At 31.2% G+C, this 115,343-nt stretch carries 120 protein-coding genes, 4 tRNA genes and 4 pseudogenes; 120 read left to right on the top strand and 8 right to left on the bottom strand.

Going from position 1 to position 115,343, the window contains the following annotated elements; genetic code table 11:
• A pseudogene (locus BUB48_RS08655) lies at positions 1-501 on the top strand (IS982 family transposase); the annotation flags it as partial.
• A 294-nt stretch (positions 502-795) separates the two neighbouring features.
• Positions 796-2,115, top strand: coding sequence for a replication-associated recombination protein A (locus BUB48_RS08660; RefSeq protein ID WP_073025962.1), 1,320 nt, complete (start codon positions 796-798; stop codon positions 2,113-2,115).
• A 3-nt stretch (positions 2,116-2,118) separates the two neighbouring features.
• Here BUB48_RS08660 and BUB48_RS08665 read toward each other — a convergent pair whose 3' ends face one another.
• Positions 2,119-3,585, bottom strand: a complete 1,467-nt coding sequence (locus BUB48_RS08665; RefSeq protein WP_073025847.1) for a hypothetical protein — start codon at positions 3,583-3,585, stop codon at positions 2,119-2,121.
• Positions 3,586-3,736: 151 nt separating this feature from the next.
• On the opposite strand from BUB48_RS08665, the gene BUB48_RS08670 reads away from it, so the two are divergent.
• The 14 genes from BUB48_RS08670 (at position 3,737) to BUB48_RS08735 (ending at position 15,449) form a co-directional block, all read left to right on the top strand.
• Positions 3,737-4,390, top strand: a complete 654-nt coding sequence (locus tag BUB48_RS08670; protein WP_073025848.1) for a hypothetical protein — start codon at positions 3,737-3,739, stop codon at positions 4,388-4,390.
• 109 nt (positions 4,391-4,499) lie between these two features.
• Positions 4,500-4,613 (top strand): DUF1858 domain-containing protein, encoded by a 114-nt coding sequence (locus BUB48_RS08675; RefSeq protein ID WP_073025849.1) that lies wholly within the window; start codon positions 4,500-4,502, stop codon positions 4,611-4,613.
• Between the two features lie 394 nt (positions 4,614-5,007).
• On the top strand, positions 5,008-5,460 hold the full coding sequence (locus BUB48_RS08680) for an RrF2 family transcriptional regulator (RefSeq protein ID WP_073025850.1): 453 nt from the start codon (positions 5,008-5,010) through the stop codon (positions 5,458-5,460).
• Complete coding sequence (gene nifS, locus BUB48_RS08685; protein ID WP_073025851.1) at positions 5,453-6,631, top strand: cysteine desulfurase NifS; 1,179 nt, start codon at positions 5,453-5,455, stop codon at positions 6,629-6,631. The genes BUB48_RS08680 and nifS overlap by 8 nt, the downstream gene beginning before the upstream one ends.
• A 3-nt stretch (positions 6,632-6,634) precedes the next feature.
• Positions 6,635-7,009 (top strand): Fe-S cluster assembly scaffold protein NifU, encoded by a 375-nt coding sequence (gene nifU / locus BUB48_RS08690; RefSeq protein ID WP_073025852.1) that lies wholly within the window; start codon positions 6,635-6,637, stop codon positions 7,007-7,009.
• Between the two features lie 21 nt (positions 7,010-7,030).
• Positions 7,031-8,113 carry a tRNA 2-thiouridine(34) synthase MnmA gene (mnmA, locus tag BUB48_RS08695; RefSeq protein WP_175548395.1) on the top strand — a complete coding sequence of 361 codons (1,083 nt, stop codon included), beginning with the start codon at positions 7,031-7,033 and terminating at the stop codon, positions 8,111-8,113.
• Positions 8,114-8,188: 75 nt separating this feature from the next.
• Positions 8,189-8,392, top strand: coding sequence for a rubrerythrin (locus tag BUB48_RS08700; protein ID WP_073025854.1), 204 nt, complete (start codon positions 8,189-8,191; stop codon positions 8,390-8,392).
• A 299-nt stretch (positions 8,393-8,691) separates the two neighbouring features.
• The gene (locus BUB48_RS08705; RefSeq protein WP_073025855.1) at positions 8,692-9,222 is read left to right on the top strand and encodes a PRC-barrel domain-containing protein; all 531 of its coding nucleotides are present in this window, start codon (positions 8,692-8,694) and stop codon (positions 9,220-9,222) included.
• Positions 9,223-9,241: 19 nt separating this feature from the next.
• Positions 9,242-10,288 (top strand): AI-2E family transporter, encoded by a 1,047-nt coding sequence (locus BUB48_RS08710; protein ID WP_073025856.1) that lies wholly within the window; start codon positions 9,242-9,244, stop codon positions 10,286-10,288.
• Between the two features lie 267 nt (positions 10,289-10,555).
• Positions 10,556-13,189: an alanine--tRNA ligase gene (alaS, locus tag BUB48_RS08715; RefSeq protein ID WP_073025857.1), complete on the top strand. Its 2,634-nt coding sequence runs from the start codon at positions 10,556-10,558 to the stop codon at positions 13,187-13,189.
• 66 nt (positions 13,190-13,255) lie between these two features.
• Positions 13,256-13,513 carry an IreB family regulatory phosphoprotein gene (locus tag BUB48_RS08720; protein ID WP_073025858.1) on the top strand — a complete coding sequence of 86 codons (258 nt, stop codon included), beginning with the start codon at positions 13,256-13,258 and terminating at the stop codon, positions 13,511-13,513.
• Positions 13,514-13,682: 169 nt separating this feature from the next.
• Positions 13,683-14,630 carry an aldo/keto reductase gene (locus tag BUB48_RS08725; RefSeq protein ID WP_073025859.1) on the top strand — a complete coding sequence of 316 codons (948 nt, stop codon included), beginning with the start codon at positions 13,683-13,685 and terminating at the stop codon, positions 14,628-14,630.
• 30 nt (positions 14,631-14,660) lie between these two features.
• Complete coding sequence (ruvX, locus tag BUB48_RS08730) at positions 14,661-15,080, top strand: Holliday junction resolvase RuvX (protein WP_073025860.1); 420 nt, start codon at positions 14,661-14,663, stop codon at positions 15,078-15,080.
• An 87-nt stretch (positions 15,081-15,167) separates the two neighbouring features.
• Entirely contained in the window at positions 15,168-15,449 is a 282-nt protein-coding gene (locus BUB48_RS08735) for a DUF1292 domain-containing protein (protein ID WP_073025861.1), read from the top strand.
• Between the two features lie 40 nt (positions 15,450-15,489).
• Here BUB48_RS08735 and BUB48_RS08740 read toward each other — a convergent pair whose 3' ends face one another.
• Entirely contained in the window at positions 15,490-16,683 is a 1,194-nt protein-coding gene (locus BUB48_RS08740) for a pyridoxal phosphate-dependent aminotransferase (RefSeq protein WP_073025862.1), read from the bottom strand.
• 236 nt (positions 16,684-16,919) lie between these two features.
• On the opposite strand from BUB48_RS08740, the gene BUB48_RS08745 reads away from it, so the two are divergent.
• From BUB48_RS08745 to BUB48_RS09115, 75 genes and pseudogenes are all read left to right on the top strand, one after another.
• Positions 16,920-17,354, top strand: coding sequence for a Fur family transcriptional regulator (locus BUB48_RS08745; protein WP_073025863.1), 435 nt, complete (start codon positions 16,920-16,922; stop codon positions 17,352-17,354).
• A gap of 95 nt (positions 17,355-17,449) precedes the next feature.
• On the top strand, positions 17,450-19,117 hold the full coding sequence (locus tag BUB48_RS08750) for a ribonuclease J (protein WP_073025864.1): 1,668 nt from the start codon (positions 17,450-17,452) through the stop codon (positions 19,115-19,117).
• Between the two features lie 76 nt (positions 19,118-19,193).
• Positions 19,194-20,114 carry a diacylglycerol/lipid kinase family protein gene (locus BUB48_RS08755; protein ID WP_073025865.1) on the top strand — a complete coding sequence of 307 codons (921 nt, stop codon included), beginning with the start codon at positions 19,194-19,196 and terminating at the stop codon, positions 20,112-20,114.
• Positions 20,115-20,134: 20 nt separating this feature from the next.
• Positions 20,135-20,593 carry a QueT transporter family protein gene (locus BUB48_RS08760; RefSeq protein ID WP_073025866.1) on the top strand — a complete coding sequence of 153 codons (459 nt, stop codon included), beginning with the start codon at positions 20,135-20,137 and terminating at the stop codon, positions 20,591-20,593.
• A 74-nt stretch (positions 20,594-20,667) separates the two neighbouring features.
• Positions 20,668-22,488 carry a translational GTPase TypA gene (gene typA / locus BUB48_RS08765; RefSeq protein ID WP_073025867.1) on the top strand — a complete coding sequence of 607 codons (1,821 nt, stop codon included), beginning with the start codon at positions 20,668-20,670 and terminating at the stop codon, positions 22,486-22,488.
• Between the two features lie 112 nt (positions 22,489-22,600).
• Complete coding sequence (gene mltG, locus BUB48_RS08770; RefSeq protein WP_073025868.1) at positions 22,601-23,629, top strand: endolytic transglycosylase MltG; 1,029 nt, start codon at positions 22,601-22,603, stop codon at positions 23,627-23,629.
• 63 nt (positions 23,630-23,692) lie between these two features.
• Complete coding sequence (locus tag BUB48_RS08775; RefSeq protein ID WP_073025869.1) at positions 23,693-24,358, top strand: O-methyltransferase; 666 nt, start codon at positions 23,693-23,695, stop codon at positions 24,356-24,358.
• Positions 24,351-25,586 carry a peptidase U32 family protein gene (locus BUB48_RS08780; protein ID WP_073025870.1) on the top strand — a complete coding sequence of 412 codons (1,236 nt, stop codon included), beginning with the start codon at positions 24,351-24,353 and terminating at the stop codon, positions 25,584-25,586. Before BUB48_RS08775 ends, BUB48_RS08780 begins: the two co-directional genes overlap by 8 nt.
• A complete protein-coding gene (gene udk, locus BUB48_RS08785) occupies positions 25,579-26,205 on the top strand; it encodes a uridine kinase (protein WP_073025871.1) in 627 nt (208 codons plus the stop codon). The genes BUB48_RS08780 and udk overlap by 8 nt, the downstream gene beginning before the upstream one ends.
• A gap of 67 nt (positions 26,206-26,272) precedes the next feature.
• Positions 26,273-27,949, top strand: coding sequence for a peptidoglycan D,D-transpeptidase FtsI family protein (locus BUB48_RS08790; RefSeq protein ID WP_073025872.1), 1,677 nt, complete (start codon positions 26,273-26,275; stop codon positions 27,947-27,949).
• A gap of 65 nt (positions 27,950-28,014) precedes the next feature.
• Positions 28,015-28,362 (top strand): annotated as a pseudogene (locus BUB48_RS08795) (sigma factor); the annotation flags it as partial.
• Between the two features lie 67 nt (positions 28,363-28,429).
• A complete protein-coding gene (locus tag BUB48_RS08800; RefSeq protein WP_073025874.1) occupies positions 28,430-28,642 on the top strand; it encodes a hypothetical protein in 213 nt (70 codons plus the stop codon).
• The gene (locus BUB48_RS08805) at positions 28,639-30,003 is read left to right on the top strand and encodes a recombinase family protein (RefSeq protein WP_073025875.1); all 1,365 of its coding nucleotides are present in this window, start codon (positions 28,639-28,641) and stop codon (positions 30,001-30,003) included. Before BUB48_RS08800 ends, BUB48_RS08805 begins: the two co-directional genes overlap by 4 nt.
• Positions 29,993-30,364: pseudogene (locus BUB48_RS08810) on the top strand (sigma-70 family RNA polymerase sigma factor); the annotation flags it as partial. The gene BUB48_RS08805 and the pseudogene BUB48_RS08810, both read left to right, overlap by 11 nt.
• 10 nt (positions 30,365-30,374) lie before the next feature.
• Positions 30,375-30,875 carry a YqeG family HAD IIIA-type phosphatase gene (locus BUB48_RS08815; protein ID WP_073025876.1) on the top strand — a complete coding sequence of 167 codons (501 nt, stop codon included), beginning with the start codon at positions 30,375-30,377 and terminating at the stop codon, positions 30,873-30,875.
• A 251-nt stretch (positions 30,876-31,126) separates the two neighbouring features.
• A complete protein-coding gene (locus BUB48_RS08820) occupies positions 31,127-32,782 on the top strand; it encodes a GspE/PulE family protein (protein ID WP_073025964.1) in 1,656 nt (551 codons plus the stop codon).
• Positions 32,783-32,793: 11 nt separating this feature from the next.
• Positions 32,794-33,846: a type IV pilus twitching motility protein PilT gene (locus BUB48_RS08825; protein ID WP_073025877.1), complete on the top strand. Its 1,053-nt coding sequence runs from the start codon at positions 32,794-32,796 to the stop codon at positions 33,844-33,846.
• A 17-nt stretch (positions 33,847-33,863) separates the two neighbouring features.
• Complete coding sequence (locus tag BUB48_RS08830; protein WP_073025878.1) at positions 33,864-35,069, top strand: type II secretion system F family protein; 1,206 nt, start codon at positions 33,864-33,866, stop codon at positions 35,067-35,069.
• A gap of 71 nt (positions 35,070-35,140) precedes the next feature.
• Complete coding sequence (locus BUB48_RS08835; protein WP_175548396.1) at positions 35,141-35,545, top strand: type II secretion system protein; 405 nt, start codon at positions 35,141-35,143, stop codon at positions 35,543-35,545.
• A 121-nt stretch (positions 35,546-35,666) separates the two neighbouring features.
• Positions 35,667-36,428: a prepilin peptidase gene (locus BUB48_RS19120; protein ID WP_073025879.1), complete on the top strand. Its 762-nt coding sequence runs from the start codon at positions 35,667-35,669 to the stop codon at positions 36,426-36,428.
• Between the two features lie 53 nt (positions 36,429-36,481).
• Positions 36,482-37,528 carry a pilus assembly protein PilM gene (gene pilM, locus BUB48_RS08845; protein WP_073025880.1) on the top strand — a complete coding sequence of 349 codons (1,047 nt, stop codon included), beginning with the start codon at positions 36,482-36,484 and terminating at the stop codon, positions 37,526-37,528.
• 4 nt (positions 37,529-37,532) lie between these two features.
• Positions 37,533-38,108 carry a PilN domain-containing protein gene (locus tag BUB48_RS08850; RefSeq protein ID WP_073025881.1) on the top strand — a complete coding sequence of 192 codons (576 nt, stop codon included), beginning with the start codon at positions 37,533-37,535 and terminating at the stop codon, positions 38,106-38,108.
• A 169-nt stretch (positions 38,109-38,277) separates the two neighbouring features.
• Complete coding sequence (locus BUB48_RS08855; protein WP_175548397.1) at positions 38,278-39,471, top strand: LysM peptidoglycan-binding domain-containing protein; 1,194 nt, start codon at positions 38,278-38,280, stop codon at positions 39,469-39,471.
• Between the two features lie 15 nt (positions 39,472-39,486).
• Complete coding sequence (locus BUB48_RS08860; protein ID WP_073025883.1) at positions 39,487-41,373, top strand: S-layer homology domain-containing protein; 1,887 nt, start codon at positions 39,487-39,489, stop codon at positions 41,371-41,373.
• A gap of 211 nt (positions 41,374-41,584) precedes the next feature.
• On the top strand, positions 41,585-41,941 hold the full coding sequence (locus BUB48_RS08865) for a type IV pilus modification PilV family protein (protein WP_073025884.1): 357 nt from the start codon (positions 41,585-41,587) through the stop codon (positions 41,939-41,941).
• Between the two features lie 23 nt (positions 41,942-41,964).
• Positions 41,965-42,510, top strand: a complete 546-nt coding sequence (locus BUB48_RS08870; protein ID WP_073025885.1) for a hypothetical protein — start codon at positions 41,965-41,967, stop codon at positions 42,508-42,510.
• Complete coding sequence (locus BUB48_RS08875) at positions 42,488-43,057, top strand: PilW family protein (protein WP_073025886.1); 570 nt, start codon at positions 42,488-42,490, stop codon at positions 43,055-43,057. The genes BUB48_RS08870 and BUB48_RS08875 overlap by 23 nt, the downstream gene beginning before the upstream one ends.
• A gap of 2 nt (positions 43,058-43,059) precedes the next feature.
• A complete protein-coding gene (locus BUB48_RS08880) occupies positions 43,060-43,515 on the top strand; it encodes a pilus assembly FimT family protein (RefSeq protein WP_073025887.1) in 456 nt (151 codons plus the stop codon).
• A gap of 21 nt (positions 43,516-43,536) precedes the next feature.
• Positions 43,537-43,815 (top strand): late competence development ComFB family protein, encoded by a 279-nt coding sequence (locus BUB48_RS08885; RefSeq protein WP_073025888.1) that lies wholly within the window; start codon positions 43,537-43,539, stop codon positions 43,813-43,815.
• Positions 43,815-44,345: a shikimate kinase gene (locus tag BUB48_RS08890; protein ID WP_175548398.1), complete on the top strand. Its 531-nt coding sequence runs from the start codon at positions 43,815-43,817 to the stop codon at positions 44,343-44,345. The genes BUB48_RS08885 and BUB48_RS08890 overlap by 1 nt, the downstream gene beginning before the upstream one ends.
• 15 nt (positions 44,346-44,360) lie before the next feature.
• A complete protein-coding gene (locus BUB48_RS08895; protein WP_073025890.1) occupies positions 44,361-45,425 on the top strand; it encodes a M24 family metallopeptidase in 1,065 nt (354 codons plus the stop codon).
• 55 nt (positions 45,426-45,480) lie between these two features.
• Positions 45,481-46,038 carry an elongation factor P gene (gene efp / locus BUB48_RS08900; protein ID WP_073025891.1) on the top strand — a complete coding sequence of 186 codons (558 nt, stop codon included), beginning with the start codon at positions 45,481-45,483 and terminating at the stop codon, positions 46,036-46,038.
• Positions 46,039-46,073: 35 nt separating this feature from the next.
• On the top strand, positions 46,074-46,478 hold the full coding sequence (locus tag BUB48_RS08905; protein ID WP_073025892.1) for a CD1247 N-terminal domain-containing protein: 405 nt from the start codon (positions 46,074-46,076) through the stop codon (positions 46,476-46,478).
• Positions 46,479-46,605: 127 nt separating this feature from the next.
• A pseudogene (locus BUB48_RS08910) lies at positions 46,606-48,209 on the top strand (IS1182 family transposase).
• A gap of 252 nt (positions 48,210-48,461) precedes the next feature.
• Positions 48,462-49,433: a stage III sporulation protein AA gene (gene spoIIIAA, locus BUB48_RS08915; protein WP_242944189.1), complete on the top strand. Its 972-nt coding sequence runs from the start codon at positions 48,462-48,464 to the stop codon at positions 49,431-49,433.
• Between the two features lie 17 nt (positions 49,434-49,450).
• Positions 49,451-49,969, top strand: coding sequence for a stage III sporulation protein SpoIIIAB (spoIIIAB, locus tag BUB48_RS08920; RefSeq protein WP_073025893.1), 519 nt, complete (start codon positions 49,451-49,453; stop codon positions 49,967-49,969).
• Positions 49,970-49,982: 13 nt separating this feature from the next.
• The gene (gene spoIIIAC / locus BUB48_RS08925) at positions 49,983-50,177 is read left to right on the top strand and encodes a stage III sporulation protein AC (RefSeq protein WP_073025894.1); all 195 of its coding nucleotides are present in this window, start codon (positions 49,983-49,985) and stop codon (positions 50,175-50,177) included.
• A 9-nt stretch (positions 50,178-50,186) separates the two neighbouring features.
• Positions 50,187-50,573 carry a stage III sporulation protein AD gene (gene spoIIIAD / locus BUB48_RS08930; protein ID WP_073025895.1) on the top strand — a complete coding sequence of 129 codons (387 nt, stop codon included), beginning with the start codon at positions 50,187-50,189 and terminating at the stop codon, positions 50,571-50,573.
• A 13-nt stretch (positions 50,574-50,586) separates the two neighbouring features.
• A complete protein-coding gene (gene spoIIIAE, locus BUB48_RS08935) occupies positions 50,587-51,744 on the top strand; it encodes a stage III sporulation protein AE (protein WP_073025896.1) in 1,158 nt (385 codons plus the stop codon).
• Between the two features lie 9 nt (positions 51,745-51,753).
• Positions 51,754-52,386, top strand: a complete 633-nt coding sequence (locus tag BUB48_RS08940) for a stage III sporulation protein AF (protein WP_073025897.1) — start codon at positions 51,754-51,756, stop codon at positions 52,384-52,386.
• Between the two features lie 11 nt (positions 52,387-52,397).
• Positions 52,398-53,009 (top strand): stage III sporulation protein AG, encoded by a 612-nt coding sequence (gene spoIIIAG, locus BUB48_RS08945; protein WP_073025898.1) that lies wholly within the window; start codon positions 52,398-52,400, stop codon positions 53,007-53,009.
• An 11-nt stretch (positions 53,010-53,020) separates the two neighbouring features.
• Positions 53,021-53,614, top strand: coding sequence for a SpoIIIAH-like family protein (locus tag BUB48_RS08950; protein ID WP_073025899.1), 594 nt, complete (start codon positions 53,021-53,023; stop codon positions 53,612-53,614).
• A 77-nt stretch (positions 53,615-53,691) separates the two neighbouring features.
• The gene (locus BUB48_RS08955) at positions 53,692-54,084 is read left to right on the top strand and encodes an Asp23/Gls24 family envelope stress response protein (protein WP_073025900.1); all 393 of its coding nucleotides are present in this window, start codon (positions 53,692-53,694) and stop codon (positions 54,082-54,084) included.
• A 73-nt stretch (positions 54,085-54,157) separates the two neighbouring features.
• Positions 54,158-54,688, top strand: coding sequence for an alkaline shock response membrane anchor protein AmaP (gene amaP / locus BUB48_RS08960; protein ID WP_073025901.1), 531 nt, complete (start codon positions 54,158-54,160; stop codon positions 54,686-54,688).
• Positions 54,689-54,690: 2 nt separating this feature from the next.
• On the top strand, positions 54,691-54,885 hold the full coding sequence (locus BUB48_RS08965) for a DUF2273 domain-containing protein (protein WP_207648329.1): 195 nt from the start codon (positions 54,691-54,693) through the stop codon (positions 54,883-54,885).
• 49 nt (positions 54,886-54,934) lie between these two features.
• Positions 54,935-55,396 (top strand): transcription antitermination factor NusB, encoded by a 462-nt coding sequence (gene nusB / locus BUB48_RS08970; RefSeq protein ID WP_073025902.1) that lies wholly within the window; start codon positions 54,935-54,937, stop codon positions 55,394-55,396.
• 2 nt (positions 55,397-55,398) lie between these two features.
• On the top strand, positions 55,399-56,352 hold the full coding sequence (locus BUB48_RS08975; protein ID WP_073025903.1) for a tRNA (adenosine(37)-N6)-threonylcarbamoyltransferase complex transferase subunit TsaD: 954 nt from the start codon (positions 55,399-55,401) through the stop codon (positions 56,350-56,352).
• Positions 56,324-57,562, top strand: coding sequence for an exodeoxyribonuclease VII large subunit (xseA, locus tag BUB48_RS08980; RefSeq protein ID WP_073025904.1), 1,239 nt, complete (start codon positions 56,324-56,326; stop codon positions 57,560-57,562). Before BUB48_RS08975 ends, xseA begins: the two co-directional genes overlap by 29 nt.
• Positions 57,555-57,779, top strand: coding sequence for an exodeoxyribonuclease VII small subunit (xseB, locus tag BUB48_RS08985; RefSeq protein ID WP_073025905.1), 225 nt, complete (start codon positions 57,555-57,557; stop codon positions 57,777-57,779). Before xseA ends, xseB begins: the two co-directional genes overlap by 8 nt.
• 10 nt (positions 57,780-57,789) lie before the next feature.
• Positions 57,790-58,671 (top strand): polyprenyl synthetase family protein, encoded by an 882-nt coding sequence (locus BUB48_RS08990; protein WP_073025906.1) that lies wholly within the window; start codon positions 57,790-57,792, stop codon positions 58,669-58,671.
• 14 nt (positions 58,672-58,685) lie between these two features.
• Positions 58,686-59,129 (top strand): divergent PAP2 family protein, encoded by a 444-nt coding sequence (locus BUB48_RS08995; RefSeq protein ID WP_073025907.1) that lies wholly within the window; start codon positions 58,686-58,688, stop codon positions 59,127-59,129.
• Positions 59,130-59,151: 22 nt separating this feature from the next.
• Entirely contained in the window at positions 59,152-61,038 is a 1,887-nt protein-coding gene (dxs, locus tag BUB48_RS09000) for a 1-deoxy-D-xylulose-5-phosphate synthase (RefSeq protein ID WP_073025908.1), read from the top strand.
• The gene (locus tag BUB48_RS09005; RefSeq protein WP_073025909.1) at positions 61,025-61,843 is read left to right on the top strand and encodes a TlyA family RNA methyltransferase; all 819 of its coding nucleotides are present in this window, start codon (positions 61,025-61,027) and stop codon (positions 61,841-61,843) included. Before dxs ends, BUB48_RS09005 begins: the two co-directional genes overlap by 14 nt.
• A 104-nt stretch (positions 61,844-61,947) precedes the next feature.
• Positions 61,948-62,820: an NAD(+)/NADH kinase gene (locus BUB48_RS09010; protein WP_073025910.1), complete on the top strand. Its 873-nt coding sequence runs from the start codon at positions 61,948-61,950 to the stop codon at positions 62,818-62,820.
• A gap of 16 nt (positions 62,821-62,836) precedes the next feature.
• Positions 62,837-63,286: an arginine repressor gene (locus BUB48_RS09015; RefSeq protein ID WP_073025911.1), complete on the top strand. Its 450-nt coding sequence runs from the start codon at positions 62,837-62,839 to the stop codon at positions 63,284-63,286.
• Between the two features lie 9 nt (positions 63,287-63,295).
• Complete coding sequence (gene recN / locus BUB48_RS09020; protein WP_073025912.1) at positions 63,296-64,990, top strand: DNA repair protein RecN; 1,695 nt, start codon at positions 63,296-63,298, stop codon at positions 64,988-64,990.
• A 137-nt stretch (positions 64,991-65,127) separates the two neighbouring features.
• The gene (gene spoIVB / locus BUB48_RS09025; protein WP_139249950.1) at positions 65,128-66,291 is read left to right on the top strand and encodes a SpoIVB peptidase; all 1,164 of its coding nucleotides are present in this window, start codon (positions 65,128-65,130) and stop codon (positions 66,289-66,291) included.
• A gap of 188 nt (positions 66,292-66,479) precedes the next feature.
• A complete protein-coding gene (gene spo0A / locus BUB48_RS09030) occupies positions 66,480-67,289 on the top strand; it encodes a sporulation transcription factor Spo0A (protein WP_073025914.1) in 810 nt (269 codons plus the stop codon).
• Between the two features lie 355 nt (positions 67,290-67,644).
• Positions 67,645-68,172, top strand: a complete 528-nt coding sequence (locus tag BUB48_RS09035; RefSeq protein WP_073025915.1) for an NUDIX hydrolase — start codon at positions 67,645-67,647, stop codon at positions 68,170-68,172.
• 70 nt (positions 68,173-68,242) lie between these two features.
• Positions 68,243-68,875, top strand: coding sequence for a stage II sporulation protein M (gene spoIIM / locus BUB48_RS19125; RefSeq protein WP_073025916.1), 633 nt, complete (start codon positions 68,243-68,245; stop codon positions 68,873-68,875).
• A gap of 97 nt (positions 68,876-68,972) precedes the next feature.
• Entirely contained in the window at positions 68,973-69,854 is an 882-nt protein-coding gene (xerD, locus tag BUB48_RS09045) for a site-specific tyrosine recombinase XerD (RefSeq protein ID WP_139249951.1), read from the top strand.
• A 40-nt stretch (positions 69,855-69,894) separates the two neighbouring features.
• Positions 69,895-71,070: a phosphopentomutase gene (locus BUB48_RS09050; RefSeq protein WP_073025968.1), complete on the top strand. Its 1,176-nt coding sequence runs from the start codon at positions 69,895-69,897 to the stop codon at positions 71,068-71,070.
• A gap of 6 nt (positions 71,071-71,076) precedes the next feature.
• Positions 71,077-71,895 carry a purine-nucleoside phosphorylase gene (locus tag BUB48_RS09055; RefSeq protein ID WP_073025917.1) on the top strand — a complete coding sequence of 273 codons (819 nt, stop codon included), beginning with the start codon at positions 71,077-71,079 and terminating at the stop codon, positions 71,893-71,895.
• 11 nt (positions 71,896-71,906) lie between these two features.
• Positions 71,907-72,743: a purine-nucleoside phosphorylase gene (locus BUB48_RS09060; protein WP_073025918.1), complete on the top strand. Its 837-nt coding sequence runs from the start codon at positions 71,907-71,909 to the stop codon at positions 72,741-72,743.
• A complete protein-coding gene (locus tag BUB48_RS09065; RefSeq protein ID WP_073025919.1) occupies positions 72,730-74,031 on the top strand; it encodes a pyrimidine-nucleoside phosphorylase in 1,302 nt (433 codons plus the stop codon). Before BUB48_RS09060 ends, BUB48_RS09065 begins: the two co-directional genes overlap by 14 nt.
• An 84-nt stretch (positions 74,032-74,115) precedes the next feature.
• Entirely contained in the window at positions 74,116-75,282 is a 1,167-nt protein-coding gene (locus BUB48_RS09070) for a D-alanyl-D-alanine carboxypeptidase family protein (RefSeq protein ID WP_073025920.1), read from the top strand.
• Positions 75,283-75,533: 251 nt separating this feature from the next.
• On the top strand, positions 75,534-76,160 hold the full coding sequence (locus BUB48_RS09075) for a site-2 protease family protein (RefSeq protein ID WP_242944190.1): 627 nt from the start codon (positions 75,534-75,536) through the stop codon (positions 76,158-76,160).
• A gap of 24 nt (positions 76,161-76,184) precedes the next feature.
• A complete protein-coding gene (locus BUB48_RS09080) occupies positions 76,185-76,904 on the top strand; it encodes a segregation and condensation protein A (RefSeq protein ID WP_073025921.1) in 720 nt (239 codons plus the stop codon).
• A gap of 3 nt (positions 76,905-76,907) precedes the next feature.
• A complete protein-coding gene (gene scpB / locus BUB48_RS09085) occupies positions 76,908-77,423 on the top strand; it encodes an SMC-Scp complex subunit ScpB (RefSeq protein WP_073025922.1) in 516 nt (171 codons plus the stop codon).
• An 81-nt stretch (positions 77,424-77,504) separates the two neighbouring features.
• A complete protein-coding gene (locus tag BUB48_RS09090) occupies positions 77,505-78,188 on the top strand; it encodes a DUF2953 domain-containing protein (protein ID WP_073025923.1) in 684 nt (227 codons plus the stop codon).
• Positions 78,139-78,510 carry a GerW family sporulation protein gene (gene ytfJ, locus BUB48_RS09095; protein ID WP_073025924.1) on the top strand — a complete coding sequence of 124 codons (372 nt, stop codon included), beginning with the start codon at positions 78,139-78,141 and terminating at the stop codon, positions 78,508-78,510. The genes BUB48_RS09090 and ytfJ overlap by 50 nt, the downstream gene beginning before the upstream one ends.
• Positions 78,511-78,616: 106 nt before the next feature.
• Entirely contained in the window at positions 78,617-79,015 is a 399-nt protein-coding gene (locus BUB48_RS09100) for a nucleoside triphosphate pyrophosphohydrolase family protein (protein WP_073025925.1), read from the top strand.
• 75 nt (positions 79,016-79,090) lie between these two features.
• Positions 79,091-80,212 carry a D-alanyl-D-alanine carboxypeptidase family protein gene (locus BUB48_RS09105; protein WP_073025926.1) on the top strand — a complete coding sequence of 374 codons (1,122 nt, stop codon included), beginning with the start codon at positions 79,091-79,093 and terminating at the stop codon, positions 80,210-80,212.
• A gap of 22 nt (positions 80,213-80,234) precedes the next feature.
• Positions 80,235-80,669 carry a GNAT family N-acetyltransferase gene (locus BUB48_RS09110; protein ID WP_073025927.1) on the top strand — a complete coding sequence of 145 codons (435 nt, stop codon included), beginning with the start codon at positions 80,235-80,237 and terminating at the stop codon, positions 80,667-80,669.
• Positions 80,670-80,753: 84 nt separating this feature from the next.
• On the top strand, positions 80,754-82,151 hold the full coding sequence (locus BUB48_RS09115; protein ID WP_073025928.1) for an oxaloacetate decarboxylase subunit alpha: 1,398 nt from the start codon (positions 80,754-80,756) through the stop codon (positions 82,149-82,151).
• A 27-nt stretch (positions 82,152-82,178) separates the two neighbouring features.
• Here the strand turns inward: BUB48_RS09115 and BUB48_RS09120 are convergent, their stop codons facing one another.
• Positions 82,179-82,817, bottom strand: coding sequence for a hypothetical protein (locus BUB48_RS09120; protein ID WP_073025929.1), 639 nt, complete (start codon positions 82,815-82,817; stop codon positions 82,179-82,181).
• A gap of 73 nt (positions 82,818-82,890) precedes the next feature.
• Between BUB48_RS09120 and surE the strand changes: the two genes are divergently transcribed.
• The 13 genes from surE to BUB48_RS09185 all read left to right on the top strand — a co-directional run bounded on the left by surE (position 82,891) and on the right by BUB48_RS09185 (position 95,232).
• Complete coding sequence (surE, locus tag BUB48_RS09125; RefSeq protein WP_333782585.1) at positions 82,891-83,670, top strand: 5'/3'-nucleotidase SurE; 780 nt, start codon at positions 82,891-82,893, stop codon at positions 83,668-83,670.
• A 262-nt stretch (positions 83,671-83,932) separates the two neighbouring features.
• The gene (locus tag BUB48_RS09130) at positions 83,933-84,139 is read left to right on the top strand and encodes a 4Fe-4S dicluster domain-containing protein (protein WP_073025931.1); all 207 of its coding nucleotides are present in this window, start codon (positions 83,933-83,935) and stop codon (positions 84,137-84,139) included.
• A gap of 1 nt (position 84,140) precedes the next feature.
• Entirely contained in the window at positions 84,141-85,274 is a 1,134-nt protein-coding gene (locus BUB48_RS09135; RefSeq protein ID WP_073025932.1) for a 2-oxoacid:acceptor oxidoreductase subunit alpha, read from the top strand.
• Entirely contained in the window at positions 85,275-86,093 is an 819-nt protein-coding gene (locus BUB48_RS09140) for a 2-oxoacid:ferredoxin oxidoreductase subunit beta (RefSeq protein WP_073025933.1), read from the top strand.
• Between the two features lie 7 nt (positions 86,094-86,100).
• Positions 86,101-86,637, top strand: coding sequence for a 2-oxoacid:acceptor oxidoreductase family protein (locus BUB48_RS09145; protein ID WP_073025934.1), 537 nt, complete (start codon positions 86,101-86,103; stop codon positions 86,635-86,637).
• Between the two features lie 174 nt (positions 86,638-86,811).
• Entirely contained in the window at positions 86,812-87,666 is an 855-nt protein-coding gene (locus tag BUB48_RS09150; RefSeq protein WP_073025935.1) for a MurR/RpiR family transcriptional regulator, read from the top strand.
• Positions 87,667-87,822: 156 nt separating this feature from the next.
• Positions 87,823-89,076 carry a Glu/Leu/Phe/Val family dehydrogenase gene (locus BUB48_RS09155; protein WP_073025936.1) on the top strand — a complete coding sequence of 418 codons (1,254 nt, stop codon included), beginning with the start codon at positions 87,823-87,825 and terminating at the stop codon, positions 89,074-89,076.
• A gap of 247 nt (positions 89,077-89,323) precedes the next feature.
• Positions 89,324-90,556 carry a BaiN/RdsA family NAD(P)/FAD-dependent oxidoreductase gene (locus BUB48_RS09160; protein WP_073025937.1) on the top strand — a complete coding sequence of 411 codons (1,233 nt, stop codon included), beginning with the start codon at positions 89,324-89,326 and terminating at the stop codon, positions 90,554-90,556.
• Positions 90,557-90,605: 49 nt separating this feature from the next.
• The gene (locus BUB48_RS09165) at positions 90,606-91,085 is read left to right on the top strand and encodes a hypothetical protein (protein ID WP_073025938.1); all 480 of its coding nucleotides are present in this window, start codon (positions 90,606-90,608) and stop codon (positions 91,083-91,085) included.
• A gap of 11 nt (positions 91,086-91,096) precedes the next feature.
• Positions 91,097-91,768 (top strand): (d)CMP kinase, encoded by a 672-nt coding sequence (cmk, locus tag BUB48_RS09170; RefSeq protein ID WP_073025939.1) that lies wholly within the window; start codon positions 91,097-91,099, stop codon positions 91,766-91,768.
• The gene (locus BUB48_RS09175) at positions 91,758-92,324 is read left to right on the top strand and encodes a lysophospholipid acyltransferase family protein (protein ID WP_073025940.1); all 567 of its coding nucleotides are present in this window, start codon (positions 91,758-91,760) and stop codon (positions 92,322-92,324) included. The genes cmk and BUB48_RS09175 overlap by 11 nt, the downstream gene beginning before the upstream one ends.
• Before the next feature lie 11 nt (positions 92,325-92,335).
• Entirely contained in the window at positions 92,336-94,231 is a 1,896-nt protein-coding gene (locus BUB48_RS09180) for a bifunctional 4-hydroxy-3-methylbut-2-enyl diphosphate reductase/30S ribosomal protein S1 (protein ID WP_073025941.1), read from the top strand.
• 224 nt (positions 94,232-94,455) lie between these two features.
• The gene (locus tag BUB48_RS09185; protein ID WP_073025942.1) at positions 94,456-95,232 is read left to right on the top strand and encodes a CheR family methyltransferase; all 777 of its coding nucleotides are present in this window, start codon (positions 94,456-94,458) and stop codon (positions 95,230-95,232) included.
• A gap of 38 nt (positions 95,233-95,270) precedes the next feature.
• Here the strand turns inward: BUB48_RS09185 and BUB48_RS09190 are convergent.
• Positions 95,271-95,346, bottom strand: a tRNA-Phe gene (locus tag BUB48_RS09190).
• Between the two features lie 9 nt (positions 95,347-95,355).
• Positions 95,356-95,432: transfer RNA gene (locus BUB48_RS09195), tRNA-Ile, on the bottom strand.
• 147 nt (positions 95,433-95,579) lie between these two features.
• Between BUB48_RS09195 and BUB48_RS09200 the strand changes: the two genes are divergently transcribed.
• Positions 95,580-96,635: a CotS family spore coat protein gene (locus BUB48_RS09200; RefSeq protein WP_073025943.1), complete on the top strand. Its 1,056-nt coding sequence runs from the start codon at positions 95,580-95,582 to the stop codon at positions 96,633-96,635.
• 113 nt (positions 96,636-96,748) lie between these two features.
• On the opposite strand, the gene BUB48_RS09205 is transcribed toward BUB48_RS09200, so the two are convergent.
• Positions 96,749-96,825, bottom strand: a tRNA-Pro gene (locus tag BUB48_RS09205).
• 411 nt (positions 96,826-97,236) lie between these two features.
• On the opposite strand from BUB48_RS09205, the gene BUB48_RS09210 reads away from it, so the two are divergent.
• From BUB48_RS09210 to BUB48_RS09265, 12 genes are all read left to right on the top strand, one after another.
• On the top strand, positions 97,237-97,788 hold the full coding sequence (locus BUB48_RS09210; RefSeq protein ID WP_073025944.1) for a hypothetical protein: 552 nt from the start codon (positions 97,237-97,239) through the stop codon (positions 97,786-97,788).
• A 263-nt stretch (positions 97,789-98,051) separates the two neighbouring features.
• Positions 98,052-98,942 carry a branched-chain amino acid ABC transporter permease gene (locus BUB48_RS09215; protein WP_084524469.1) on the top strand — a complete coding sequence of 297 codons (891 nt, stop codon included), beginning with the start codon at positions 98,052-98,054 and terminating at the stop codon, positions 98,940-98,942.
• 3 nt (positions 98,943-98,945) lie between these two features.
• Positions 98,946-100,013, top strand: a complete 1,068-nt coding sequence (locus BUB48_RS09220) for a branched-chain amino acid ABC transporter permease (RefSeq protein ID WP_073025946.1) — start codon at positions 98,946-98,948, stop codon at positions 100,011-100,013.
• Positions 100,000-100,770, top strand: a complete 771-nt coding sequence (locus BUB48_RS09225) for an ABC transporter ATP-binding protein (RefSeq protein WP_073025947.1) — start codon at positions 100,000-100,002, stop codon at positions 100,768-100,770. Before BUB48_RS09220 ends, BUB48_RS09225 begins: the two co-directional genes overlap by 14 nt.
• Positions 100,763-101,479, top strand: coding sequence for an ABC transporter ATP-binding protein (locus BUB48_RS09230; RefSeq protein ID WP_073025948.1), 717 nt, complete (start codon positions 100,763-100,765; stop codon positions 101,477-101,479). The genes BUB48_RS09225 and BUB48_RS09230 overlap by 8 nt, the downstream gene beginning before the upstream one ends.
• Before the next feature lie 15 nt (positions 101,480-101,494).
• Positions 101,495-102,943, top strand: a complete 1,449-nt coding sequence (miaB, locus tag BUB48_RS09235; protein WP_073025949.1) for a tRNA (N6-isopentenyl adenosine(37)-C2)-methylthiotransferase MiaB — start codon at positions 101,495-101,497, stop codon at positions 102,941-102,943.
• 62 nt (positions 102,944-103,005) lie between these two features.
• Positions 103,006-105,612 (top strand): DNA mismatch repair protein MutS, encoded by a 2,607-nt coding sequence (gene mutS / locus BUB48_RS09240; protein ID WP_073025950.1) that lies wholly within the window; start codon positions 103,006-103,008, stop codon positions 105,610-105,612.
• A gap of 20 nt (positions 105,613-105,632) precedes the next feature.
• On the top strand, positions 105,633-107,435 hold the full coding sequence (mutL, locus tag BUB48_RS09245; RefSeq protein ID WP_073025951.1) for a DNA mismatch repair endonuclease MutL: 1,803 nt from the start codon (positions 105,633-105,635) through the stop codon (positions 107,433-107,435).
• Positions 107,436-107,439: 4 nt separating this feature from the next.
• The gene (gene miaA, locus BUB48_RS09250; protein WP_073025970.1) at positions 107,440-108,390 is read left to right on the top strand and encodes a tRNA (adenosine(37)-N6)-dimethylallyltransferase MiaA; all 951 of its coding nucleotides are present in this window, start codon (positions 107,440-107,442) and stop codon (positions 108,388-108,390) included.
• Positions 108,391-108,499: 109 nt separating this feature from the next.
• Positions 108,500-108,760, top strand: a complete 261-nt coding sequence (gene hfq / locus BUB48_RS09255; protein ID WP_073025952.1) for an RNA chaperone Hfq — start codon at positions 108,500-108,502, stop codon at positions 108,758-108,760.
• A gap of 9 nt (positions 108,761-108,769) precedes the next feature.
• A complete protein-coding gene (locus tag BUB48_RS09260; RefSeq protein WP_073025953.1) occupies positions 108,770-110,062 on the top strand; it encodes a methionine gamma-lyase family protein in 1,293 nt (430 codons plus the stop codon).
• Positions 110,063-110,301: 239 nt separating this feature from the next.
• Positions 110,302-112,230 (top strand): type I glutamate--ammonia ligase, encoded by a 1,929-nt coding sequence (locus BUB48_RS09265; protein ID WP_073025954.1) that lies wholly within the window; start codon positions 110,302-110,304, stop codon positions 112,228-112,230.
• Between the two features lie 134 nt (positions 112,231-112,364).
• Here the strand turns inward: BUB48_RS09265 and lexA are convergent, their stop codons facing one another.
• Complete coding sequence (lexA, locus tag BUB48_RS09270) at positions 112,365-112,985, bottom strand: transcriptional repressor LexA (RefSeq protein ID WP_073025971.1); 621 nt, start codon at positions 112,983-112,985, stop codon at positions 112,365-112,367.
• Positions 112,986-113,168: 183 nt separating this feature from the next.
• On the opposite strand from lexA, the gene yneA reads away from it, so the two are divergent.
• The gene (gene yneA, locus BUB48_RS09275) at positions 113,169-113,486 is read left to right on the top strand and encodes a cell division suppressor protein YneA (protein WP_084524465.1); all 318 of its coding nucleotides are present in this window, start codon (positions 113,169-113,171) and stop codon (positions 113,484-113,486) included.
• A 228-nt stretch (positions 113,487-113,714) separates the two neighbouring features.
• Complete coding sequence (locus BUB48_RS09280; protein ID WP_073025955.1) at positions 113,715-113,915, top strand: hypothetical protein; 201 nt, start codon at positions 113,715-113,717, stop codon at positions 113,913-113,915.
• A 45-nt stretch (positions 113,916-113,960) separates the two neighbouring features.
• On the opposite strand, the gene BUB48_RS09285 is transcribed toward BUB48_RS09280, so the two are convergent.
• Positions 113,961-114,917 carry a tyrosine recombinase XerC gene (locus tag BUB48_RS09285; protein ID WP_073025956.1) on the bottom strand — a complete coding sequence of 319 codons (957 nt, stop codon included), beginning with the start codon at positions 114,915-114,917 and terminating at the stop codon, positions 113,961-113,963.
• A 206-nt stretch (positions 114,918-115,123) separates the two neighbouring features.
• Here BUB48_RS09285 and BUB48_RS09290 point away from each other — a divergent pair.
• Positions 115,124-115,199 (top strand) — tRNA-Trp (locus BUB48_RS09290).
• Positions 115,200-115,343 lie beyond the last annotated feature (144 nt).

Here is a 115,343-nt window from a genome sequence, read left to right on the forward strand (position 1 = left end):
GGTGCTACTTATGGTAAATGTGCATCCAAAAAGGAAACATATCTTGGATATAAACTACACATGCTTGCAACCATAGATGGTTTTATAACTGATGCTGTAATTACCTCTGCTAACATTGATGACAGAGCAGCTGCTTGGGATTTAACCAGAAACTATAGCAGTATTACTATGTTTGGTGATAAAGGTTATATAGGTGATGATTTTACTGCAGCCCTAAAAGCTGAAAAAGATATTGATATCTTACCTCTTCAGAGAAGTCGCAGCAAAGTTCAATTCCCTAAAGAATTGAGGCAAAGCATCTTTAGATTAAGGTGAAGGATTTAAACATAAGCATCCCAGCTTGATTGCCAACTCAATATTGAGAGAGTTCTTGCAAAATCCTTTTGGGGCTTACAAACAAGGCTTAAAACCAAACTATTGGCTTATAACTTGTGCTATTACATCAATAAACTTGTAGGCCGTGAGTTACATTCAAGAATCAAAGAGTTAGTATTTGGATAATTAATCCGTATAATATCATCTATCAGGGATTTTATATCCTTATTGATTGGTATAATATTCCTTATAGTAAAATCGAATTAACTAACACAAGAGGTTAAATTACCTTTTTATAATGACACTTTTTTGATGTATAATAATTACAAGCATGTATTACTAAAAATCATTTAGTAATATATTTAAATTCAATAACGTGTTTTATTGATAAGTTAATGATAGAAAAATACGGAATATTAAAGTTAATTTTAGCTAGTTATATAGCTGAAAGGTTGGATGCAATAAATGAAAAATGATCAGATTAGTATTTTTGATGTTAATTTAAATGAAGAATTGAAAAAAGAAGGTCCCCTTGCGGTGAGAATGAGACCTAGGTCACTGGAAGAATTTGTCGGTCAGGAAGATATAATTTCTCCCGGTAAACTGTTATATAGGGCTATTAAAGCAGATAAACTTACTTCTGTTATTTTATGGGGACCTACTGGATGTGGCAAGACAACTCTTGCAAAGATTATATCAAATACTACAAAAGCATATTTCCAACAGATTAATGCAGTATCATCAGGTGTTCAGGATATAAAGAAGGCTGTTGAAGAAGCAAAATCAAGAAGAGGATTTAACGGTCAGAAAACCATAATTTTCATAGATGAGATACATCGCTTTAATAAAAGTCAGCAAGATGCATTGTTGCCTTATGTTGAAGACGGAACAATAATCCTAATTGGAGCAACTACAGAAAATCCTTTTTATGAGGTTAATAATGCTTTAATTTCTCGCTCTACAGTATTTAAGCTAAAAGAGTTAGAAGAATCAGATATAAAAAAAATAATATTAAGATGTCTACAAGATAAAGAAAAAGGGTTGGGTGCTTATAATGTGACAATTACAGATGAAGCACTGAAGCTTCTTGCATTTTTATCAGGTGGAGATGCCAGAAAAGCTCTTAATGCTTTAGAATTAGCTGTATTATCAACTGACAAAGATAGTAATGGAAAAATTATTATAACTGAAGACATTGTTTCTGAATCAATACAGAGAAAATCTGTTTACTATGATAAGTCCGGTGAGAATCATTACGACACAATATCTGCATTTATTAAAAGCATGAGAGGCTCAGATCCAGATGCTGTAGTGCATTATTTGGCAAGGATGATTAAAGCTGGAGAAGATCCTATGTTCATAGCAAGGAGAATAATCATATGTGCAGCAGAAGATGTAGGAAATGCTGATCCAATGGCATTATGTGTTGCAGTTAATGCAGCTGAAGCAGTAAAGATGATCGGAATGCCTGAAGGAAGAATAATTCTAGCCCAGGCCGCTATATATGTGGCTTGTGCTCCCAAAAGTAATGCTTCATACATAGCTATAGATAAAGCATTAGAGGATTTAGAAACAAAAGAAATAGGAATTATACCATATCATTTAAGGAATGCTACATTTAAAAATGCAGAAAATTACGGCTATGGTGTAGGTTATAAATATCCTCATGATCACAATAATAATTATGTTGAGCAACAATATATGCCTGATGTATTATCAGGCACAACCTATTATAATCCAACAGGCAATGGATATGAAAAAGCAATTAAAGAACACCTATTAAACTTAAGAAAAAAATAATGTTTATTCCTTAAGCCAATCAGTAACAGTTTTAATAAGACCTTTATGTTTGTTGGGGTATTCTTTATTGGATACCTCTTCTCTATTGGTTTTATTATCTATATTAGCATCTGGAGTTTCATCTTCATTATCTCTGGTTTTTGGTAAAGAAGTATCAACATTTGATAATACCCCAGTAAGTACTGGTGAACTTTCCAACTTTATGGTCCTTGGTTTTGAATTCATGAATTTTTCTTTAAAATTGCTTTGCTTTAGTACTTGATGATGTTCCTTATGGTAATCTATATCATCTTCATATTTACTTTCATATAGCTTTTTATTCACTTTCTTACTTTCTAATTCACTAAGTTTTCTACTTAAATCTTCTATTTTTTCTGTTAATAAATTCATGTGATCTAATATTAAAGATGTATTACTAAAAGTGTCATTATCTTTTATATTTTTTTCATCATCTAATATAACCATATTATCGTATGGCACGCCTATTTCCAACATATCGCTTATAGAGCATATATTTTTTATCTCTTCGAAATCATTATCAGAAGTATCTTTGATTATTTTTACATAATGTAAAACAGGTAGTTGATATAAAGGTATTTTTTTAAAACTAATCCACTGTTTTGTAATGATGTTATAATTGCTTTCGTGATAAAAGTTATTATAAATATATTTTATCTTTAAAGTATCACTAATAATGTCAATGACCAAAAGAACATCTTCAGAAACATTATTTAGTTTTATTATATCTACCAGTGAGAAGGCAGAATTAGCTAATAAATTTTTTGAAAAATAATAAATGTTTAATGTTCTATTATCAAAATTATAGCAATATAGATTTAAATTGCAATCATGTATTGAAGTGCTTATATATATATCATCATAGTTAAGATTTACTATTGGTATGTGTGACCATCTTGAGTTTGTGGATTCATAAAGAAAATAACTTAAAGATAAGGACTGTCCATCATATAAAGTAGATATAAGGTGAAGATTATTATATCCTGTCATTTTAATAATTTCTGAATTTTTTACTGTTTTGGAATAAATTTCACATATAAATGATTTTTCCCATTCATCATTTGATTTTGTAAGCAAGTATAGATCAAAATAATACTCTAATAATAATTTTTTGGCAAAAACAATATGTACTCCATCTGATAAAGCAAAAAGTCCTAGAAGAGTAATATTCCCGAACTCTTTTCGTAAATTCAATTCCTCTATATGCCATCCATTATGATCAAATGTTAAAAACAAGAAATTTCTCGCTTTTCCTTCGCATAGTAAATATATATTATCATCATGGGATTTAGAATAGAAAAAGTTATCATATACATCACTTACAAGAATGGTTTCTTTAGTTTTACCATATAAATCTACCATTTTGCAATATATAGCTGAATTCTCATAATAAATGCTTAATTTATTTCCTCTAGATTCAATAATTACTTTATAACAATTAGAGCTTACCACTATCCCACCACCTTTTTTATAACCTACAAAATTATATGGTTAAATATTTGCTTTTATGTTGTTTATTAGCATCAAAATCTTTACACAAAAAAAAGAACTTTACATATTATGTACTATGAAAGATATAATCATGTAAGGAAGGTGTTTATATATGCCATTGCCTCAGGTTGAATGCACTGGTTCTATAACCCAGGGAGATATCACTGTTTTCAGGGAATGCATAAAGGTAAAAAAGGTATTTGATGAGTTCGTTTTGAGAGAGTGTGTAGAAGGCATTGAATTTGAAGCTGATGAAAAGTGCGAAGGTGTAAGAGGCTGGATCGAACCTACTTTGATTTTAAGAGATGGTAAAATCATTGACCCAAGAATAAAGGATGCTTCTAAATACAAAGGCTGTGCAAGTAATGGTTTAGCAGGAGAAAGAAGGCTTAGATTTTCAGGAAAATGCTGCTTCAAAGTTTTCGCAAGAGATTCAAGAGGAAACATTATAAGATTAAAAGTCAAAAATGTACCTTCTGGTAATGCATTATCTAAAGGACCTGATGGAGAATTGTGCTTTGATTTTAGCGTAAGAAGGTTATATCCTGGAGCCTCTGCAGAAACCTTTGAAAGACTTCTCCACTTTGTTGACCAGGAAGCTTTTGAATTGCAGTGTTTAGCAGAAGCAATAATCGACGAAGAAAACAACGAAATAAACAATGGAATACTTTTAACTAATGTAGGTATATTTGTTGCAATTAAGTTTGATGCAGAAGTTCAATTATGTATACCAGTATTCGGTTATTGTGAGATAACAGATGAATGAACAGCAGAAGATTTCTGTGATAATTTTGATTTATTAGATATTCCTAACTTTAATCCTCCTCAAATAGATGATATAGATCCTTATTGCGATTAGTTAATGAGACTGGAAAATGAAAGTAAATGAAATCAATAAAAATATGACGGTAAACCAAGTGATAAAAACATATCCCAAGACCAGAAAAATATTTAAATCCTATGGCATGGACAGAATAGGATGCGGGTGAGGAGGCTTTTCAAAGTTGACTATTGAGCAGGCTGCTCATTTTAGAAAAGTTGATTTAGACAAACTGATTGTTAGGTTGAACAAATCAATAAAAGGTTAGAATGGTCTAACCTTTTATTGATTGAATTTCGACCATTGCTGATATTCTAAGTATCAGCAATTTAATATAGATAGGCACAGTAAAGGTAAAAGCTTTTACTGTGCCTTGATTTTTATAAAATAGCAAATATCTTGATTATTATTACTAATAATAATATAATAAGCAATACTTAAAAACTGTAATATTAACGATTTCAATGATTTATCAAAAAGTAATTGACAGAAAATGTAGAAAGTGATATCTTTAAAATATAAATCCGAGTTTATTACTAGGAATTAAAAGGGAGGTTGATATCATGATTCTTTCAACTAGAGGTAGATATGGACTTAAAATGATGTTGGAACTTGCATTGAATTATGGTAAAGGTGCAATGTCATTAAAGGATATTGCAAATAAGCAATCGCTATCAGATACATATTTAGAGCATTTGATATCACCTCTGAGGAAAAATGGATTAGTAAACAGTACCAGAGGAGCTCAAGGTGGCTATGAATTAGCAAAGCCACCAAATGAAATTAAAGCAGGAGATGTTATAAGAGTACTTGAAGGTTCATTAGCTCCTGCAAAATGTGTACTGGAAGATGAGCCCGAATGTAGCAATGCAGACTACTGTGCAACAAGGTTACTATATGAAAAGATTACAGAAAGCATAAATAATGTTATCGATTCTATAAGTCTTCAAGATATGGTTGATGATTATTATACGCTTAATAATACAAATGTAAAGAGGAGAAGTGAAAATGAATAAAAGAATTTATCTTGATCATTCAGCTACAACCAAAGTTAAGCCAGAAGTATTAGAAGAAATGTTACCTGTGTATACAGAATATTATGGAAATCCATCAAGCATTTATTCTTTTGGTAGAGAAGCCAAAAAACTTGTGGATCAAGCCAGAATGAGAGTTGCTAAAGCATTAGGAGCCTTACCAGAAGAAATATTCTTTACAGCAGGCGGCTCTGAGTCAGATAATTGGGTATTGAAAGGAGTCTCTTATGCTAATAAAAACAGAGGAAATCATATAATAACAACTTCTATTGAGCATCATGCAGTTTTGCATACTTGTGAGCAATTAGAGAAGGAAGGATTTGAAGTAACTTATTTACCTGTTGACAATTATGGAATGATAAGAATTGAAGATTTAAAAGCGGCGATTACAGATAAGACAATTCTTATATCCATAATGTATGCAAATAATGAAATAGGTACTATACAGCCTATAGAAGAAATAGGTAAGATTGCTAAAGAAAGAAATATATATTTCCATACAGATGCAGTTCAAGCTATAGGTAATGTAAAGATAGATGTAAAAGCTCAAAATATAGATATGTTGTCTCTTTCTGCACATAAATTTTATGGTCCAAAGGGAGTAGGTGCACTTTATATAAGAAAAGGAACCAAAATAGCAAATCTAATAACCGGTGGAGGACAGGAAAGAGGTAGAAGAGCAGGTACAGAAAATGTGCCTGGAATAGTTGGTTTAGGTAAAGCTATTGAATTAGCGACAGAGAACATAGATAGCTACAATGAAAAATTGCTAAAGCTAAGGACAAAGCTCATAAATGGAGTTATGGAAAAAATTCCATATACTAGACTTAATGGCCATCCGGAAAAGAGATTGCCTGGTAATGCAAATTTCTGTTTTGAGTATATTGAGGGCGAATCATTGCTATTAAATCTCGACATGAAAGGAATAGCTGCTTCTAGTGGTTCAGCATGCACATCAGGATCTTTGGATCCATCACATGTGCTTCTTGCAATTGGATTACCTCATGAAATAGCACACGGATCATTAAGATTAACCCTTGGTGACGAAAACACAGAAGAAGATGTGGATTATGTATTAGAAGTTCTACCTGAGATCGTTCAAAGATTGAGAGATATGTCACCATTATACGAAAAAGTAAAGGGAGGAAAATAAGTAATGTATAGTGAAAAAGTAATGGATCATTTTACTTCACCTAGAAATGTAGGTGAAATTGAAAACGCAGATGGTATAGGAGAAGTAGGCAACGCAAAGTGTGGAGATATAATGAAAATATATCTTAAAATAGAAAATGATATAATCAAGGATGTAAAGTTCAAAACCTTTGGTTGCGGTGCAGCTGTGGCAACAAGCAGTATTGCTACTGAGATGATAAAAGGCAAAACAATTGAAGAAGCACTTAAGCTTACCAACAAAGCTGTAGTTGAGGCATTGGATGGTCTCCCACCTCAAAAAATTCATTGCTCAGTTTTGGCAGAAGAAGCAGTAAAAGCTGCTATAGAAGATTATAAAAAGAAGCATAATAAACAGTGAAGTAATTTGTAGTAGGTGCATTTGATGAAAGATAGGGTAATAATAGGAATGAGCGGTGGCGTAGACAGTTCAGTCGCCGCTTATCTTCTTAAAAAGCAAGGTTATGAAGTTATTGGAATCACGATGAAGCTAAGAAGTAATGATGATTTTGAACAGGATAGTGGAAGAGATAGCTGCTGCTCTTTATCTTCTGTTGATGATGCAAGAAGGGTATGCGATAAATTGAATATACCTTTTTATGTGATCAATTTCACTGAAATATTTGAAGAAAAGGTAGTTAATTATTTTATTAATGAATATTTTGCTGGAAGAACTCCCAACCCTTGCATCGCATGCAATAAATATTTAAAATTTGATGCTTTGTTAAAAAAAGCTGATGCTTTAGAAGCAAAATATGTTGCTACAGGTCATTATGCCAGAATCATACACGAAAAAAAACTCAATAGATATTTAATAAAAAAATCTGCTACCGCCACAAAGGATCAAACATATGTGTTATACAACCTGTCACAAAGTCAGCTTGAAAGAATTTTGATGCCATTAGGAGATTATACTAAAGAAGAAACAAGAAAGATTGCAGATGAACTTGATCTGGATGTTGCAAATAAACCTGATAGCCAGGAGATATGTTTTATAGAAGATAATGACTATGGCAAGTTCTTAGAAAATAAAAGAGGAGATAAAATAAAACCAGGCAAATTCGTTGATACTAAAGGCAATGTTTTAGGTACCCATAGAGGTATAGTCCACTATACTATAGGCCAGAGAAAAGGATTAGGCATTGCTCTAGGCAAACCGATGTATGTTGTAGATATTATTCCCGAGAAAAATCTAGTTATCTTGGGTGAAGAAGATGAAGTTTTTAAAAATGAATTATTAGCAACAGCTGCAAACTTTCTTCCTTTCGATACACTACAGCATCCTATGAGAGCTAAAGCAAAGATAAGATATAGTGCTAAAGAAAGCAGTGCATGGGCTATACCAACAGGTGATAACAGATTTAAATTAATTTTTGATGAACCTCAGAGAGCCATTACGCCTGGTCAGGCTGTAGTATTATATCAAGATGATTATTTGATTGGCGGCGGTGTAATAGTAAAGTAAGGTAGAAGTATAAAAAAACCTTTAAAAGCTAATATTATTGTCAAGAAATCAAATAAGCTTTTGGAGGTGAAGATTATGGCTGATGACAAAATGAACACAAGGGATTGCTTACAAAGAGCGTGGATGAATACAATGGAACTAGTTCGAGATTTCGAAATGTATTCCAAAAGAATTGAGGATGAAGAGGTTTCAGAGGTTTTTAAAAAGCTTGCAGAGCAGCAGGGAATGCAGGCATCAAATCTAAGAGAGCTGTATCAGAAATATGATAAAAATTTATAAAGACCGGTAAGCGGTCTTTTTTTATATGAATAAAATCTTTCTAGGGTATTATTAACTTTTCAAATTATAATTTCTTAAGCAAAAAGCTACCATGAATAAAAGTGCTTGCATAAAAGTTATTTACTTTTAATATAAATTTGAACTTATTAATACTCGCAAATTATTACATTGTCAAATATTCTGAAAAAGACATTTTTCTTTTTTACTAAATACTTATCAATTCTGAATAAATTAGCAATCATTTTTTCCTTTAATATTACAAATCATAATTATAAGTAAAACTATTGGGGGTTCAAACGTTGATAAAATGCAGCGAAATTATTGATAAACCAATATTCTATAATGACAAAAATGAATATTTTTCCATGGTTAATGATGTTATTCTTGATAAAAATTCAAACAAGATTTTAGGCTTTACATGGAAAAAAAAGCTCATCAGAAAAGAGTATGAAATATTTTTATTTGATGATTTACTGCTTATTGGTAGCAATGGGCTTTATGTCAAAAAAAATATCAAAGCAAAGCTTTTCGATTATAATAATGAAAAACATTATATTTTATCATATATACATGATATTTTAAACAAAATAATTCTAAATCCGGATGGTGAGCTTATAGGTATAGTACGTGATATGATATTGGATATAGATAGAGGGTATTGTGTAGGCTTTGAGTTTTCTGAAGGTTATATCGATGATCTTATAAGCGGAAGAAAGCTAATATCAGCAGGTTTTGGATATAGTATTGATTCAGAAGCTTTGATACTATATGACAGTAGCATAATACAACCACAAGGAAGAGGTTTGCTTAACTTAAATAAGTTCACATAAAAATTATGGAATGGTGTATATGATAGATAACATTAAAGATAGGATATTACTATATAAACTAATTAAATATGTTGTTATTATTCTATTGCTTCTATTTTTAGTAAAAAATAGACAGTTTTTATCAGAAATAGTGAGTCCTTTTATAATATCAGCTCTTCTTGCCTATCTTTTAAATCCTATTGTACATTATTTTGAAAAGAGAGGATTCAAAAGAATATATAGCGTTGTTTTAGTATATGCTTTTTTTCTATGTCTGGCAATTATATTTGGATTGGTAATTATACCAAGACTATTTAAAGATGTATCTGTACTTGTAGAAAACATACCTAACTACATGAAGCAATATGATAATTTATACCAGAAGTTTCAGAATGGATTTATAAACAGCAATTTGCCCCAAGGTATTAAGGATATAATTGATGATAATATAATGCTTCTTCAGAATATGATACTATCTTTTCTACATAAAGTAGCAGATTCAATAATAAATTTCTTTTCTCAGCTGTTTAACTTTATTATCGTACCAGTGCTAACATTTTACATGCTTAAAGATTCCGCATATTTTAAAAATCAATTGATTCTAATTTTACCAAAATCAAAGAGAAATAAAATTATGCAACTTTTTAGGGATATTGATAATGTTTTCGGAAAATATATTAGAGGACAGATATTTGTATGCTCAGTGGTTGGAATCCTCACCACAATAGCGTTGTTGGTAATAAAAGTTAAGTATTCGTTGACGTTAGGAATGTTTGCAAGTGTATCAAATATAATTCCATATTTTGGACCAATAATAGGCATGATTCCTACAGTAATATTGGCTCTACTCGATTCTCCCACAAAAGCTTTCTATGCTGCAGGAGCTTATATATTGGTTCAGCAATTAGAAAGCGGTATTATCACTCCTAAGATAATAGGAGAAAGTGTAGGAATACATCCTGTTTATGTAATTATGGCTTTACTAATTGGAGGAAGGATATTGGGAATTATTGGAATGTTGATAGCTGTACCTTTTGCCGCAGTTATAAAACTATGTTTAAGGCACTTTCTAAAAAACTATCTATAATAGTTTATATATACCAAGAAGTTGACAAAAATTGTGTAATAATATATAATCTTTCTATTAAATAAGTTAATATTATGCTGAAAAGCAATATGATACATCCCGTGGAATCGGCTTCATCCCAATAGGGATGAAGATTTTTTATCATTTATAAGAAAGTATAAATTTCCTTAGTATATGCTATTCTATGCATTTCAAGAAAGGCTTCCTTGATTTAAAGTTTATCCAATGGAAGCCTTTCTTACCTATACATTTTAAAGGAGGATAACAATGGAGAAACTAGGGTTAAATGAAATAAGAGAAAAATTTCTTAGCTTTTTCGAGACTAAAGAACATTTGAGACTAAAAAGTGCATCCTTAATTCCAGAAAAGGATAAGAGTCTTCTATTGATAAATTCTGGCATGGCACCGCTTAAACCATATTTCACTGGACAAGAAGTTCCTCCAAAAAAGAGGGTCACAACATGTCAAAAGTGTATAAGGACACCGGATATTGAGAGGGTAGGAAAAACAGCACGTCATGGTACCTTTTTTGAGATGCTTGGCAATTTTTCATTTGGTGATTATTTTAAAAGTGAAGCAATATCCTGGGCATGGGAATTTTGTACTCAATGGCTAAAGATGCCTGAAGAAAGATTATGGGTAACAATATATCAGGATGATGATGAAGCCTTTGAGATATGGAATAAAAAAATCGGTTTGGCTTCTGAGAGAATAGTGAGAATGGGAAAAGAAGACAATTTCTGGGAAATTGGTCTTGGCCCCTGTGGACCTTGCTCAGAAATATACTTTGATCGTGGCGAAAAATATGGCTGTGGCAAACCAGATTGTAAGATCGGTTGTGATTGTGACAGATATATAGAGTTTTGGAACTTAGTATTCACTCAATTTGATAAGGATGAGGAAGGAAATTATAATAAACTCGCTAAGCCCAATATTGACACTGGTATGGGCTTAGAAAGAATGTCTGTCATAATGCAAGATGTTTATAATATTTTCGAAATAGATACCATTAGACATACATTAGATTATATTTGCTCCTTAGCAGGAGTAGAATATGGTAAGGACCCAACTAAAGATGTGTCCATTAGAGTTATAACAGACCACATAAGAAGTGTAACTTTCCTTGTTTCCGATGGAGTTCTTCCTAGCAATGAAGGCAGAGGATATGTTCTGAGAAGGCTATTAAGAAGAGGTGCAAGGCATGGAAAACTTCTTGGATTCAAAGGACCATTCTTAAGCATGGTATCTAAAAAAGTTATAGAAGCATACCATCAGGCATATCCTGAGCTAAAGGAAAAGGAAAAATACATTCAAAATATCATAAAAATTGAAGAAGAAAGATTTGAAGAAACCTTAGAGCAAGGATTAGAGAAACTTCAAGAATATATAAAGCTAATGAATGGAACTGATACCCTATCTGGAGAAGCTGCTTTTAAATTGTATGACACATATGGTTTTCCACTAGATTTAACTAAGGATATGTTAGAAGAACATGGTCTAAAGGTAGATGAGGAAGCCTTCATAGAAGAAATGGAGCGTCAAAGAAAAAGAGCAAGAACTGCAAGAGGAGATAATGAAGCAGAAGGATGGAAAGAAGATATTTATTCCAAGCTTGATAAAAACATAAAAACCACTTTTGTTGGATATGATAATCTAAGCTATCCTAGTATTATAAAGGCAATAATTGCAGATAATACTATAGTTGATAAAGCTTCAGAGGGTATGGATATAGGGATAATACTTTCAGAGACACCATTTTATGCTGAAAGTGGTGGGCAGGTAGCTGATACGGGTGTAATAAAAGGTTTAGGTTTTAAACTTCATGTTTATGACTGTAAAAAAGTAACAGGAGGAAGGTTTGTTCATCATTGTAAAGTTACAGAAGGTCAAGTTGCAGTAGATGATTCTTGTACAGCTCATGTGGATAAAAAGCGAAGGTTAGCTACTGCAAGAAATCACTCTGTAACACATTTGCTTCACAAAGCATTAAGAGATGTTCTTGGAACTCATGTTGAACAAGCAGGTTCACTTGTTGAAAAAGACAGATTAAGATTTGATTTTACTCATTTTAAAGCCATGACTGGTGAAGAATTAGCTAAAGTTGAAAGAGAAGTAAACTCCGCCATATGGAAAAGTATGGATATAACTATATCCGAAGTTACTATTGATGAAGCAAAAGCCATGGGAGCAATGGCATTGTTTGGAGAAAAGTATGGCGATATTGTGAGAGTGGTAAAAATGGGTGACTATAGCATTGAATTATGCGGTGGTACCCATATGACCAACACAAGCCAGATTGGCATGTTTAAAATAATAAGTGAAAGTGGTATAGCTGCAGGTATTAGGAGAATAGAAGCCATAACAGGTGAAGCATTGTATGAGTACCTGTTGCGCAAAGAAAACATAATTCAGGATGCTTGTTCTAAATTAAAAACAAATGAGGACGAACTCATAAAAAAAATAGAACATACACTAAAAGAAAACAAAGATTATGAAAAAGAAATCCAAATCTTAAAAGATAGAATTGCTGATACTTCTATTAATGATTATTTATCCAAGGCCAAAGAAATAGGAAATATTAAATATATTGTTTTAGATGCTAATTCATCAAGCATTGAGGACATGCGAGCTTTGGGAGATAAGTTAAAAGAAAAATTAAGAAGTGGCATAGTCATATTATATTCAATGGGCAGTGATAAGACGACTATTCTTGCTATGGCATCAAAGCAAGCATTATCTTTAGGAGTGCATGCAGGAAACATAATTAAAGAAATAACAAAGCTTGGTAATGGTAGCGGCGGTGGAAGACCTGATATGGCTCAAGGCGGAATAAAAGATAATAGTAAGTTGGATGAAATAAAAGAAGCTATACCTATGATACTTAAAAAGCAAATAGAATAATTATGTTGAAATATCTCCGTTGCTATATTATTATAAAGATAGTGAAATTCGGGAGGTGGTGGCATAATGTGCTCTAACATTGAAGAAACCATGAAGTTTAAAGTAGAAAAGGAAAAAGAATATGAGCCCTCTGAAATACTTATAAGCGTATATAAAGCTTTATTGGAAAAGGGCTATAATCCAATAAACCAGATAGTTGGATACATACTTTCTGGAGATCCAACTTATATAACGAGTCACAATAATGCTAGAAGCCTCATAAGGAAAATGGAGAGAGACGAGCTATTGGAAGAATTGGTTAAGTCTTATGTTAAAAACATATAAAATCAATAGTTGACTAAACAGGCTGGAAGAAATAGAATATATTCTTCTAGCTTTTCTTATAACCCATAGGACTTTCAAAAAGGCTTCCTTGATCGTTTGCGAGTTTTGTTGAGGAAGCCCTTCTAATTTTCAATTAGCTTTATAATACTTTGATTGTTGTGAGGGAAAAATGGAATATACTAAATTAGGGAATACAAACATTATTGTATCAAAACTTTGCTTTGGAAGCCTGACTATCAGCTCTCTTCAAGCAAACCTCAGCATAAATGATGGTGCAAGGATAATTGAAGAAGCCTTTGAATACGGAGTAAACTTCATAGATACAGCAGAATTATATGAAAATTATCACTATATAAGAAAAGCAATTTCCGGTAAAAGAAATAATATTGTTATCTCTACTAAATCCTATTCCTATTCATATGAAGGTGCTAGAAATAGTCTTGAAAAAGCTCTTAAAGAGTTGAATACAGACTATATTGATATTTTTTCACTACATGAACAAGAAAGTGAGCATACTTTAAAAGGACACAACGAGGCAATAGAATTTTTTATTAAAGCTAAGGAAAAGGGATACATAAGAGCATTTGGTATATCAACACATTACGTTGCTTGTGTTAAGGCTACATTAAAATATAATGATATTGAAGTAATACATCCCATTTATAATAAAGCTGGTTTAGGAATTGTTGATGGTTCAGTATCAGACATGGGAAATGCTATCAAAGAAGCTTATGAGGCTGGAAAAGGTATTTACACTATGAAACCTTTAGGTGGAGGAAATTTGCTATATGATGCTAAGGAATCACTAGAATTTGTATTAAGCAATCCAAATGTCCATTCAATAGCTGTAGGAATGCAGAGCAAAGAAGAAGTAATATATAACACTATGATATTTGAAGGTAAGAAAGTTCCCGAAAATATTAAAAATTCATTAAATAGAAAAAAAAGAAGACTATTGATAGATTTTTGGTGTGAAGGTTGTGGAGCCTGTATAGAGGCATGTCAGCAAGGAGCTTTGTACCTGAAAAATAATAGAGCTGAAGTTAATACAGAAAAATGTGTTTTATGTGGATATTGCAGCAGACGCTGTAAAGATTTTTGTATAAAGATAGTATAGAGTGTATTTAATAGTTTTGAGGTGAATATTTTGAGAATCATGGGATTGGATGTAGGAGATGCAACAATAGGAGTAGCAGTAAGTGATGAACTCGGTTGTATGGCTCATGGAATTTGCACAATTCGCAGAAAAAATATCGATTACGATATAAATCAATTAGACACCATAATAAAAGATAAACAAGTAGATAAAATAGTAATAGGTCTACCGAAAAATATGAATAATACTATTGGAGATAGAGGTAGAAAATCTATAGAATTTGGTGAAATTCTAAAAAAGCATTTTTCAAATCTTGAAATAGTATTTTGGGATGAAAGATTAACAACAGTAGCAGCTGAAAGAGCTTTATTGGAAGCTGATGTAAGCAGAAAAAACAGAAAGAAAGTTATTGACAAAATTGCTGCAACTCTTATATTACAAAGTTATATTGATGCCAAGAAAAACTCATAGTCTGTTGTATGTGAATATTTTGTTAGTGTTGACATAGTATGGACTGTAGGATAGAATAACATTATGTTATAGAAAGAAGGTGAAACAATGAGTGATGATATGGACTTCATTGTACTGTATGATGAAGATGGCAATGAAACTGAGTTTGAAGTTATAGCAACATTAGAGCTAGATGATAACGAATATGCTATTCTATTACCATCAGATGCAGATATTGATCCTGAATCCGATGAAGTTGATGAAGTATATGTTCTAAGAATGGAACAAGACGAAAATGGAGAAGATATTCTCGTTGGCATAGAGGATGAAGAAGAATTAAACGATGTCATAAAAGCCTACGAAGAATTGATTAAAGATGAATCAAACTAAAATAGCAATATAAAAGCGGCTTTTCAAAGCCGCTTTTATATTATCTGTTTTTATATGCCTCAATGCCTTTAGCAAGTATATCCATGGCAGCAACAAGATCTTCTTCTTTAAGTATATAAGCTAATCTAACTTCATCTTTTCCTAATCCAGGAGTAGCATAGAAACCAGCAGCAGGAGCTACCATTGTTGTTTCATTATCTATATTGAAATCAGTAAGCATCCATTTTGCAAAATCTTCTGCGTCATATACAGGAAGTTTTGCTACCACATAAAAAGCTCCCATTGGTTTTTCACATACAACACCAGGTATATTCTTTAATGCGTTATAGACTATATCTCTTCTCTTCTGATATTCATGATGTACTTCCTCAAAGTACTCCTTAGCAGTGTGTACTAATGCTGTAGCACCTATCATTTCAATGGTTGGTGCGCATAATCTTGCTTGTGCAAATTTCATAATTGTCTTCATAAATTCTTTATTTTTAGAACATACGCATCCTATTCTTGCACCGCAAGCACTGTATCTTTTTGAAATACTGTCACATATTATTACTCTATCTTCAATGCCTGGAATGTCCATTAAACTTGTAAACTTTAATCCATCATATACAAATTCTCTATAAACTTCATCACCGATTAAGAAAATATCATGTTCTAATGCTATTTCTCCAAGCATGGTTAGTTCTTCTTTAGTATACACAGCACCAGTTGGGTTGCCAGGATTAGAAATCATGATAGCCTTTGTATTAGGTTTTATTAGACTCTTTATGTATTCTTTACTTGGTAGATGGAAACCTTCTTCAGCTTTTGTTGTAATCGGTTTAACAGTCATACCTGCTTCACAAGCAAATCCGTTATAGTTAGCATAGAAAGGTTCAGGAACCAACACTTCATCTCCTGGGTCGCCTATTGCCATCATTGACATTATTATGGCTTCGCTTCCTCCATTAGTAATAATGATTTCATCCTGTGCAAAATCAATATTCCATTCTTTATAATACTCTCTAAAAGAGTCGATGAGCTTAAGATCTCCCTGGGATAAAGCATATTCTAATACAGGTGCATTAAAATTTCTGATAGCTTCAAAAAAAAGTTCTGGAGTTTTAATGTCAGGTTGACCTATGTTAAGATGATATACTTTAATGCCTCTTTTTTTTGCTTCCTGTGCAAAAGGAACAAGTTTTCTTATTGGAGAAGCTGGCATTAATACAGCTCTTTTTGAAAGACTTAACAATTAAATCCCTCCTCAATATTTATGGTTCTTCTACTATACTTAAATGATAACATAATTTTTAGAAAAGTGAAATAAAAGAAATTGCTTTTCTCATTTAACATATATTATCTTCATATATTTTATTGAAAAAATTATTTTGCATTAGATTTTTATTATTATGAGTTATTAATTATCATTGACATTATTTTCAATCAATAATAGAATAAAAATATATCATGTAAAGGAAGCGGTTGATCTTGGGTTTCGAGTATGAAGTACTGAAGAGAAAATTGAAAGAAAAAGGTTTTAAATTAACACCTCAAAGAAAATCTATAATAGATGTAATAGTCGAAAATCAGGGCAAGCACTTAAGCGCTGATGAAATATATGATTTAGTAAAAGACAGTTGTCCTAACATAGGACTTGCGACAATATATAGAACAATGCAAATTTTTGATGAAGTTGGGGTTGTTTATAAGAATAATTTTGATGATGGAAGAAGCAAATATGAATTGTATCAAGATGAAGACCATCAACATCATCATTTAATATGTATAAAGTGTGGAAAGGTTGTAGAAGTGGAAGAAGACCTGCTGGAACAGCTGGAGATTGAAGTTGAAAATAAGTATGATTTTTCTATTGTAAATCATAACTTGAAGTTTTTCGGATATTGTAAGCTATGCAGGGATTAGAGTATTGTAAGTTATTGCAATACTTTTTTCAATTGATTAAAAAATAATATTAAGCAAATAATATAAGTGGGGGAAAAAGAAAGGAAGTATGTTTTTTGGCTAATACGAAAGCAAAATTGAAATTAATACCATTGGGCGGATTACAAGAAATTGGAAAGAATATGCTTGTTGTTGAATACAAAGATACTATAATAGTAATTGATTGTGGTTTGATGTTTCCAGATGAAGGTATGTTGGGAATAGATTTAGTAATTCCTGATATAAGTTATTTACTGAAAAATAAGGAAAAAGTTAAAGGGATAATATTAACACATGGACATGAAGACCATATTGGTGCTTTACCATATGTATTGCCACAAATAAATGTTCCGTTGTACGGTACAAAACTCACTTTAGGCTTGGTAGAAAATAAGTTGAAGGAACATACTACCATCCCTGAGGTTACTATGAACGTTATAAAGCCTAGAGATGTTGTAAAACTTGGAGATTTTGAGGTGGAATTTATAAAGACAAACCATAGTATAGCTGATTCCGTAGGATTAGCTATACATACTCCCGTAGGTACAGTTGTTCACACAGGTGATTTTAAGATCGATTACCAACCTATTGATGGGGAACTCATTGACCTTCACCGTTTCGCAGAACTAGGGAAAAAAGGTGTATTAGTGATGTTGGCTGATAGCACAAACGTGGAACGAGAAGGCTATTCCATGTCAGAAAGTACCATGGGGAACAGTTTTACCGAACTTTTCAGCAATGCAAAACAAAGAATACTAGTAGCAACGTTTGCCTCAAATATTCACCGAATACAACAAGTAATAAATGCGTCTATAAATTGTGGTAGAAAAGTAGCTATATCAGGAAGAAGCATGGTAAATGTAATAAATGTAGCTTCTGAATTGGGATACTTAACAATACCTGATAATGTACTTATAGAGATTGATAATATAGATAAATATCCGCCAGAAAAAATAACTATTATTACTACTGGCAGCCAAGGAGAAGCTATGTCTGCATTAACAAGAATGGCTACATCAAGCCACAGGAAAGTAGATATTGTACCAGGAGATACTGTTATTATTTCCGCTACTCCTGTACCAGGAAATGAAAAATTGGTTTCTAGAGTAATCAATCAGCTGTTTAAAAGAGGAGCGGATGTAATATACGAAGCTTTAGCAGATGTACACGTGTCGGGACACGCATATCAAGAAGAGTTAAAGTTACTTCAAGCTCTTGTTAAGCCTAAATTTTTTGTGCCTGTTCATGGCGAATATCGCCATTTGATTCAACATGCCCAGCTTGCAGAAAAAATGGGTGTACCAAAGGAAAATATTTTTATTGCAGATAATGGAACCGTTCTGGAGTTTACAAAGGATAAAGGCAGAATAAATGGTACTGTAATGGCAGGAAGGGTGTTAGTTGACGGTTTGGGTGTAGGAGATGTAGGCAATATTGTTCTTCGGGATAGAAAGCACTTGTCACAGGATGGGCTTATAGTGGTTGTAGTTACATTAAATAAAGAATCAGGTTCAGTTGTGGCAGGTCCTGATATAATTTCAAGAGGCTTTGTATATGTAAGAGAATCTGAGGATTTGATGGAAGAAGCGAAATCAGTTATAAAAGATGCATTGATGGAATGCGAAGAAAAAAATATAACTGAATGGGGTACTATAAAAACCTATATTAAAGATAATCTCAAAGATTTCATATATCAAAAAACCAAGAGAAACCCAATGATTTTGCCTATAATAATGGAGATATAAAAAGGCTTGCATTGGAAGTATTTATTTACCTAAAGCCTTGAGGTGTCAAGGCTTTAGTATTTTGGAGGTAAAACTCATGGACAAAAAAGTATTCGCTATTGTTAATCCTGTTTCGGCTAACGGGGCAACAGGAAAAGAGTGGCCAGTATTTGAAAAGACAATAAAAGCATCCGGTATTAATTTAGACTATGCTTATACAGAATACCCAATGCATGCAAAGTTTTTAACACAAGAAGCTTTAAAGGCAGGTTATAAAACTATCCTGTCAGTAGGCGGTGATGGTACCATGAATGAAGTACTTAATGGCTTTTTTTATGAAGGGATGTTAATTAATGAAAATGCTTCCTTGTCCATTTTTTCAAGAGGGACAGGCTGTGACACAATTAGAACCATAGGAATAGATAAAGATGTAGATTCAATAATTGAAGTATTAAAATTTGGCAAGATAAAACTTGTAGATGTTGGCATAGCAGAGTTCATCCAATATGAAGGCAATACAACACAAAGGTATTTTCTCAATGTATCAGATATAGGCATAGGGGCACAAACTACGTATAGAGTTAATAGAAGTTCTAAAGCATTGAAAGGCTTTTTATCCTTTTTAATAGGTGCCTTATCGACCATGATAAGTTACAAAAATAAAGATTTTGAAATAACAATAGATGATATAACAATAAATGAAAAACTTAACAGCATTATAATAGCCAATGGGAAATATTTTGGCGGAGGTATGAAAATTGCTCCAATGGCAGATATGAGTGACGGATACTTTGATATAATAATTATCGGTAACATAAGCAAATTTGATTTTTTACTTAATTTTCCCAAGATATACAAGGGTACTCATATGAATCATCCCAAGTTACTACACTATAAAGGTAAAAAAATAAAAATTAATGCAAAGCAAAAAGCACTAATTGAAGTAGATGGAGAACAACCTGGAGTAATAGAAGCTAATATTAATATATTACCGAATAAATTAAAAATACTTGTTTGAAAATAAGAAAGGAGGTTTCTATGAACACAAAATACTTAGCAAAATCATCACTTTTGGCTGCTGTATATGTTGTTTTAACTATAGTGTTAGGAGATTTCTCCTATGGACCAGTACAATTCAGAATAGCAGAAGCTCTAGTTCTGCTTCCATTGGTTGAACCATCAGCAATTATGGGAGTAACAGTTGGATGTATAATTGCAAATATATTTGGAGGATATGGTCCCATTGATATATTTGGTGGAAGCGCTGTAACATTATTAGCTGCTTATTTAACAAGCAAGATGCCCAATAAAATATTAGGTGCAATTCCACCAATTGCATTAAATGGACTTATAGTATCCATTTGGGTAAGTAAATTTTCTGGTCTCCCGTACCTGTTGGTAGCAGCCAACATTGCGTTAGGAGAATTTTTTGCTGCTGGAGTACTTGGAATTTTATTGGTTTCAGTGTATTCAAAATATATAAAAACATCAAGATAATGTTGTAATTATTAAGCATCAAATGTATAATGTTTTTTTGTTGATATAATTCGCAATAATAAAGGAAGTGTACCATGGACAATTTTGTACGAGAAGATATAAGAAATATTGCTATTATTGCTCATGTAGATCATGGAAAGACTACTTTGGTTGATGGCTTGTTAAAGCAGAGCGGCACTTTTAGAAGCAATGAAAATGTAGCTGAAAGAGTAATGGATTCAAATGAATTGGAAAGAGAAAGAGGTATAACAATATTAGCTAAGAATACTGCCATCAGCTATAAAGGAATAAAAATTAATATAGTAGATACACCGGGACATGCAGATTTTGGTGGTGAAGTAGAAAGAGTTTTAAAAATGGTTGATAGTGTTCTATTAGTAGTAGATGCAGCAGAAGGTCCAATGCCTCAGACCAGATTTGTATTAAAAAAAGCTCTAGGCTTAAAATTAAAGCCTATTGTGGTGATAAACAAAATTGATAGACTTGATTCAAGAATAGAAGAAGTAATAGATGAAGTAATAGATCTGTTTATAGATTTAGGAGCAGATGATGAACAGCTCGAATTCCCTATTTTATATGCTTCAGCTAAAGCAGGATATGCATTGCATAATCTCAATGATGAAGCAAAAGACTTAACACCTTTATTTGAAACTATAATTTATAAGGTTACGCCACCTTCCGGAAGTTTAGAGGCACCATTGCAATTTCAAATAACTACCATTGAATATGATGATTATATCGGTAGAATTGCAATAGGTAAAATTTTCAGAGGAAAGATAAAGTATGGTCAAAATGCAGTTTTATGTAAGAATGATGGTACTTTACAAAATGTAAAAGTTGGAAGATTTTACGGATTTTCTGGTTTAAAGCGAGTAGAAGTTCAGGAAGCCTATTTAGGAGATATAATTGCCATTTCAGGCATTGAAGATGTAAACATCGGAGAAACTCTCTGTGACGTTCAAAATCCAGAACCATTACCGAGAATAGAAGTGGAAGAGCCTACTCTGTCTATGACATTTATGGTAAACAACAGTCCCTTTGCAGGCAGAGAGGGTGAATATGTAACTTCAAGACATTTGAGAGCAAGGCTTATGAAAGAACTTGAGACAAATGTAGCCTTAAAAGTATTGGAAACAGATTCTCCAGATGCCTTTGAAGTATATGGCAGGGGAGAGCTCCATCTTTCAATATTGATTGAAACCATGCGAAGAGAAGGCTATGAGTTCCAAGTTTCCAAACCTACAGTAGTATTAAAGGAAATTGATGGGAAGATATGCGAACCCATAGAAAATCTTTTTGTAGAAATACCCCAAGACTATTTGGGAGTAGTGATGGAAAAATTAGGTTCAAGAAGAGCAGAAATGTTAAATATGAATACAACCAGTGACGGTTATCTTAAAGTTGAATTTAAAATTCCCACTAGAGGCCTTATAGGATATAGATCTCAATTTCTAACAGATACAAAAGGAAATGGTATTATGCATCATGTATTCATGGGCTTTGAACCATTAAAAGGGGATATACCTGAAAGGAACAGAGGTTCTCTGGTAGCTTTCGAAGCCGGAGAAACTACAACTTATGGACTGTACAATGTTCAAGAAAGAGGAGATCTTTTTATAGGACCTGGTGTAGAAGTATATGAAGGTATGATAGTAGGAGTTAATTCAAAAAGTGACGATCTAGATGTAAATGTATGTAAAAAGAAACATGTAAGCAATATGAGAGCTTCAGGAGCTGATGAAGCATTGAAACTGAGTCCTATTATTGAACTAAGTTTAGAGCAATGCCTAGAGTTTATAGCAAGTGATGAGTTAGTAGAAGTAACTCCAAAATCTATCCATTTGAGAAAAAAAATCCTTGATGGAAACTTGAGAGCTAAAATGAGAAAAGGATAATGTCTTGTCAAAAAATGCAGCTAGTTATATAATTATAAAGAATTATTTAATATATGGAGATACATTATTAATAAATATGTCCTCCATATAAAAGCATGTGAGGTGCTATTATATGTTCAAAAAAAGACTTCTGGCACTAGTTGCTTTCTTTATAGTTAATGTAACTGCTGCAAGTTTTATATACTATAACATTTCATTGAAACCCGTTGAATCTGTTGAAAATGAGAAAATTATAACCATAACTATACCAAAAGGTGCAAGTTCAACCCAAATTGGGTCAATACTACAGGAGAATGGAATTATAAGAAGCAAAGCCGTATTCAGAATATATAGCAAGATAAATAAACTAGATAGTAAATATAAAGCAGGGACATATGAAGTTAGAAATTCAATGGATGTAAAAGGTATTTCGGAACTATTACTCCATGGTAAAGGATTTAATGATATAATACGATTCACCATACCAGAAGGTTATGAGGTAAGGATGATAGTTGATAAGCTTGTAGAACTAGGTCTAGGCGAAAAAGAAAAATATGAGGTATTGCTAGAGAAAGCAGATTTTGATTATAGTTTTTTAGATGATATAAATAGATCTGAAGGAAAACTGGAAGGATATCTTTTTCCTGATACCTATGAAGTGTACAAAAGTTCATCGGAAAAGGAAATATTAGAAAAAATGCTTAAACGCTTTGATGAAGTGTTTACAAATACGTTTAAGAAAAGAGCGCAGGAGTTAAATATGTCTATTGATGAAGTTGTTACTCTTGCCTCAATAATTGAAAGAGAAGCAAAAATTGATGAAGATAGAAAGATTATTTCATCAGTATTTCATAATAGATTGAAAAATAACATGTATCTTCAATCTTGTGCAACTATACAGTATATTTTGAAAGATAGAAAAGAAGTTCTGCTATATAAAGATTTAGAAATTGAATCTCCTTATAACACATATAAAAATCCAGGATTACCTCCAGGACCTATTGCATCACCAGGATTAAAGTCAATTGAAGCTGCATTATATCCTGCAGATACAGAGTATCTCTACTTTTTTGCCAAGGATGATGGCTCCCATGTGTTTTCTAAATCTTTTAAAGAGCATTTGCAATTGCAAAGTAAGTATAAAAGCGGATCAATAAATTAATATGTTAATAGGCAATACATGTTTTTCATGTATTGCCTATTAACATGAAAGATAGGAGATACTATGAGCAATATTAATTATGATTATGTTCAAAACTATATAAATCAATTGCTGCCAAAATCAGATGGGATATTGGCAGAATTAGAGAAATATGCAGAAAAGAATCATGTTCCAATAATTACCAAAGATGTGGCAAGCTTGCTATCAATACTAATAAAATCAACACATACCAAAAATATTTTGGAAATAGGTACTGCTATCGGCTACTCTTCTATATTCATGGGCAATGCGGCAGGAGTGAATTTTAAAATAACTACAATAGAAAAAAATAAGGAAATGATAGAGATAGCTTCAAAAAACATAAGCAAAGCAGGTTATGATAATAATATTACTATAATAGAAGGTGACGCATTAAAAGCTTTACAATCCATAGATGATAAATTTGATATGATATTTATAGATGCAGCAAAAGGTCAGTATATGGATTTTTTGAAGCTATCTTTTGGAAAGTTAAAAGTCGGAGGGCTTTTCGTATGTGATAATGTTTTGTTTAGAGGAATGGTAGCAGAAAAAAGTTTACTGGTAAGAAGGAAAATAACAATAGTAAAGAGATTGAAGAAATTTCTAAGCTATATATCAGAACATGAAGCAATGGAGACAGTTGTTATACCCATAGGTGATGGTGTTTCTATTAGCATTAAGAAAAAGGAGGCCATAATAAATGACTAAACCTGAATTATTGGCGCCGGCAGGTAATTTTGAAAAGCTAAAAATGGCGTTGATCTATGGTGCAGATGCTGTATATTTGGGAGGAGAAAGATTTGGCCTAAGAGCTCAAGCAGGCAATTTTACTATGGAAGAAATAAAAGAAGCCGTAAGACTTGCCCATGAGCTTGGCAGAAAAATATATGTTACTGTAAATATAATACCACATAATGAAGATTTAGAAGGCTTAAGCGATTATGTAAAAGAGCTAGATAACATAGGAGTAGATGCACTTATTTTTTCAGATCCAGGGATATTTCTGATTATTAAAGAAGCTGCTCCTAACATGGAATTACATTTAAGCACCCAAGCAAACAATACAAATTATAAAAGTGCTGAGTTCTGGTATAAACAAGGTGTAAAAAGAATAGTTCTAGCAAGAGAATTAAGCTTGATTGAAATAAAAGAAATTATTAAAAAATCACCTAAAGAATTGGAGTTTGAAGCTTTTATACATGGGGCAATGTGCATATCTTATTCTGGAAGATGTCTCCTGAGCAACTATATGGTAGGAAGGGATGCAAATAGAGGCGAATGTGCCCATCCCTGCCGTTATAAATATTATCTGGTTGAAGAAAAAAGGCCAGGTCAATATATGCCGGTAGAAGAAGATGAAAAAGGCACATATATTTTTAATTCAAGAGATCTATGTATGATTGAACACATTCCAGAATTAGTAAATTCCGGTATAAAAAGCTTTAAAATTGAAGGAAGAATGAAAAGTTCATATTATATAGCAACAGTTGTAGGAGCATATAGGAAAGCAATAGATCAATATTTCAATGATCCGAATAATTATGTTACTGATAAAGAGTTGATAGACGAAGTATACAAAGCAAGTCATAGGGAGTTTTCCACGGGATTTTACTTTGGTAAGCCTGACAACAAAGGACAGATATATGAAAACAGTTCTTATGTTAGGGATTATGCCTTCGTAGGACTAGTCATGGATTATGATGCTTCTACAGGAATTGCTACAATAGAGCAAAGAAACAAAATGTCTTTAGGAGAAGAAATTGAGATAATCGGGCCCCATAAGAAGATGTTTAAACAAGTCATTGATAAAATGTGGGATGAAGAAGGGCAAGAAATAGAATCTGCACCACATCCACAACAGATAGTCAAAATGAGAATGAGAAAAGAAGTTTCAAAATATGATATTCTCAGGAGGGAAGGAAAAGAAAATGAGTAAACCATTGTTAATAGGAATAACCGGTGGAACAGGCTCAGGGAAAAGTACTGTAGCAAAAGCAATATATGAAAGCCTACCAAAGAATAATATAGTAATAATTGAGCAGGATAGTTATTATAAAGATCAAAGTCATTTATCAAGTGAAGAAAGAACAAAGACAAACTATGATCATCCTCTGGCCTTTGATACGGACCTATTGGTTTCTCATTTGAAAGATCTTCTTAATAACAAACCTATAGACAAGCCTTTATATGATTTTACAGTTCATAATCGAATGAAAGAAACTGTAAGAGTAGAACCTAAAGAAATAATTATTTTGGAAGGAATATTGATTCTGGACTCTCCTGAAATCAGAAATCTATTGGATATAAAGATATTTGTAGATACAGATGCAGATATTAGGATTATAAGAAGAATACAAAGAGATATGAAGGAAAGAGGAAGAACATTAGATTCAATAATTAAGCAATATACTGAAGTAGTTAAACCCATGCATTATGAGTTTATAGAACCCACAAAAAGATATGCTGACATCATTATTCCTGAAGGAGGATACAATAAAGTAGCTGTTGATATAATTGTTGCTAAAATTAAATCTATATTAGGAATATCAGTATAGTTGAGAATATCCCCCCCCATTTATGTCAATACTAATTTAAGCATGATACGTTATGTGGAGGGGTTTTATGTTACATGATGAAGTTTCCTTTGTATGTAAAAAGAGAGTTCTGCTTATAGGAATTGCATTTATAATTATGTGTATGTTCCTACTTGGCAGACTATTTTTTATCCAAATAATTAAAAATAATGAATACAGCAGAAAAGCTGTACAACAAAGGCTTATGACTGTGCCATTAGCCATAGAAAGAGGAAACATATATGATAGAAACCTCATCCCATTTACTGGTAGAGATATAAAGAAATACATAATAGTTTACCCAGATTACATACAAGATAAAGAAACTATAGCCTCAGTTATTTCCCAACTTAGCATTTCAAAAAAAGATGATATATTGAAAGAATTACAGTCAGGTGCTGATACCTTGGAATATGTATATGAAAAAGAAAATACGGAACTGCTAAACCTAATTGAAGAAGGTAAGCTAAAAGGTGTAATGGCCTTAGAAAAAAATCATAGATATTCAGATAAATCTATAGGTAGACATGTCATTGGATATATAAGTAAATCTGATAAAAAAGGCGAAATGGGCATTGAAAGGAGCATGGATAATTATTTGTCTTCTGCTACAGGTAAAAGCTTAATAGCTGTAGTGGATAGTAGTAAAAATATAATTCCAGGCTTAGGATTTAGAAAGATTCAATCAAATAACAAAGGTCTTAACTATGGTATAAAACTTACTTTAGATTATCATATACAAAATATTGTTGAGAAAATAATGGAAAAAAACAGAGTTAACGGTGCAGTAGTAGTAATGGATATCAAAACAGGAGAAATATTGGCTATGGCAAGCCACCCTCATTATGAACAAGATGATATAAAAAAATATATAAATAGTAATGGAGAAGAGCTTATAAATAAAGCTATTTGGCCTTATGATCTAGGTTCTGTTTTTAAAATCGTTGTTGCAGCTGCTGCAATAGAAAGTGGAAAAGTTGACTTAGATCAGAAATATGTGTGTGAAGGTAATATAACTGTAGGTAATAGTGTTATAAATTGCTCAACATATGAAAGTCATAAAGATAAAGAAATAAGCATTGACGAAGCTTTTGCTTTGTCTTGCAATACTGCTTTCGTTAAAATTGGAATTGAATTAGGAGCAGATGTAATTCTTGATATGGCAAAAAAGTTTGGTTTAGGTGAAAAACAATGTTTCGAATTATTGGAAGAAAAATCTGGCTATATTCCAAAACCGGAAGAAGATGGCATAGGTAATATATCTATTGGCCAAGGAAAAATACAAGTTACTCCCCTTCAAGTAACAGCTATGATGTGTACAATTGCAAATAACGGAATAAGATATAACAGCAGATTGGTTGATGAGTTGATAAATGATGATGGTGTTACAATAAAAAAGATTGAACGAGGATATCCTGAGATAGTTCTGTCACCTACCACTGCATATAGATTGAAAAAAATGCTCAGAGATGTAACCACTTTAGGAACAGGAAAGCAAGCAGATATTGGAAAAGAACTTGGAGGAAGTAGTGGTAAAACAGGTACTGCAGAAACAGGTATTGATAATGGAAGAATAATTCATGGTTGGTTTACAGGGTTTATACCTTCTAATGATCCTAAATATGCAATTACTGTTTTTATAAACAACGGCAGATCAGGAGGTAGATCTGCAGCACCAGTTTTTAAGCAAATAGGTGAAGATATTATGAAAACAATTAGAAGATGAGACAGTCACAAAATTAATTCTCACATCATATAATTAAAAGTGACACTAAAATAGGAGGGTTCTATATGCTTTCACTAGTGTGTACCTTGTTTGCAGAAGCACTTAAGGATATTATTTTGCTTTTTGGCTATGTTCAAAACACCAACTCTTTCCCACAACCCTTAACTCCCGAAGAAGAACAATATTATATAGAACGATATCAAAATGGTGATGAAGATGCAAAGAATATACTAATCGAAAGGAACCTGAGATTAGTTGCTCATATAGTAAAAAAATTCAGCACCGGCAAGGAGAGTGATGATCTTATATCAATAGGAACAATTGGATTAATAAAAGCAATAGTAACATTTAAAGGAGAAAAAGGTACAAGACTTGCTACTTATGCTGCCAGATGCATAGAAAATGCTATGCTTACATAATGGAAACATAATACCCTTTATCTCTCATATACATTATATATGAAGAATAAGGGGGTTTATTATGTCAACATACCGTGAAGGCTATATAATAAGAATTTTTCTACCTGATAAAGAAGAAGAAATTAAAATGCTCAGAAATAAAGTTATAGAAGCATATAAGGGATTAGTAAAACAACATATAAGATTCTTATCGATCAATGATGATGAAAAGAAGAAACTATATAATGATATAATGACTAGTATTGTAAAAAATAAGGAGATTGATGAGAATTGAAAGCAGCTATATATTCTAGGAAAAGCAAATACACAGGAAAGGGAGAAAGTGTTGAAAATCAGATTCAGCTTTGTAAAGAATATGGTATCAAGAATCTTGGAATTGATGAAAAAAACTTTATTATATATGAAGATGAAGGCTTTTCAGGCAGCAATACCAAAAGACCAGAGTTTCAAAAAATGTTAAATGATATTAAGAGAAAAAAAATAGATACTATAATATGCTATAGATTAGATAGGATAAGCAGAAATGTGTTAGATTTCTTAAATCTTATTGAAATACTTAACAAAGAAAATATAACTTTTGTTTCTATAAGAGAGCAATTTGATACTACAACACCTATAGGAAGAGCCATGATGTATATTGCTTCAGTTTTTGCACAACTGGAGAGGGAGACAATAGCAGAAAGAATAAGAGATAATATGCTCCAGCTTGCAAAATCAGGCCGATGGTTAGGTGGAAACCTTCCTACTGGATTTAAATCACAGCCAATTATAACCAAAGATTCTGGAGGTAAAGAAAAAAAGGAATATAAACTTATTCCTATACAAAAAGAAGTAAATATAGTAAAAGAAATTTATAATAAATTTCTTCAATTTAAGTCTTTATCATCAGTGGAAAGTTATTTGATAAAAAATAATATTAAAACAAAAAAAGGTATGAATTTTAATAGGCATTCAATTAAGCTTATTTTAAAAAATCCTGTATATGCAGTCGCTGATAAAAATGTATTGGAATATTTGAAGCAAGAAGGCTATTGTATATGTTCAGAACCTAATGAGTTTAATGGTATAAACGGACTTATAAGTTACAATAAAACCAAACAGACACCTGAAAAGAAAATAGTAGCATATAATGATATAGACCAATGGATTATAGCAGTTGGAAAACATGAAGGAATTATTACAGGAAAAGATTGGGTAGAAGTTCAAAAATTGCTGCTACAAAACAAATCAAAGGCTTATAGAAGAGAAAGAAGCACTACTGCCCTCCTTTCTGGAATATTAAAATGTAAGAATTGTGGAAGTTTTATGAGACCAAAGTCAATGAAGCGATATGACTCTAATGGCCAAAAGATTTTTTATTACATATGTGAGAAAAAAGAAAAAAGTAAAAGAAGTAGCTGTTTGAGCAAAAATCTAAATGGAAATAAGCTTGATTCTCAAGTTCAAGAGAGCATTAAAGAAATAATGAAAAGTCTTAATATCGCTTTTATAAAACCTGAGTTATGGGATTCAATAGATATCAATATAAAAAGAGTATTTATTAAGCAAATAATACCCCAAATATTGTGGGATGGGGAAAAAATTGATATAATCCTATTTGATAATATGTTTCCTCAACGTTACAATAGCAAATGAAATATTGATGACAATTCGTGCATCTAAAAAAACTAAATCGGAAGTATCAATAAATGAACCTATAGGCATAGATAAGGAAGGAAATGAAATATCCCTCATAGATATATTAGGAAGTGACGCAGACTTAATATTGGATGAAGTAGAACTTAAAATTCAAATAAAGAAACTATATCAAAAAATGGAATCAATATTGAAAGACAGAGAAAAGCAAATATTGGAATTAAGATATGGTTTATTAAACGGAGTATGCAAAACTCAAAGAGAAATTGCAGATATGCTAGGGATATCAAGATCTTATGTTTCAAGAATAGAAAAAAGAGCTATAAAAAAACTATATAAGGAGTTGTATCTAGAGGGTTAAGAGGTGTGTTATGAAAAAACTGCTTAAGCCAAATCTATATTATGAGTCCATATTTTATATAGATAATAATAAACTTAAGGAAAAAGGTATTGAAGGAATAATAATTGATTTGGATAACACCTTGGCAGCTTGGGATGTTAAAGAAGCTGATGCTAAGGTGATTAATTTTATTAATGACTTGAAGCAAAAAGGATTTAAAATATGTATAATTTCAAATAATACAAAAGCAAGAGTAGATAAATTTAATGAAATACTAGGGCTCCCTGCAATACATAAAGCAGGTAAACCTAAATTATCTCCATATATTAAAGCTATGAAACTTCTAAAGACACATAGACAGAATACTGCAGTTATTGGTGATCAACTCTTTACCGATGTGTTAGGAGGTAATCGTTTAGGACTATTTACCATACTTGTTACTCCCATCAGTGAAAAAGAATTTATATGGACCAGAATGGTACGAAAATTGGAAAGAATTGTTTTAAAAAAAGTTATAATTAAAGACAAATAAGTTGCCAATTATATGAAATAATTATAAAATTATGAAGGATTTTTTAGAATTTTATAGAATATATTCCAAAAAAATAATATTATGGTACAAAAGTAATTTTTAAATGATGGTGAAATATGGACTTGTAAGCCATAAGAATATTATGGCGAACCGACTACTCTCGCATTAGTTGGTTTTTTTAATATGAAAGAATACATGTAATATTCAACAGAAAAGGTGATAACTTGAGGAAAAACTTAAGACTAGGAGATATGCTGCTTGACTCCGGTAAGATAACAGAAGAACAACTTCGTGAAGCTATAAGTCAACAGAAACATAATAATTTTAAAGGGATTGGAGACTTATTGGTAGATTTAGGATATCTAAATGAGGAAGACATATTAGAAGTACTGAACAGACAACTAGATATTCCTATTATTGATTTAGATTGTTATCATGTAGATCCCAAAATAACTGACCTCATACCTGAAAGTATCGCTAAAAAGTATAATCTTATACCTATAGATATTATAGATGGAGAACTTTTTGTAATCATGAGTGATCCTCTGAATATTTTTGCTATTGACGATATCAAGCTTATAACAGGTATGAATGTCAAAACAGCTTTATCCTCTAAATCATCAATTATAAGAGCTATTAATAAATACTATACTAGGGAAGGTACACAAAAAGCTTTAAAAGAGTTTGAAGAAAGCTTTTTAACCAATATAAAGGATGATATTAACGAAATTGAACTGTCAGACGTTAACAGTGCACCAGTTGTTAAACTAGTAAACACAATAATCCAACAGGCTGTATCCATGAAAGCCAGCGATATACATATTGAACCTTTTGAAAATAATATTAGGATTCGTCTGAGGGTTGATGGAGATCTTCAAGAAATCATGAGTATTTCTAAAAAAAGCCATATGGCTATTGTTACACGAATAAAGATAATGGGGAAAATGGATATTGCCGAAAGAAGAATACCACAAGACGGAAGAGTTGAATTAGAAATAAGCAGCAAGCCGATTGATATGCGAATCTCTTCATTACCTACGGTTTATGGAGAAAAGATTGTTATTAGATTGCTTGATAGAGATAACTATAATTATGTAAAAGAAGATTTAGGTTTTTCTAATATCAATCTAAAATTGATTAACAAAATAATTAGACAACCCTTCGGAATAATTCTGGTTACTGGCCCAACTGGAAGCGGCAAAACTACTACCTTATATACAATTCTGAAAGAACTTAATAAAGAAAATAAAAATATAATAACCATTGAAGATCCAGTAGAATATAAATTATATGGCATTAACCAAGTTCAGGTAAATACAAAAGCAGGATTAACATTTGCTAGTGGACTTCGCTCAATGCTAAGGCAAGATCCTGACATTATAATGGTAGGAGAAATAAGGGATTCTGAGACTGCTGAAATAGCAATAAGAGCAGCCATCACAGGTCATCTTGTTTTATCAACGCTTCACACAAATGATACTGCATCAACAGTGGTTAGATTGATAGATATGGGAATAGAACCTTACTTAGTATCAACATCTATTGTAGGCATAATATCTCAAAGATTGGTAAAAAAACTGTGTAGTAATTGCAGAACAAGCTATATGGCTAGTGATTATGAGAAAAAGATGTTGGGTATTCCCGAATTAGTTAATGCTCAATTTTATAAACCTAATGGGTGTAGCAAATGTATAAAGGGTTACAAAGGAAGAATACCTGTTCATGAAGTTCTATTTATGGATGATGAAATAAGAAGACTAATAGATAATAGAAGTACTACAGATGAAATTAGAAATTTTGCAATAGAAAATGGGATGACTACGTTATTCAGTAATGCTTTAGATTTAGCTTTAAAAGGTGTTACATCAGTGGAAGAAGTGTTAAGAATAGGATTTACAACGGAATAGGAGGGCTTAAATTGGATTTTATGGAAATTGTAAAAGATGGAGTTGAAAAAAAAGCATCAGATATTCACATTACAGTAGGAGTACCAATAATCTATAGAATAAATGGAAAATTAATTAAAATTAACGATGAAGTTTTAACTCCCCAAATGATTGAAAAAATGGTCAATGATATTTTAAACAGTAATCAGCTTCAGGAACTTAAGGAGACGGGCGAAATTGACACATCCTTTTCTGCTACTGGAGTCGCAAGATTCAGAGTAAATATATATAAACAAAGAGGTAGTTACTGCCTAGCTATAAGAATTATTCCTCTATTCATACCAACTATGGAGGAACTTGGAATTCCTCCAATAGTCAAAGATCTTTCACTTTTGTCTCGAGGATTAATATTAGTTACAGGCCCCACAGGCAGCGGAAAATCTACAACGCTTGCAACTATGATTGATCTTATTAATAAAGAAAAAAATTGTCACATAATTACTTTAGAGGATCCTATAGAATATTTGCATAAACATAATAGAAGTATTGTGAATCAAAGAGAGATAGGTAATGATTCAAAAAGTTTTGCAAATGCTTTGAGAGCAGCTTTGCGACAAGATCCTGATGTGATTTTGGTAGGTGAGATGAGAGACCTTGAGACAATCAGTATAGCATTAACAGCAGCCGAAACAGGTCATCTAGTGCTTTCCACTCTTCATACCTTAGGTGCTGCCAAAACGGTGGATAGAATTATAGATGTTTTTCCTCCATATCAGCAACAGCAAATAAGAATTCAACTTTCATCTGTTATTCAGGGGATCATATCACAGCAGCTATTACCTAGGATTGATGGGAAAGGAAGGGTTGCTGCATTTGAGATAATGATTGCAACATCGGCAATAAGAAATCTCATTAGAGAAGAAAAGACCCATCAAATTGATACAGTAATACAAACAGGTGCTCAATACTCAATGCAGACTTTTGATAACTCTTTATTAAATTTATATAAAAAGGGACTTATAGATAAAGAGACAGTCATTACACAATCAGCAAATCCTGATATTTTAAGAAGGCATTTATTTTAATCAAGTGGTGATGAAATTTGCAATACAAGTATAGGGCGGTTGCAGATGATGGTAGCATAATTGAAGGTATACATGAAGCATGTAATGAATATGAAGTAGCAAAAATGCTGAAAAGTAATCACTATATGCCTATTAAAATTGAAGAAACATATAATAGCAGTACTAATAGAAACATTTCATTTAAGAAGATAAAAAAGAAAGATCTTTCAGTATTCTGCAGACAGTTTTATACAATGCTTAATGCTGGAATACCTATATTAAAATGCCTAGATATACTTGAAAAACAGTGTGAAAATAAATTATTAAAAAAAGCTATAGAGGAAGTATATGTAAATGTGCAAAAAGGCATGACTCTATCTGAAGCTATGAAGTTTAATGAAAAGGTCTTTCCAAATATACTGATAAACATGACTGAAGCAGGAGAAATAAGTGGTAATTTGGATATTATCATGGAAAGAATGGCTTTTCATTATGAAAAGGAAATCAAAATAGAAAATAAAATTAAAGGTGCTATGATTTATCCTATAATATTAGCTATTGTTACTGTTGTAGTAGTTGTGTTTTTACTTATTACAGTAATACCCACTTTTATCAGTATGTTTGAAAACAGCGGAATAGATCTTCCAACACCAACAAGGTTGCTGCTTAATATTAGCAATTCCATAACCTGTTTCTGGTATATATATTTTATTTCTTTAATTGGAATTATGTTAGGAATAAACTATTGCAGTAAAACAGATAATGGCAGTATGTTTTTTGATATTTTGAAAATAAAAATACCCTATATAAAAGATATATGTTTAAAGGTTGCTACATCTAGATTCACAAGAACTTTATCTACTTTGTTGGCAAGCGGAATACCATTTATGCAAAGCATCGATATAGTTTCTAAAGTTATTGGCAACAAATATATATCAAGAAAGCTTGAAGAAATAAAGGAAGATATGCAAAAAGGTATATCCTTATCCATAGCCATAAAGAATATTGCTATTTTCCCTCCTATGATTGACTCAATGATCAAGGTAGGAGAGGAGTCCGGGTCTTTATATAATGCATTAAGCAAAAGCGCTGATTTTTATGATGAAGAAATAGAAGCAGCACTGCAAAAAATGACAGAGATGATACAACCTATTATGGTAATAATCATGTCTCTTATAGTAGGCTTTGTTGTCATAGCAATAGCAATGCCTATGTTTGAAATGGTCAACATCATACGTGTATAGCTTTGCTACTATGCATAGGACAAGCTATTAGCTTTATCAGATTATATATAATAATAAGAGGAGGTAAGGATGTGATTATATGGTCTATAGAAAAAATTAAAAATAAAAAGGGCTTCACATTTATTGAACTGGTGTTAGTTATTGCAGTTTTAGGCATATTATCGACAATAGCAGTACCAAAATATACATCATCATGGGAAAGTGCAGAAAGAACCGCTGTTGAAGCTAATTTAAGAACAATCGATAGTGCTATAGCCATATATGAAGCACAAAATGGATCTTTACCCGAAGGCTCAAAAATTGAAGATCTAGTTGGTAAAACACTACAGTCAAAACCTAAAGGTCCTGGAGATGCAGTATATGATATTAATTATGATAAAACAAATAAAGTATGGAAAGCAATAGTAAGTGGAAATGTAGGTGGTAAACAGCTTGATAAGCAATCTTTGCCGATAGATTGGAAACAATCTGAATGATTATAAAATTAAGTATACAAGCAAAGATATGTATTCTGATTAACTTTCATTGATCATATGTAAAATTTATTTTAGCTATGAATCCTTTGTTTCTCTTATCATTAACCAAAGGAGGCTGTAAATGTACATAATAATAATATTCATATTAGGCACTATAATAGGTTCTTTCCTAAATGTATGCATTTACAGAATACCAAAAAAAGAATCCATAGCATTTCCATCTTCCTATTGTACATTATGCAATACTTCATTGAAATGGTATGATCTAATACCTATATTAAGTTATTTGCTTCTTAAGGGGAAATGCAGATATTGTAGAGGATATATAACTCCTCAATATCCTATTATTGAATTGTTAAATGGTATTATATATACAATTTTACTCTTTCATTACGGAATGTCATTGGATTTTATATATTTTAGTATTATTATCAGTATATTGCTTATAATAAGCAGCATTGATTATTATCATCAGATAATACCTGACACTTTGTTACTATTATTAATTGCCATTACTGTCTTATATAGGATTGCTATTTATTACACATATGATATATCCATATCCTTACCAGATAGTATTATAAGTTCTTTACTTTCCGGATTATTATTTACAATAATATCATTGATATCAAATGAAGGTATGGGTGGAGGTGACATTAAACTCATAGCTATATTAAGCTTTATACTAGGATTTAGAAAAGCTATTTTAAATATATTATTATCTTTCATCATTGGAGCAGTAATATCATTGTTACTTCTAATATGTGGCAGGAAAGGAAGAAAGGACACTATTCCTTTTGCTCCTTTCATTAATATTTCCTTCTTTATCTCCTCCTTATGGGGTGAGAGCATAATATTTATTTACTTAAAATCAATTATTTAAGTAACTTTTGAAAAACATGAAATAAAGTAAAAGATTAAAAGAGGAGATTTATTTTGAAGATCTTTTCTCAGTTCAGTAATAATATAATATCCATTGATATAGGCTCATTCGAAACAAAAATAATACAAGGCATTAAGGAAAAAGAAAAAGTAAAAATCATCAAATATTTTATTTTTGAAACACCAAAAGAGGCCTATACAAATGGTTACATAACAAATCAAAGTGAGCTTATAAATAAAGTAAAAGAAGAATTGAAGAAAAATAAAATTAAAGCTGGCCCCTGCTATCTATGCATAAAAAGTACTGACATAATAACAAGAGAAATACAACTTCCTATATTAGAAAATAAGGAAATTGATAGTTTACTAAAATATCAGCTTCCTGAATACTTACCAATGGACTACAGTAAATATATGATTCAACATAAGATAATCAGAAGACTTAATGATAATCATAAAGAAAAATTAAATGTATTGGTAGTGGCTATACCTAAGGATATAATAGATATGCATTATGATTTTGTGAGAAAACTGGGACTCAAACCTGTTGTATTGGATTATCAACCTAATTGCTCATGGAAGGTATTAAAGTTCAGCAATTTAATTAATGATCTGATAAATATTACTGAAAAATCCATTGCAGCCATTGATTTGGGTTATGATAGTACAAATGTACTCATCATTAATAGAGGAATGATTCAAACAACAAGAATCATAAGCACTAAAATAGATAGCTTTGACAATTTTACTAATGATGAGATATTTCTCCTTAAATCCAATATTGAAAATATGAAACTGAACAACGAATTATTCATAGATAATAACAAATATGTAGCCATAATCAGGAAAAGATTAGAATATATTGCTGTATCAATTGATAGGGTATTTAAATTCTATTTATCCAAAGATATAAATAATGAGATAGAAATTTTGGTATTATATGGAGGATTATCAAACATTTGTGGCATAGATAATTTTTTTTCAAACTATTTTGGAATACCAGCAACTGTAATAAATAAGCTGAACAAATTAAATGATATAAGTAATTTAAATAGATTTGTCAATTGTATAGGATCATTAATAAGAGATGATGAGGGGTAATTGCATGAGCGACTTGAATTTTTTCTCATCATATTATAATAAAAGAAGAAAAGTATTAAATAAATCAACTATGTTGTATAGTTTTATCATAGTTTTTATCGTTAGCATTATTACTTTTGTACTATTAAATGTTGCCAACATAAGGAAACTAAATAATGAAGTAAATATCTTAAAAGAGAAGTATAAAACTTTAAGCAATTATAATAAAATCGAAGATATAAAAAATAGAGAGCAATATATAAAACTTACTAAAGAAAAATTAGAGATATTGAATATCCTTGATAAGTATATAGAAGAAAAAAGTTTAATAGATAAGCATTTGCTAGAAAGTATTAGAGAAAGTCTTCCAGAAAATGTTTTTTTAGATTCTATACTTGCTAATACTGAAAGCATAAGAATAGAAGGAAAAGCAAAAAACAATGATTTTATAAGCCAATTTCAATGCAACCTCAATGAAAATGAGATTTTTAATAAAGCATTTATATCTGAAATTAAATATGAGGAGGGTTTCTATATCTTCTGTATAGATATCATTTTAGGGGAGGAGAAAGCAATTGGAACAGATGTCCAAAATAACTAATACTTTTAGAACAAGTATTACTATGAGCAAAAGAGAAAAACATCTCTTTCTTCTTTTTTTCGTTGTATTACTATTTTGGCTATCTTACCAGTTTATATTTATTCCCCAATCAATAAAACTTAAAGCATTGACTGCTGAAAAGCAAAATATTGAAAATCAAATTAAGATATTGGAAGAATTGATTTCGAAAGATTATGATTTAAAACTAGAAGAAGAAACTCTCAAGAGCAACTTATACGAAAAATATCAGAAATACTATTACACCATAGACCAACCTGACATTATACATATTTTGAATGCCATTATTGAAGATAGTGGATTGAAAATATCAAGTATGAGTTTTACTCAACCCTCATATGTTGATTATGAAGGCTTAGATGGAGTTAATAAAATAAGTATATCCTTGCCCTTCAGAGGAGAATATAGTTCTGTAGAATCTTTTTTATATCAGTTGCAAAACAGTTCAAAAAAGTTATTAGTAGATAATCTATCCATATCAAGAGATGGACATGACAATATCATTAATGGTCATATATCATTAATTGCATTTAGCTATGGAGATGAAAAAAAATCAGAAACCAATTACTTTTATGTAAATGCTTATAGTAAAAATAGCAAATCTGATCCATTTGAAGTTATTGAAGGTTATCAAAATAAAATAGAAACCACAGATGAATCTGAATTTAATATTATTAAAGAAGAAAAACGAAATTTAATATATGACATGGAATCCGATGATATATATTTTATGGGAAGTAGCCCTGATGTAACTGGTGAAGTAATTCGGTTTAGTAACGGAAAATATGGCAAAAGCTCTATTCGAGCGGAATATTTTATTTCCACAAATAATGATGTCGAAAGAGCATACATTGTATTGGATGATAAAAACATAAATATTAAATATCCTCCCCAAAATATCGGAATATGGGCCTTCTCTTATGGTTATTCTCCAATAACAATAGGAATGAGATTTCAAGATCTAAATGGTAAAAAAATTAATTTGAAATTATGTGAAGGAGTAAATTGGACAGGCTGGCAATATATCTTTGCTACTCCACCTCAGGATATAAAACTATATCCTTTGAAGCTGGACAGAATATACTTTGAATTAGAACCTAACAAATATGATTATGGGGTTATGTTATTTGATCAAATTGAAGCAGATTATCCAAAAAATAAAGAAATCAAGCTTCTAGAAGAACATAATTATATATTTTATATGGTAAAACCTGGTGATACCTTAAAATCTATAAGCAAGAAATTCTATGATACAGAATCAAATTATTTAAAGCTGGCGAAAGATAATGGCTTAGATGCTGATGTTGAATTAGAAGCCGGAAAAGTTTTGGTTATAGCTAAATGATGAAAGGATGGTACAATGGATTATTGCAAAAAAAATATTAAAATATTGACAGTCCTTTTATATATCATAATGCTATTTCCTTTTACATACATATATGCTAATTCTGAGGACGAAGCATATCAACTTGGTTACAAAAACGGATGGGTTGATGGTATAAAAAAAGCAGAAATAGATTACTTATATGGAAATAATAAGAATTATATACGAGTTATGCCCAATTCTACAGAAATTATTGAAATGTATAACTTAAAAATCAAAAGCAATCAATACAGATCTAATTTTATTTCTGGTTACAAATCAGGTTTTAAAGAAGGTTACAATATGGCTTATGAAAATCCAAGCGATGATAGAAAAACTTCAAACTTTCTTGAAGAATTAGGTTATACAATGGGCAAATTACAAGGTTATATTGATTTTCATAAAGGTGAATCTAATAAATGGACCAGAAATATTCCTACAACATCAGATATTATGAATATGTTTAACCTCATGGAAGAATCAAAGGACTATAAAAGCAACTTCATAAGCACTTTTTCAATCAAATACAAAGAAGGTTATGAACATGCATACAGATTAGCAAAATATGAACCATACAAAGCTACATTAAACAAAGGTGCTGAAGATGGTAAGATGTTTGGCAAAATACTAGGCTCAAACTATGGGAAGCTTGATTATTATAGTGGCAATACCAATCATTGGGAAAGACATATTCCATCAGATAATGAAATAATATCTATGTTTTTGTTGAATAATGACAATACTGATTATATTAGCTCTTTTATTGCATCCTTTAAAAGCGATTATAGAAACAGTTATGAAGAAGCTTATAGAAAAGCAAATGTTGAATATAATACATTTTTATTTGAAAAAGGCTATTCAAATGGAAAAAACATAGGATTAGCTAAAGGAGAATACTTAGCTAAAATTGACCTAACCTCAGGCAACAATAATAATAGCAGCAAACTAAACTTAAGCGACAAGGATATTATAAATGAATATGAACTACACAAAGAAAATAATAGATACAATGAAGGTTTTATTAGTGGATACAGAGAAGGATTAAAGATAGGGTACAATAGCTTATATGAGGACTTAAAATATAGAACTTTCATAAATAAGAATATTACCCAAATAATACCAAAGTCAGGTGGTGAAATAAAATCAGGAGATAATGATTTTTCCATTAAAATAGATAAAGGTGTTTTCTATAATGAGGTTGTTGTATCCATAGAAAAAATTCTTATTACAGATAAATATATTATGCCCTCAAAAGATAGATTTATTAAGGCATCTGACTGTTATGATGTAAAAATAATAAGCAGTTCAAACTCTGTAAATCCTAAAAAATTGATAAAGCTTAGCTTTGAGTATTATGGTTCTGATAATGGGGGAATTTATCGATATAAAAATGGCCAATGGGAATATGTGCCTAGCAATATTGATTCTAATAGCATTAATACATATATAAACCCTGATACTTTAAATAACAATAATCAAATATATGCTGTTTTCATAGATAATAAAGCAACCAATCCTAATGATATAAAGGGCCACTGGGCAAAGAATGAAATAATTACGTATCTGAGGAGAGGTATCATCGGAACCTATCAAGACAACTCCTTCAAGCCAGATGTACCATTAACATGGGGACAAGCTATATCATATATTAACAAAATCTATGATAAAAAACTTATACTAAATAAAAGTTTTGATGATCCCATATCATACAAAGATATGGAAAATTTGATGAAGTTAGCTACAGAAAATCCTGAGTTTTCATGGAATAGTGTTGCGGAAAAAATTAAGTGGGATAAGGACAAGTTGTCATCAAGCTATCGTTCAATGGATAATTACATAACAAGATCAGAAACTATTTATATGTTCTATTATTTAAATCAATAAGATGGGCAGCAACTCACTTCAGTAAATCATTATAATTGATTAAACACCTGTTTTTCTTATTCAATCAGTTTGATTGATTTTATATGTGAATTCTAAAGCAATAAATAATTACTAGTAATTTTTGTCTATTTTATAGAAAAATGAAGGAATTGTAAGATTTATGATGAATATATTAAAAGAATTACATAGAAATTATGTGGTGTGAAAAAGAATGAATTGTAATAAGCTGAATTCTGGTTTTACTATTATTGAAACTGTACTTTCTTTAGTGATATTTCTAATTCTATTTCTTGCAATTTCTACTCTTATTACTGCTACTGCAATAAACACTCATGCAGCAAGAGATGTTTATCAGACCATAATGCTTGCACAAAAAAGAATTGAAGAATTAAAATCTACATCTACAATTGAAGAAGGTATTTATTATCATAATTATGACAATTACATATTGGAAGAAGAAATTAAAAAAATTGAGAAATATAAAGGAAGAGTATATAAAATTGTAATTAAAATTTATAAAAACGATGAAGTAATAGAATCATTGGAGACAATAAAAGTTATAAGATAATTGAAAACGAGGCTATGTCGGGTATGAAGCATGAAAATAAAGGTTCGATACTAGTTTTAGTATTACTTTTAACTTCTGTTATAATATCTACCAGTACTGTTTTGTTATCTACCACTGTTATGAATTATAAGATGAAAAATATCAATAGCAGAGTAAAAAAAACCTTTTATAATGCAGAAGGTGCCATAGATGAAGCATATGTCATTGTCTTAAATTACATAGAATCGGCTATTGAATACTCATATACCAAAGATAATTCAAAAGCCAATTATACTGAGTTTTTATTAAGTAAATGCGAAGATTCAAAGGGAAATAAAGGTTTAGCCAATATTTTAAAAGATAGGAGCAATTATTTAATATACAACGATAATAACATTTCTATTGAAGCAAATATATATTCAAAAACTGATTTTTTAGTTTTAGATATTAAATCTACATGCATAGATGATAAGATAGAAAAAAAGATAAATATGATATACCACATATTGATACCCAAAGACGGATGTTATGACTATACTATCAATCCGGAGGATCTGATATATATTTATGATTGGAAATTGGAAAGGTAGTAAAAAAGGCTTTACAATAATTGAACTTCTTATTACAATGCCTATATTCGGCATTATTATTTTATTGGTTTTTACTGCAACAATATCAAACATGAATACAATAAAACATATAGAAGCTGAAGTGGAACTTCAACAACAAGCTCAGTTAATTTTTAGTTTTATGGAGGAAAAAATAATTCAATCTTCTGGGGTTATATTTTTACAAGATTCAAAAGGTTTTCAAAAGCACAATACAAACGAGAAACTTTCTATACTAAAAATAATATTTAAGAATCCTCCTAATCATAAAGACAAAGGCTATATTTTTGCTTTAAGTAAAGATTCTGAAAATGATTACTATAACCTAAAATATGGTATCGGAACCTGGGGAGGGGCTAGCAATGAATTAGGAAATTATATACGCAAAATTGAAGTTGAGCCAATACCGAAAAATAAGAAATATAACGAAGCTGATGGGATAAATATTAAAATATATTTTTCACTCGAGGGATATACTTTAGCTTATGAAAATTCCTACTTTTTTAGAAACTCTAGCAGGAGGGTCTAAAAATGAAGAAAATACAAGGTCAAAAAGGGTTAACAATAATTGAGTTAATAGTAGTTATTGGAATCCTTTGTTTATTTGCCTCTATAGCTTTACCAAAAATAGATACAAGTAATTATGAATTATTGAAAATATCTAAGTCTTTAAGAGATGATATAAGATACATAAGATATCAAAAAATGACTGAAGGAGAGAATTTGCGAATACTCTTCCAAATGACAAAGTATACAATACTCGAAGGTACTAGAAAAATTAAAGAAGTAAAACTAAATAATAAATATTCATTGTATCAAAATTTTGCAGACAGTCAAGTTGCATTTTCATATAGCGGGGCTCCTTCAACCAGCGGAGGTACAATAACAATATTTAATAATGAAAATAAAAGTTATTGCCAAATAACAGTTGTACCTGGAACAGGAAGGATACTTCTAAAAAATGAATTTTATAATAGGCATAAATGAAAATAATAAAGGGGGATAAATATGTATTACTTAAAGAATTATATGGAAGAGGTAGTAGATTCAAAGATTGATCTAGTGCTTAATTCTATGGATGTTTGTAAATGTGACAAATGCAAACTAGATATTAAAGCTATCGCTTTGAACAGCTTGTCACCTCATTATGTTGTTACCGATAAGGGTAACTTGTATTCAAAACTGAAAGAGATGGAAGCTCAGTTTGAAGTAGATATTGAAACAGCAATAATTAAAGCTGCTATGACAGTGAGCAATAATCCTAGGCATCAAGATGGTGAAGAATAGTGAATATTATACTGGTAGGTTTTAGTGGGGCTGGAAAGACCACTGTTGGAAGAGAGATTTCAAAATTAGCAAATATGGGATTTATAGATACAGATACTCTGATTGAAAGAAGATCAGGCCTTATCATTCAAGACATCTTCAAATACTATGGTCAAAGATATTTTAGATATGTTGAAAAAGAAATTATTAATGAACTACGTTTTACAAAAAATAAAGTTATATCTACTGGTGGAGGTGCTTTTATCAGCAAAAATAATATTGAGAACCTAAAAGCTACAGGCGTTGTATTTTTCCTTAATGCATCCATGGATACAATATTGAGAGAAGGAACTCCAGCTAACAGACCTTTATTAGTAAATGAAGACAGAATCATGATTGAAAAACTATATAATAGTAGAATGCCTTTTTATAAGAAAGCAGATTATGAGTTATATATAGACAACAAGACACCTTATACTATAGCAAAAGAAATAATAAATATTTTCTGTTCTTATAGAAAAAATTATGGTAATATTAAAGAGAGTTTTTGAGGAGGAATAATAGTTATGGAGAGGTTAGATAGGATTAGGGATATTTTAAAAACCATTGGAGCAGATGGCATAATTACATATTCACCAGAAAACAGAAGATATCTATCTGGTTTTACAGGAACTACCGGATATGTAATTATTGGTAAAAAACAAGCTGGTTTTATTACCGACTTCAGGTATACTGAGCAAGCTGCTAAGCAATGTAAAGGCTATGAAATCATAAAAAATGAAAATCCATTAATTGAGTATTTAGCCGATACAATAAAAAAGTATCACATCAATAATCTCGCCTTTGAAGATGATTACATGACCGTTGATTTTTACGAGAGGTTGAAAGAAAACATTAACGGTATTAAGATGATTCCTTTAAAAGAATCTTCAGGAGAAATAAGAATTATTAAAGATGATGAAGAGCTTAAAAATATAGCAAAAGCTGCTGAAATTGCAGACTTGGCTTTTACTCATATACTGGACTACATAAAGCCAGGAGTTGCTGAACTTGATATTGCTTTGGAACTTGAATATTTTATGAAAAAAAATGGTGCTTCAGGAAATTCCTTTGAGCCTATTATTGCTTCTGGTCAAAGATCTTCAATGCCTCATGGAGTTGCTTCAGATAAGAAAATAAATAATGGAGACTTATTGACCATGGACTTTGGATGTGTATATAATGGATATTGTTCGGATATGACAAGAACAATTGTTGTTGGTAAGGCTAATGAAGAACAGAAGAAAATATATGATATCGTTCTTAAAGCCCAAAATGAAGCTTTGCTACATATTAAACCAGGAGTTTCAGGAAAGGATGTAGATAAGGTCGCAAGGGATATAATAAGCGAGGCAGGATTTGGTGACAATTTCGGACATGGGCTAGGTCATGGAGTTGGCTTAGCTATACACGAAGAACCTAGACTCTCACCTTTAGGCAACAGAATCTTAGAAAAAAACATGGTAGTAACTGATGAACCAGGCATCTATATCCCAGGATTTGGTGGTGTAAGAATAGAAGATTTAGTTGCAGTTGGTGAAAACGGACCAATAGTATTCAGTAAATCACCTAAGGAGCTTATTGAGTTGTAATTTTTATGCTCTTAGAGGTAATAATAAATTTAGATGGTATATAGGAGGTAATTATATGATATCAGCAGGTGAATTTAGAAAAGGTTTAACTTTTGAAATGGATGGGCAAGTATATGTTGTTGTAGATTTTCAGCATGTAAAGCCTGGTAAAGGAGCTGCATTTGTAAGGACAAAAATAAAAAATATTATGACTGGTGCTGTTATTGAAAAATCTTTTAACCCTACCGACAAATATCCTAAAGCTCATATAGAAAGAAAAGAAATGCAATATCTATATGAAGATGGCGGTTTGTATTATTTCATGGATAATGAAACATATGAACAGATACCTTTAAATAAGGAACAAGTTGAAGATGCTATTATGTATTTAAAACCCAATGATACAGCTATAATCAAATTCTATAAAGGAGAAGCTTTTTCTGTTGAAGCCCAGAACTTTGTAGAATTGGAGGTCACTCATACTGAACCAGGTTTCAAAGGTGATACTGCTACTGGTGCTACTAAGCCTGCCACATTAGAAACAGGTATTGTAATAAATGTTCCATTATTTATAAACACAGGGGATAAAATTAGGGTGGATACAAGAACTGGTGAATATATGGAAAGGCTTTAGTGGAATAATAATAGAAAAAGAAGGAGATGAACCCTATGGAATACCTATATGAAAGAGTTGCTTACCTGAGAGGTTTAATTGAAGGCCTAGGCATAGAAGAAAACAGTAAAGAAGGAAAGGTAATCACAAACATCATTGAAGTTCTTGGCGATTTTGCTGATGCTATAAATGAGCTGTATGATTCCCAAGAAGAATTAAATGATTATGTTGAAGCTATTGATGAAGACCTCTCCAGTGTAGAAGATGAGCTCTATGAAGATGATGAAGATGATTATGATGATTGTGAGTTTATCGAAGTAGAATGTCCTCATTGCAATGAATATGTATATTTGGATGAAGAAGTTCTTGATAAGGGAGAAGAAGTTCTTTGCCCAAATTGCCATGAACCAATTGAAATAGATATGGAATGTTGTGATGATGATTGCTGCTGTGATCATTAATCAGTTATAGCTTTTAAGGGGCTGTTGCACAACTAACAAAAAGTTAGTTGCGCAGCAGCCATCTTAATTTGTCCAAAAACGAAAAATACGAGTCCCGAAGAACCCGTAAATCCGGTATAATTAAGTTATGTCACCTACAAAACTATACAATAAAAATTATACAGAATTTAATGGATGTTATCAATTGGTTTTACCATTAAATTTTGAGGTATTTATTCCTGAGGATGATTCAGTACGACTGCTAAGCCACATATTGGAGGGATTAAATTACTATAAGTTATACGGGGTATACTCTTCCATCGGAAGAAATCCAGCAGTTGAACCTAAAATCCTATTCAAAGTTTTAACATACGCATATATGAATAATATCTATTCCAGCAGAAAGATTGAAACCGCCTGCAAAAGAGACATAAACTTTATGTGGCTCTTAGCTGGTCATAAGGCTCCAGATCACTCTACAATTGCAAGATTTCGCAAGGAGTTTTTACCAGCAGCAGTGGACGATCTATTCTATCAGTTGGTGAGCTACTTACATAATGCTGGAGAAATCCAATTTGAAAATCTCTTTGTTGATGGCACAAAAATCGAAGCAAATGCCAATCGCTACACCTTTGTATGGAAGAAGGTTGTGAATAAGAACGAAGCCAAGATGTTTGATAAAATCCAAAGTTGCATACAAGAAATTAACCTTGATTACATGACTGATTTTGCAGTTGAGAAGGGAAATGTCTCAGAAGTACTACAAAAGATTCTTATCTATCTGGATGAAAAGAAAGAAAAGGAACAAGTACAATTTGTCCATGGTATTGGAAAAAGGAAAACTAAGCTTCAAAAGTATTATGAGAGAATAAAGAATTTCAAAGAGCGCCAGGAAAAATATAATGCCTGCAATAAATTATTTGAAGGAAGAAATAGCTATTCCAAAACAGATCCAGATGCAACCTTTATGCATATGAAAGACGACCATATGAGAAATTCACAACTAAAACCAGCATACAATGTGCAGATAGCTGTGGAGAGCGAGTATATAACTGGAATAGGAATATTTCAAGATAGAAGTTATGCAACAACCCTTATTCCCCTTTTAAAGGAGATGGAAGCCATACTTGACAAAAGTACAAGAACATCATAGCAAATTCAGGCTATGAAAGCGAAGAGAACTATCTGAAATTGGAAGAAAATGAGCAAAAGGCCTATATCAAACCTCAGACCTATGAAATATGGAAAAAAAGCAGCTTTAAGAAGGATATAAGCAAAAGAGAAAACATGACATATGACGAAGAAAAAGATGAATACACTTGTCATAATGGGAAAAAGCTCAAAGTAGTTGGAATCAAACATCGTAGCTCTGCCTCAGGTTACATTTCAGAGATAACAATATATGAGTGTGAAGACTGTAGCGAGTGCCCATACAAAGTTAAGTGTACAGAGGTACAGGGAAATCGACGGATGCAGGTATCAAAGACATTTATAGAAAAAAGGATGAAATCTTATAAGAACATCATGAGTAAGGAAGGTATTAAGCTTAGGATAAATCGCTCAATACAGGTAGAAGGAGCCTTTGGGGTATTGAAAAATGATTATGGCTTCAATGGATTTTTAACACGTGGGAAAAACAGTGTAAAAACAGAATTTCTTATGCTGTGTTTTGGATACAATATAAATAAATTACATGCAAAGATTCAGAATGAGCGTTGCGGAAATCATTTGCATGACATAAAAACAGCCTAAAAAGTTGACTGAAAACTATAGGTTTATTAAGTATACCCAAAAACAAGAAATCAGTGAGAGCTAAAACATTTAGAAAAGACTCTCACTGATTTTTTTATTAATTTCAATGATAAAGGGAATGTAGCTCCCTACTTTAAAAGTAGTTTTGCGACACTCCCTTTTTTATTCTTTTTATTCTTAAAACGTAATTTTTTAATAATAGCTATCATATTATTAGTACAAATCTAATAATTATTTAAGGAGAGGACAAACTTGCAAAATAACAAAACAATTGATGAAATCATGAATTTTTTACCACCAAAGATTCAATGGCTTTTAAGTAGATGTATAAGCGATCATATCCTCAATGTTGAGGAAATTAGACTAAGACTTAACAAACCGCTGATAATATCAGGTAGTAATTGGGATTTTTTTATTGATAGCAATGGTTTTTTGACAAAAGATATAAAAAATGCTTATGTAACAAGCAAAGATGATATAAAAAAGGCTTCAGAAATAATACAAGGTTTTTCTGTATATTCTTTTGGAGAAGAATTGAAAAACGGTTACATAACTATACCAGGAGGTCATAGAATAGGAGTTTCCGGCAAGACTATTCTAAATAATGGAAATGTTAAAATTATCAAAGACATTTCCTTTATCAATTATAGAATAGCCAGAGAGATCATCGGAGCAGCTGATAAAGTTATACCTTATGTTATTGACCCAACTTCAACAATATATAATACTTTAATAATTTCACCACCTCAGTGTGGTAAAACCACTCTGCTAAGAGATATGATTAGACAGTTAAGCAATGGAATAAAAACTCTCAATATTAAAGGTTTCAAAATAGGTTTAGTTGATGAAAGATCAGAAATAGCAGCCTGCTTTTTAGGCGAACCAAGGAACGATGTTGGTATAAGAACCGACGTGCTAGATGCCTGCCCAAAGGCTCAAGGCATAATAATGTTAATAAGATCTATGTCCCCTGATATTATAGCAACAGACGAAATAGGAAAAGATGAAGACGCTCAGGCATTAATGGAAGGAGCTAATGCAGGGGTAAAAATTATTACAACCATGCATGGATGTGATATTGATGACCTACATAGAAAAATAGAACTGAAAAAAATACACAGTAATTATTTCCAAAGGATAATTGTACTTGGAAAAAGCAAAGGAGTAGGTACAATAGAAAAAATATATGATAGGGAGGGAAAAATACTTTACTTAAGTACCTAGCAGGAGGTGAATAGTATATGTTAAAAGGTATAGGTGCTTTATTGATAATTATCTCGAGTAGTTTGCTCGGGATACTAATATCAAGTAAATATAGCATAAGACCTAAGGAAATAAGAAAATTAAGGTTTTCACTTCAAATGCTTGAAACAGAGATTGTTTATGGTTCTACTCCTATTCCCTATGCTTGTTATAATGTAGGCTGCAAGAGTGATAAGCCATGGAAAGATTTTTTTATGAGAGTTTCTGAAAATCTTCTTAAAAGAAAGTTCTTCAGTTTGGAAGAAGCTTGGAATGATGCAATAGTAAATAGCCTTAAAAATTCATACCTAACCTCAGCGGACAAAGAATTGCTTAGAAATTTTGGAAGAGTAATTGGTAAATCAGATACAGAAGATCAGAAAAAACATTTCAAATTGATTTATGCCCAATTGGAACACCATGAAAAAATTGCAGAAGATGAAAAAGCAAGAAATGAAAAAATGTATAAAAGCATGGGCTTTTTATTGGGTGCAGCAATATTAATTATACTGGTATAATGGAGGTTTACATATGGATGTAAATTTAATTTTTAAAATTGCAGCTATTGGTATTGTCATTGCAGTATTGAATAATGTGCTAATTAAATCAGGTAGGGAAGAGATGGCCATGATGACTACTCTAACAGGTATAGTAGTTGTATTGATGATGGTAATTAGTTTAATAAGTCGTCTTTTTGATACAGTAAGAACCATGTTCCAATTGTAGGTGAGAAAAATGGATATCATTCAAATTGTTGCATTAGGAATTATAACAGCAGTTTTATCCACTATACTAAAGGAAAATAAGCCTGAGTTTGCTATAAAATTAAGCATAACAGCAGGTTTGATCATATTTGTTTCTTTGCTTGGAAAATTCAATCAGATCCTTGAAGTTTTAAAAGGATATGCAATAAAAGCCAATATAGATATTCTTTATTTTTCAACTATATTAAAAGTCATAGGAATAGCTTATATCACAGAATTTGGAGCACAAGTATGTCGAGATGCAGGAGAAGGTTCAATAGCTTCTAAAATAGAGTTTGCAGGAAAGGTTTTGATTATGGCAATAGCAGTACCTATTTATGCAGCCTTGTTTGACATAATATTAAAAATCATGCCATAAAAGGTGATTTAACATGAGAAGAACTTTATTTATAATGTGTTTCTTATTGCTGATGACAATTAACGTACATGCTGATGATACTGAGAATATCATAAATGAGCAACTAAATCAACTAGAATTAGATGAGTTACAAAGGTTTGCAGATGACATAGTTTTGAATTCAGAAGGTCTGATCCCCGAAATAAAGATAAAAGATTTTGTAAAAACACTATATAAAAATCCAGAAGCAATATCCTTTAAAGAAATATTAAATAGATTATGGGTATTTACCTGGAAAGAACTTATGTTGAATATAGACCTTTTAGGCAAAATAATTATATTATCTGTCTTTTGCGCTTTGCTTCAAAATCTTCATAAAGGATTTGATAATGAATCTATAGCTATACTTGCCTACAATACATGCTATGTAATAATTATTATAATAGCCATTGGAAGTTTTACTGTTGTGAGTAAACTTTGCATAAATACTATAGATAAAATGGTAAGTTTTATGCAATCACTTCTTCCTACACTAATCACATTGCTATTGACAGTAGGTGGTATAACATCATCATCCTTGTTTCAGCCAATAGTCTACACATCTTTGACTTTTATAGCAACAGTTATAAAAACCATAATTATACCTATGATAACGTTATCTGCTGTTTTATCTATAATCAGCAATATATCTAATAAAGTAAAAATCACCAAGCTTGCTTCTTTAGTAAGGGGTATTTCTGTTGGCTTATTAGGTATATTACTTACAATTTTTACAGGAATAATATCAATTCAAGGATTAGCTGCTTCATCTTTAGATGGCTTAACTGCAAAAACAGCCAAATTTGCTGTAGATAGCTTTATACCTATAATTGGAGATTTTTTATCAGAAGCCTTTGATACTGTAGTAAGCTGTTCATTGATAATCAAAAATGGAATAAGTATTATAGGCCTAATTATATTGATGTTAATTTGCTTGCTACCGATAATAAAAATTTTTTCTATTTTCGCCATATATAAGATTTCAGGAGCATTAATTCAACCTATTATTGATAATGAATTGGTACAGTGCATGAGTGATATAAGCACATCAATATTTATAATGCTGTGTTGTGTTGTAGCTGTTGGAATATTATTTTTTATATCAATAACCATAATCATGTGTATTGGGAATATGACAGTTATGTTGAGGTAGGTAATTCATATGATGGAGTTTATAAGAAATTGGATTATTAATATTGTAATTGTTATCATTTTTTTAACTATAACTGATATCGTACTACCAGAAGGCAGTGTGAAAAAGTATATAAAAGTCATAATAGGAACTTTTGTTTTGCTCACCATAATTCAGCCCTTAATAAATATATCAGATGTATCTAGTAACTTTCAAAAAAGTTATCTTGAAACAAGTATCATATTAAACGGAGAAAAGGAATTAATTGACAAAGAGGTTTTAAGCAGCTATCAAAGCATGAAAGCCATAGATATATATGAATCCAAGTTAAAAGATCAAATAGCATCAGCAATATCCTATAAAACATCAATCAATAAAAATAATATAAATATTGTTTTAGATATAAATAAAAATCAACATAGCAATGAGTTTGGATCAATAAATAACGTATCAATTACTCTGAATACCCATAAAGAAGTAAACAATATAGAAAAGGTAAAAAAAGTAGATATCAGAGAAAAGGAAAAGGTAATTTATGTGAAAGAAGAAGAATATAATTTCAATGAAAAGACATTAACTGATGAAATAAAAAATATGCTAAGTGAAATACTCGGCATAAAAAGAGATAAAGTACAAGTAAAACTCTTGTTTGTGAAAGATTAGGGGGTTTAAATATGAAAATACTAGAATGGCTTAAAGAAAAAATAATGTTAGACAATAATAAAAAATTGCTCAACAATTTAGTAATTCTCCTTTGTATGGGCATTACATTGATTATAGTAGCAAATTTTTATAATGATATAGTTTATAAGAATGAGAATCCCATGGCAGAAAACAAGAGAGACAGCAATCAATCAATTGATACATATAATTTTAACAACAAGGATGAATATGGATCTGAAATTCAAGAACAGCTTTCAACTATACTAAGTAAAATATATGGAGCAGGAAAAGTATCTGTAATGATTACATATGAGAGCGGTAAGGAAATAGTAACACAAAAAGATAAATCCATCGTTGATAAGGTTACAGATGAAAAAGATACTGACGGAGGTACAAGAATAATTAATGAATCTAGTATAGACGATAAAACAGTAATGGTTAACCAACCAGGTGGAAGTTCTCAACCTGTGGTGGTGAAGGAAATCAATCCTGAAATCAAGGGGGTAATAGTAGTAGCAGAGGGTGCGTGGGATTCAAAAGTTAAATTAAAAATTAGTGAGGCTGTACAAACAGTCCTTGATATTCCAGCATACAGAGTAACTGTACTTGAAACTAATAAATAGGGGGTATAATCATGAATTTCAAACTGAATAGGAAAACAATAGCAATTTGCTCATTAATTCTTTTGCTATTTATTATCGGGTATGCATATAATACTTTCATGAGCACAAAATACGATACAATGGGATTAGATATTAACGAAAGCAATTTATCTGATTTTATGTTTGAAGATGATGCCGAAGAAGTCATAAATGAGGAAAAGAAAAGTAGCATCACTGTAGTTGAAAGTAAAAAAGAGGAAGAAGATCAGGATCAAGTATCATCCTTTTTTACAGAATACAGACTTGAAAGAGATAAAAATAGAAGTAAAGAATATGATATGTGGCAAAATATAATAAACAGCGACAAAGCTGAACCTACATTTAAGACATTAGCACAGGAAGAAATAGTTAAAATAGTCGCACTTACAGAAAAAGAGATGATTATAGAAAATCTTATTCTCGCCCGTGGCTTTAAAGACGCATTAGTATTCTTAACAGATGATAGTGCTACAGTAGTTGTTGCAGCAAAAGAACTAACTCCTGCAAATGTAGCCCAAATACAGGATATTGTTATGACTAAGACAAAAATACCAGCAAGCAACATAAAAATAATGCTTAAAGATTAGATATATTTGTAAATAGATAACTATTCTGCTATAATACATATTAGGAAAAAATCTCAATAAACTTGGGGGTGCATAATTTGCAAGGTGATAATAATATAAACGAGTATGGAACAGTGAGAATTGCTGATGATGTAGTTGCTATAATTGCCGAAATAGCTGCAAAAGAAATTAAGGGAATAGTAGGCATGAGTGGCGGCATCGCAGATAGCATAACAGAAATGTTAGGAAAAAAGAGTCCTTCAAAGGGCATTAAAGTAGAAGTCGGTGATAAAGAAACCGCCATAGATTTATATGTTATTGTTGAATATGGTGTAAGAATACCTGACATTGCTTGGCAAGTTCAAGAGAATGTTAAGAAAGCCGTTGAAACCATGACAGGCTTAAATGTAGTGGAAGTTAATATTCATGTACAGGGTGTGAATATAGAAAAAGAAAGCAAAGAAGAAGATGGAACTGTAAGATTAAAATAGTAGTTTAAACTAACCCTCTGAATAATTCAGAGGGTTAGTTTAAATATTTCTACGAAAGGAGATACATATAAAAATGTTAGACAGGCTTTTACTGTTAATTTTCTCCGTAATTGTTGCTATATTTTCCTTTGCATTAGTTCTTCTTGCATTACCATTTATGCCTTCACAATATAGTGAAGCTTTACATTTATTTATTTTTGAAAGCAATAGTATGATCCTTATTGCAATAATATTGATGCTGATTGCCTTAAGGTTTATATTTAAAACCACTGAGCAAAAGATAAATAATGTCAATTATATTTCAAAGGAAACAGAAATTGGTGAAATTAGGATATCCTTTAATACTATAAAATCAATTGCACTCTCTAGTATAAAAAACATTAATGAAGTAAAAGATGTTAAAGCTCAAGTGAATGATAAAAATGGTGAAGTATCAATTATAATTACAGCCTGTTTCTTAACAGGAGCTGTTATACCTGATGTTTCAAAAGATATACAAAATAGAGTGAAGGAGTATATAGAAACAACTGTTGAAGTTAAAGTTAAAGAAGTTATTGTATTTGTTGAAGAAGCTAATAATTCTAGCAAAAGAAGGGTAGGCTAGATATGGATAAGGATAAATTAATTAATTTTATTATAAATCGCCAAGGCAAAATAATAGGTGCAATCATAGGATTCATAACCGGCCTCTTTTTGCTGACATTAGGTTTTTTCAAGACACTTATATTATTAGCTTGTAGCATGGCAGGTTATTATATTGGCAAAAAATTGATAATAAAGAAGACATTATTGAGTATATAGAACGATTATTAAACACACATGGCAAAAAATAAGGAGGACAAAAACATATATGAACAGACGTTTACTTAGACAAAGTGCTTTTAAGTTTATTTTCAGTTTTTGTTTCAATAACGATGATATAGATGAAAAATTGGAAAATTTATCTGAGGATTACGATATCTTTTTCACTCAAGAAGATGATACGGATCAAACTAATCTATCTAAACTTAATAGCAAAGATAGAGATTTTTTGAATATCCTTATTAAAGGCACCATAGAAAACTTAGAAAGTATAGATGAGATTATTAGGAAAAGCCTTATATCTTGGACTATGGAAAGAATTGCGAAAGTTGATCTTTCTATTTTAAGGATGGCTATATTTGAAATATTATATTACAAAGACACTCCTGAAAATATAGTAATAAACGAAGCTGTAGAATTAGCTAAGACATTCGGTGGCGATGACTCTAGCAGTTTTGTAAATGGTGTATTAGGAAGAGTAGTAAGAGAAAGAGTTAAGACAGGTGAATAAATATGTACTACTTAGGCATTGATACCAGTTGCTATACAACCTCCATTGCCTTAATAGACAATGAAGAAAACTTAATAGCAGATAAAAGAATAATGCTCAAAGTGAAACAAGGTGCTAAAGGTTTAAGACAGTCAGAAGCCTTTTATCAGCATATTCGAAATCTAGATATATTATTAGAAGACTTATTTTATGTGGTTTCTCCTAATAAAATCAAAGCGATTGGAGTTAGTTCTAAACCAAGAAATTACCTTGATTCATATATGCCGGTTTTTAATAGCGGTCTTCACATAGGAAATGTTATTAGGCTTTCTTTAGGCATACCAGCTTATTTATTATCACATCAAGAAAATCATATTCTCGCTGGTTTATGGTCAAAGAAAATTAACCAAAATAGCCCAATGGCAGCATACCATATATCTGGAGGAACTACAGAGCTGTTATTAGTAGAAGGAAATATGAACACGAACATTGAAGTAATAGGAGGTTCCTCTGACTTAAAGGCCGGTCAGTTTATTGATAGAGTAGGAGTTGCAATGGGATTAAAGTTTCCCTGTGGAAAAGAAATGGACAGGCTTTCGCAATCAGTAAATGATGCAGGTATTGTAATTCCGATTTCTATAAAGGAGAGTTATGCTAGCTTTTCGGGTCCTGAAACCTTTGTGCAAAGAATAGTTAAAGCGGGGCAATATGACAAAGCTAAGCTTTCTAAAGCCGTATTTATATGTATAGCAAAATCAATTGAAGAAACGCTCATTAATTCAAGAAAAAAGTTTGAATGGACAAACATCCTGTTTATTGGCGGGGTTTCTTCAAATACTATTATTAAAAATTATCTTTTAGGCAGTGATAAACTTAGTAAATATTCTATTAACCCAATATTTGCAGAAGGTCAGTATGCTATAGATAATGCTGTAGGGGGAGCCATATATGCCAAAAAGCATTTTAGAGGATGTTAAAGTATTTTCCGTTACAGAAGTAAATTTATATATAAGAAAAATCATTGAAAAAGATATTTTGTTATCTCATCTTTATATAAAAGGTGAAATATCTAACTTTAAAATACATACATCAGGTCATGCTTATTTTTCTTTGAAAGACACGGAATCTGTAATTAAATGCGTAATGTTCAAAAGCAGTCTAAACAAAGTCAAGTTTGTTCCGGAAAATGGAATGCAAGTTATAGTAAGAGGTTATGTCTCTATTTATGAAAGAGATGGACAATGTCAGTTATATGCTGAAAATATAATTGCTGATGGTGCTGGAGAATTATACAAAACCTATGAACAGCTAAAAAATAGACTAGCAAAAGAAGGATTGTTTGATGAAAAGCATAAAAAGACCCTGCCACTACTCCCTAAAAGAGTAGGAATAGTAACCTCTCCAACTGGTGCAGCAATAAAAGATATTATTTCCATAGGGAAAAGAAGGAATCCTAATATTGATATATACCTATATCCAGCGCTGGTTCAAGGTGAAAAGGCTCCTTTTGAAATAGCAGAAGGAATAAAATGCTTTAATCAGCAAGATAAAGTGGATGTTATAATAATTGGTAGAGGTGGAGGTTCTATTGAAGAGCTATGGTGTTTTAATGATGAAATTGTAGCTAGAGCAATATTTGAATCTCATATACCTGTAGTCTCAGCAGTTGGTCATGAAACTGACTTTACTATTGCTGACTTCGTTGCCGATGTGAGAGCTGCAACACCATCCGCCGCAGCAGAGTTGGTCTTCCCAGATAAGCAGCAACTTATATCATATATTAATAAGTTAAATAGTCATTTATATTCTTCTATGGTAAATTATATAAAAGATAAAAGAATTTTAGTTAACAGATTAACATCAAGTGGTTCTTTTAGGTATACTGAAACTAAAATACTTAATTATAGGCAATCATTAGAAAATACAAAGCAAAACCTTGAAAGATTGATGAGGAATATAATAGAAAAGCATCGTAATAATTTATTTATATTTAACGAAAAGCTAAATATTTTAAACCCTGCATCTTACTTAAACAAAGGTTATGCCTATATTGTAAATAAAAACACAGGTGAACTCATTAATACTATTAAGAAGATAGCCAATGACGATATATTGAACATCCATCTTAAGGATGGCTGTGCTTCTACTGTTGTAATATCAATCAATGAAGGAGATAACAATGAATAGAGAATTGAGTTTTGAAGAAGCTATGAAAAGACTTGAAGAAATTGTTAATTATCTTGAAAGTGGAAACATATCATTAGAGCAAGCTTTGGAAGCATATAGTGAAGGTGTGAAATTATCTCTATATTGCAATAATAAACTAGAAGAAGCAGAAGGAAAAATAATAAAAATTATGAATGAAAATAATGTTTTTAAAGAAATTGAAATAGAAAGGGATTAAGGAAGTAAATATGAGTTTGAAACATTTCTTTGAGCAATATAGTCAAACTATAGAAGAAAAACTAAACCAACTGTTTAGTAACCAACATGGTTTGCCTATCATTGAGGAAGCTATGAAATATAGTATACTCAACGGAGGAAAAAGATTACGTCCACTTTTAACCATTATGGCTTGTGATTTGTTTAATGGATCAATAGATGAAGTAATGCCTTATGCATGTTGTATCGAAATTATCCACACATACTCACTTATACATGATGATTTGCCAGCTATGGATAATGATGATTATCGAAGAGGTAAATTATCTAATCATAAAGTATACGGAGAAGGTTTTGCATTATTAGCTGGAGATGCTTTACTTAATAGTGCATATGAAATTTTAATTGATTGTATTTCTCACAATCCTTCTTTACCTAGGATTAGAGCTGCTTCCATCATAAGCAAGGCAGCTGGAATTCAAGGCATGATAGGAGGCCAAGCTATTGATCTTTATTATGAAAATAAGAAAATTGATATAGCTAAATTAAATGAAATGCACAGCAAAAAAACAGGTTCTTTGATAAGAGCCTCTTTAGAAGTAGGAGCAGTGATAGCAAAAGCTTCAGAAGAAGATATAGATAGAATTAGAAAATTTGGTGAAAGCCTCGGCAGAGCTTATCAGATATCAGACGATATTCTTGATGTAATAGGAACTAAAGAAAAAATGGGAAAAACTATTGGTAAAGATGAAAAGAGCAATAAATCAACTTATATATCTTATTATGGATTAAATAAATCAAAGGAAATATTATTAAATACTATTAATGATGCAAAAGGAACCATTGATGTTTATGGCAACAAAGCTAGTACATTAAAGGAACTTGCTGACTTTATAGCACATAGGGATAGCTAAAAGGAGGATTTTTGTTGAACTTTCTTTTAAAAATATGGGCAAATAGAGTATTATTATCAAGCCTTACTGCATGGTTTATAGCCCAGTCATTGAAAATATGCTTATCACTTTATAAAGATAAAAAATTAGATTTGACAAGGTTCGTAGGTTCTGGAGGTATGCCGAGTTCCCATACTTCATTTGTAACTGCTTTAGCTACCTCAGTTGGTAAAATTAATGGGTGGGACTCAAGCTCATTTGCTATAGCCCTTTGCTTTGCCCTAGTTGTTATGTATGATGCTGCAGGAGTAAGAAGAGCAGCGGGAAATCAAGCTAAAGTATTAAATATAATCATTGAAGATATATCCCAGCATAAACCTTTGGGCGAGGAAAAATTAAAAGAGCTTATAGGTCATACTCCAAAAGAGGTTCTTGCTGGAGCTATATTAGGAATAATTATATCTAATATAATGATTTAATACACAAAAGGTAGGTTTAACAATGTACAAACACTTAGACAAAATCAATAGTCCAGAGGATGTTAAAAAACTTAATTATAAAGAATTGGATGAACTTTGCACAGAGATAAGGAACTATATCATTGAAGTTGTTTCAAAAAACGGAGGGCATCTTGCCTCTAATTTAGGTGTTATAGAATTAACTCTAGCTTTACATAGAGTTTTTGATTCCCCAAAAGATAAGATTATATGGGATGTTGGGCATCAATGTTATGTTCATAAAATTATTACAGGCAGAAGAGAAAGTTTTAAGACTCTAAGAAGCTTTGGCGGCATCAGCGGATTTCCCAAAACATCCGAAAGTCCCCATGATATCTTTAACACAGGACACAGCAGCACTTCCATATCCGCAGCATTGGGTATGGCAAAAGCTAGGGATTTAAAAGGAGAAGATTATTCGATAGTTGCAGTAATAGGCGATGGCTCTTTAGGTGGTGGAATGGCATTAGAAGCATTAAATAATGTCTCTCACCTTAATACAAATATTATTTTAATATTAAATGATAATGAAATGTCAATTTCTAAAAATGTAGGTGGTCTTAGTACTTATCTGGGAAGATTAAGGACTGGTAAAATATATTTTAAATTTAAAAATGAATTGGAATTTATTTTAAATAAAATTCCTATTATAGGTAAAAATCTATATAAAATAGCAGCAAAATGCCGCGATTGGTTTAAATATCTAGTAGTAAAGGGAATAATGTTTGAAGAACTTGGATTTAAATATCTAGGTCCTATAGATGGGCATGATATAAAGACTATGGAAAAAATTATATCCAGAGCAAAAAATTACAAGAAACATCCCGTTTTAATCCATGTTATAACAAAAAAAGGAAATGGATATAAAATCGCAGAAGATAAACCTGAAAAATATCATGGAGTTGGACCGTTTCTTGTTGAAACAGGTGAATCACTGAGCAAGAATAACGGCAAGTCCTATTCTTCAGTTTTTGGTGATAAACTTATTAAACTGGCACAAGAAGATAAAAGAATCGTAGCAATTACAGCTGCTATGCCCGAAGGAACAGGACTAAGCAAATTTGCAGAAAAATTTAAGGATAGATTCTTTGATGTAGGCATTGCAGAACAACATGCTGTAACATTTTCAGCTGGATTGGCAAAGAACGGCTTCAAACCTATTTTTGCTGTATATTCTACTTTCCTACAAAGAGCATACGACCAAGTACTTCATGATATTTGCCTTCAAAACCTGCCTGTTATATTTGCCATTGATAGGGCTGGGCTTGTTGGTCAAGATGGAGAAACCCATCAGGGTGTATATGATATCTCTTATTTAAGAAGTATGCCCAACATCACAATTATGAGCCCAAAATCTGGTTCCGAACTAGAAAAAATGCTAGAATTTGCACTTCATATAGAAGGCCCGGTTGCTATTAGATATCCAAGAGGAGAGGCACCATATTATGATTTTCAAGACAGTCCTATAGAATATGGAAAAGGTGAAGTATTATTTAATGGAAAACATGGGATAATGATTGCTGAAGGAACCATGATAGGTAGTGCAATTGAAATATGTGAAATCTTAAAAAAAGCAAATATTTATATGACTTTGGTAAATATTAGGTTTATTAAACCAATAGACAAAAATTTGCTTGATGAATTAGCTTCCAAATCATTACCTATGTATACTTTGGAAGACAATGTATATGAGGGAGGTCTTGGAAGCAGTATACTAGAATACTATTCTAAAAATAATAAGAAAGTGGATTTAAAAATATTTGCACATGAAAACGGCATAATAACCCATGGCTCAATAAGTGAGTTATTGAAATTAGAAAGACTGGACACGGAAAGCATATGCAATATAATACTTTCAGATATTAAGGTGGATAAAAATGACTCAAAATAAAAAAAGATTAGATATACTGCTTACAGAAAAAGGGCTAGTTGAAAGCAGAGAAAAAGCCCGGGCAATTATTATGTCCGGGATTGTTTATGTTGATGAAAAAAAAGTAGATAAACCAGGAACTAAAGTTGATGCAGAATCAAGTATTGAAATTAGAGGAAATACTTTGCCTTATGTAAGCCGAGGTGGTTTAAAGCTTGCAAAGGCTATGGAATTTTTTAATATTGATCTTCACGGCATGATTGCTGCAGATATTGGAGCTTCAACCGGTGGTTTTACAGATTGCATGCTTCAGAATGGCGCAATGAAAGTATATGCTATTGATGTAGGATATGGACAACTGGCCTGGAAACTACGAAATGATAATAGAGTAATTGTCATGGAAAGAACTAATATAAGGTATGTAACTCCAGACATGGTTCCGGATAGATTAGATTTTGCTTCTATAGATGTATCATTCATATCCTTGAAAAAAGTTTTACCGGCTGTATTATTGCTATTAAAAGAAAGTTCAAGGCTTGTTTGCCTTATAAAACCACAGTTTGAAGCAGGAAAAGAAAATGTCGGTAAAAAAGGAGTAGTAAGAGACAAAAATGTGCATATCCAGGTTATTACTGATATATGTGATTTCTGCCAAATGGAACTTAAGCTTAAAGTAGGTGGACTAACATATTCCCCCATAAAAGGCCCTGAAGGAAATATAGAATATTTGATTTTACTAGTAAAAAGCTCAGAGTCCTTTATAATGAACGAATTAAATGATGAAATAAAAAGAGTTGTTATGGAAGCTCATGAATATTTTAAATAGTTTATGAAAAAATATGGATATATTTTCAAAATTAATGTAAAATTATATATATACATTTGATGTATATAAAATATATAATAATTGGTATAGGACGGTGTTGGTTTTTGTCAAAAATAGGTATTATACCAAATCTAAGTAAAGATAGTAATTTAAGCCTTACAGAAAAAATTACAAATTGGCTTTTAGATAATAAACAAGATGTATTATTAAACACAGGCATCGCATTAAGAATAGGTAAGCCAGATTTAGGTTTTAATAACGAAGATATTTTTATTAATAGTGATTTTATAATTGTATTAGGAGGAGATGGTACCCTTCTAAACATTGCCAGACAATCAGCATATTATAATGTTCCTCTCTTTGGAATTAATTTAGGTCATCTTGGTTTTCTCACTGAAGTGGAAGCTGAGGATATGTTCCCAGCATTTGAGAAGTTAATAGCTGGAGAATATGAAATAGAAAAAAGAATGATGCTGGAAGCCACTGTAGAAACAGATAACATACAAATGGAAAAATCAATCGCTTTAAACGATATCGGAATAACCAAAGGGCCTTTTTCTAGGATTATTAGGATGGGCATATACATAAATGATGATTTTGTAGATTTGTATTCTGCTGACGGGGTAGTAGTATCAAGTCCAACTGGTTCAACGGCTTATTCGTTATCTGCTGGAGGACCTATTGTAAGTCCTGATGTTAAAGTAATGATAATTACACCAATATGCCCACATATCCTTCATTCCAGATCCATTGTAGTGTCTCATGAAGATATTGTAAAGATTGAGGTTTGCCAAAATAATACTGAAGTTATGCTTACTGTTGATGGTCAGCAAGGCTATAAACTAAAAGCAGGTGACATTGTAACTATAAGACAAGCTCAATGTTATACAAGTCTGGTTAAACTAAAAGACAGAAGTTTTTATCAAGTATTAAGGAAAAAAATATCTGAACGATGGGAGTCAAACTTAAAATTATAATAATGGAGGGAACTAAATGAAAATTTCCAGACATGCAAAGATACTTGAGATTATTGAAGACAATATAATCGAGACTCAAGAAGAATTAGCCGAAATGCTGAAAAAATCAGGCATAAATGTAACTCAAGCTACTGTATCAAGAGACATAAAAGAATTAAGACTTATTAAAGTACTTACCGAAGATGGAAGATATAAATATGCCGCAATGAAAGAACAAGATAGTATGCTAAATGAAAGACTTTATAAAGTATTTGCAGAGACAGTTTTAAGTTTGGACTATTCTGGAAATATAATTGTAATTAAGACTTTTTCAGGAGCAGCAAATGCAGCAGCAGAAGCTTTGGACGCTTTTGATATAAAAGAAGTAGTAGGCACTGTTGCAGGTGATAATACCATATTTGTACTTGTGAGAAATGAGGAAAGCGTTATTCCTGTTATGGAAAGATTCAAAAAATTAATGAAATAGGTGAAGTAAATGCTGCAGGAATTGTTTATAAAAAATTATATTATTTTTAACGAAGAACGAGTAGTTTTCACCGAAGGCTTTAATGTAATTACCGGAGAAACTGGATCAGGAAAATCTGTAATAATTGATGCCATAGAAGTGCTATGCGGGGGTAAATTCAGCAAAGATGATATAAAAACTGGCGCTGATAAAGCAATTATACAAGGACTTTTTATCATCCCCAATAATTTATCTGATATTAATGAAAGGCTTTTGAATATAGGGGTTAGTCCAGAAGAAGATAAAACATTATTAATACAAAGAGAAATCACATCAACGGGAAGATCTTTGTGTAGAATAAACGGACAAGCAGTCACTTTGACTATGCTGAAGTCTATCGCACCTTTATTGATTGATATTGTAGCACAAAATGAACATCAATTATTGTTTAAGCCAACTATGCATATAAAGTTTTTAGATAGCTTTGGCTCGGAAACATTTTTAAATAAACTAAATGAGCTTTCGGTTATAGTAGATGATATTTTGAACTTGGAGGATAAACTGCAGCAATTATATGGCACTAGCCAAGAAAGAGAAAGAAAGCTTGATTTATTAAAATATCAAATAGATGAAATTAACAATGCAAGTTTAAATACAGGAGAATACGAAAAGCTTATCAATAGAAAAAAAATATTGAATAATAGTGAAAAATTGCTAAATACCATCTCTTCTGTATATGGTGATTTGTTTCATGGTTATGGAGGTAGCAAATCTGTATTAGATATTCTTGGTAACTCATTACAATCATTAGAAGATCTAACTAGAGTTGATGAAAAACTAATTGATTTAAAAGACCACATAGCTGAAATATATTATAAGCTGGAAGATTTAAAAAATCCCATCAGACAGTATAAAGATAATATAGAGTTTAATAGTGGAGAAATAGAGGCAATAGAAGAAAGATTAGAACTAATAGATAAGTTAATGCGGAAATATGGTACCACAATAGATAAAATAATTGAGTATAGAAACGAAGCAATAATTGAATATAATAACCTATTAAACAATGATAAAATAGTAAAGGAATACGAGAATAAAATAAGTCTACTAAAAGAAAAATATTTTGAAACAGCTTGTGAAATTTCTAATATAAGACAAGAATTGGCAAGGATGCTTGAAAACAAAGTTGAAAAAGAGCTTAAAGATCTTAATATGGTTGGAGCAAGATTCATTGTAGATTTGAAAAATAATCCAGAAAGGATTAGCAAAGAAGGGATTGATAGAATTGAGTTCATGCTTTCAGCTAATCCTGGAGAACCAGAGAAGCCGCTGATAAAAGTAGCATCAGGTGGAGAAGTTTCAAGGGTTATGTTAGCAATTAAATCTGTACTATCTGAGTATCAGAATAACGATATTATTATATTTGATGAAATTGATGCAGGAATTGGCGGTCATACAGCCAATATTGTAGGTGAAAAACTCTATAATATTTCAAAAAGAATTCAAACAATATGCATAACCCATCTACCTCAAATAGCTTGCTTTGCAGATAACCATATATGTGTAAGAAAACATATTGAAGGCAATAAAACCTACTCCGAAATAACTAGTTTGAATGATGATGAAAGAATATCTGAAATTGTTAAAATGATTGCTTTTGATGATGATTTAGATTTTTCAATAAACATGGCAAAAGAGTTATTAAATAGCAAAAAGGCTTTATAAAAGCCTTTTTTTAATACAAGCTTATAATTCCATGTCAATTATTTAATAGAATAATGGGACTATGAAATAGGAAAATTAAATTTAGAGAAAGAAATTTGAAGGGCGAATTCTTCTGGGGAAACAGGAGAGTGAAGCTTTTGCAAAGATTTGAAAAAAACAACATTTGGAGGAGTATAATATCCTTTTTTATTTTATGTCTGATTTTGGTAGCATCTTCATTAATGACAGATTTATCTCATGACATATATTTAACCCAGGAAGATTTAAACATTTTTAGCTTTTTATCTAAGAAAAGCATTATAACAAAAACAATACCTAATGTCGAAGTGGTTCCATCCGGTGAATCTATTGGGGTTAAAATTGAATCAAAAGGAATTTTAGTTGTGGGTTTATCAACAATAATAGACATAAATGGTAAAAAAGTTTCTCCTGCTGCAGACAGCGGTTTTGCAGTCGGGGATAAAATACTAAAAATAAATGGTATAAATATTGAAAATGAACAAGATATAATAGAAATCATTAATAATGAGGAAAATAAAGGGAAAAAATTGAAAGTATCCATTGAAAGAAAAGGTAAACCTTTGGAACTATCAATAAAACCAGTTCAAAGTAATGAAGATAAATTATACAAAATGGGCTTATGGGTTAGAGACAATATTGCAGGTGTTGGAACAATGACTTTTTATGATCTTAAGACAATGGAATTTGCAGCTTTAGGTCATGGTATTACAGATATTGATTCAGGGGTGCTTATTGATGTTGATAAAGGCAGCATCATGAAATCTAAAGTAATAAGTATACAGAAAGCAAAAAAATCTGCTCCTGGCGAAATAGTTGGATTATTTAATGAAAGCAAAGGAACATATGGATTCATCTCAAAAAATACACCATTTGGAATATACGGAACATTAGAGAAAAATGCAATTGATAAAAGAAGGCCTTCAATGCCCGTAGCATTAAGTACACAAGTAAAAGAAGGACCTGCAAAAATTCTCACAACTGTAGATAATGATAAAGTTGAGGAGTTCGATATCGAGATTCAAAAAATATTTAGACAAAACAGCGCAAGCTCAAAAAGTATGATAATTAAAATTACAGATGAAAAGCTTATAGAAAAAACAGGCGGCATTGTGCAAGGAATGTCAGGAAGTCCTATAATTCAAAATGGAATGCTAGTAGGTGCAGTTACACATGTATTAATTAATGATCCTTTAAAAGGATATGGCATTTTTGCTGAGTGGATGCTTAAAGAAACAAATATAACACAATCATACAAATATACTAAAGCAGCCGGAGAGTAAAGTTATTTTTCTAAACGGTGTGAAAACACCGTTTTGCTTTAATTATAGTTAGCAAAATTTGTTGTTTTTTATACTAATTTACTGTCTCAATTTGTTTGAATTTTATGAACGATAATTGGTATTATATAGCAGGAAATGTTTTTACTCTGTCGAATAACTAATTAAACTACTAAAAAGGAGGAAAGTAAATGGACTTTAGCAAAATTAAAATACTAATTGCTGATGATAACAAAGATTTTTGCAGTATTTTAAGTGAATATTTAGAATTGCAAGATGACTTTGAAGTCGTTGGTACAGCTAAAGATGGTATAGAGGCGCTTGATCTAATAACATCTAAACAGCCAGATGTTGTAATATTAGATATTATAATGCCCCATCTTGATGGATTAGGTGTATTAGAAAAATTAAACAACATGAAATTAGAAAAAATACCTAAAATAATAATTCTTTCTGCTGTAGGTCAAGACAAAATAACACAAAAATCACTGGCATTAGGTGCAGAGTATTATGTAGTTAAGCCTTTTGACATGGATATATTCGCTAGAAGAATAAGAGAGTCCATGGGCTTAATATCCTCTAGTCCAGATAAAAAGGTATTGTTGCAATCATCATCCGTAATTAATACATCTTCTAATTCACCAGGTCAAGATTTAGAATCTGCAATAACAAGTATTATCCATGAAATTGGAGTTCCTGCTCATATAAAAGGTTACATATATTTAAGAGAAGCAATAACAATGGTTGTAAATAATATTGAATTGCTAAGTGCAGTCACTAAAGAATTATATCCATCAATCGCCAGAAAATATAATACTACTTCAAGTAGAGTTGAAAGAGCTATAAGACATGCAATAGAAGTAGCTTGGGGAAGAGGTAGAATAGATGTGATAAATAACCTCTTTGGCTATACTATACATAACGATAAAGGTAAACCCACTAATTCAGAGTTTATTGCAATGGTAGCTGACAAGTTAAGATTAGAAATGAAAATTGGTTGATTTCTAACATATACCCTTCGTAACATATATAAAGAAAGCTTCCTTATTATGTATTGCATCATTGGAAGCCTTTCTTTTTTCATTTTATCACTCTGAGCTATTATTGTATTTATTTATAACAATAATAGTTAAATCCATTATTAGATCCATTTATACATTTTCTCTGGTCAGGTATTCTTTTAATGAAGCATTTTTTTTAGCAATATCATTAAGTATATATATAAGATCTGAAAATTTACCTATAAAGTAAAAACTTTTATTAGTAAAAATTTTAATCATATATTATATACCTCCTCAATTAATGTTAAAATATTATATGTCATCAATCTAAAATAATTCCTAATGGAGGTGTAAAATGAATACATATGAAAAAACTATTAAAAACAAGAACATATACACTGGAAAAGTAGTTACGTTAGATATTGAAACTGTAATTTTACCAAATGATAAGATTGCTGAAAGAGAAATAGTGAGACACCCCGGAGCTGTAGCAATCTTACCAATTGATAACTCAGGAAATATATATTTCGTAAAGCAATACAGGAAAGCTATAGATAGTGAACTTATAGAAATTCCTGCTGGCAAACTGGAAGCAGGAGAAGAACCAATAGAATGCGCATTAAGAGAACTTCAAGAAGAAGTTGGATATACATCAAATAAACTTACATATATTACTAGAATATTCACTTCACCTGGGTTTGCTGATGAGAAAATATATATTTTTAAAGCAGAAGATCTTAGAAAGAGCAAACTCAATAAAGATGACGATGAGTTTATCAATATATATAAATATAAGGTTGATGAGGCCTTTGAAATGATAAAAAATGGTGAAATAACTGATGCAAAAACTATAATAGCCATGTTAACCATCTTTAAACTATAAAGAATATTATCTATACCTCAGGCATATATTTTAATGAAATGTGGACAAATGTCTGAGGAGGATGGTAGATATGTTCAGCAGATTAAATTATTCAATCCTTAAAAACATACGAGAAAACAGATTATTCTACTTAGGTTTCATAATTGTGTTTTCATTGGGGATAAGCTTTGGAGCATATTGGGTAAATAATCTTACTTTAGAATCGAAAGATCTGCTGATTAAATATCTAAATGGGTTCTTTGCTCTTATACCCGCTAATACATTAAGTAGTTTTAGTATTTTGAAAGCTTCATTAGCAAATAATATGTTATCTATTATATTACTATTAGTATTTGGTCTTACATACTTAGGTATTGCTTTCTCACCCCTTTATGCTATATTTAAAGGTTTCTGCTTTGGATTTTCCATAGCGTTCTTAGTAAGAGGTTTCGGTAAAAAAGGATTGATTTTTTCCATCGCTTCTTTATTGCCTCATTGTATAATTTCGATTCCTGGCACAATATTCTTATGCACAATTTCACTTCAATATAGCCTATACATACTAAAGTCAAGAAGTGAAATAAGATATGAGAAAAAAAGCCAAAACTTAATCAATTATCTATTTTTGTTTATGCTAGGATCAATGATGATAATATTATCAATTGTAATAGAGTCATACATAACTCCTGTTTTTATTAGAGGAATTTCCTCTTTTTTAATATAAAATTGTGTTTGTAGTGTAGTAAATTTTGCATACTATGGAGGATTTTTTTGTTTTATGTTGAATATGTAAAAAGATAATTAAAAAAGGGGATAAAGCTATGACATATATGGAAACCTTTTCTGATTATTTAAGTAATGAAAAAAAGCTTAGTCAGAATACATTAGAATCATATATTAGAGATGTAAAAATGTTTTGCTCATATTTAGAAAATCGTAAGCAACCTATTAATAGTGTTACAAAAACAATAATAATATCATATCTTATATTTTTACAAAAAGAAGGGAAGACTACATCTACAATATCAAGACATTTAGCTTCTTTAAGATGTTTTTTCAATTTTTTGGTTAACAATAGGTTTATTGATAATAATCCTACACTAGAGCTGGAATCCCCTAAGGTTGAGAAAAAATTACCTTCTGTACTGACTAAGAAAGAAGTTGAAAAGTTGCTAGAGCAACCCGATCCTTCAGATGTTAAAGGTGTAAGAGATAAAGCCATGTTAGAGTTATTATATGCAACTGGCATTAGAGTTACAGAATTAATTTCATTGAATGTGGAAGATATAGATCTGGATAATGGCCTTTTGGTTTGCAATGGAGTAAATGGTAAAAATAGAACAATTCCAGTAGGTACATATTGTCTAAAGTATATAAAGCTTTACCTAAATGAGTATCGAGCTGAGTTAAATCCTAGAGAAGATGAAAAAGCTCTTTTTCTCAACTTGCATGGTGGAAGAATGACAAGGCAGGGCTTTTGGAAAATAGTAAAACACTATACACAAAAAGCAAACATATGCAAATCAATTACGCCCCATACATTAAGACACTCTTTTGCTGTACATTTAATAGAAAACGGTGCAGATTTGCAATCATTACAAGAAATGTTAGGACATTCAGATATATCTACTACTCAAATATATAGCAAAATCAACAATACTAGAATAAGAGAAGTCTATAACAGGACACATCCAAGGGCTTAAAGCCCTTTAGTTTTTATTATAGCTGGGAGGAATAATATTGATAAACAGAGTAGTTTTGATAGTGTTGGACAGTCTAGGCATTGGATATTTACCAGACGCTTATAAATATGGCGATGAAGGTAGTGATACTCTAGGCAATATAGCAAAATATCATAGTAATTTTCGCATCGATAACTTGGTAGAATTAGGCATAGGAAATATAGATGGCATAAGTAAATATGTAAAAAAATCAAGTAATCCAAAAGGTGCATATGGAAGAGCTGAAGAAGCTTCCTATGGCAAGGATACAACAACTGGACATTGGGAAATAGCTGGTTTGAAGTTAACAGAACCTTTCCCAACATTTCCTAATGCTTTTCCTGATGAACTCATAAAAAAAATAGAAGATGCCATTGATGTAAAAACTATTGGTAATGAAGTTGCTTCAGGCACTGAGATCATAAATAGACTTGGTGATCTACATGTAAAAACAGGAAAACCTATTATATATACGTCTGCGGATAGTGTGTTGCAGATAGCAGCACATGAAGACGTCATAAAATTGGAAAAGCTTTATGAAATATGCGGTATCGTAAGGGATATAATGAAAGGTCCTTATGGAGTTGGCAGAATTATAGCCAGGCCATTTGTAGGTAAATCAGGAGAATATAAACGTACACCTAATAGAAAAGATTTTTCTTTAAAACCAATAGGGAAAACAATGCTTGACTATATAAAAGAATGTAATATGGATGTAATAGCAGTTGGTAAAATAGAAAATATTTTTGCTTCTCAAGGAATAACTCATTCTGCCCATACAGAAAGTAATTTGGATGGCATAAACAAGACCATACAATTCATAAATGAGAATAACAAAGGTTTAATATTTACTAATCTAGTTGATTTCGATATGCTATATGGCCATAGAAATGATGTTGAAGGATATGGTGATGCCATTATGGAGTTTGATAGAATGTTACCAAATATAATTAGTACTTTAAAGGATGAAGATATATTAATAATAACTGCAGATCATGGTTGCGATCCATCTACTCCAAGTACAGATCACTCAAGAGAGTATGTGCCTATTCTTATCTATGGCAGAAACATCAAAAACAACGTAAATATTGGAACAAGAAATTGTTTTTGCGATTTAGGGGCAACAATACTAGATATATTAAATATAAAAGGCAATATTGAAGGTCTATCTTTCAAATCCTTAATAATAAAGGAGTGACATATGATGGAATTAGATAAAAAGATTTTAGAAGCTAAAAAATATATAGAAAACTATTTAGATGAAAAACCTGATATCTGTCTTATTTTAGGTTCCGGATTAGGTGTGTTAGGTGAAAAGGCAGAAAATCAAAAAATTGTTGATTATAGCAACATTCCCCATTTCCCTGTTTCTACCATAGAAGGACATAAGAGCAGATTTGTTTTTGGTCGAATAAATAATATAAAAGTAGCAATTATGCAAGGAAGATTCCATTTTTATGAAGGATATAGCATGAAAGAAACTGCTTTTCCAGTATGGGTTATGAAATCACTAGGAGTAAATAAGCTAATTGTAACCAACGCAGCTGGAGGAATAAACACAAGCTATAGACCGGGAGATCTGATGTTGATTAAAGACCATATTAATTTTATGTTCACTAATCCACTTATTGGCCCTAATCTAAACAGCATAGGAACAAGATTTCCTGATATGTCAAATGCATATTCATATCGAATGAGGGAAATAGTTAAAAATGTTTCTGATAAATTAAACATACCCATTAAAGAAGGAGTCTATGCATCTATGACTGGTCCTTCCTATGAAACACCTGCTGAAATAAGAATGCTTAGGATTTTGGGAGCGGATGCAGTTGGAATGTCGACTGTACCAGAAGTAATTGCAGCTAATCATGCAGAGATGGAAGTAATAGGCATATCGTGCATTACTAATATGGCAGCTGGTGTATTGGATAAACCTTTAAATCACCAAGAAGTTATAAAAACAGCCGAAGAAGTAAAAGAAAAATTTATTAAACTGGTAACAGGGATAATAAGTGAAATATAGGAGGAGTTTTAATGAGTTATATAAATAGAATAGAAAGAGCTTATGAATATATAAATAATCTTATCCCATGTAAGCCTGATATAGGTATCGTGCTTGGAAGTGGATTAGGTACTTTAGCTGATTATATCGAAAACAGAGTAATTATAGACTACAACAATATACCTGACTTTCCAATATCAACCGTAGAAGGACATGAAGGTCGATTCATATTTGGTGATCTTGAAGGAAAGAAAGTACTGGCAATGCAAGGCCGCTTTCATTATTATGAGGGATACAGCATGAAAGATATAACTTTGCCTATCAGAATTATGAAAAAGTTGGGCATAGGCATTCTGATTCTTAGCAATGCATGTGGAGCCCTCAATAAATCATTTAAGCCAGGAGATCTTATGATAATTAAAGATCATATTAATCTATTGGGAGATAATCCTCTAATAGGAGAAAATCTTTCAGAGTTTGGACCTAGATTCCCTGATATGTCTCAGACATACGATGCTAACTTAATCAAAGTATGTAAAAGTGCAGCTGAAAAGTTGGGTATTACACTACAAGAAGGTGTTTATACTGCAGTAAGCGGACCTAACTATGAAACAAAAGCAGAACTCAATATGTTGATTGTTATTGGTTCAGATGCTGTAGGAATGTCAACAGTACCTGAAGCTATTGTAGCAAAACATTGTAACATGAAAATACTAGGTCTTTCTTGCATAACTGACATGGCTTTGCCTGATGAACTAGTCCCTCTTACCCATGAAGAAGTTGTAAGAGTGGCAGAATTAGCAAAACCTCGTTTTGTTAGCTTGGTAAAGGAATTCATCAAAGAGGTGACACCTAGTGAGAGCCTATGATATTATTCTAAAAAAGAGAAATGGTCATGAGCTAACTGAAGAAGAAATTAATTTCTTCATAAAAGGTATAATGGACGGAAGCATTCCTGATTATCAAGCCTCAGCTTTATTGATGGCCATATATTTTAGAGGATTGAGCAAAAAAGAAACAGCACAGTTAACAATGTCTATGGTCAACTCGGGAGATGTTTTGGATTTATCCTCCATTGACGGTATAAAGGTTGATAAACATTCGACTGGAGGTGTTGGAGATAAAATCAGCCTTATTGTTATACCTTTAGTAGCTTCTGCAGGGGTTCCTGTAGCAAAAATATCAGGAAGAGGTCTAGGTCATACAGGTGGTACCATAGACAAACTTGAATCCATATCAGGTTTTAGTACTGATTTAAGCAAAGAAACCTTTTTCAACAATGTAAATACATATAAAATGGCCATAGCAGGCCAGACCGCAAATCTAACCCCTGCGGATAAGAAGTTATATGCTCTCAGAGATGTTACTGCAACAGTGGACAGCATACCTTTGATAGCTAGTTCTATAATGAGCAAAAAAATAGCTTCCGGAGCAGATTGCATAGTATTAGATGTAAAAGTAGGTTCAGGAGCATTTATGAAAAACATGGATGAAGCTATACAACTAGCTGAGACTATGGTAAAAATAGGTAAAGCATTAAATAAAAAAACCATCGCAATTGTTTCTGATATGGATCAACCACTGGGCCATGAGGTCGGAAATGCAAATGAAGTTAAAGAAGCGATAGATGTGCTAAAAGGTAATGGATCAGAAGATGAAACATGTGTTGCATTAACAATTGCTTCTTACATGACAGTATTAGGTGGAGCTTTCGATACATTCGATAAGGCATATACATATTTGGAAAAAGTCATATGTTCTGGTGAAGCAATTGATAATTTCAAAAAACTAATTTCCATACAAGGAGGAGACCCGAAAGTCGTAGACAATCCTCATATGTTGCCACAGGCAAAAAATCATATTGAAATTAAGTCAGATATGGATGGCTATATTAATTCAATAAACGCAGAAAATATTGGAGTAGCAGCAATGCTTCTGGGAGCAGGAAGAAGAAGGAAAAATGATCCTATAGATCATGCAGCAGGCATTACTTTGGTTAAAAAAGTAGGACAGCAAGTAAAAAAAGGCGATACAATTTGCATATTGCATACAAATATGAATAATTGGAATGATGCATATCATACTGCTAAAAATTCTTTTAAGATTGGGGATTATCAAGTAAAACAAACAAATTATATACATAAAATAATACAATAGTTAATTGTATTTCACATTATACATTGCGAATAACAATCCTCCTATAGGGAAATATAAGATTAAAAGACTATAGGAGGATTTGTTATGGTTAAATATAAGAAAATTATATCCATTATTAGTTTGATTATGATAATTATCATAATTAACCAACCTCTTCTGGTTAATGGTGACAATGAGATAACATTAAATTGTAAATCTGCATTGCTTATGGAAGCTTCTACTGGAGAAATAATATATGAAATGAACTCTCATGATAGACTTGAACCTGCCAGTGTTACAAAAATAATGACAATGTTACTTACAATGGAAGCACTTGATTCCGGCAGAATCACCCTAGATGATAAAGTTACAATAAGTAAAAAAGCTAGTAAAATGACAGGAACTTGCTTGTTATTAGAAGAGGGAGAAGTAAGAAGTGTAAATGAGTTGTTAACAGGTATTGCTGTTGAATCTGCAAATGATGCAAGTGTTGCCATAGCTGAATATATTGCTGGAAGTGAAGAAGAGTTTGTAAATATGATGAATAAAAAAGCTCAAGATATAGGAATGTCAGATACTCATTTTAAAAATCCTCATGGGCTACACGAAGAAGGTCATGTTACATCTGCTCACGACGTAGCAATTATGTCAAGAGAACTATTAAAGTATGAAAAGATATTTGATTATATATCCATATATATGACAAAAGTAACTGTAGGTAAAAAAAATAATGTGGTAAGAGAATTAGTGAATAAAAACAAAATGGTTAGGTTCTACGATGATGTTGATGGAATAAAAACTGGTTTTACAGAAAACGCAATGTATTGCATTTCTGCAACAGCGAAAAGAAATAATCTTAGATTTATAAGCGTTATAATGGGAGCTCCAAGTACAGGTTCAAGAAATAGCGATGCAAGAAAGCTATTAGATTACGGTTTCGCAAATTACTCTACATATACCATAGGGAAAAAAGGTGATGTCATTAAGACTATAGAAGTTTCAAAAGGAAATAAACCCTCAATTAACGCTATGTTTGAGCAAGATGTTAACATTTTAATTAAAAAAGGCGAAGAAAAACAGCTTGAAGCAAAATTAAACTTACCAGATAAAATATCTGCTCCTATAGCAAAAGGTGATAAACTTGGTTATGTTATTATCACCAAAAATGGAGAAACTATACAAAACATTCCCATTATATCTCAAGAAGATGTGCCAAAAGCAAGCTTTATTAACAACATTTTAAAAGCTTTAAAATACTGGATAGAAAATTAACTTTAACCATCTAATTATTTATAAAGGCTTCTTATGATACCTTCTAGCAATCAGAGAAGCCTTTGCTTATTTTATAACCTGTAATATTCTATAATCAAAACTTATCTATTAGATGAATAACAACTGGTATGTCATAGACATTACCAATTGTTATTCATAAGCACATATTAAATACTTCCAAAGGAAGCCTTTTTTATGTTATAATACCCAATATGAATGTTTGTGGATTAAGACCTAAAGGAGTGGTATTATTGCCTGATATAGGCTTTATGAGCATATTATATAGATTACCTGCTGTATTTATTGGTTTTTCATTTCACGAATTTGCACACGCACTGGTGGCATATTTACTGGGAGATGATACCGCCAGATCTAGAGGAAGATTAACTTTAGATCCAATGGCCCATATAGATCCATTGGGCATTATAATGTTAATCTTTTTCCGTTTTGGTTGGGCTAAACCGATCCCTGTTAATCCTTCAAACTTTAAAAACAGAAAAAAAGGAATGGTATTAGTTTCATTGGCAGGTCCAATTATGAATTTTATAATTGCTTTTGTTGCTTTGTTAACTTATGTCACATTGTACAATTTCTATGGTTATATAAGCAAAACCATAAGCATGATAATAATAAACATATATTTATTAAATCTTGGACTAGGTATATTTAATTTGATACCCCTTCCACCTTTAGATGGATCGAAAATATTATCAGGATTACTTCCTTTCAGACTTGAATATAAAATGTACCAATATGAGCAGCATTTAAACATTTTATTATTACTACTAATAGTTACCAATGGAATAAACTATCTGTTAAATCCTATGTTTATTGCTGCAGAGACAGTCTTATATCATTTAATCGATATTTTTTTATAAAATTTACTTTTGGTGGTAAAAAATATGTCTATAAATATAAAACTAGAGATATTTGAGGGTCCTTTTGAGTTGCTTTTTCATTTAATTGAAAAAGCAAAAGTAGATATTTATGATATACCCATAGCAGAAATTACAGATCAATACATAGAATATTTAAATATGATGAAAAGTCTTGATATTGATCTAGCAAGTGAATTCTTAGTTATGGCTGCAACTTTATTAGAAATTAAATCAAAGATGCTTCTTCCTAAAGCACCAAAAAATAATGAAGTAGAAGAAGATACCGATCCCAGAGAAGAATTAGTAAAAAAATTACTTGAATACAAAGCATTTAAAAAATTATCTTTAGTACTAAAAGAAAGGCTCAATATTAATGAAAAAGCATTATGTAAGGATTCTTCTCTAGCTGATGAAATTATTGACTCTTTTGCATTACCGGACAAGCTATCTATAGAACTATTAATAGATAAGTTCCAAACATTGATGAAAAGGAGAGAATCATATGACAACAGAAACTTTGGAAAAATATACCGAGATAATTTTACTGTAGAAGAAAAAATATCTCATATATTAAGTATTTTAGCTACTGCAGATATTTTATATTTTGACGATTTATTAATAAACTGCATAAGTAAACTGGAAGCTATAATGACTTTTCTTGCAATTTTAGAGTTAATAAAGAGAAGGAAAATTTATGTAGAGCAATCTGGTAATTTTGACAAAATAGTTGTTAGGAGAAGATAATCCATGGATATAAAAAAAATAAAAGCAACCATTGAGTGTCTTTTATTTGTTGCAGGAGATCCTGTTTCTTTAAAAGATCTTTCCAGCGTACTAGAAATAGATCAAGTAACATTAAAGAAAATTATCAATCAACTAAAGGATGATTATGAAGATGGCACAAGAGGTATAAAACTAGTTGAAATTAATGGTAGCTATCAATTATGCTCTAAACCTGAATTTTATGACTTTGTAGAAAAGTTATTAAAGCCTAAAGCAAAAACAGGATTATCTCAAGCTTCTTTAGAAACCCTTTCCATTATTGCATATAAACAACCTATAACTAAATCAGCTATAGACTTAATACGAGGTGTAAAAAGTGATGCCTGTATTACGAGATTACTAGAAAAAAATGTAATTAAAGAAGTGGGACGAATGGATGGTCCTGGCAGACCTATTTTGTATGGAACTACAGACACCTTTTTAAGGTTGTTTGGGTTAAAAAGTATTAATGAACTTCCTCCTCTTAAAGATTTTGAATAATCAATAATACGCACAAGCGTATTATTCTTTTATTTTTTGGCAAAATATTTCAAGAAATAAACAATTGCTGGAGGAATAATCTTGATTTTATTATGGATGATAATTGTCATCATATCTTTGTTTTTAATGATTTACCATTCACATCTAATAATAAATATCACATATAAAAAACTAAATAATGATGATATAGTTACTGTTCAGTTAACTGCCTTATATGGAGTCATTAAATATAAAATACAATTACCTTCATTGGATTTTATTAATAAAATAGACAGCTTTATTTTAAACTTAAAACTAAGATATAAAAGAAGAAGAGAAAAAAAGAAAAAAAAGCTTATTATTAAAAAATCTAAAACCATTGATTATCTTTTTCATACTTTAGAAAATTTGAATAAAAGATATAGGTATCATATAAAATTGTCAAAATACATGATAAAAAAAGTTTATATAAAGAATTTTTTATTAAAAATTGAATATGGTATAGAAGATGCCTATATAGCAGCTATTTGTCATGGACTTTTTTACATACTTATGACCAATTTCATAATCTTTATGCAGCAAAATATGAATTTACAAGTAAAAGCCATAGCACTAAAGCCAGTTTTTGATAAAGAAATACTGAACCTGGAATTCAATTGTATAATTGACATTAAGATAGGACATATTATTACTGCATTAAAAATGCTTATTAAAACTTCAAGAGGAAGTGAGATAGATGGAACAACCCATAGAAGGTCTTATGAAAACAACTCTAGAGAATATTAAAGATATGATTGATGTGAACACGGTAATTGGTGATCCTGTTGAAACTTCGGATGGAACAATTATTATACCTATATCAAAGCTCGGTTTTGCATTCTTATCTGGTGGAGGAGATGTTTTAGGAAATAACGAAGATACTTCAAAGTCATTTGCAGGAGGAAGTGGTGCAGGAGTAACTGTAAACCCTATTGGGTTCTTATCCATTACCAATGGACAAATTAGAATGATACCTGCAAACTATAATAACCCACTGGATCGGATAATTGATATGTTACCAAGGCTTATTGACAAAATAGAAAATCGTAAACGTAAAGATGAAATATAAATAATATTTATGCAAAATAGGGAGGTGTTATAATCCTCTCTTTTTTATGCTATAATGAAAAAAAGCATCCATGCCATAATATACCATAATTCATAAGGAGGGCAATATGGATTTAAAGAATGCAGTGGATTTAATCTGGGAAAATAGAAGATACTCAACAGATGATCCTAAGGAAATAATTAGCCATTTGAATGAAGAGGTAGCTGAATCTTTGAAGGCATTATTAAAAGGCGATATAGATAAAGCAAAAAGGGAATTAGAAGATGCCTTATCATGTTTATTTATAGCTCTCAAAGTTTTGGATGTTGATTTGGAAGAAGCTATTAAACATCAAGTTATACAAATGAAAAAAAGAGTGGGAAACGTAATGATTTTAAAAAATGATAAAGTAGAAATCTATGTCAATGGTATTCTAAAAGGCGGATGGTCAATCTGGGGAGATGATGACATAAAAGAAGCTGAAAAAATTGCCAAAGAATTCGGTTGTAAGATAATTAAGAGTTAAACATTGACATCTACGTTTAAAGTATTTTATGTGCCATTCTGTCAATAATAATTAAAAAAGTGATGGAGTGGTTAAATGATACTTAAACGAATCACTATATTTGTTTTGCTTATAATCTTTATATTTATGAATATATCATTTGTCAATGCTACAGACATTGAAGCTAAAGCTTATGTTCTAATGGATGTATCAACAGGTAGAGTATTGTATGCACACAATAGCTCACAAAAGCTGCCTATGGCTAGTACGACAAAAATAATGACAGTTTTATTGGCTATAGAAAGCGGAAGACTAGACGAAGTTGTGAAAATAAGCAGAAATGCATCGATACAAGAAGGCTCGTCTGTATACCTAAGAGTAGGCGAAAAGATAAAGCTTGAGGATTTGCTATATGCAATCATGCTAAGATCAGGCAATGATGCCTCCGTTGCAGTTGCCGAACACTTATGCGGAAGTGTAGATAAGTTTGCAGAATTAATGAATGAAAAAGCCCGTGCTATTGGAGCCTATAATACAAATTTCACAAATCCTCATGGATTGCCTGATGATAACCATTACACCACTGCTTACGATTTAGGCCTTATCACATGTTATGCTTTAAGAAATAAAAAGTTTGCCGAAATAGTAAGTACCAAAAAGAAAACTATACCTGGACCTGTAGGAGAGAACTGGAATCGAGTTTTAATAAACAAAAATAAGATGCTCTGGCAATTCACCGGTGGTGACGGCGTTAAGACAGGATTTACCAAAAAAGCAGGTAGATGTTTGGTAGCTTCAGCAACTCGTAATGATTGGCAATTAGTATCTGTAGTATTAAATTGTGGTGATATGTGGAATGCTTCATCAGAATTATTAGAGTATGGATTTAACAACTATAAGAAAGTTCAAATTGTAAATAAAGATGAGCCATATAAAGAAATATCAATTATTAAAGGTAAAAAAGAAAAAACAGAGATATATCCAAAAGATAACTTATATGCACCCTTAAAAATAGACAAAGAAAAAGTTGAAAATGTTATTATTAAAGATAGATTTACCGATAAAGTTAAAGCACCAATAACAGAAAATAGCAAGGCAGGAGAATTGGAAATATATATTGGAGACTTCTTTATAGGAAAAACGGACTTAATATATAAAGAGAACATTGAATCAACAAGTATTTTGCATCATATTAAGAAAATATTAAAATGGTTTTAATATTTCTTAGGGGGTCTTAATATTGATCAGTATTAGAAAGGCAGTAACTGAAGACATTGACAATATTATCGAATTTTTATCTGACATGGGCTTTAATCACAAAAATATATACACCAATAAAGATTATTTTGTTTATTATGATAATGACGTGTTATTAGGTTGTGGTATGGCCTTTTCCGAAGCTGAATATTGCATAATTGATAATATAATTGTAAATGAAATTTATCGTAGAAATAAAATAGGCACTGCTATAGCTAAAACAGTAATGAATTACTATGAACTAAAAGGAGCTAAAATAGCATTATGCTGTTTGCCCTGTGACAATTTTTGCAGATCTCTTAGATTTAATATAGCATCTTGGAATGATATACCATTATTAATAAGAAATATGCTTGATAAAGATACTAAAAAAATATATACCGTTTCACTTGAAGGGTATTTTAAGGATTGTTGCTAAATTTGAAACATTAAAATATTTAGCTTGAAAGTTTTTTATTTTTCATCATAATATTTATTAATAACAATATAGGGGGAAGTAATAATGTCGAAAATTAAAATAACTGAAACTGTACTGAGAGATGGCCATCAGTCTCTTATCGCTACTCGTATGAGAACAGATGAAATGTTACCAATATTAGAAAAAATGGATCAGGTTGGGTATCATTCTCTAGAAATGTGGGGTGGTGCAACCTTTGATTCTTGTTTAAGGTTTTTAAACGAAGATCCTTGGGATAGATTAAAGAAAATTAAATCTATATTGAAAAAAACAAAACTACAAATGCTCCTCAGGGGTCAAAACATATTAGGATACAAGAATTATCCTGATGATGTTTTAGTGGAATTTATTAAACGCTCCTTGGATAATGGAATTGATATAATCAGAATTTTTGATGCGTTAAATGACTTACGGAACATTGAAAAAGCCATTGAGACAACAAAAAAATATGGAGGACATGCTCAGGGCACAATTGTATATACTATTAGTCCTGTTCATAATATAGAATTATATGTATCATTAGCAAAGAAAATTCAAGACATGGGTGCTGACTCTCTTTGCATTAAAGACATGTCAGGCTTAATCACCCCATATGTTGCATATAACTTGGTAAAAGAGTTAAAGAAAAATATTAATATTCCTATACAACTACATAGCCATTATACAAGCGGTATGGCTTCTATGGCCTATCTAAAAGCTATTGAAGCAGGTGTAGATATAATAGATACTGCTATATCTCCATTTGGTTTAGGTACATCTCAGCCTGCAACCGAACCAATAGTAGCTACATTAAAAGATACCGAATATGATACAGGACTTGATCTAAATTTGTTAAATGAAATAGCTGAACATTTCAAAGGAATAAGAGAAAAATATATTAAACAAGGAATATTAAATCCAAATGTATTTAATGTAGATACAAGAGTGTTATCTTATCAAATACCTGGTGGTATGATGAGCAACTTATTATCCCAGTTGGAAGCACAAAATGCTACAGATAAGTTTGAAGATGTACTTAAGGAAATACCTAAAGTAAGGGAGGACTTAGGTTATCCTCCTCTTGTAACACCTACCAGCCAGATGGTTGGAACCCAAGCGGTATTTAATGTTGTTCTAGGAGAGAGATATAAGATGATACCATCAGAAATTAAAGCCTATGTAAAAGGTCAATATGGTAAGCCTGTTGTACCAATCTCCGATGAGATAAAGAAAAAAATTATTGGCGATGAAGATGTAATAACTGTTAGACCTGCAGATTTATTACCACCTCAGTTGAAAAAATATAAAGAAGAAATTAAGGAATACTACGAAAAAGAAGAAGATGTGCTAACTTATGCTTTATTCCCACAAGTAGCATTAAAATTTTTCAGCCTAAGAAAAGCTGAAAAATATAAAATTGACGATAATCTTGTAAATAATAAAGATATGACCTATCCCGTATAAATGTTAAGCCCCTGAAAAAGCAGGGGCTTAACATTTATCATGAACATATATCTTAATATTTTCTCCACAGCACACTTTAATAACCTTTACTCTCGAGTTGGGATTGATTTTACTTCCACACTTTAAACATACATAATTCTTATTATATATTTTATCATAATATACTTCAGTAGGAAGTGAACTGTATTTAGCCCAACTTTTCCAACCGGTTTTGCAGAACTTTAATCTATTATTATAATCCGCATAAACCCATTTCAGTAATCTTTTGAGATGGAAAGGATACTTGGTGTAAATTATAAAATCTCTTGGTAATCCCAAACTAATAGAATATTCTTCAAAAGTTTTTTCAATTAAAGATTGTAGCGGATCTAATATCTTAGTACACTTAAAATTGTAATTCATATATTTTAAATATTTTCTAGCATCATCAAACATATACCCTTGACATATTTCTATTTCTTCTTCTTTACTAACATTTAATATATCTAAAGCATTTTTTACTATATGTGTTGTATAATATAAGTATGATTTATTTTTAAAATTTATATTATTATATAAAGTTGGTGGTATAATATCATAATAATATTCTCCAGTTTCACAACGAAGAGCACCTATACATGTGCCACCGATTAAACTACCACTTCCTGCATCATCTATTTGTACCATTTTTTCACCTGCACTTCATATTAAGATAGTATATTGTATGATAAAAAATAATTTTTAAACATAAGGAGGCATTATGTTGAATATACTAGTTTCCAATGATGATGGAATAAGCTCATTAGGTATATATGAATTAGCAAGAGCATTGAAAAAGATAGGAAATGTAATTGTAGTATCCCCCGAATCAGAAAGAAGCGCCAGTGGACATTCTATTACAATGCATAAACCCTTAAGAAGTAATAAAGTTAATTTTAATGATGCTGATATTGAAGCTTGGAGTATAAATGGTACACCATCTGATTGCGTAAAATTTGCGTTAGAAGTCTTGGTTAAAAGTAAAATAGATCTGGTGGTATCAGGAATCAACAGAGGTCCTAATATGGGTACAGATGTATTATACTCTGGAACAGTATCCGCAGCAATTGAAGGTGCAATATATGGTAAACCTTCAGTTGCTATTTCCTTATCATGTAACGAAGAATGTGATTTTAAAGCATCTGCCAAGATTTCAGCATATCTTTGTCAGAAATTATATGAGTTTGGAATTGAAAAAGATACTGTAATGAATGTAAACATCCCAAATGTTCCATATGAAGATATTAAAGGTATTAAAATAACAAGATTAGGTGTTAGAAAGTATAAAAATTGCTTTGAAGAAAGAAAAGATCCAAGAGGAAAAAGCTATTACTGGTTAGCTGGAGAACTAGATGAAACTGGAGATGATGAAGGTACAGATATAAAAGCAATTAAGGAAAATTACATTTCAATAACTCCTATCAAAATTGATCTAACAAGTTATGAGTGTTTAAATAAAATGAAAAGGATACATTGGAGTTCAGCTAAAATTCATGATTAGTATTTTTATTAAAGCAAAAAGCCTTATTAAACAGTCCGCACTGTTTATAAGGCTTTCTATTTTATAATATATGTGAATCCTTAGTTTATATTTTATCATATTTATAAATCAATGCTTATTTTTTAAAAAAAGATGGTTTAATTATTGCATTAAAAAATATATTATTATATACTAAAAATGAAGGCAAAATTGCATTTTTTAAAATATTATATACAAAAATGAAACAAAAATTGCAATTCTATTTTTGAAGGAGGAGAAATGTATGAATAACAACGAAACCGTAACTGATAAGCTAGTTGTTAATGAAAATTGGTGCAAAGGATGCGGTATTTGTGTTAAGTTTTGTCCCAAAAATGTTTTAAAAGTGGAAAATGAAAAAGTAAAAGTTATTGATATTGATAAGTGTATACAATGCGGGCTATGTGAACTAAGATGCCCTGATTTTGCTATATATGTAAGGGGGAAATAGTATGAAATCCAAAGCTAGATTAATGCAAGGTAACGAAGCATGTGTAGAAGGTGCTATTGCAGCAGGAATGAAGTTTTTTGCTGGATATCCAATCACTCCTTCTACAGAAATAGCAGAAATAGCTGCTGAAAAATTACCTCGCGTAGGTGGAAAATTTATTCAGATGGAAGATGAAATTGCAAGTATGGCTGCCGTAATAGGAGCTTCATTAACAGGTTCAAAGAGCATGACTGCCACTAGTGGACCTGGTTTTTCACTCAAACAAGAAAATATAGGCTATGCTGCATTAGCAGAAGTTCCTTGTGTTGTAGTAGATGTACAGAGAAGTGGTCCAAGCACTGGTCTACCTACATCACCCGCTCAAGGTGACATTATGCAAGCTCGTTGGGGCACACATGGAGATCATCCTGTAATAGCATTGACTCCTTCTTCTGTAAGGGAAACTTTTGATCTAACTATAAGAGCATTTAATCTTTCAGAAAAATATAGAGTTCCAGTAATACTTCTGATGGACGAAATAATCGGACACATGAGAGAAAGAGTAGAACTCCCTGATGCTTTTGAAATTGAAATAGTAAATAGAAAAAAACCTACTGTTGGCAGAGATCAATACTTGCCTTACAAAGCTGATGAAGATTTAATACCGCCAATGGCCAACTATGGAGAAGGTTATCGATTCCATGTAACTGGGCTTGCTCATGATGAGACAGGTTTTCCCACTAATAGCCCTGCTATGGCAGATAAACTTTATAGAAGGCTTATGGATAAAATTGAAATGCACAAAGACGACATTATTCAGTGGGAGGAAGAAAACACTGATGACGCTGATGTGGTAATTGTATCTATAGGTGGTGTTTCCAGAGCAGCCGATACCGCTATGAAGCAACTTAGAGAAAAAGGATATAAGGTAGGTACATTCAGACCTATTACAGTATGGCCCTTCCCTGAAAAAAGGTTATTAGAGTTAGCAAGCAAAGTTAAGACTTTTGTTGTAGCTGAAATGAATCTCGGTCAAATAGCTTTGGAAGTAGAAAGAATAATAAAAGATAAAGCTGAACTGAAAAAAGTCAATAAGGTTAATGGTGAAGCAATATACCCAGAAGAAATTATTGCAAGAATAGAGGAGGTGCTCTAAATGCCAAGTGCTTTAGTTAACGAATATTTTAGAACAAATAAATTACCACAAATTTGGTGTCCAGGATGTGGTCATGGTATCATAACAAGAGCTATTACAGCTGCTATTGATAAACTGGGTTTAGAAAGAGATAAAATATGCATAGTATCAGGTATTGGATGTTCTTCGCGAGCTCCAGGATACATGGATTTCGATACACTTCACACAACTCACGGAAGAGCTATAGCTTTTGCAACTGGAGTAAAAATGGCAAATCCAGATTTGAAAGTAATTGTTATAACTGGTGATGGTGATGCTACTGCAATAGGAGGTAACCATTTAATACATGCTTGCAGAAGGAATATTGATATAACTACTATTGTATTTAATAACAATATATATGGTATGACAGGTGGACAATATTCCCCTACCACACCTAAATTTGATAAAGGTACTACAGCTCCATATGGAAACATTGATAAAGCTTTTGATATTCCAGCTTTAGCTGCCGCTGCTGGTGCAACATATGTTGGAAGATCTACAGCATATCATACACAGCTTTTGATATCACTAATAGAAAACGGAATAAAAAACGAAGGTTTTTCATTGATTGAAGCATTAAGTGTATGTCCTACTTATTATGGAAGAAAAAACAAGAAAGGATCAGCTGTAGACATGTTAGAGTGGCAAAAAGATCATGCTGTTAATATTTCAGCAGCTTCTAAAATGACTCCAGAATCATTGGAAGGTAAATTTCTAATAGGTGAATTTAAAAATAGTCCCGAACCAGAATACACAAGCGAGTATCAAAAGATTATCGATAGGTTATGTAAGGAGTGATATAGTAATGGATAGGCATGAAATTAGATTAAGCGGCTCGGGAGGCCAAGGACTAATAACTGGTGGTATAATACTAGCAGAAGCAGCAATATTGGAAGGAAAAAATGCTGTTCAAACTCAATCCTATGGTCCAGAAGCAAGAGGTGGTGCTAGTAAAGCAGAAGTAATAATATCCACAGATAAAATTGATTTTCCTAAAGTAAGAGATTGCGATATATTTTTATCTTTAACTCAAAAATCTTTCGACCAATATAGCAAAGGGGTAAAAGAGAACGGTATAATGATCGTTGATGAATCCATTGAAACTGGAGATTCAAAAATAAAAGTATATAAATTACCAATTATTCATACAGCGCACAATGTATTGGGCAAACCTATGGTAACTAATATTGTAGCAATAGGTGTAGTTGCTGCAATTTCCAAAGTTGTTTCTAAAGAAGTTTTGGAAGAAGCAGTATTAAATCACGTACCAAATGGTACGGAAGAGTTAAATAAAAAAGCATTGGAAATCGGTTATTCCCTTGGAGAGAATGCAGTTAAATAATATTATAACTGATAAGTTTATATAGAAAGTTGTAGTATAATCTTTCAATGAAAGCATTTTCAATAGGAAGTCTAACATTTAACTCATAGCACAAAATGGATTTTATGTAAATTATATTCCACTATGAAATGTAAAAATAGCTAGGAAAATATAATTAAGTAATGGGGTCATATAATGAACGAAAATCAGGATTTAATGAAAAAAATTCAGATGAACTTTCATAGATTGAGTAAAGGTCAAAAAATGATTGCTCAATACATCATGGAGAACTATGATAAAGCTGCTTTTATGACCGCTGCCAAGTTAGGAGAAAAGGTTGGGGTCAGCGAATCAACCGTAGTAAGATTTGCAAATGTACTAGACTTTGAAGGCTATCCTCATATGCAAAAAGAGCTCCAAGAAATGATTAGAACTAGATTAACTACTGTTCAAAGAATTGAAATGTCTACTGATTATTCAAATGAGGAAAATGTAGTAAAAAAAGTTCTAAAAGCAGATATAGACAATTTAAGAATGACTATGGAGAGTATAGATTTTAAAGTTTTTGAAGAAGCTGTAAAAGCTATTACAGAAGCAAAGCATATTTATATAGTTGCTATGAGAAGTTCTACAACCTTAGCTGACTTCCTAGCATTTTACTTAAATTTGATTAGAAATAATGTCTATGTAACAAGTAGATCAGTTTCTGATATATTTGACATACTTTTTAGAGTCAATAAAGATGATTTAGTAATTGGTATTGGATTTCCAAGATATTCCTCAAAAACAATTGAAGCGTTAGATTATGCTAAATCACAAGGTGCTAAGGTTCTCGCTATTACAGATAGCCTAATATCTCCTTTAGTATCTCATGCTGATTTTACCCTTACCGCCAAAAGCAATATGGAATCCTTTGTAGATTCTTTGGTTGCACCTTTAAGCCTCTTGAATGCATTAATAGTTGCTGTCGGTATAAAAGAAAAAAGAAAGGTATCAACGACCTTCGGTAAGCTCGAAGATATTTGGGAAAAATATAAAGTATATTCTTAGAATTTAATAAATATTGCAACTATTAAATATTTGCAATAAATAGAAGGATTTCGTGAAAACATATAGAATATCTTATTAGATTAAAGTTATAATATGGAATTTAGAGCAGGCTCACTGCTTTAAATTAATATATGTTATTAGGAGGTCTATTTAAATATGGCACACCAAGATAATTTAAATCCATTCTTAAATGCTCAAAAACAGGTTAAGGAAGCATGTGACAGACTAGGTCTTGAAGCTGACGTTTATGAAATCCTTAAGCAACCTTTAAAAGTTCTAGAAGTTGCAATCCCTGTAAGAATGGACGATGGCTCAATTAAAGTATTTACCGGTTACAGAGCACAGCATAATGATGCTGTTGGCCCATTTAAAGGCGGCATTAGATTCCATCCAAATGTAAGCAGAGAAGAAGTTATGGCATTATCTATCTGGATGACATTTAAATGCGGAGTTACTGGCATACCATATGGTGGAGGAAAAGGTGGCGTTATTGTTGATCCAAAAACTCTTTCTCAAGGTGAATTAGAAAGATTATCAAGAGGATATATCGATGCTGTATACAAAATATTAGGTGAACAAGTAGATGTCCCCGCTCCTGATGTAAATACCAATGGTCAGATAATGGCTTGGATGGTTGATGAATATAACAAGTTAGTAGGCAGAAATGCTTTAGGAGTTATTACAGGAAAACCATTGGAATTTGGTGGTTCAAAAGGCAGGACTGCTGCTACAGGTTTTGGTGTAGCCGTTGTAGCTAGGGAAGCAGCTAAAAGATTAGGTATTAATTTCAATGGTGCAACTATAGCTTTACAAGGAATAGGTAATGTTGGAAGCTATGCAGGATACAACATGGAAAAACTAGGCGGTAAAGTTGTTGCTGTTTGTGAATGGAATGGATCCGTTTACAAAGAAGATGGATTCGATATGCATGCATTAGTTAATTACATGAAAGAACACAAGACTGTAGTAGGGTTCCCAGGATCAAAAGAGATAACTAAGGACGAATTCTTCTCATTACCTGTAGATATACTAGTTCCTGCAGCGCTTGAGAACGAAATAACTGCAGAAGTAGCAGAGAAAATTCAAGCTAAATTAATATGTGAGGCAGCTAATGGTCCAACTACCCCAGATGGAGACGAAGTATTAAACAGAAGAGGTATATTAGTGACTCCAGATATCTTAACTAATGCTGGTGGTGTTACAGTTTCATACTTCGAATGGGTGCAAAACCTATATGGATATTACTGGACAGAAGAAGAAGTAGAAGAAAAAGAAGAAAGAGCAATGGTTGATGCATTTAATGACATTTATAAGATAAAAGAAGAGTATAATGTACCGATGAGAACTGCTGCTTATATGCATTCTATAAAGAGAATTGCAGCTGCAATGAAAGTAAGAGGTTGGTACTAATATAATCAAGCAATCAAAAAACCTGTTCAATGAACAGGTTTTTTGATTGCTTGGGAAAAGATATTATTCATACAATGAAAGATACGATAGAGATTTACACTTTGTAAACTACTTCAAAAACCAAAAAAAGGCTAACATTAAACTTGCCTATGGGTCATAAAAAATTATCTTTGATTAATACTTTTAATATAAACAAATACAATCAATATGCTATAATATTTAAAATTAAATATAAAGAGGTTATTTTATGAAATATGATGTCATTGTTGTCGGTGGTGGTCCTGCAGGGATGATGGCTGCAGGTATAGCTGGTTCAAGGAATAAAAAGGTATTGCTGGTAGAAAAAAATGATAAGTTAGGTAAGAAATTATTCATAACTGGAAAAGGAAGATGTAATCTAACTAATTCTGCCCCAAAAGATGAGTTTATATCTCATATAACTCGTAATTCTAAGTTTTTATACAGTTCTTTCTATAATTTCTTTAATGATGACTTAATTGATTTTTTTAATAAACTGGGTTTAAAAACCAAGACAGAAAGAGGTGGACGAGTATTTCCTTTATCTGATAAATCTAGTGATGTTATAAAAGCTTTAGAAAAGCATTTATATAATAATAATGTTGTTGTTAAGCTTAATTCAAGAGTAAAATCAGTTATTGCAGAAAATAACACAATAACAGGCATAGAAATTGAAGATGGTAGCAAAATTAATTGCTCTTCTCTAATTATTGCCACAGGTGGATTATCATATCCATTAACTGGCTCTACAGGAGATGGTTATAGATTCGCAAAGCAGCTTGGCCATCATGTAACAGACTTATTACCATCATTAGTACCTTTAGTAGTTAAAGAAGAATACATAAAGGAAATTCAAGGTTTATCACTAAAAAATGTATCGCTTAAGGCAATATGTGATGAAAAGATTCTATTTGAGGAAATTGGAGAAATGCTATTTACTCACTATGGTTTATCTGGTCCGCTGATTTTATCCGCCAGCTTCTATATTTCTGACAAAATTAATAAGAATAAAAAAGCAATTATAGAAATTGACTTAAAGCCTGGCTTAAGCCATGAAGAACTAGATAAGAGGCTATTAAAAGATTTTAATTTATACAGTAATAGACACTTTAAAAACTCATTAGATGATTTGCTACCAAAAAAACTTATTCCTGTAATTATAAAATTATCTGGCATACATGAAGATAAACAAGTAAATCAAATTTCAAAAGAAGAAAGAAAAAAACTTGTAAATTTACTAAAGGCTTTACAATTTGAAATCATTGGGACAAGACCAATATCAGAAGCTATTGTTACTTCTGGGGGAGTAAGTGTTAAAGAAATAAATCCTAAGACAATGGAATCTAAGTTAATTAAAGGTTTATATTTTGCAGGAGAGATTTTAGATGTAGATGCATTCACAGGTGGCTTTAATCTGCAAATTGCATTCTCGACAGGATATACTGCGGGTTTAAATTGTTAATAATTTGAGCATCATAATATAAGGCAGTAAATTTTTTGGAGGCTATGCTATGAACTCAAGGATGGAAAAAAAGAAAGTAAAGTATTTGGAATGGTGGGACAATATTGGAATAAAACTAAAAAAAGCTCTTTTGCTGTTATTTTTAATAACTTTTACCATACAATCAATTATGGCCTTAAATATCAATTTGCTGCCTTTAAATACAACTTTAAGACTAGAAGGTGAAGCAATCATTGAAAGTTATCATTACGAAGATAGAGGTACTATAAGAATTATTGCTGAAAATCTTAAAGATATATCACAAGTTAAAGCATATATAAATGGTGAACTAGTTAATAACAGCAATTCTAATAGTATTGATTTAGTAGTACGGAATAATGATGTTATTGAAATTGATGGAACGCAATTGGCGGAAAATATAAATATAATAATTGAAGACACTTCGGAAAATGTTGTTTCCCCTAAAAAAAGTATGAGATATAATATAAAAAGTAACATTGTAATAATAGGCAGAGTCAAGCTAAAATAGGGGGTATCGCTTTGGGTTTTAATGCTATTGCAATTGATGGTCCTGCAGGAGCTGGAAAAAGTACTGTAGCAAAAATGTTATCAGAAAGAATTGGTTACACCTATATAGACTCCGGGGCTTTATTTCGTGCCATAACTCTTAAAGTAATAAAACTTGGTATAGATATTAATGACATAGAAAGAATTATATTTCATGCAAGAAACTCTGACATAGATTTTTCAAACAATAAAATATATCTTGATGGAGCAAATGTAAGTGAAAAGATAAGAGACAATATAATCAATACCACCGTTTCTTATATTGCTATGATACCAGAAATTAGAGATATAGTTGTGGAGATACAACGTAAAATAGCATCAAATAAAAATGTTGTTGTTGATGGAAGAGATATAGGAACTACGGTTTTTCCGAATGCCTTTATTAAGTTTTTTTTAACTGCTTCTGTAGAAGAAAGAGCATTAAGAAGGTATAATGAACTTACAGACAAAAAGAAACACACTCTAGAAGAGATAAAAAAGCAAATTATTGAAAGAGACTTTATAGATGCAAATAGAGAAGCTTCTCCCTTGAGGCAAGCTGAGGATGCTATTCTTATTGATACAACTGGAAAAAGCATTGATGAAGTTGTATCAGAAATGTTATATTATGTTTTTATGAAGGGGGAGAAAAACTTTGTTATATAATATAGCAAAATTCTTGTTAAAACCTATATTCAACATATTATATGCAGTAAAAGTTGATGGTATGGATAATCTTCCATTAGATAACGGTTATATAGTATGTGGAAATCATGCAAAAGCAGTAGATCCCATTCTTATCGCAATAAACTTGCCTAGCAAGATTAATTTTATGGGTAAAAGTGAATTGTTTTCAAATAAAATTATAGGATATATATTAAGTAAATTAGGTGCTTTTCCAGTTAAAAGAGGTCAACCAGACCTAAAAAGCATAAAAACTTCACTAAAATTACTTCAAGAAAAGCAGAATATAGGCATATTCCCAGAAGGCACCAGAAATAGAACTGATGAATTGATAGCTGAGCCAGGAATTGCGATGCTTGCTATTAAGTCTAGAAGTCCCATTGTTCCTATAACAATTCAAACAAATTATAAATTTTTTAATAGAACAACAATAAACATTGGTAATACAATTTTTTTAGATGAGTATTTTGATAAAAAGCTAAAAAATGAAGATTATATTAATATAAGCTTAGATATAATGAAAAAAATAAAAAAATAATAGGTGATATAGTGAAAATTTTATTGGATAAAAATGCAGGTTTTTGCTTTGGAGTTAAAAATGCCGTTGCACAAACATTAAAGACTATAAAAAGCAGCAATGGTCAAAAAGTTTTTACCTACGGACCATTGATTCATAATCAACAAGTCATAGAGAATTTAAGAAAAATGGGAGTAATAGAAATCGAAAGTATTTCAGATAATATTGATTCAAATTCAATAATAATAATTCGATCTCATGGTGTACCAAAATCAATACTTGAAAAGATGATCTCTAAAGGCATTAATGTTGTAAATTGCACATGTCCATTTGTATCAAGGATTCATAAGATAGTTGAGGAAAAATATAACGACCACTATAAAATATTAATAGCTGGTGACGAAAATCATCCTGAAGTTATAGGTATTAATGGATGGTGTAATAATGAAGCTATTGTAATAGATGATGAAAAAAAGGTGGACAAACTCTCTTATTATGATAAAATATGTTTAGTTGCACAAACAACTTTTTCTAAAAATCTTTGGCATAGAATTAAAGAAAGAGTTAAAGATAAATTTAAAGATGTAGAAGTATTCGATACAATATGCAATGCAACAGAAAATAGACAAAAATCTGTAACAGAGCTAGCACAAAGTGTGGACGCAATGATTGTTATTGGTGGTTTTAATAGTTCAAATACTAAAAAGCTATATGAAATCGCAAAGCAATTTTGCAATGATACCTATCATATAGAAACTGCCAAAGATTTAGCAAAAGAAAAGCTTATAAAGGCACATACAGTTGGAATAACTGCTGGAGCTTCAACGCCTGATTGGATAATTAAGGAGGTTTTAATTAAAATGCAAGACTTTAACAACGAAAACATTATGGAAGAATATGAGAAAAGTTTTAGATCTCTTTATCCCGGTGAGACAGTGAAAGGCACTGTAATATCCTTTAATGATGAAGAGGTATTTGTAAATATAGGATATAAGGCTGATGGTATAATTAAAAAAGAAGATTTGACTTGGGATATGGATTTAGAAATATCTGATATTGTAAAGATAGGAGATGAAATAGAAGTTAAAGTTGTTAGCATCAATGATGGAGAAGGCAACGTAGTATTATCTAAGAAGTTAGTTGATGCGGAAAAAAACTGGTATAAACTTGAGTATGCCTACAACGAAAAGATTTCAGTACCAGGAGTTATAAAAGAAATTGTAAAAGGTGGAGGTATTGTCGAAGTATATGGAATAAGAACATTTATGCCTGCATCCTTATTTGATGTAAAATATGTTAGTGATCTAGAAGGTTACAAAAATAATAAAATAAATGTTAAAATTATTGAATTTGATAAAGACAATAAAAAAGTTGTCGTTTCTAGAAAGGACTACTTATTAGAAGAAAAAGCTAAAAAAGAAAACGAATTTTGGGCTAACGCAGAAGTTGGGCAAAAACTTGTAGGTGAAGTAAAAAGAATCACTGATTTTGGAGCTTTTGTTGATGTAGGCGGAGTAGATGGTTTAATCCATATTTCTGAGCTATCATACACAAGAATAAACCATCCAGCAGAAGTTGTAAAACCAGGCGATAAAGTAGAAGTTGTAATACTTGCTTTAGATAAAGAAAAGAATAAAATTTCATTAGGCTTAAAGCAGACAATGCCTGAACCTTGGTCTACAATTGAAGATAAATTTAAGGTAGGAGATATCATAGATGTTAAAGTTCTAAGGTTTGCTCCCTTCGGCGCTTTTGTAGAAGTTATCCCGGGAGTAGATGGACTAATCCACATATCACAAATATCAGATAAAAGAATAGCAAAACCTTCTGATGTATTACAAGTTAATCAGATAGTTAAAGCTAAAATTATTGATATTAATGTTCCAGAAAAGAAACTAAGTCTTAGCATGAAAGAAGTAGATCAATAAATTATTTATATACCAACCTTTAAATAAGGTTGGTATTTTTAAATTTTAAAATTCTAATGTATTTTTTTTTTAAAAGTGTAAATAATACTTAATGACCTCACAAAATACATTGAGACCCCCTTTACATTCTATTTTCGTGATATGTCAACATATCACGACTTTTTTTTACTTAGTTTTTATGTTAGAATTATTTAAAATACATAATTACTGCGAGGTGCTTGCAAATGCTTATAGGTTATGAAACCTTTAAAGAAAAAATATTTAAATTAACTAATATAGATCTATCATGTTATAAAGAACGTCAAATGAAAAGAAGAATAGACTCTTTAATCACCAGAAATAATTTTCAAGATTACGATTCATATTATAATGCTTTATTAAAGGATAGCCGATTATACAACGAATTTATAAATTATTTAACAATAAATGTATCTGAGTTTTATAGAAATCCTTCTCAGTGGGAAATTTTAGAGAAAGAAATAATACCTAAACTGTTATCCAAAAAAAATAATCTGAAAATATGGAGTGCAGCTTGTTCAACAGGAGAAGAACCTTATTCATTAGTCATGTTATTAAGCAAATTTATGAACTTAAAAGATATTAAGATATATGCTACAGATATAGATGATGATGCCCTTAGAAAAGCAAAAATAGGAACTTATAATGAAAAAAGTCTAGCTAATCTTCCAAGTGACTTTATACACAAATTCTTTAATAAAAATTCTAATATGTATAACATAAAAGAAGAAGTAAAGAAATGTGTAGAGTATAAAAAACACAATCTTTTAATGGACAAGTATCCAACTGATTGTGATATTATAACATGTAGAAATGTGTTGATATACTTTACTGAGGAAGCAAAAAATAATATATATATGAAATTTAGTAAATCACTTAGTCCCGAAGGTGTTTTATTCGTTGGAAGCACCGAGCAAATAATTTCATCTCAAAAATACAACCTTGAACCTATGAAAAACTTTTTTTACAGGTTAAAAAAATAGAAAAAAACAGAGAAAAATCTCTGTTTTTTTCTATTTTATGGTGCCTTGGGGCGGAATCGAACCACCGACACGAGGATTTTCAGTCCTCTGCTCTACCGACTGAGCTACCAAGGCATATTATAATGGTGGGCCTTCAGGGACTCGAACCCCGGACCAACCGGTTATGAGCCGGTTGCTCTAACCAACTGAGCTAAAGGCCCTTGGCAACAACATTATTGATTTTACTATAAATTTTATTACATGTCAATATAATAATCTAAGGATTTTTTAATTTTACTTATTGTGATTATATATTAGTACATAAAAAAATATAATGTAATGATGTAATGATATAGGGGTTGATATAAATGTCTAAATGCTTGAAATATATATACGAGTCATCAAACATAACTTTTTTCGAGCAGATTGAACTTGATAAAATTCTTAGGGAATATGATTTAAACATAATTAAGGTAGAAAAAGTGAGAAGTGTTTATAAAATTGATACTTTTAATGGCAGTTATTGCCTTAAAAAGATTGGAAACGGGCAAAAAAGAGCCATTAAAAGCATAAACATAATGGAGTATTTAAGGATGAATGGTTTTTATAAAGTAACAAAACCCATATACTGCATATCTGGCGATATAGTTATTCAAAGAAAAAATTCTACATACTACCTAACTAATTGGATCAATGCTAACGAAGTTGACTTTAATGAGTTGGAACAAGTATCGGATAGCATCTGCTTATTAGCGGAATTTCATGAAAAAGCTAAGGGATTTTTTTCAAAGAATATCACAATAAAAAATAATATTGGTAAACTTCCAAGGTTATACAATGATTATTTAAAATTACTTAACAAATTAAAGGAGAATTTAGAAAATAGACCTGACAAAAGTATTTTTGATAGCATTTATTATGAAAATATTGATTACTTTATTAATCAAGCTGAACAAGCTTTATATATATTAAAAAAATCAGATTATAACAAGCTTTGTGATGTAAGAAAAAAAGAACTTTATTTATGCCATGATAGTTTTTATTACCAAAATATATTAAAAGATGATAAAAGTAATTATTTCATTATCGATTTAGAAAGTTGCTTATATGACTTACCTGTTGTTGATATAGGAAAATTTATGAGAAGAATCATGTATAGGAAAAACTATTTGTGGAACTTTGATCTTTTTAAAATGATTATTTCTAAATATGCTGCTATAAAAGAAATTAACGAAAATGAATATAAGATACTGCTTTCAATGTTGATGTTTCCATATAAATTCTATAAACTAGGAAAAAAGAAATATATAAAAAAGAAAAAATGGAAAGATGAAAGATTTCTAAAAAAGTTAAATAATGTGTTAGTAGCTGAAGAGTCCAAAAAATTGTTTATAAAAAATTATATGGATTATTATGGTCAATAAAAATATTAGGTAAATAAATACTATGTAACAAATTTGATGATTAAATATTAAAATTACTAGTATAAGTTAAAAACTGTTGAAATGCTTTTAAAAGCATTTCAACAGTTTTTTAATGGTCGGGGCAACAGGATTTGAACCTGCGGCCTCTTGGTCCCGAACCAAGCGCGCTACCAAGCTGCGCCATGCCCCGAAATCTATTTTCTATATTATACCCTAATATAAATAAAGTCAATAGTTTTTCTTAAATGCCCCTAATACATTAAATTATAAAATAATTTTGCTAGCTCAATTATTTTATTTCTATTAAAATAATTGGTTATGAAATAAAATCCACATGACTATCTTTGAACATGGCACCTTAAATAAGTCAAATTGCATTTATAATAACTTTTTATGAGAATGTAATTATGCCAAGCATTTTGAAATTTCACTACAAATTATACTTAATAATTAGACAAATATGTTCCGCTATAAAATAGAGAATAATTTCCGCAAACTTGGACATATAAATAATTATAATATATAAGTCACAATGTAGTTTTAATAATATTAGAGCATTTGAGAAAAATAAAACTATAAAACATTCATTGAAGGTGATCAAATGCTTAGTAACTTTAAAAGTGAAGAATTAGTAAAAGTTCAAGGAAAGTTATTTCCTGTAGTTGGTGGAAGATTAAGGCTTGCCCATGAAGATAACTCCAGCCTTAGCATAGAGACTAAAGTAATATCTTATGACGGCGAAATAGCAGTAATTCAAGCTACAGTCAAAACTGAAAAAGGAGTATATAACGGACTTGGCAATGCATCTACTAAAAGAGACAGAATTTTATCAAATGCTATCTTAGAATTAGCTGAAACAAGAGCCATAGCTAGAGCTTTAAGATTTGCCGGATATGGAGTAGAATACACAGGCTTTGAAGAAGTAGAAAACAACAGCGAAAACGATGATAAGGAAACAGCTTCAAAAACACAATTGATGGATATATTTGCTTATGCAAAAGAAATTAATATGTCAAATGAAGACTTAAAAAGCATAATAGTAAAAACAACTGGTAAAACGTATACTAAAGAATTAACAAAAAAAGAAGCCAATACTATATTAGAAATGCTTACGAAAATAAAAGAAAATGAACAGGACAATTTAATTATGTAAATAAACTAGAACATTGTATTAAATCGCTGTTGTGTGAATAAAAATTCTATAGTATAATTAACTAAAAATGCTCACAAACCCTTGGGGCCCCTACGATAAGAGACACAAATGTTAATTTGTGCATATATTTGGACAATTATTTTGTTTCATTAATATGAGTAATTTCCAAGTATGATTTATGATTAAGTAATAAATAAGCTTCCTATAGTATGGAAGCTTATTTAAGTAAAAATATTTAATTAGGTGGTGAGTATATGATAAACATGACTTGGGAAATGTTCTTGCAGCATTTGGCCAACGGTATTTCTCTAGGAAGTCTATATGCCCTCATTGCCATAGGTTACACCATGGTTTATGGCATCTTAAGATTAATTAACTTTGCTCATGGTGACATTTTTATGATGGCTACTTATTTTGCTTTTTTTGGCGTATTTTTTGGACTACCATGGTATATAGCTTTCCCAATAACCATAATACTAACAATTTTACTTGGTATGGGCGTTGAAATAGCGGCCTATAGAAGTCTAAGAGACGCGCCCAAAATTTCAATTATGATATCTGCCATTGGCGCTTCATTTTTGATTGAAAATCTTGCAATTGTCATTTTTGGAGGAAGACCTAAGGCTTTTCCCACTGAAGAATTATTTACAAAGGTTGTTTACATCGGTAATATTTCTGTTCAAAGATTGACATTTATAATACCCATAGTAACAATTATATTGCTTGTTATGCTATTATATTTGATTAATAAAACCAAAACAGGTATGGCAATGCGAGCAGTTTCTAAAGATCATGAAACTGCAAAACTTATGGGCGTTAATATTGATAGAACTATTTCTACAACATTTGGTATAGGTTCTGCATTAGCTGCTATTGGAGGTATAATGTGGGGACTAAAATTCCCTCAGATTCAGCCATTAATGGGCGTTATGCCTGGCTTGAAATGCTTTATAGCAGCAGTAATAGGTGGAATTGGTAATATTACCGGTGCAGTTATCGGTGGCTTTTTCCTTGGAGTAAGTGAAATTATGCTTGTTGCCATTTTCCAAGGATTAACTGGTTATCGTGATGCTTTTGCTTTTATAATCCTTATTTTAGTACTCCTCTTTAAACCAACAGGTATAATGGGAGAAAAAATATCAGAGAAGGTGTAGTTTATGAAAAAGAGGAATTATTATCTAACAACAATATCATTGATCTTTCTCGTAATTTTTCTATACTTTGCCCATAACTACATGGACGCATACATAGTTAGAATACTTAATCTTTGTGCGATTTATACAATACTAGGATTAAGCATGAATCTTATAAATGGCTTTACAGGGCTTTTTTCATTAGGGCATGCAGGCTTTATGGCTATAGGAGCATATGTTACTGCTATTCTAACCCTTTCTGTCAATTCTAAGATTCAAAACTTCTTTTTAGAGCCAATAGCAGCACCATTAGCTAATGTGGAATGGCCTTTTTTCCCTGCACTTCTTCTTGCAGGTGTTTTAAGTGCAATAGCTGGTTTTTTGATAGGCGCACCTGCTCTTAGACTGAAAGGTGATTATTTAGCTATAGCAACCTTAGGTTTTGCAGAAATTATTAGAGTAATATTCACTAATACTCAGAATATAACTAACGGCGCCTTAGGTTTGAAAGGAATACCCGCTTATACAAATTTATGGTGGAGCTTTGGTATTGCAGCCTTCACTGTACTGTTTATGGCTTTACTCATAAATAGCAGTTATGGAAGAGCATTGAAAGCGATAAGGGAAGATGAAATTGCAGCAGAAAGCATGGGAATAAACCTTTTTAAACATAAAGTAATGTCATTTACAATAGGTGCTTTCTTTGCAGGTATAGGTGGAGGTCTTATGGCAAATCTACTAGGAACCATAGATCCTGCTATGTTTAAATTCACTCTAACATTTAATATTCTACTCATTATTGTATTAGGTGGTATGGGAAGTATCACTGGTACAGTAATATCAGCCTTTATAGTAACAATATCTCAAGAAGCTTTACGTTTCTTGGATCAGCCTATGGATTTAGGCTTATTTGTTATTCCAGGAATATCAGGTATGAGAATGGTAGTTTTCTCTGTACTTCTTATGATAGTTGTGTTATTTTATAGACATGGCCTTATGGGAACTAATGAATTTAGTTGGGATAAATTTTTAAATGCAATATCACTAAAAAAACCTCTATCAAAAGGAGGTAAATATAATGGAAATGCTTAGAGCTGATAATATAACTATGCAATTTGGAGGTTTGACTGCTGTAAAAGACTTTAATTTAGTGCTAAATAAAGGTGAAATTGTTGCTTTAATAGGTCCAAACGGTGCAGGAAAAACTACAGCATTTAATATGATAACAGGTGTATATAAACCTACAAAGGGAAAAATATATTTTAAAGGAAAAGATATTACATACTTAGCACCACATAGAATTACTAAATTAGGCATAGCTAGAACCTTCCAAAATATAAGATTATTTAAAGATTTAAGTGTTCTAGATAATGTTTTAATAGCAAATCATCTTCATATAAAATCTAATCTGTTTGAAGCTGTTACAAGGTTTCCAAGATATAGAATTGAAGAAAAAGAAATGATAAAAAAATCTCTCAATTTACTAGAAATGGTAGGTTTAACCAATGTGGAAAACGAAAAGTCCAGCTCATTACCATATGGAATGCAGCGTAGACTGGAAATAGCTAGAGCTTTAGCTACAAACCCGGAAGTTCTGCTGCTTGATGAACCTGCAGCAGGAATGAATCCAAAAGAAACCGAAGATCTTACTAAATTTATAAAGCAAATTAGAGATGATTTTGATTTAACTATATTTATGATAGAACATCATATGCAGGTAGTTATGGGGATATCCAAAAGAATCTATGTACTTGATTATGGAGTTACTATTGCTCATGGCAATCCCAATGAAATACAAAATAATCAAAGAGTCATTGAAGCTTATTTGGGGGTGGAAAACAATGCTTAAAATAGACAATTTAGTAGTTGCTTATGGTGGCATAGAAGCACTAAAAGGTATAAATTTAGAAGTTGAAGAAGGCAAAATTGTTACACTAGTGGGCGCAAATGGTGCAGGTAAGAGCACTACCTTAAGAAGTGTTGTAGGTTTGGTGAAGCCAAAAAGCGGCAGCATAACTTATAACAATATAGACTTGCTAAACATGAAAACACAAGATATAGTAAAATTAGGTATAACATTGGTTCCTGAGGGAAGAAGAATATTCCCGAATTTAACAGTACTTGAAAACTTGAAATTAGGCGCTTACTTCAGAAAAGACACTAATGAAATAAAAAAAGATTTGGAATGGGTTTATAGCTTATTCCCAATTCTTAAAGAAAGACATTGGCAGATGGCAGGTACTTTATCAGGTGGAGAACAACAAATGCTGGCAGTAGGTAGAGCATTGATGTCAAAGCCTAAACTTTTAATGATGGATGAACCATCTCTTGGCTTGGCACCTATAATAGTAAATGAACTATTTAATATCATTAAAGAAATCCATAACCAAGGTGTTACAATTCTATTAATCGAGCAAAATGCTAATGCAGCATTACACATTGCTGATATTGGTTATGTAATTGAAACAGGTATGATTAAGATTAAAGGTGAAGGAAAAGAACTTTTAAATAATGATGAAGTAAGAAAAGCATACTTAGGAGAAAATGTATCAAATTAGATAGAGGGATAGTAAATGGCAAAAAAAGAAATAGTACATGTTACAGTAGAAGAAATTGCGAAGCAAAATGAAATTATATTAAGAATAAAAGAAAATAATGATATGGAGTATAACAAAACTGGAAGGGTTAAATATGCAAAGGTTATAACATACGGATGCCAACAAAACAATGCAGACTCAGAAAAATTGAAAGGCATGCTAAAGTTAATGGGCTATAGCCAGACAGAAGATAACGAAGAGGCTGATGTGATTCTATTTAATACATGTTGTGTAAGAGAAAATGCAGAACTTAAGCTATACGGCAATATTGGCTCTTTAAAAGGTTTAAAGAAAAAAAAGCCCGAACTTATAATAGGCGTATGTGGTTGCATGATGCAACAGAAACATGCGGTAGAAATGATTAAACAGAAGTATAAACATGTAGACTTAATTTTTGGAACACATAATATTTATAAGTTTCCTGAGATATTTGAAAATGCTTTGCACGAAAAATATACCCTTATTGACATTCTGGATACTGACGGAGTTATAGTAGAAAAATTACCAATAGAGAGAAATGAAAAACATAAAGCTTGGATCACTGTAATGTATGGTTGTAATAATTTTTGTTCTTATTGCATTGTTCCATATGTTAGAGGGAGAGAGAGAAGCCGTGATCCCAAAGATATAATTGAAGAAATAAAAAATCTTGCTCAGGATGGCTGCAAAGAAGTAACTCTTTTAGGTCAGAATGTAAACTCCTACGGAAAAGATTTGCCTTTCAATTTTGATTTTGCAGATCTTTTGTATGAAGTAAATAAAATCAATGGGATTGAGAGAATTAGATTTATGACCTCTCATCCAAAAGATATATCAGATAAATTGATTACAGCTATGAAAGATTGTTCTAAAGTATGTGAGCAATTACATCTTCCTTTTCAAGCAGGTAGTAATAAAATATTAAAAGCTATGAATAGGGTATATACTATAGAAGAATACCTTGAAAAAGTAGATAAAGTAAAAAAAGCGATTCCAGGAATAGCTTTGACAACGGACATTATAGTTGGTTTTCCTGGCGAAACAACGGAAGATTTCCAAGAAACATTAGATGTTGTGCGTAAAGTAAGGTTCGATCAAGCTTTTACATTTATCTATTCAAAAAGAAAAGGAACTCCTGCTGCTAAAATGGAGGACAATATAAAACTCGAAGAAAAGCAAAGGAATTTTAATAAGCTGGTAGAATTACAAAATCAAATTTGCAAAGAGATAAATGAGACCTACAATGGCAAAATTTACGAAGTTCTTGTAGATGGTCCTAGCAAAACTAATAAAGATATATTAACTGGTAGAACCAGAACCGGCAAAATAGTCAACTTTAGAGGGAATAATGTAAAAATAGGCGACCTTGTTCATGTGAAAATTATTGAAGTTCATTCCTGGTCATTAAATGGAGAATTGGTAAATGATATAAGAAACCAGAGTTAATCTCTGGTTTTTTTATATGATTATTTTTGTTATAATTGATATATCAAGAAAGAGGTGAGGATATGTCTCAGATGACACCAATGATGAAGCAATACTTAGAAATAAAAGAACAGCATAAAGATAAAATACTTTTCTTTAGGCTGGGAGATTTTTATGAAATGTTTTTTGATGATGCTATAATTGCTTCGAAGGTTTTAGATATAACCCTAACAGGTAGAGACTGCGGTTTGGAAGAAAGAGCACCGATGTGTGGCATACCTTATCATGCAGCTGATTCATATATAAGCAAACTTATAGATAATAATTATAAAATAGCAATCTGTGAACAGGTTGAAGATCCTTCTCTGGCGAAAGGAATAGTAAAGCGAGAAGTAATCAGAATTATAACACCTGGAACAATAACAAGCAGTTCCATGCTAGATGATAAAGTAAATAATTATTTAATGTCAATTTACTTATCAAATGATAACATTGGATTGTCTTATATAGATTTATCAACAGGAGAATTTTTATCAACAGCTATAGAAAGCAAGCAATGGAATATGGCTATAGAAGAAATTAAGAGAGTGAATCCATCAGAAATAATAATTAACACTGATAATGATATCCTTGAAAATGAATTCAAATCCATAACTGTTTTAGATAAAAGATATTATGATGTACATGACTGCAGCCAAAGGCTAAAAATTCAATTTAGAGTAGAAGCATTGGAAGGTCTCGGTATAGAAAAAGAAGTGTCAATAAAATCTGCTGGCTCTCTATTGCTCTATTTGGATGAAACCCAGAAGAGTTCATTGTCAAATATAAACAAAATTAAAATATATAGTATTTCAAATTACATGGTTTTGGATAATAACACAAGAAGAAATCTGGAATTGTGTGAAACTATAAGGGATAGGAGCAAGAAAGGTTCTCTTTTATCAGTTCTGGATAAAACTAAAACATCAATGGGAGCCAGAATGCTTAGACAATGGATTGAGAAACCTTTATTGTCTGTGGAAGAAATCAATGATAGATTGAGTGCGGTTGAAGAATTATATAATAACTTTTTGCTTCGTGAAGAGCTTAGAGAATATTTGAACTCCATATATGATATGGAACGATTAGGAACTAGAATATCACTAGGCTCAGCAAATGCAAAAGACCTTATTTCATTTAAAAATTCATTATTAAATCTGCCTCATATAAAAAATATTATATCTAACTTTAGTAGTCCGATGCTCAGCAAACTAAGCAATGATTTCGATGATCTGATAGACTTATATGATATAATTGATAAGTCAATAAATGAAGAAGCTCCATATAGCCTTAAAGAAGGAAATCTGATTAAAGATAATTTCAGTGAAGAAATAGATAGATATAGAAAAGCCTCAAAAAATGGAAAACAATGGATTATTGGACTGGAGCAAAAAGAAAGGCAAAGAACTGGGATAAAATCATTGAAAATTGGTTATAATAAGGTATTTGGATATTTCATAGAAGTCACAAAATCCAATATTGGAAATATACCAGATGATTACATAAGAAAACAGACATTATCAAACGCTGAACGATATATTACCCCTGAATTAAAAGAACTGGAAGAAGAAGTTCTCCATGCCGATGAAAGACTAATTGATCTTGAATATGAAACCTTTGTGACTATCAGACAGGAAATTGCTAAACATATAGGAAGAATTCAAAATACTGCTAATATATTAGCAGTCATTGATTGCCTATGTTCATTTGCGGAAATATCACAAAAAAACAACTATGTTAAACCTTTAGTTGGGCAACATGATGAAATAGAAATTAAAGATGGCAGACATCCAGTAGTAGAATCAGAAAATATGAATAGCGGTTTTGTACCAAATGATACAAAATTAGATTGTAATGATAATAGGTTATTGATTATAACAGGGCCTAATATGGCAGGTAAATCTACATATATGAGGCAAATTGCACTCATAGTGTTAATGGCTCAGATAGGCTGTTATGTTCCAGCATCTTATGCAAAAATCGGCATTGTAGATAGGATATTTACCCGAGTAGGTGCTTCTGATGATCTTGCTTCTGGTCAAAGCACATTCATGGTTGAGATGACTGAACTTGCTAATATCATCAATAGTGCTACAAATAAGAGTTTAGTGATTTTAGATGAAATAGGAAGAGGTACCAGCACTTTTGATGGGCTTAGTATTGCTTGGGCTACAGCAGAATATATTTCTGACAAAAATAAACTAGGATGCAAAACATTGTTCGCTACTCATTACCATGAATTGACCGAACTAGAAAATAAATTGACAGGCATAAAAAACTATTATATAGCTGTAGAAGAGAAAGGAAAAGACATTATATTTCTTAGAAAAATTAGACGCGGAAGCATTAGCGGAAGCTATGGCATACATGTTGCTCGATTAGCTGGAGTGCCCGATGAAATAGTTGAGAGAGCCTTTGACATACTAGATGCTATCAATAGTTCTAATAAAGATACTGAAATTAACACTGGTGACATAAAAAAAGTAAAAAAAGAAAAGGCGAAGGAATCTGATGAGTTTAATCTCTTCAATTATTCAATATATGAACTGGCAGAAGAAATAAGAAATATTGATATAAATAATATAACGCCAATTGAAGCACTAAATAAAATAAACATGCTCAAAGACAAGTTAAAATCATTATATAGTTAGTATTAGTATTGGAGGATAACATGGGTAAAATTATTCGTTTGGACGAAGATACCATAAATAAAATTGCAGCAGGAGAGGTAATAGATAGACCAGCATCAGTGGTAAAAGAACTAGTTGAAAACTCAATTGATGCTGAGGCTACATCTATTACCATTGATATTAAGAATGGTGGAAAATCCCTGATTTCCGTAATAGATAATGGATATGGAATCATGAGGGATGATTTGCCTTATTTGTTTGAAAGACACGCCACAAGTAAAATAAATAGTATCGAAGACCTGATGAATATTAGAACTTTAGGTTTCAGAGGAGAAGCTATGTCTAGCATTGTGGCAGTTGCTGATATCGAGTTAGAAAGTCAATCAAAAGATGATTCTATTGGCAGTAGAATTATTATAAATTCTGGTAGAATAATTGATAAAAAAGAAATAAGCACATCCATAGGTACAATTGTTAAGGTTAAAAACTTATTTAAAAATACTCCTGCTCGTCTTAAGTTCTTAAAAAGTGATAAAACCGAATTAAATTATATTACAGACATAGTTGAGAAAATTGCACTATCTAATTCACATATTGCCATAAAATATATAGTTGATGATAAAATAATTTTTCATACACCAGGAAATGGAGACCTTCTTTCTGTAATACAGTGTATTTTTGGTACTAAAACTGCCAAAATGATGTTGCCTGTAGATTATTCAAACCAGTCTTTATCAATACATGGGTTTACTTCAAAACCAGAACTATCAAAAGGTAATTCAAACTATATAATATTTGCAATTAACAATAGAGTTGTTAAAAATAATATGTTAAAAGAAGCTGTAAAAACTGCATATCGAACTCTTTTGATGAATAATAGATATCCAATTTCTATACTAAACATAAGCATTAATCCTAAAGTCATAGATGTAAACGTTCATCCTACTAAAGCAGAAATAAAATTTGCCGATAATAAAAGTGTGTTTAATCTGATTTACTATTCAATTAGTCAGGTATTGAATAACAGCAACATGACATATACTGAGAGTTTCAAGGATGCCGAAGAACTTAGTGTCAAAGAAACGATTACAGAAAAAGATGATTATATCAATGTAAACATGTTCGATATAATTGAAAAGAAATCTTTTAATGAAAGAAGTTCTTTTGATAAAAAGCCTTTAAATAACACTCATTACAACTACGATAACTCATATAAGTCCAAAAATGAATATATAAACCCTGTTAGTAAAGACATGGATATTGATAATTCTAGTAATGGGCAAATAATAGGAACACTATTTAATACTTACATTATCTATCAAATGGATGAAAGTTTCATGGTTATAGATCAACATGCTGCTCATGAAAGAATACTATATGAAGAGCTAATAGAAAAAACTAAACACAAAAACATTGAACAACAACCTTTATTGATGCCTATAATAATTGAACTTACTTTAAAAGAAAAAAATCTAATTGAAGAATACATGGATCTATTAAAAGATCTAGGTTTTGAATTTGAATTTTTCGGAAAGAATTCTGTAGCAATTCGCCAAGTGCCAATAATATTTGGTGAGCCTTGTTCAGGATATATGATATCAGAACTATTGGACACCATAGATAATTATAAAAATGATCATTCATCGGTTTACGAAAAGACTATTGCCCAAATAGCATGCAAAAGTGCAGTAAAAGCAGGAAAAAACTTAAGTGATATAGAAATAGAAGAACTTATTAGAAGGCTATTGAAATCAAAAATACCTTATACATGTCCTCACGGACGGCCTACTATGATAACTATGGATAAAACAGAACTGGAAAAAAAATTTAAAAGAATAATATAAGGTGATGTATTTGAAGCAAAAATTATGCATAATCGCTGGACCTACAGCAGTTGGCAAAACAGATATTTCAATATTGATTGCTCAAAAACTATGTGGTGAAATAATATCTGCCGATTCAGCACAAGTATATAAATATATGGACATAGGTACTGCAAAAGTATCTAAGGATGATATGAAAGGTATTAACCATTACATGATTGATGAAGTATATCCTGATGAAAACTTTAGCGTAGCAGTATTTAAAGAAAAAGCTGAGTGCTATATTAAAGATATAAATTCTAGGGGTAAACTGCCAATAATTGTAGGCGGAACAGGACTCTATATAAACTCATTATTGAACAATCTAGAGTTTACCAATTCTATAATAGATATAGATTTTAGAAATAAAATGAGACAAATTGCTTCTGAAAAAGGTAATGAATATGTTCATGAGATGCTCAAAAGTATTGATGAAGTTTCATATAAAAGACTGCATCCTAATGATTTAAAGAGAGTTATCAGAGCACTTGAAGTATATAATCATACAGGAAAACCTATATCATATTTTCAAATGCTATCTAAGCAACAACCCTGCAAGTATGAGTATGCATATATATGCCTCAATATGGACAGAAGCAGATTATATAATAGAATTGAGTTAAGAGTAGATAAAATGATTAAAGAGGGTTTGGTAGATGAAGTAGAAAAATTACTGAAGATGGGTTACAGCAAAAAGCTTACATCTCTTCAAGCTTTGGGTTATAAGGAAATAATAGATTATTTAGATGGTGACTATAGTCTTGAGGAAGCCATAAATACTCTCAAAAAAAATACAAGACATTATGCTAAAAGGCAACTTACTTGGTTTAGAAATGATGAGAGAGTATTTTGGATTAATATTGATAATTATTTTTCAATAAATGCTATGGCAGAAAATATGATAAGATACATAGCAGGAAAAATTAGTTTAATATAGAATAAATATGAGTTATTATTATAATAATATATATGTCAAAGGAAATTTTTTCTTTTCACATATAGCATATTGATTGTTGATCAAACAATACATTTTTGGAGGGGTTAAAATGAATAAAGTATCAATAAACTTACAGGATGTGTTTTTAAATCAGGTTAGGAAAGAGCGTACTCCAATTACTATTTATCTTGTTAATGGATTTCAGTTAAAAGGTATCGTTAAAGGATTTGATAATTACACAATAATACTTGATGGAGATGGCAAACAACAATTAGTATATAAGCATGCAATATCTACTTTAATACCTCAAAAACCCGTTAATTTCAGTTTTTCTGATAAGGGCTCTGAAACTAATAAACAACAGGCTTAAGGTGGAAACATGCATAATATAACAAAAGATTATTTGATAAAATTATTGGAACTAGACAATAAAATAATAGATTTAGCCGAAAAATGTGAAAAGGAAGTAAAACACCAATTCTCCATTATAGAAGAAATAAGGGAGTACAATCAGTATAAGGTATTAAAAAGTATGCAAAAAAATAAATTGAGCGATATGCATTTTAACTATTCTACGGGATACGGATATGGAGATATTGGAAGGGATACCTTAGATAAAGTATATTCTGATGTTTTTAACTGCGAAGATGCTTTAGTTAGGCCAAATATAGTTTCAGGAACACATGCTTTATCTTTATGCCTTTTTGGGATATTAAGGCCAGGAGACGAAATGCTGGCCATAACAGGTAAACCATATGACACATTAGATAATATAATAGGCATTAACTGTAACTATCAAGGTTCTCTAAAAGATTATAATATTAAATACAAACAAGTGGATTTATTAGATGATGGCCGTTTTAATTTTGATGAAATAAGAAAATCTATCAATAAAAATACCAAATTAGTATTAATTCAAAGATCAACAGGTTATTCATGGCGAAAGTCATTAAGCCTTAAAGAGATTGAAGAAGTCATAAAGTTTATAAAAAATATAGGTCCCGATATATGTTGTATGGTTGATAATTGCTATGGTGAATTTATGGATTTCTACGAGCCTACAGAAAAAGGTGCTGACATAATGGCTGGCTCCTTAATAAAGAATCCCGGAGGCAGTATTGCACCAACAGGTGGATACGTTGCAGGTAAAAGAAAATATGTTGAAATGGCAGCAGATAGACTTGTGGCTCCTGGAATAGGAAAAGAAACCGGAGCTACATTAGGGATAACTCGTTTATTATTTCAGGGCTTGTTTTTAGCACCTCATGTAGTTTCAGAAGCGGTAAAAGGAGCTGTATTCTGCTCAAAAATTTTCTCCGACCTCGGCTATGAAGTTAATCCAAAATTTGATGCTACAAGAAGCGATATAATACAAGCAATAAAATTTAATGATAAAGATGCATTGATAGCCTTCTGCAAAGGTATCCAGTTAGGATCACCTGTTGATTCTTTTGTAACTCCTGAACCTTGGGATATGCCGGGATATAATGATAAAATCATAATGGCTGCAGGTGCTTTTGTACAAGGAGCTTCTATAGAATTAAGTGCCGATGCCCCAATAAGACCTCCATACATTGCATATCTGCAAGGTGGCATAACCTACGATCATGCAAAAATAGGTATTTTATATGCTATTAAAGAAATGATAAGAGAAAAACTGGTACATCTTTAGATTAAGATATTCAAACATTTAATTTGCTAAAGACTTCCTTGAATCTTTAGCAAAACTACAAAAAGTTTGTCTTTCTTAATAATCTATAAGAAAATTAATTTTTTTGAATGTTGCTTTCATTAATAGGTTTCAAAAAGGCTTCCTTGTAATAAAATGATTCCGTGGAAGCCTTTTTCTTATTTACAAATATTTTTATTGGTGATATAATAAAAAAATTATATTCTAGGAGGTGTTAGAAGATGAATTGCTTATCAAAAGTATTAGAAAAAGACTTGCTATTTGTAATTAAACCCTATGAGATCAATAAAAACAATCTTATTGAATTAATAGAAAATCATCCTGAAATCAAATTCATATCTTTAATGGGCATTGATCTTTCAGGAAATGACACAGATGTGAAGATACCTATAAAGAACTTTATTAATAACTGCGATGAATTTCTCAGTGGAGGAATACAAACTGATGGATCCAGCGTTGTTTTGCCTGGAATTGCAACATTAAATGACGGAAAAGTAGATATTGTAGCAGATCTAAATTCTAATTGGTATGTAGATTATAATTTTGAACATATTGATATTAATATTGATAAACCTGTTGGTACACTAAGAATACCATCGTTTTTATATCACAATGGTAGACCTGTTGATGCAAGGTCTATTCTTAACAAAGCAATTAACTCCTTCTCAACAACTTTGCTTCAATTAATAAAAAATAATTCATCCTTATTGGATGATACAAATGTAACCCCAGAACTTATTGATGAAATCGTACTTACATCTGCTACTGAACTAGAGTTTTGGGTAAAAACACCTAATGACGATGCTGACGCAGAAGCACTATCAGCCTCACAAGTTCTCCAAGAACAATATTGGAAAAGAACAAAAGGTTCCGTAAGAACAGCTATGGAGCAAGCTTTGCTTTTAATGGATAGATATGAATTGTCTCCAGAAATGGGCCATAAAGAAGTAGGCGGAGTCAAAGCAAAGCTAGACGAATCCGGAAACTTAACTCATATAATGGAACAACTTGAAATTGACTGGAAATATTCAACAGCACTACAAGCAGCCGATAATGATCTTCTTGTAAGAACAATTATTAAAGAAGTATTCAGAAAAAACGGCTTAGAAGTAACTTTCCAAGCCAAGCCCATTGAAGGAGTTGCCGGCAGCGGTAAGCATACTCATATAGGTGTTGCAGCAAAATTGAAAAATGGCTCAGTTGTAAACTTATTCTCACCTGGTAATATGAACTCAAGTTTTATGAATAAAATAGGATATGGGGCTTTAATGGGCTTACTTCATAATTACGAAATCGTAAATCCATTCGTATCCTCTACAATTGACTCTCTAAATAGACTAAAGCCAGGTTTTGAAGCACCAGTGTGCATAGTTGCTTCTTTAGGCCATAATGTGAATGTACCATCAAGAAACAGAACAGTTTTAATAGGTCTGATTAGAGATATGGGCAACCCTCTTGCAACAAGATTTGAAGTAAGATCACCTAATCCCATGACTAATTCATATTTAGCATTAGCAGCCTTTTATCAATCCATGCTTGATGGAATTAAAGCCATAGCATCAACAAGCTATTCTATAAATCAGTTACATGACAATATTATAAAACCTAAAGGCGAAGATAAGTTTTATTTAAATAAAGATAGAGAATATATAAGTGAAAAGAACATATACGAAGAATATACTGATAAAGAGAGAGAAAGTCTTTTCGGTGTTCATCCTTCAACGGTTTATGAAAATCTGATGAGCTTTAATAAATATCATGAAAAAACAAAAGTTCTTCTCGAGAACGATGTAATGACAGAATCAATAATAAACAGTTTTGTTTCTGCTACATTTACTAGATGGATTACTGAACTATTAAACAGATACATTCCGGAAACCATTGATTTAGTAAGAAGCTGCAAGCAAATCCATAATGTAAGCGAAGCTACAGACATGGATATATGTCATTGGAATAGAATAAATAGTTTAAGGCATTACTTAGTAAAAGATACTATGAATGAAAAATCTCTTATAAGTAGAATAAAAGAAGCTGCCATCAATAAAAACATGAAAGAACTATCAAATTTGCAGATTCAATTAAATGATAAAGTAAAAGAGCTAAAAGAAGAATACAATGCCTATAAGAAAAATCTTATAGATATAGAATAAAAAATAGATGTTTCCATAAAAAGCATCTATAATAAATAAAAATAAGGAAATCTTTCTTTCATTTCTTATACAGAAAGAAATATAAATATAAGCAATATATATATTCCTATGTGTATAAAATAGAGGGTTAACCTCTATTTTATTTTTCTTAAAACTCCAATAACTTTACCGATTATCGATAAATCCTTTGTAATGATAGGATCATAAAAAGGATTTTCTGGTTGTAGTCGGAAATGATCCTTTTCTTTATAGAATCTCTTAATAGTAGCTTCATCTTCAATAAGCGCAACCACTATATCTCCGTTATTAGCATAGGATTGCTTCATTACTATTACATAATCCCCGTCCAGAATACCAGCATTAATCATGCTGTCGCCTTTTACCATCAACATAAATGATACATCATTACCCACAAAATCTATAGGTACTGGAAATATATCTTCAATGTTTTCTTGAGCTAATATAGGTTGTCCTGCAGTAACTTTACCCACTACTGGTAATTCCACCATTTCCTTTCTAGGAAACAAATGATTATTTCCATCTAACACTTCAATAGCCCTAGGTTTTGTGGCATCACGCCTAATAAACCCCTTTTTCTCAAGTCTCTCTAAATGACCATGAACAGTAGAAGTGGATTTTAAGTTTACAGCCTCACATATTTCTCTGACAGAAGGGGGATAACCCTTGGTTGCCAACTCTTTTTTTATAAATTCCAAAACCTCAATTTGCTTTTTGCTTAAACCATCTATATTCATTACCATTCACAACCTTCAAAATATTATATATAAACTATAAAAATTTCTTATTATAGCTTGATTATAACAAAACCCACAAAAAAAATCAAACAAATGTTCGCAAACATATTGACATCGTACATATGTTCGGTTATTATATAAGTGTAAATAGAACATATGTTCTCATAAGGAGGTTAATATCAAATGCATAGCAATTCTCATAAGAAATACAGGATTATTAGCAAATTTAGATTTTATACATTTGTAATTTCCTTATTGATAGTTATATTTGTTATTTTTTATAGTATAATGGCCAAGGCTGAGGGATTATCATATGAAAAAATAGAAGCAGTTTATATAGAATCTGGTGACACATTGTGGTCCATATGCAGTAGATTTGTAGATAATAAAACAGATATAAGAAAATACATAGACGAAGTAATAAAGTATAATAATTTACAGTCAGCATTATTAAAACCAGGACAGCTTATTTATGTTCCGATACATAATCTTGGTAATTAAAATATAAAGCACACATATGTCTTATACATAAGGTATAAGATATTCATATGAAAAAGAAGTAGTATTAATGAAAGTTTACTGTATATTCATTATGTGCTATATTAGTTATTATAAATAATAAAAAATATAATTTTAATAAAGGATGTGTTATAACTGGCTACTATAAATGAGGAATGTGTATTATATGATAGATATTGCAACGAATGTGGGGAATGCAATCTATGCGATTTGGATAATAGCAAAATATGTGACAATTGCTGCAAATGTATAGAAGAAGATGCAGATTATATAGGAATCGATATAGATGATATAATAACAGAAGAAGAATGGTATGAGTTTAAAGAAGATGAAGAAGGTATAGAAGATTATATCGATAATTGGAAATATGATGAACCTTATAGTGTAGATTTGGAAAATAAAAAGAATTAAGAGAGTTAATTTACATAATATATATTATGTAAATTAACTCTCTTCTTAGAACTCTTTCGATAATGGATTCGATCTCATAGCTTGTCTCAATCTTTCATCATCTATATGAGTATAAATCTGAGTAGTAGCGACGCTTTCATGTCCAAGTATCTGCTGTAATGCTCTAATATCAACATTTCCGTATTTGTACATAAGTGTAGCAGCCGTATGTCTTAATTTATGAGTAGAATATTTATTTTCGTCTAAACCTGCCTTTTTTATCGCTTTCTTTACAATTTCCTGAACCATTCTAGGACTAATTCTTTCTTTGTTTCTGCTAATAAACAAAGCTTTTTTATCCTTCTCTTTGACTTCTTCTGTATATCGAACTCTTAAATAATCATTAAGAGCATTGATACATGCATCATTAAGATATACAGTGCGTTCTTTATTGCCTTTTCCTATAACCCTGAGAGTGTCACCATTTATTTTATCTAGATCAATGTTTACAAGCTCAGATAATCTTAATCCGCAATTAAGAAACAACATTAAAATAGCATAATCTCTTTCTTTATACTTCCCATCAACAGCATTTAAAAGAGCCTTGCTTTCATCTAACGATAGATATATTGGCTGCCGGCTATTAATTTTAGGAGGTTCAAGCTCTATAGCCGGATTGTTGTCAATAATTTTAGCTTTTGTATGTAAATACTTAAAAAAAGATCGGAGACAAGCTACCTTTCTAGCACGGGCATAGTTAAGATTATTTCGTTCATTAGCAACATAAGAAATAAAAGAATATAGGTCATTTAAACCAATAGTCTTTACAAAGTATTCATCAATGTCGGATATGTCAATTTCTTCCATATTTGATTCTTTAGAAACAAGGTTTCTTCGAATTTTCATGTACTTGAAGAACAACGTCAAATCATAAGCATAACCTTGAGTTGTTTTTTTGGATTTACCACGAATTGTTTCCATGTAATCTAAATAATCTTTTACAACAAATGGGATATTGCTCATCTTTCTACCTCTCTTTTTTTGTTTAATTGCGCGAAATACATATTTCGCGCAATTATATTATTCTATATTAATGCTGTTTTTTCCTGCTTCTAATAAACTTTTTATTTACGAATAAAACTAGTTTTAGTGTTGAGTTGATTATAAAATAACCATAATTATAGCTATTGACATAAGTAAAATTTTTTTATATAATTGAAAATGTGTTTAGGGGTATAGCTCAATTGGTAGAGTAGCGGTCTCCAAAACCGTTGGTTGTGGGTTCAAGTCCTACTGCCCCTGCCATTATATATTAAAATAGAATTAGAAAGGTAGTTATAAGGCTGCCTTTTTTTTATTTGTTTTTACTTATATAATCATATCATTAGAAATGCATTTCTTCATGTTTAAACTTATATTAATCCATTTACTTTTTTAATAAACTTTAAA

The organism is Lutispora thermophila DSM 19022, assembly GCF_900142105.1.
Taxonomy (GTDB): domain Bacteria; phylum Bacillota; class Clostridia; order Lutisporales; family Lutisporaceae; genus Lutispora; species Lutispora thermophila.

Bases quoted from the DNA above. Each gene is read 5' to 3' on its own strand.
- BUB48_RS08670 (WP_073025848.1), top strand. From the start codon at position 3,737: ATGCCATTGCCTCAGGTTGAATGCACTGGTTCTATAACCCAGGGAGAT.
- BUB48_RS08675 (WP_073025849.1), top strand. From the start codon at position 4,500: ATGAAAGTAAATGAAATCAATAAAAATATGACGGTAAACCAAGTGATA.
- BUB48_RS08680 (WP_073025850.1), top strand. From the start codon at position 5,008: ATGATTCTTTCAACTAGAGGTAGATATGGACTTAAAATGATGTTGGAA.
- nifS (WP_073025851.1), top strand. From the start codon at position 5,453: ATGAATAAAAGAATTTATCTTGATCATTCAGCTACAACCAAAGTTAAG.
- nifU (WP_073025852.1), top strand. From the start codon at position 6,635: ATGTATAGTGAAAAAGTAATGGATCATTTTACTTCACCTAGAAATGTA.
- BUB48_RS08700 (WP_073025854.1), top strand. From the start codon at position 8,189: ATGGCTGATGACAAAATGAACACAAGGGATTGCTTACAAAGAGCGTGG.
- BUB48_RS08710 (WP_073025856.1), top strand. From the start codon at position 9,242: ATGATAGATAACATTAAAGATAGGATATTACTATATAAACTAATTAAA.
- alaS (WP_073025857.1), top strand. From the start codon at position 10,556: ATGGAGAAACTAGGGTTAAATGAAATAAGAGAAAAATTTCTTAGCTTT.
- BUB48_RS08720 (WP_073025858.1), top strand. From the start codon at position 13,256: ATGTGCTCTAACATTGAAGAAACCATGAAGTTTAAAGTAGAAAAGGAA.
- BUB48_RS08725 (WP_073025859.1), top strand. From the start codon at position 13,683: ATGGAATATACTAAATTAGGGAATACAAACATTATTGTATCAAAACTT.
- BUB48_RS08735 (WP_073025861.1), top strand. From the start codon at position 15,168: ATGAGTGATGATATGGACTTCATTGTACTGTATGATGAAGATGGCAAT.
- BUB48_RS08755 (WP_073025865.1), top strand. From the start codon at position 19,194: ATGGACAAAAAAGTATTCGCTATTGTTAATCCTGTTTCGGCTAACGGG.
- BUB48_RS08760 (WP_073025866.1), top strand. From the start codon at position 20,135: ATGAACACAAAATACTTAGCAAAATCATCACTTTTGGCTGCTGTATAT.
- typA (WP_073025867.1), top strand. From the start codon at position 20,668: ATGGACAATTTTGTACGAGAAGATATAAGAAATATTGCTATTATTGCT.
- mltG (WP_073025868.1), top strand. From the start codon at position 22,601: ATGTTCAAAAAAAGACTTCTGGCACTAGTTGCTTTCTTTATAGTTAAT.
- BUB48_RS08775 (WP_073025869.1), top strand. From the start codon at position 23,693: ATGAGCAATATTAATTATGATTATGTTCAAAACTATATAAATCAATTG.
- BUB48_RS08780 (WP_073025870.1), top strand. From the start codon at position 24,351: ATGACTAAACCTGAATTATTGGCGCCGGCAGGTAATTTTGAAAAGCTA.
- udk (WP_073025871.1), top strand. From the start codon at position 25,579: ATGAGTAAACCATTGTTAATAGGAATAACCGGTGGAACAGGCTCAGGG.
- BUB48_RS08790 (WP_073025872.1), top strand. From the start codon at position 26,273: ATGTTACATGATGAAGTTTCCTTTGTATGTAAAAAGAGAGTTCTGCTT.
- BUB48_RS08800 (WP_073025874.1), top strand. From the start codon at position 28,430: ATGTCAACATACCGTGAAGGCTATATAATAAGAATTTTTCTACCTGAT.
- BUB48_RS08815 (WP_073025876.1), top strand. From the start codon at position 30,375: ATGAAAAAACTGCTTAAGCCAAATCTATATTATGAGTCCATATTTTAT.
- BUB48_RS08820 (WP_073025964.1), top strand. From the start codon at position 31,127: ATGCTGCTTGACTCCGGTAAGATAACAGAAGAACAACTTCGTGAAGCT.
- BUB48_RS19120 (WP_073025879.1), top strand. From the start codon at position 35,667: ATGTACATAATAATAATATTCATATTAGGCACTATAATAGGTTCTTTC.
- BUB48_RS08850 (WP_073025881.1), top strand. From the start codon at position 37,533: ATGAGCGACTTGAATTTTTTCTCATCATATTATAATAAAAGAAGAAAA.
- BUB48_RS08860 (WP_073025883.1), top strand. From the start codon at position 39,487: ATGGATTATTGCAAAAAAAATATTAAAATATTGACAGTCCTTTTATAT.
- BUB48_RS08865 (WP_073025884.1), top strand. From the start codon at position 41,585: ATGAATTGTAATAAGCTGAATTCTGGTTTTACTATTATTGAAACTGTA.
- BUB48_RS08870 (WP_073025885.1), top strand. From the start codon at position 41,965: ATGAAGCATGAAAATAAAGGTTCGATACTAGTTTTAGTATTACTTTTA.
- BUB48_RS08875 (WP_073025886.1), top strand. From the start codon at position 42,488: ATGATTGGAAATTGGAAAGGTAGTAAAAAAGGCTTTACAATAATTGAA.
- BUB48_RS08880 (WP_073025887.1), top strand. From the start codon at position 43,060: ATGAAGAAAATACAAGGTCAAAAAGGGTTAACAATAATTGAGTTAATA.
- BUB48_RS08885 (WP_073025888.1), top strand. From the start codon at position 43,537: ATGTATTACTTAAAGAATTATATGGAAGAGGTAGTAGATTCAAAGATT.
- BUB48_RS08895 (WP_073025890.1), top strand. From the start codon at position 44,361: ATGGAGAGGTTAGATAGGATTAGGGATATTTTAAAAACCATTGGAGCA.
- efp (WP_073025891.1), top strand. From the start codon at position 45,481: ATGATATCAGCAGGTGAATTTAGAAAAGGTTTAACTTTTGAAATGGAT.
- BUB48_RS08905 (WP_073025892.1), top strand. From the start codon at position 46,074: ATGGAATACCTATATGAAAGAGTTGCTTACCTGAGAGGTTTAATTGAA.
- spoIIIAB (WP_073025893.1), top strand. From the start codon at position 49,451: ATGTTAAAAGGTATAGGTGCTTTATTGATAATTATCTCGAGTAGTTTG.
- spoIIIAC (WP_073025894.1), top strand. From the start codon at position 49,983: ATGGATGTAAATTTAATTTTTAAAATTGCAGCTATTGGTATTGTCATT.
- spoIIIAD (WP_073025895.1), top strand. From the start codon at position 50,187: ATGGATATCATTCAAATTGTTGCATTAGGAATTATAACAGCAGTTTTA.
- spoIIIAE (WP_073025896.1), top strand. From the start codon at position 50,587: ATGAGAAGAACTTTATTTATAATGTGTTTCTTATTGCTGATGACAATT.
- BUB48_RS08940 (WP_073025897.1), top strand. From the start codon at position 51,754: ATGATGGAGTTTATAAGAAATTGGATTATTAATATTGTAATTGTTATC.
- spoIIIAG (WP_073025898.1), top strand. From the start codon at position 52,398: ATGAAAATACTAGAATGGCTTAAAGAAAAAATAATGTTAGACAATAAT.
- BUB48_RS08950 (WP_073025899.1), top strand. From the start codon at position 53,021: ATGAATTTCAAACTGAATAGGAAAACAATAGCAATTTGCTCATTAATT.
- amaP (WP_073025901.1), top strand. From the start codon at position 54,158: ATGTTAGACAGGCTTTTACTGTTAATTTTCTCCGTAATTGTTGCTATA.
- BUB48_RS08965 (WP_207648329.1), top strand. From the start codon at position 54,691: ATGGATAAGGATAAATTAATTAATTTTATTATAAATCGCCAAGGCAAA.
- nusB (WP_073025902.1), top strand. From the start codon at position 54,935: ATGAACAGACGTTTACTTAGACAAAGTGCTTTTAAGTTTATTTTCAGT.
- BUB48_RS08975 (WP_073025903.1), top strand. From the start codon at position 55,399: ATGTACTACTTAGGCATTGATACCAGTTGCTATACAACCTCCATTGCC.
- xseA (WP_073025904.1), top strand. From the start codon at position 56,324: ATGCCAAAAAGCATTTTAGAGGATGTTAAAGTATTTTCCGTTACAGAA.
- xseB (WP_073025905.1), top strand. From the start codon at position 57,555: ATGAATAGAGAATTGAGTTTTGAAGAAGCTATGAAAAGACTTGAAGAA.
- BUB48_RS08990 (WP_073025906.1), top strand. From the start codon at position 57,790: ATGAGTTTGAAACATTTCTTTGAGCAATATAGTCAAACTATAGAAGAA.
- dxs (WP_073025908.1), top strand. From the start codon at position 59,152: ATGTACAAACACTTAGACAAAATCAATAGTCCAGAGGATGTTAAAAAA.
- BUB48_RS09005 (WP_073025909.1), top strand. From the start codon at position 61,025: ATGACTCAAAATAAAAAAAGATTAGATATACTGCTTACAGAAAAAGGG.
- BUB48_RS09015 (WP_073025911.1), top strand. From the start codon at position 62,837: ATGAAAATTTCCAGACATGCAAAGATACTTGAGATTATTGAAGACAAT.
- recN (WP_073025912.1), top strand. From the start codon at position 63,296: ATGCTGCAGGAATTGTTTATAAAAAATTATATTATTTTTAACGAAGAA.
- spo0A (WP_073025914.1), top strand. From the start codon at position 66,480: ATGGACTTTAGCAAAATTAAAATACTAATTGCTGATGATAACAAAGAT.
- BUB48_RS09035 (WP_073025915.1), top strand. From the start codon at position 67,645: ATGAATACATATGAAAAAACTATTAAAAACAAGAACATATACACTGGA.
- spoIIM (WP_073025916.1), top strand. From the start codon at position 68,243: ATGTTCAGCAGATTAAATTATTCAATCCTTAAAAACATACGAGAAAAC.
- xerD (WP_139249951.1), top strand. From the start codon at position 68,973: ATGACATATATGGAAACCTTTTCTGATTATTTAAGTAATGAAAAAAAG.
- BUB48_RS09055 (WP_073025917.1), top strand. From the start codon at position 71,077: ATGGAATTAGATAAAAAGATTTTAGAAGCTAAAAAATATATAGAAAAC.
- BUB48_RS09060 (WP_073025918.1), top strand. From the start codon at position 71,907: ATGAGTTATATAAATAGAATAGAAAGAGCTTATGAATATATAAATAAT.
- BUB48_RS09070 (WP_073025920.1), top strand. From the start codon at position 74,116: ATGGTTAAATATAAGAAAATTATATCCATTATTAGTTTGATTATGATA.
- BUB48_RS09080 (WP_073025921.1), top strand. From the start codon at position 76,185: ATGTCTATAAATATAAAACTAGAGATATTTGAGGGTCCTTTTGAGTTG.
- scpB (WP_073025922.1), top strand. From the start codon at position 76,908: ATGGATATAAAAAAAATAAAAGCAACCATTGAGTGTCTTTTATTTGTT.
- ytfJ (WP_073025924.1), top strand. From the start codon at position 78,139: ATGGAACAACCCATAGAAGGTCTTATGAAAACAACTCTAGAGAATATT.
- BUB48_RS09100 (WP_073025925.1), top strand. From the start codon at position 78,617: ATGGATTTAAAGAATGCAGTGGATTTAATCTGGGAAAATAGAAGATAC.
- BUB48_RS09105 (WP_073025926.1), top strand. From the start codon at position 79,091: ATGATACTTAAACGAATCACTATATTTGTTTTGCTTATAATCTTTATA.
- BUB48_RS09115 (WP_073025928.1), top strand. From the start codon at position 80,754: ATGTCGAAAATTAAAATAACTGAAACTGTACTGAGAGATGGCCATCAG.
- BUB48_RS09120 (WP_073025929.1), bottom strand. From the start codon at position 82,817: ATGGTACAAATAGATGATGCAGGAAGTGGTAGTTTAATCGGTGGCACA.
- surE (WP_333782585.1), top strand. From the start codon at position 82,891: ATGTTGAATATACTAGTTTCCAATGATGATGGAATAAGCTCATTAGGT.
- BUB48_RS09130 (WP_073025931.1), top strand. From the start codon at position 83,933: ATGAATAACAACGAAACCGTAACTGATAAGCTAGTTGTTAATGAAAAT.
- BUB48_RS09135 (WP_073025932.1), top strand. From the start codon at position 84,141: ATGAAATCCAAAGCTAGATTAATGCAAGGTAACGAAGCATGTGTAGAA.
- BUB48_RS09140 (WP_073025933.1), top strand. From the start codon at position 85,275: ATGCCAAGTGCTTTAGTTAACGAATATTTTAGAACAAATAAATTACCA.
- BUB48_RS09145 (WP_073025934.1), top strand. From the start codon at position 86,101: ATGGATAGGCATGAAATTAGATTAAGCGGCTCGGGAGGCCAAGGACTA.
- BUB48_RS09150 (WP_073025935.1), top strand. From the start codon at position 86,812: ATGAACGAAAATCAGGATTTAATGAAAAAAATTCAGATGAACTTTCAT.
- BUB48_RS09155 (WP_073025936.1), top strand. From the start codon at position 87,823: ATGGCACACCAAGATAATTTAAATCCATTCTTAAATGCTCAAAAACAG.
- BUB48_RS09160 (WP_073025937.1), top strand. From the start codon at position 89,324: ATGAAATATGATGTCATTGTTGTCGGTGGTGGTCCTGCAGGGATGATG.
- BUB48_RS09165 (WP_073025938.1), top strand. From the start codon at position 90,606: ATGAACTCAAGGATGGAAAAAAAGAAAGTAAAGTATTTGGAATGGTGG.
- BUB48_RS09185 (WP_073025942.1), top strand. From the start codon at position 94,456: ATGCTTATAGGTTATGAAACCTTTAAAGAAAAAATATTTAAATTAACT.
- BUB48_RS09200 (WP_073025943.1), top strand. From the start codon at position 95,580: ATGTCTAAATGCTTGAAATATATATACGAGTCATCAAACATAACTTTT.
- BUB48_RS09210 (WP_073025944.1), top strand. From the start codon at position 97,237: ATGCTTAGTAACTTTAAAAGTGAAGAATTAGTAAAAGTTCAAGGAAAG.
- BUB48_RS09215 (WP_084524469.1), top strand. From the start codon at position 98,052: ATGACTTGGGAAATGTTCTTGCAGCATTTGGCCAACGGTATTTCTCTA.
- BUB48_RS09220 (WP_073025946.1), top strand. From the start codon at position 98,946: ATGAAAAAGAGGAATTATTATCTAACAACAATATCATTGATCTTTCTC.
- BUB48_RS09225 (WP_073025947.1), top strand. From the start codon at position 100,000: ATGGAAATGCTTAGAGCTGATAATATAACTATGCAATTTGGAGGTTTG.
- BUB48_RS09230 (WP_073025948.1), top strand. From the start codon at position 100,763: ATGCTTAAAATAGACAATTTAGTAGTTGCTTATGGTGGCATAGAAGCA.
- miaB (WP_073025949.1), top strand. From the start codon at position 101,495: ATGGCAAAAAAAGAAATAGTACATGTTACAGTAGAAGAAATTGCGAAG.
- mutS (WP_073025950.1), top strand. From the start codon at position 103,006: ATGTCTCAGATGACACCAATGATGAAGCAATACTTAGAAATAAAAGAA.
- mutL (WP_073025951.1), top strand. From the start codon at position 105,633: ATGGGTAAAATTATTCGTTTGGACGAAGATACCATAAATAAAATTGCA.
- miaA (WP_073025970.1), top strand. From the start codon at position 107,440: ATGTATTTGAAGCAAAAATTATGCATAATCGCTGGACCTACAGCAGTT.
- hfq (WP_073025952.1), top strand. From the start codon at position 108,500: ATGAATAAAGTATCAATAAACTTACAGGATGTGTTTTTAAATCAGGTT.
- BUB48_RS09260 (WP_073025953.1), top strand. From the start codon at position 108,770: ATGCATAATATAACAAAAGATTATTTGATAAAATTATTGGAACTAGAC.
- BUB48_RS09265 (WP_073025954.1), top strand. From the start codon at position 110,302: ATGAATTGCTTATCAAAAGTATTAGAAAAAGACTTGCTATTTGTAATT.
- lexA (WP_073025971.1), bottom strand. From the start codon at position 112,985: ATGAATATAGATGGTTTAAGCAAAAAGCAAATTGAGGTTTTGGAATTT.
- yneA (WP_084524465.1), top strand. From the start codon at position 113,169: ATGCATAGCAATTCTCATAAGAAATACAGGATTATTAGCAAATTTAGA.
- BUB48_RS09285 (WP_073025956.1), bottom strand. From the start codon at position 114,917: ATGAGCAATATCCCATTTGTTGTAAAAGATTATTTAGATTACATGGAA.